We start from the raw sequence: 112711 nt of genomic DNA, 5'->3' as shown, positions 1-112711 counted from the left end.
CGGCCACCAGGTCGATCTCCTCCACCCCGGAGGGCTCGAACTGCGGGCGCGCCTGGCCGGCGCCGACCTGTTCGGCGCTGGCGGCCAGGAACACCAGCGGCGCTGCCAGGCGCCTGGCCTGCCATGAGGCCACCAGTGCGGCGGTACCCACCGCGATGAGCGAGGCCAGCACCACCAGGATCACCACCTGGGCCCCCTGCCAGAACAGCCGGGAGGAGGCGATGTGCAAGGACACGTGCGCCCCGGAGGCGGTGTACTGGTTGCGGTAGGTGGTGCGCCCCTCGATGGGTTCGCCGACCTCGACCACCCTGCCGGTGGGTGAGGTGACCCGCATCCAGACCGGGATGTCGCCGTCGTCGACCCAACGCTCCAGCATCGCCTCGTCGATGTCGGAGCCGGTGGCCAGGCGCGCCTCGACGCTCCTACTCACCGACTGGGTGCGCAACTCCAGGTTGGCCATGCTGGCCTCGTTGACCATCAGGGCACCGAAGACCCCCATCGGCACGCCGAGCAGAAGCACCGCGACGGTCACGGCCGCAATCGTCGCAATCAGGACGCGGCGGCGCAGGGGTCAGTCCTCCCCGGTCTCGAATCTGAATCCCATCCCGCGCACGGTGGAGATGTACCGCGGGGAGTTGGCGTCGTCACCGATCTTGCGCCGCAGCCAGGACACGTGCATGTCCAGGGTCTTGGTGGAACCGTTGGGGTCGGATGCCCAGACCTCGCGCATCAACGCCTCCCGGGAGACCACCGAACCGGCCTCGCGGACCAGCACGCGCAGGAGCTCGAACTCCTTGGCGGTCAGGGACAACTCCCGCTCGCCCAGGAAGGCACGGTGAGCGGCGATGTCCACACGCACGTCCTGGGCGCTGATCTCATCGACGTCAGCGCCCTCGGAACCGGCCCGCCGCAGCAGCGCCCGGACACGGGCGAGCAACTCGGCCAACCGGAACGGCTTGGTGACGTAGTCGTCCGCACCGGCGTCCAGGCCGACCACCAGGTCCACCTCGTCGGCGCGGGCGGTCAGCACCAGGATCGGGGTGCTCAGGCCCTGGCTGCGCACCCAGCGAGCCACATCCAGGCCGTCCATGTCCGGCAGCCCGAGGTCCAGCACGAGCAGGTCGGCGCTGCCGGCTTCATCGATGGCACCCTTCCCGGTGCCGTGCACGGACACGTCGTAGCCTTCACGGGTCAGGGCGCGCGCCAATGGCTCGGCAATGGCAGGGTCATCTTCTGCTAACAGCACTCGGGTCACAATGTCATGCTAGCCGCACTCACAAGCAACGGCTCAGCTATTCGCTGTGGCGTATCCGACTGAATCGGTTTATGGCGACGAGGCCTCGCCACCCGCAGCAACGGGCCCCTGGCCTCAGGCAACCACCCGCCGGGTGGGCTCGGCGGGTGCTGACTGCGCGGCGCTCAGGCCTCCGGGCGGCGCACCAGCCGCGCCGGGGTGACCGAGCCCAGACCGGGCACATCCACCTCGGGTAACTCCGAGATCTCGAACTCAGCCGCGTGCCCGGACTCACGCAGCAACGCCGCGCTGACGGCGTCCATGAGCAGTTCACCCTCGGTGGCCACGTCAGCGAGCCTCGACGCCAGGTTCACGATCGGGCCGAACACATCACCGGAGCGGGACAACACCCTGCCCCACACCAGCGAACCGCGGATGGGCAGGTTCCGCGCGGCCATCGCCTCGAGCAGGCCGGTGCCCACCCACGCGCCGCTGGGCAGGTCATCGGCCACCCACAGCACCGCGTCCCCGACCGTCTTGACCACGCGGCCCCCGTACCGGGCGATCACGTCGCGCGCGGCCGACTCGAACTCCCCCACCAGCGAGGCCAGTTGGGTGGCCGAGAGGGTGGCCGCCCGGGTGGTGTAGGACACGATGTCGATGAACCCGATCGCTCGCTCCAGCGGCAGTTGCTGGGCCGAGGAGGCGGCGTGGTCGGATTGGGACAGGTCGCGGTCGATCCGCGACATCAGCGCGGCCAACTGGCGGCGCCAGACGTACTCGGCCTGTTCGGCCAGCACCGGCGCCAGGCCACCGAGTTTGTCCAGCACCAGCAACCGGGCGGAGGTGTCATCCAACTCGTGACGTTTGGCGGCGTCCTCCACCAGCGCCTCGACCTGCCACAGCACCAGCCGGTCCATGCTGTGCCCCTGGGCGCGCACCAGGTTCTGGGCGGTGGTGAAGGAGATCTCCTGCTCGGCCACCAGGCCGGCCAGTTGCCGCAGCGCCTGCACATCGGTTTCGGTGAAGTGCTTGTCCGCCGGGGCCGGATCGGGAAAGCCCAGGGAGCGCCAGTAGCGCCGCACGATGTTGACGTCCAGTCCGCTGGCTTCGGCGACCTCGGCCAGAGTGTAGCAGGGCACCCCGAGCATCGCCTCGATGCGCCGCCCGGTGGTGGAGCCGGAGACGACGCTCTCGCCCGGCACGGAGCGGCCGGGTCCGGTGGAGCCGTGTGGTGAGTCCTGGGTCACACCTCGAGGTTACCCGGGCCCGGCGCGGCGACGCGCGGCTTGCTTACTGCGCCGGTGCGCGCAGGTGCCGAACGTCCCCGGCACGGATGGTGTGCTCGCCGTGAGCGGTGTGCACGATCAGCGCACCGTCGGAGGCAAGGCGGGCCGCCGTGCCCTCCAGCTGCGAGCCGTCGGGCAGTTCCACCCGGACATCGGCCCCGATGCTCACGCAGACCTGCTCCACCAGTGCCCGCACGTCCTGTCCCTGCTCCAAGGCGGTCAGCAGCGCGGCGAACTCTCCGACGATCGCGTGCACCACATCATCGGCGGTCTCATCGGCGCCGGCGTCGCGTCCGTCGCCGTGCTCACGGGAGGCGCGGCCCGGCCCGCCCGGGCCGTCGCCTGACTCATCCGGGCGCTGCCCCAACTCAGCCGGCATCAGGCCCGCACCGGCCAGCGTGCCCGCCCACGGCACCGGAAGGTGCGTCCCGGCCAGGTTCAGCCCGATCCCCACGACCGCACCGCCGTCGTCGGCCAGGACCTCGGTGAGCACCCCACCGAGTTTGCGCATCCGCCCCCAGCCGGGCTCGGCGTTGCGCCCGCCGAGCACATCGACGACGTCGTTGGGCCATTTCACGGCGACGCGTTCGGTGGCACCGGGCTGCTTCCCGGCGCGGGAGCGGAGCGCGCGAACCGTGGCCAGGCCCGCCAGCAGCGGGATCCAGCCCCACTGGGCGCGGTCGGCGCGCGGGCGCACCAGCACCGAGAAGGTCAGGGCCCGCAGCCCCGAGGAGTCCCAGGTGCGCCCCGCGCGGCCCTTGCCGGCGGTCTGCTCCCGGGCCGTCAGCACCGACAGGTGCGGCCAGGCCGGCGGGTCGGCGATGGCGAGTCGGGCCAGGTCGGTGTTCGTGGACCCGGTGCGCTCCAGCACCCGCAGCCGGGTGATCGGCGCGGGCGGGTCGGGGTCCGGTTCGGCTCGCTCGGGTGCCATGTACCCAGCCTGGCAGCACCGGCCCGCGTCGACCAGGGCATGACCGGCGCCGGCCTACTCCGAGGGAGCGCGGAGGGAGCGGCGGCGGCTTTGTAGAGGTTCTACAACAAGGACGTGGTACCGATCACCATGTCCTTATGGGAGTTGGTGGGTGTTGACAAGTACGCTTGCGATCTGTGACCACCTCCGAGGAGATCGACATCAGCACCACGGCCGGCAAGATCGAGCAGTTGCGCCAGCGCAACGCCGAGGGGCCACAGGCCCTGGCTGCCGCGGCGGTGGAGAAGCAGGGCAAGCGCGGGAAGAAGTCGGCGCGCGAACGCATCGCCGAACTGCTCGATGAGGGCAGTTTCGTGGAGTTGGACGCCTTCGCCACCCACCGCTCCCACAACTTCGGGCTCGACAAACGGCGCATCCCCGGCGACGGTGTGGTGGCCGGCTACGGCACCATCGATGACCGGCAGGTGTGCATCTACGCCCAGGACTTCACCGTGTTCGGCGGGTCCCTGGGCGAGGTGCACGGGGAGAAGATCACCAAGGTGATGGACCTGGCGTTGCGCACCGGGGTGCCGCTGATCGGGATCTCCGACGGTGGTGGCGCTCGCATCCAGGAGGGTGTGGCGGCGCTGACCCAGTTCGCCGAGATCTTCCGCCGCAACGTTGCTGCCTCCGGGGTGATCCCGCAGATCTCGCTGATCCTGGGACCCAGTGCCGGCGGCGCTGTCTACTCCCCGGCCCTGACCGACTTCATCGTGATGGCCGACCAGACCTCGAACATGTTCATCACCGGCCCGGATGTGATCCGCGCGGTGACCGGGGAGGACGTGGGTTTCGAGGAACTCGGCGGCGCCCAGACCCACAACGAGCGCTCCGGGGTGGCTCACTACATGGCCGCCGATGAGGAGGACGCGTTCGACTTCGTCAAGGCGTTGCTGCACTACCTGCCCAGCAACAACCTGAGCGACCCCGAGACCTTCCCGGTCGAGGCCGAACTGGAGGTCACCCAGGCCGATGAGGAACTGAACACCCTGGTCCCGGACTCGGACAACCAGCCCTACGACATGCACGCGGTGATCGAGTCGGTGCTGGATGAGGCCGAGTTCCTGGAGACCCAGCCGCTGTTCGCCCGCAATGTGATCGTGGGGTTCGGGCACGTGGAGGGCCACCCGGTGGGCATCGTGGCCAACCAGCCGCAGTCGATGGCCGGCACCCTGGACATCGACGCCGCGGAGAAGGCCGCCCGGTTCGTGCGCACCTGCGACGCCTTCAACATCCCGGTGCTGACATTCGTGGACGTGCCCGGGTTCCTGCCCGGCACCGACCAGGAGTGGAACGGCATCATCCGCCGCGGGGCCAAACTCATCTACGCCTACGCCGAGGCCACTGTGCCGCTGATCACCGTGATCACCCGCAAGGCCTACGGAGGGGCCTACATCGTGATGGGCTCCAAGCAACTCGGCGCCGACATCAACCTGGCCTGGCCCACCGCGCAGATCGCCGTGATGGGCGCCTCCGGTGCGGTGAACATCCTGCAGCGCGGGGCGCTGAAGAAGGTGGCCGAGGACGGCGGTGACGTCGAGACCGAGCGGGCCCGGCTGGTGGATGAGTACACCGAGGCGATCGTGAACCCATGGGACGCGGCCGAGCGCGGCTACGTCGACGCGGTGATCGAACCGGCACAGACACGCCTGCAGATCGTGCGGGGGCTGCGCGCCCTGCGCACCAAGCGCGCCACCCTGCCCACCAAGAAGCACGGAAACATCCCACTATGAACCAGGCGAAGAACGGCAACGGGGTCGACGGTCAGTACGCCGCGATCGGGGAAGTGCCCGACGACGTGGTGCGGGTGCTGCGGGGCGCTCCCGATGAGGATGAACTCGCCGCGTTGGTGGCCGGCATCGTGGCCACCCGCGCCGGAGGCCACGAGGAGATCGACGACGGCTCCCGCACGTCGCTGTGGACCAACCACGGCCACCGCCTCGGGCTCCCACCGAGTGCTGCGCGGGCCGCGTGGCGCTGGAGCGCCCACGCCCAGCACTGAACCCTCCCGCCCGGAGCGCGGTCCGCGACCACCTGTCGATCGCGCCATCATGCCGGTGCGGGACCGAAAGAAGAGCCGAATCGCCCAGATAGCGTGCGACATCGAGTAACATTTGTGAAACTTGTTTAGTCAGAAACGCACTAGGGGAAGACCAGTGTCCGAAGGCAAGAGCGCGGCGAAGCGCCCCACCGTCCGGGACATCGCTGCCCACGCGGGTGTCTCGGTGGCCACCGTCTCCCGCATCCTCAACGGTGCCTACCAGGCCCCCCAGGCCACCCATGAGAAGGTGATGCGCGCCGTTCAGGACCTGGACTACCGCACCTCCACCACCCGTGCACTGACCACCTTGACCGGCACCATCGCGGTGGGGATCCCGCACATGCGGTCGCAGTACTACATGGCGATCGGCTCCGGCATCGAGGAACAGGCCCGCACGGCCGGCCTCGGGGTCCTGCTGAGCACCACCGCCGGCCACCCCGAGCAGGAGTTGCAGTTGGTGGACATGATGCTCCAGCGCGGGGTGGAGGCAGTCATCCTGATCGGCGGCATCGAGGAGCGGGCCGATCACCAGGCCGCGCTCGCCAACCGGGCCCATGCCCTGGACCGCGGGGGTTCGCGCCTGGTGCTGTGCGGCCGGCCCTGGCAGGGTCCACCGGACGCTCCGGTCTCGGTGGTCAACTACGACGCCGAAGCCGCTGGTTATGCCGCCACCACCTACCTGTTGTCCAACGGGCACCGGCGAATCGCCCACCTGGGTGGACCGAACCGGTACGCCACCGGCATGCTGCGCGCCCGCGGCTACCGGCGCGCCCTGGACGACTTCGGCGTGGAGTTCGATGAGGCGCTGATCGCTACGGCAAGAATGGACCGGGAGGCGGGCATCTACTACGGGCGCAAACTCCTCACCCAGACCGACGCCACCGCGATCTTCGCCGCCAACGATGAACAGGCCGCCGGCATCATCGCCGCCGCACGCGCCGAGGGCCGCTCGATGCCGGAGGAGTTGTCCCTGATGGGTTTCGACGACACCCTCCTGGCCCGGGACCTCTATCCCGCGCTGACCACCCTGCACGTGCCCCAACTGGAGATGGGCCGTGCCGCGGCACGGATGGCGATGTACCGCGACGACCAGGCCGAGCAGCGCCTGGAGATCGGCACCCACGTGGTGGTTCGCGACTCGGTGCGCCGGGTCGCGCTGAACTGACTGCTGCGTCCGTCCGGTGCGCGACCTCACCGGGCACGGCGATTCAGTCCTTCGAAGCGCTTGACGGAATGCGCAGTGCCACCCATACTCGATGGAACATGTTCCATTGCTGATGACGCAGCGTCGCATCCAGTCATGATCCTGTCCAACCTCGACGCCGAGGAGTTCCGTGCTCACCACCACACCAGCGCCCCTGACCCGTGAGGACCTGTCCGACCAGGTGCAGACCTGGTGGGCACCCGTGGCGCAGCGGCTCAGCCCCGGCAGCGCCCGGGCACAGTTGGGCTCCACCGGCGCCCACTTCGACAACGCCGCCGCCCAGCTGGAGGGTTTCACCCGTCCGCTGTGGGGTCTGGCGCCGCTGCTGGCCGGCGGCGGGCAGGTGGACACCGAGCCACTGCTGGCCGGCCTCACCCACGGCACCGACCCGAGCCATCCGGAGTACTGGGGGCCCGCGTCCGGACGGGACCAGCGGCTGGTGGAGATGGCTGCGATCGGCGTCTCCCTGGCGCTCGCACCGGAACAACTCTGGGATCCCCTGACCAGCAAGGCCAAGACCGACCTGGCCACCTGGCTCGGGCGGATCAACGAGGTGGAGTGCAACGACAACAACTGGTTGTTCTTCCGGGTGTTGGTGAACGAAGGTCTGGGCGGGGTCGGGGCCGCCCAGGCCGACCCGGCCGCGAGCGCAGCGGCGCTGGACCGGCTGGAATCCTTCTACCTGGACGGGGGGTGGTACGCCGACGGACCTTCTGGCCGGTGTGACTACTACGTGCCCTTCGCCTTCCACTACTACGGCCTCATCTACGCCCGCTTGGCCGCCGAACGCGACCCTGCCCGCGCCCGTCGTCTCATCGACCGGGCCCAGCAGATCGCCACCGACTTCGCGCACTGGTTCGATGACGACGGCGCGGCCCTGCCCTACGGACGCAGCCTCACCTACCGCTTCGCCCAGGCCGGGTTCTGGGGCGCGCTGGCCTTCGCCGACGTCGAGGCACTGCCCTGGGGTGAGATGAACGGACTGTTCACCTCCAACATGCGCTGGTGGTCCGGTCAGCAGATCACCGACGGGACCGGGGTGATGAGCATCGGATACGGCTACCCGAATCTGAATATGGCCGAGGCCTACAACTCGCCCGGCTCGCCCTACTGGGCGATGAAGGCCTACCTGCCCCTGGCGCTGCCGGCGGAGCATCCGTTCTGGACCCACGCCCCCCAGCAGTACTCACGTGAGCCGGTGCGCCGCCAGGAGCCGGCCCGCCTGGTGCTGTGCGACGACCGGGCCGGCGGACACGTGTTCGCCCTGGCCGCCGGCCAGGACGCCGAGCAGTTCCGACACGGCGGAGCCAAGTACTCCAAGATGGCTTACTCCACGGCCTTCTCGTTCTCCGTGCCCGCTGGTGGCACCGGCCTGCAGGAGTTCGCCGCCGATTCCGCCCTCGCGCTGAGTGAGGACGGGGTGCACTGGCGCACGCGCCGGGTTCCCGAGGAGGTGGAGTTCGTCGGCGACGTGCTCTGGACCCGCTGGCAACCCTGGCCCGATGTCAGCGTGCAGACCTGGCTGTGGGCGCACCTGCCGTGGCAGGTGCGCGTCCACCACATCCGCACTGCTCGCGAATTGATCACCGCCGAGGGGGGCTGGGCCCTGGACCGCACCGGGGACATCCGCTCGGCGCCACAGGGCGAGCACATGCGAACCTCCGGCGCGGCCTATGCCCGTTACCCGGCCGGCTTCAGCGGCGTGCAGGACCTGGACGGGCGCCGGGGCGGAGAGGTGGTCGTTGCCACGCCCAACACGAACCTGCGCTTCCCGCGCACGGTGATCCCCACACTGACCGCCCGCCACGAGGCGGGCAGCGCCACCCTGCGCTCGCTCGTCCTGGGCAGCACGCACCCCGGCGTGCCCGCCGGGTGGTCGCAGGCCCCCACGATCCCCGAACTGGCGGAGCACCTCCCGGCGGCGGTGCGGGAGCGGTTGGCAGATCTGGTGCTCGCCGAGCCCGGGAGTAGCGCCGACCGGACCGCCACCGAATCCACCCGCACCAACGTGCTGCCCGCCCCCGCCCTGACGCCGCCGACTCCGCTAGCCGCCGACCCGACCGGGCAGAAGGACCGATGAGCGCCCTCACACCGGCGCACCCCAGCGGTACCGGGGCAGGTGCGCGCCGACCCAAGGCCGTGCTGGTGATGTTGCCGCGCGCCTTCCGTGAGCAGTTCGGGCCGGCCGAGCACGAGCGCCTGCACACCCTGGCCCAGGTAGACGAACCGGCCCACCTGACCCGGTTGGACACCGTCGAGGCCCGCGCCCGCCTGGCCGAGGTGGAAGTGCTCATCACTTCCTGGGGTTGCCCCCATCTGGACGCCGATATCCTCGACCACGCGCCGAACCTGTCGGTGGTGCTGCACGCCGCCGGAACGGTGCGTGCCCTGGTCTCCTCCGAGGTGTGGCGCCGGGGCATCCAGGTCAGCAACTGTGCCGATGAGAACGCCATTCCCGTGGCCGAATTCACCCTGGCCGCGATCATCATGGCCGGCAAGAAGGCCCCGTTCATCGCCGCCGCTGCCCGCACCGGTCGGGCCACCTGGTCCGATTACCGCAAGGCGTTCGGCCCGATGACGAACCTGGACACCACGGTCGGGATCATCGGGTTCTCCAAGATCGGACGGCGCGTGGTGCAACGGCTGCGCACTCTGGAGGTCTCGACGCTGGTCTATGACCCCCTGGTCGATCCGGAGGAGATCCGGGCCGCCGGTGCCCGTCCGGCCTCCCTGAGCGAGATACTGCGCCGGGCCGGCACCGTCTCGGTGCATGCTCCCGCCCTACCCAGTACCCGGCACATGATCGGGGCGGCCGAACTGGCCCAGATGGCTGACTACGCCACCCTGATCAACACCGCCCGCGGCTCGCTGGTGGACACCGCAGCCCTGGAGGCCGAGTGCGCCTCGGGAAGGCTGAACGCGATCCTGGACGTCACCGACCCCGAACCCCTGCCGCCGGGCTCGGTCTTGTACGACCTGCCGAACGTGATGCTCACCCCGCACATTGCCGGATCCCAAGGGAACGAAACCCTGCGGATGAGCCGGAACGTGCTCGATGAACTCGAGCGCTACGCCACCGGGCAGCCCCTACGTAGCGCGGTCACCGCCACCGAACTGGAGGTGATGGCGTGATCTGGCCGTTCGCCGCCTCCACCCTGGGCGCGATTGACGAAGACCTGCCCGCGTTGGCGCGGATGCTGCCCGCGCACGGCGCAGCCCTGGTGGAACTACGGACCGCCGCCGACGCCCCGGTACACGTGGGCCTGACGGGAACCGAGCGTGCCCGGGTCCGGCGCGTCTTCACCGACGCCGGGGTGCAGATCCTTACCGTGGCCAGCCGGGTGCGGATCGCACAGGCCGGTGATGACGAAACGGTCACCGAATCGCTGGCCGCGCACCTGAACCTGGCGGCGGACCTGGGCGCGGACTTCGTGCGCGTCTTCCCCGGGGCGCCGGCCGCCACGGCCGCCACGGACGAGTTGCCGGTACTGCACGATGGGGCGGAGGCCGCCTCCGCCGTCGTCCGCCGTTTGACGGCCTGCCTGGACGTAGCCGAGGACGCCGGGGTGCGCATCCTGCTGGAGACCCACGACTCCCACCCCCGCGGCCAGGACATCGCTGCGCTGCTGCACCGTCTCTCCGAGACTGTCGGGGAGCACCAGGTCGGGGCGATCTGGGACGTGCTGCACCCGTGGCGGGTCGGGGAGGACCTGACCACCACCGCGAAAGCGCTGTTGCCATACCTGATCGACGGCCGAGGCTACGTTCAGATCAAGGATGTGCCCTCCCGGGCCGACAAGACACCGGTGCTGCAGGGGTCGGGAGCAATCCCGCTGGCGCCGTTCCTCGATCTGCTATCCGACGGTCGCTACACCGGGCCGGTGTCCCTGGAATGGGAACGGCACTGGTACCCCGACGCCCCGCCGCTGGCGCAGGCGCTGGCCGCGGCCTCCGCGGCCCTGGCCCGGTACACACCCACTCCCACCCAAAACGGTCCGAACCCGGTCCGTGAAAACCGCTGACCCCGTCAGCACAACGAAAGGATGGAAGCGATGACGCTTCGACGGCGAGACTTCATCACCGCCTCCGGGCTCGGCCTGACCGGGGCGGTACTTCTGACCGCATGCGGCAACGGCAACGGCGGCAGCGCCGGTGGCGCCAACGGCGGAAACGGGAATGGAGGCGGAGGCGGGGGTAGCGAACAGCTCTCGATCCTCACCCCCGAATTCGCCGGGACCTCCGGAGAAGCGGCCTTCGAAGGCGACATCCTCGCCGCGTTCGGTGACCACACCTTCTCGGTGGACTACACGGACTGGGGGCGCCTGAATGAGAGCCTTTCCGCGGCTGTTGCCGGCGGCGTGGTGGCCGACCTGATCATGGTCGGTGCGGGCTGGGTGGAACCCTTCGCTGAGCGTGGTGTGCTGGGTGAGTTACCCGAGTCACTCCTGGACGGCAAGGGGCTCGACGAGAATCTGGTCGGCATCGGCCGGCACGACGGGACTCTCTTCGGCATTCCATATTTCGTGGATGGGCGGGTCCTGACCTATCACCGCGACATGTTCGATGCTGCTGGCATCGATGAGGACAATCTGCCCTCCTCCCTGGAGGACTTCCGGGAGATGCTCAAGGAAGTCGTCCCCGACGGTGGGGTGGCGATCGACCTGTTCTCCCAGAACCTCCGGCAGGTCTGGGCCCACCTGATCGGCGCCTACGGCGGGGACATGTTCAACGAGGACGGCACCCAGGTGGCGTTCACCGATGGCACCGGCGTCGCAGCCCTGCAGTACATGCTCGACCTGGTCGAGGACGGTACCGCCAGCTTCGATGTTCAGGCCGCCGAGGGACAGCCCCGTCCCTGGCAGCAGGAGCGCGCCGCCATCGACATGATGAACTCCTCCTCCTGGCCCACCTTGGTGCAGGAGACGCCGGGCCTGGTGACCGAGGAGAGCATGGGCATGATGCTGCTCCCCTCGTCCGGGGGCGGTGACCCGGTGATGTTCCAGGGCGGCACGCTCCTGACCATCTCCGCCCGTACCCAGAACGAGGAACTCGTACAGGAACTGGTCAACCACATGATGGAGCCGGAGCACCTGCTCACGGCCGTGGAGGAGGTCGGCAAGGTGCCCTCGCGGGAGGACCTCGACGAGTCGGTCCTGGCGGAGAATCGGCTGCTGACCTACACCACCGACAATTTCCAGTACGCCACCGCGTTCGAGGGTGGTAGCCCGGCGTGGATGGAGGTCCGTGGCGCGGTCGCCGGTGAGATCGAGGCCGCCATCGTGGGACAGAAGACTGCGGCCGAGGCCGTGGACGCCCTGGCCGCGGTCGCCGAGGACGCCATCAGCAGGATCTGAACCCATGACACTACTGACCGCCTCGCGTGCGGAGCGGCAGACCGCCGGCGGCCCCACAGGTGGCCGCCGGCGGCGCACGCTCGCACAACGACAAGCCCGGTGGGCCTGGGTGTTCGCGCTGCCGGCAACGGCGCACATCGCGATCTGGACAGGGTTACCGATCCTCGTCGCGGCCACCTTGAGCCTGACCCACTACGACATCCTCAACCCGCCGACGTGGGCCGGGGTGGCCAACTACGTGACCCTGTGGAACGACGCCATGTTCTGGCGCGCCCTGTGGCACAACCTGGTCATCGCCGTCGTCGGTATACCGATCTCGATGCTGATCGCTTTGGTGCTGGCGGTGATGCTCAACCAAGGCCTGCGCGGCAGCGCGGTCTATCGCACGGCCGTCTTCCTGCCCCACGTGACCGCCACAGTGGCGATCGCCATGATCTGGTTGTGGATCTACTCCCCAGGTGACAACGGGCTGCTGAACCGCGCCGGGGCGCTATTCGGCATCCCCAACCAGCAGTTCCTGATCTCCCCGGACCAAGCGCTGGGATCGATCATCCTGGTCACGATCTGGCAGGGCCTGGGCCTGAAGATGATGATCTACCTGGCCTACCTGCAGGGGATCGATCAGCAACTCTACGAGGCCGCCGAAATCGATGGCGCCACCGCGACCCAGAAGTTCTTCCGGATCACGATGCCGATGGTCAAGCCGGCCACGTTCTTCATCCTGGTCACCTCGATCGTGGGCAACTTCCAGACCTTCGACCTGATCTTCGTGCTCACCCAGGGCGGTCCGGCGAACGCCACCACGGTCATCACCTGGGAGATCTATGAGACCGCGTTCCAGGAGTTCCGGATGGGGCTTGCCTCGGCACAGTCCATGGTGCTGCTGGCGGTCCTGGTGGTCCTGACCGTGATCTCACGCAAACTGACCGGAGGACGCGATGACTGACATCGTCAAAGACCCTGCGGTGCCCGGTATCCCTGAGGTCCGGGAGGTCACCAAGGCGCCCCGATCAGCACGGAAACGCCGACGGAGCAGGCGGTTCCTGCTCGGCATCCTGCTGCTCGGCATCTCGTTCGTGATGGCCGCTCCGTTCCTGTGGATGTTCCTGACCGCGGTGCGCAGCACCGAGGAGTTGTTCTCCACCCCGATGCCCCTGTGGCCGAATGAATGGCAGTGGGAGAACTTCCGGATCGCGCTGGAACGCGCCCCCTTCCTGATCTACGCCAGGAACAGTTTCACGATCGCCCTGGTGCACACCTTCTCCAACCTGCTGCTCGGGTCGATGTGCGGGTACGCGCTGGCGAAGATGCGGTTCCGGGGCTCCACACCGGTGTTCGTGTTCATCCTGGCCTCAATGATGATCCCGTTCTACGCAATCGTGATCCCGGAGTTCCTGATGGTGCGGCACATGCCGCTGGCCGGCGGGAACGACTTGTTCGGGCAGGGCGGGATCGGCTGGATCGACTCCTGGCCGGCGCTGCTGGTACCGGCGCTGGTGTCCCCGTTCAACATCTTCCTGTTCCGGCAGTTCTTCGTCTCCACCCCCACCGAGTTGATGGAGGCGGCCCGCATCGACGGAGCCAATGAGTTCCGCATCTACGCACGCATCATGGCCCCACTGATCAAGCCGGGCATGCTCACCGTGGCTCTGCTGTCCTTCGAGCAGGGCTGGAACAACTTCCTGTGGCCGCTGATCGTGACCACCAGCACCGAGATGCGGGTGATCCAGGTGGGGTTGTCCGTATTCCGCCAGGAGGCCGGCACCGAATTCAACCTGCTGATGGCCGGAACCACCATGGCGGCGGTACCCATGATCATCCTGTTCGCGATCTTCCAGCGCAGTTTCGTCAACGGCATGGTCGCCACCGGGATCAAGTGAGGCACCGATGCGACTGATCGAGTTCCTGCGCAAGCCCTCGGCGTTCATCGCCGCGAACTGGGCCGGCCTGCTGGGCGTGCTGACCGTGGGTGGCGCCGTGCCGGCATTCGCCGGCAACCAGCGAGTCACCTCGTCGCTGGCTACCTATGCCGATGAGGGCGGGGTCACGGTACTGCGGCAACTAAGGCACACCTGGTGGCGCGACCTGCCGGCGACGGCGTGCTTCTGGGTCTACGTGATCTCCGGTAGCGGAACCGTGGCGTTGATGGTCGGGGTGTTCGAGGCGCCCACCCGGGTCTTCTTCGCCGGATTGCTGGTGCCGGTGTACTGGGTGGCGGGGGCGTTGCTGGGTTGCTACATCCGGGCCGCGGCAACGGTGCCCGTGCATGCTCCCCGGGGCCTGGTGGTCGATGAGATGGTCCATCTCGCCCTGGCGCACCCGTTCCGTGCCCTGCTGACGGTGCCGATGGTGATCGCCACCGCACCGGTGTGGGCGCTGGCTCCGCTGACGGTGGCGTGCGGGCTGAGCGTGCCGGCCTGGGCGCTCAGCACCGTCTGGGGCCGGGGCGTTGCAGCCCCGCCGAGACTCGATCGATTCGCGAACACGGTGTCCCTAGACTGACCGCGTGAAGGACGACGGCCCGGCCCCGGACGCGGAGGTGCCGCGGGCGAAGCGCCCGCAACGGGCCGATGGGCACGGCCCGGTCGCCTACGTCCTTGGCGGTGGGGGCGTGCGTGGGGCCGTCGAGGTCGGCATGCTCGAGGCACTGCTGGAGGCCGGCATCACCCCGGACCTGGTGGTCGGGTCCTCCATCGGGGCCATCAACGGGGCGATCGTCGCCGCCGACCCCAGCCTCGCCGTCGTCGACCGCCTGATCAAGGCATGGACCTCCCCCCAGGCCCGCGCCGTGTACGGAGACAGGTGGCGGCGGCAGTTACGGCGTCTGGCCAGTAGTGGCACCCACCTGAACTCCCCCGACCCGCTGCGGGAACTTCTGGAGGAGGCCATCGGCACCGACGTCACCTTCGAGGACCTCGCGGTGCCGTTCCGGGTGGTGGCCGCCAATGTCGAACGCGCCGCCGAGCACTGGTTCACCTCCGGTCCGGTGATCCCCGCGGTCCTGGCCTCGGCCTCGGTTCCGGGCCTGCTCCCCCCGACCAATATCGACGGCGAACACTTCATCGACGGTGGGATCGTCAACTCCATCCCGATCGAGGCGGCCGTGCAGGCCGGTGCGCGCACCATCTACGTATTACAGGTGGGCCGGGTGGAGGAGGAGCTGAGTTCCCCCGAGAACCCTCTGGACACCTTCCGGGTGGCCTTCGAGATCGCCCGGAGGCACCGGTTCTCCAGGGACATGCGCCTGCTCCCGGAACACGTCACCCTGCACATGCTGCCCAGCGGCGGGGCGATCGAGGGCGATGAGAAACTCAGCGCCTACCGCGACACGACCAGGACCCGGCGCCGGATCGAACGCGCCTACGCCGCCACCCGCCAGTACCTACGGGCCTTGTGATGCCCGTGCCACCTCGGTGGGTCCGCCGCCTCGTGATCGCCCCGGCCGTGGTGCTGGTCACCATCCTCGTGCTGGCCACGTTGCCGGTGCTGGTGCTGGTGGCATTGGCGCTGACCTCACTGGTACCCGGGTACTTCCGCCTTCCCCGGGTGCTGTGGCTGACCCTGTTCTATCTGACCTGGAACTCCGCCGCCCTGGTCACGATGCTCGGCCTGTGGCTGGGGTCGGGATTCGGCTGGAAGATCCGTACCCCAGCGTTCCAGCGTGCCCACTACGTGGTCGCCGCACGGTTCCTCCGCGCGCTGTTCCGGCAGGCCCGCTGGGTCCTGCGACTGCGGATCACCCTGCACGGGGATACCCCGGACGCGGACTCCTTCGGCCGGCAGCTGGCCTCGGGCCGGCCGTTGATCGTGGCGTCCCGGCACGCCGGGCCCGGGGACTCCCTGGTGCTCATCCACACCCTGATGAACACGGTGTCCAGGGAACCCCGGATCGTGCTCAAGGAGACGCTCCAATGGGACCCGGCGATCGATGTGATGTTGAACCGGCTGCCGAACCGGTTCATCGCCCCAGCGCCCTTCACCCCCGACGGACGTCCGCGCGAATCGGTGCTGCGCGCCCAGATCGCGGATCTGGCTCGCGGACTGGATCACGACGACGCCTTCGTGATCTTTCCCGAAGGAGGCAACTTCTCCCCCCAGCGCCGCGAACGCCGCATCGCCCGGTTGCGGGCGATGGGTCTGGAGCAGATGGCACGCCGGGCCGACGCGATGCAGCATGTGCTGGCCCCCTACCCGGGCGGGATGCTCGCGGCGATGGAGGCCGCCCCCGACGCCGACGTGGTGTTCATCGCCCACACCGGTCTGGACCGGATGGTCAGCATCGGTGACCTCTACCGGGAGCTGCCGATGGACAAGGAGATCATCAAACGGGGCTGGCACGTCCCGGCCGAGCAGATCCCCGCCGGTGAGGAAGCCAGGCAGGACTGGTTGTACACCTGGTTCGAGACGATCGACGCCTGGGTGCAGGAGCACCAGCCCCGCGATCTGGGCCCGCCGCGGCAGCGGCGCCGATCACGCCCCTCACGGTCGCGGCAGCGGCCCGGGCGGTCACACCGGACGCCGACGCCGGAACGGTCCGAGCAACCACGCGAGCCCTAGGCGGTCCCCGGTCAGTCCGGGACCGTCACGGTGGCGATGCCCAGGACACTGGGGCGCGGCGGCCTGTCCGCACGCGACCCGGCCCCGGCCCTACAGGACCAGGCCGCATCGCACCGCCCCGGCCACCGGGCTCTGGCGATTACGCTCCTGGGGTGACCACATTGCTACTCGCCTCGGCCTCTCCCGCCCGCGCATCCTTGCTCCGGGCCGCCGGCGTCGACCCGCGCATCCACGTCGCCGACCTGGACGAGGACGCCCTGCTGCACCAGGCCCGGAACGAACGCGGCGAGGAACTCACGACCGCCGAGTCCGTGGCTATGCTGGCTCGGGCCAAGGCCGAACAGGTCGCAGGCCTCATCACCGATGCCGACCTGGTGCTCGGGTGTGACTCCCTGCTGGAGATGGACGGTCGTGCGCTCGGAAAGCCCGGCACCGTCGAGACCGCGCGAGAGCGGTGGCGGCAGATGCGCGGTCGCACCGGGGTGCTGCACACCGGGCACTGGCTGATCCGGACCGGCACCGGTTCCGACGAGGAGAGCCGGGCCGCCGGGACCGTGACCGCTACCGCCGTGACCTTCGCCGACATCACCGACGATGAACTGGAGGCCTACCTGCGCAGCGGCGAACCGCTCCGGGTGGCCGGGGCCTTCACCATCGACGGCCTGGGTGGGGCATTCGTGCGCCATATCGACGGCGACCACCAGACCGTGGTCGGCCTGAGCCTGTACGCCCTGCGTGATCTGCTGACGCAGGTGGGGCGGCACTGGATCGACCTCTGGGCCGAGGCACCCGGGGCCTGAGTGCACCGGTGCCGCCCCCGCGGTGCACACGCCGACCAGCCGAGGAGTTGTACATATCGGACTACCCAACATGACGTTGGCTGGGTGGTGAGCACGAGAGTTTGTAGACTTCACACAAGCATCATGGTGCGCCCTTGCCCTCCGCTACGAAGTTGTCAGCCGCGCGGCGGCCAAGGTCTCAACCAGGGGCACGGGAGTACTACCGTGGACCTTCGCCGGCCCGCATGACCTGTGAACACAAGGAGACTGAATGACGACGTCCGTCCCGCCGCAGGTCACTCCCGCACCGCTGCGCAAAGTGTTGATCGCCAACCGCGGGGAGATCGCAGTCCGGGTGGCCCGGGCCTGCCGGGACGCATCACTGACCTCGGTGGGGATCTACGCCGATCCCGACCGGGACGCGCTGCACGTGAAGCTGGTCGATGAGGCCTACGCGCTGGCGGGCTCGCGGGCACAGGAGACCTACCTGGACATGGGCAAGGTGCTGGACGTGGCCCGGCGCAGCGGCGCCGACGCGGTTCACCCCGGGTACGGGTTCCTGTCCGAGAACGCCGAGTTCGCCCGCGCCGTGCGCGAGGCGGGACTGACCTGGATCGGACCGCCCCCGGAGGCGATCGAGGCGCTCGGAGACAAGGTCTCGGCCCGCCAGATCGCGCAGAAGACCGGGGCGCCCCTGGTGGCAGGTACCCCCGATCCGGTCGCCGATGCCGGGCAGGTGCATGCCTTCGCCGCCGAGCACGGGTTACCGGTGGCGATCAAGGCTGCTTTCGGGGGTGGTGGCCGCGGCCTGCGGGTCGCCCGAAGCACCGAGGAGATCGATGAGCAGTTCGACTCCGCCGTGCGCGAGGCAACCGCGGCGTTCGGGCGTGGGGAGTGCTTCGTGGAGCGGTTCCTGGATCGCCCCCGGCACGTGGAGACCCAGTGCCTCGCCGATGCCCACGGCACCGTGGTGGTGCTGTCCACCCGGGATTGCACACTGCAGCGCCGCCACCAGAAACTGGTCGAGGAAGCCCCGGCCCCGTTCCTCACCGCCGAACAGGAGGCTCAGTTGCGCACCGCCTCCGAGGCGATCCTGGCCGAGGCCGGTTATGTCGGCGCGGGCACCTGTGAGTTCCTGATCGGCACCGACGGCACGATCTCCTTCCTGGAGGTCAACACCCGCCTGCAGGTGGAACACTGCGTCACCGAGGAGATCACCGGGGTGGACCTGGTGCGCGAGCAGTTGCGTATCGCCGCCGGTGAGCCTCTGGGCTACACCGAGGTGGCCACCCGCGGGCACTCGATCGAGTTCCGCATGAACGGCGAGGACCCCTACGGCTCCTTCATGCCCGCGCCCGGAACCCTCGCCACCCTGCAGTGGCCGGCTGGTCCCGGGGTCCGGGTGGACTCCGGCGTGGTGGCCGGTGACACCATCTCCGGGGCGTTCGACTCGATGCTGGCCAAGGTCATCATCACCGGAGCGAACCGGACCCAGGCGTTGCAGCGCGCCCGCCGCGCCCTGGCCGAGACCGAGATCACCGGCATCCCCACGGTGCTCCCGTTCTTCACCGCCGTACTGGACGAACCCGACTTCACCGCCACCGAGGCGGACCGTTTCGCGGTCCACACCACCTGGATCGAGACGGACTTCGCCGGTCGCCTGAGCCGGCCCGCTCCCGACTCGGAGCCGGCGCCGGCTCCGGCCGGCTCCCCGTCCGGGGAGGAGGAGACCGAGCGGGTCGTGGTGGAGGTCGGCGGCAAACGCCTGGAGGTGGTCCTCCCGGCCGGGCTGAGCCGCCGCGGCGCCGCGCGGACCAAGGGCCCGCGCCGCCCCTCCCGAAGGGGTGCTGCACGCGCCGGAGGAAATGCCTCCGGCAACGGCCTGGCCTCTCCGATGCAGGGCACGATCGTCAAGATCGCCGTGGAGGAGGGCCAGCAGGTCGCCGAGGGTGACCTGGTCGTGGTGCTGGAGGCGATGAAGATGGAGCAGCCACTCAGCGCCCACCGGTCCGGCACGGTGCAGCACCTCACCGCCAAGGTCGGGCAGACCGTCAGTGCCGGCACCGTGCTGTGCCAGATCGACGTGAGTGACTCCGGCGCCGGGTCCTGACCCCCTGCGGCCACCCGTGCGCGACTCGCAGGACGGCGACGGCTGGGTCTCCTGCGCGTGCGGGCAGCGGCACTGGGGACGCTACGGCGCAGCCGGGCTGCTGTTGGCCGACGGCGGGGGCCAGGTGGTCCTGCAGCACCGTGCCCCGTGGTCCCACCACGGCGGCACCTGGGGCATCCCCGGCGGTGCCCGCAACGCGGGCGAGAGTGCCGTGCAGGCCGCGGTGCGCGAGGCCGGGGAGGAGGCAGGTGTCCAGGACCCGGTGCTTCCCCACGCCAGCCATGAACTGGCTCATCCGGACTGGAGCTACACCACCGTGCTGGCCCACGTCCCGGGCGGGATGCAGGTCCGGGCCACCGACGCCGAGAGTGTGCAGGTGCGGTGGTACCCGCTGGATCGGGTCACCGCGTTGCCTCTGCTGGGTGCCTTCGCCGAGGCCTGGCCGCTGCTACAGAGGATGCTGCGGACCCGGGCGGTGCTCGTGGTCGATGCGGCCAACGTGGTGGGTTCCCGGCCCGACGGTTGGTGGAAGGACCGGGCCGGTGCCACGACCCGCCTGGCGAGCCGGCTCGCGGCCCTGGCCGCTCACGGAGTCGCGGCCGACGCACTCGGTCTGCCCGGGCACACCTGGTGGCCCGCGATGGTGCTGGTCACCGAGGGAGCGGCCCGCGCCGCCGACGACGTGGCTCCGGTGCATACCGTGCGCGCCCCCGGCGAGGGTGATGAGGAGATCGTGCGCACGGTGCGTCGCGCCCTCGGTGGTGAGTTCAGTACCGCTCGCGCCGGCAGCGGTCCGGCCGGCGGGCAGGACGACGCCGGCGACGGCAGTGACAGCGGCCACGCCGCCGGGTTGGATGTGCACGTCAGCGTGGTCACCGCCGATCGTGCGCTGCGTGAGCGAGTGAGCGGTGCCGGCGCAGAGGTGCTCGGACCGGGCCGGTTGTGGCGACTACTGGACGCGTTGGAGACCTGACCGCAGTACCCCGGTGCGAGGGAAGCGTGGCTGCCACTCGGCCCGTTCACACCGCGGCATTCCTCCAGGCATCCGCGCCGCCGGGGTTGCATCCTGGCCAGGAAACCGTAACGGTGGAAGGGCCCGAGGCGCTGACGCGGAGCACGCGTTCCGTGCAGTGTCACTGCCGAAGGAAGGATTCCCCGTGCTTACCCTGACTGAGAACGCCCAGTCCGCGATCAAGGCGATCACTGCCGAGGCCGACCTGCCGGAGACCGGCGGTGTGCGCATCGCGGTGACCGAGGAGGGCAGCCAGCTCCACTTGGAACTGGCCCCCGAGCCGCAGTCCGGTGATGAGGTGGTCGAGGCCGAAGGTGCCCGAGTGTTCACATCCGAGGAGGCCACCCAGATGCTCGACGGGCAGGAACTGGATGCCGGCCAGACCGAGGAGGGCACCGGCTTCACCCTGCGTCAGCAGACCTGACCACACCCGCGCCAACGCCCGCGGCCGTGCCATCCCGGTGCGGACCCGCGGGCGGTGCGCGCGTAGGCTTGGCCCATGAGTACGCGCCGCGCATGGGGAACCGGACTGGCCACCGTCACCGCAGGTGGGAGCACGCTGGACGTGTGGTTCCCCGACCCGGCCCTCGGTGAACCCAGCCCTGGTGATGCCGGCCCCTACGGGGTCCCGGCCGATCTGGCCGCACTGGCCGGCGCCGACCCGGACCGCGCCGCCCACCACCAGGTCCGCACCGTGATGATCGACCTGGACGAGGCACCGCGCAGCACCGAGGACGCCTACCTGCGTCTGCACCTCCTGTCCCACCGGCTCGTCACCCCCAACTCGATCAATCTCGAGGGCATCTTCGGCGCGCTCCCGAACGTGGCCTGGACCTCGGCCGGCCCGTTCGCGGCCCAGGACTTCGAACGGACGCGGCTGTCGCTGCGCGCGGCCCACCCGGGGTTGCAACTGCAGGTGTACGGCGTGGACAAGTTTCCCCGGATGACCGACTACGTCGTCCCCAGCGGGGTGCGCATCGCCAACGCCGACCGGGTCCGGCTCGGTGCCTACCTGGCCGAGGGCACCACCGTGATGCACGAGGGATTCGTGAACTTCAACGCCGGCACCCTGGGCGCCAGCATGGTCGAGGGTCGTATCTCCCAGGGCGTCGTGGTCGGGGACGGTACCGACATCGGCGGAGGCGCCTCGATCATGGGCACCCTCTCCGGTGGTGGTACCGAACGGATCACGGTCGGTGAGCGCTGCCTGCTCGGTGCGAATGCCGGGATCGGGATCTCCCTGGGCGATGACTGTGTGGTGGAGGCAGGCCTGTACGTGACCGCCGGCACCAAGGTCAACGTGCAGGGCAGGGTGGTCAAGGCCGGTGAACTCTCCGGTATGGACTCCCTGCTGTTCCGTCGCGACTCCACCACCGGGCAGGTCCAGGTGCTCCCACGGACCGGTTCCGGAGCCGCCCTGAACGCGGCCCTGCACGTCCCGTAGATCTGCCTGGGGCCCGTTGGCTCAACTCCGACGCGCGTTCAGGACGCCGTCATCCGCCGGGCCGGTACCGTCGTCCGCCGGAGGGCCGTCGTCATCGGTACCGGTGGACCGGTCCTCGGCGCGTTGCGCGCGCACGCTCGCGAACACGGCGGCGGCCAGCACCACCCCGATCACCGCCAGGCTCTGTGCGGTGGAGGCGTGGTAGGTCTCCACGACGTTCTCGATGATGAGCGTGGCGCCGATGTAGACCAGGATGAGCGCCACCGCGATCCTCAGGTAGCGCAACCGCTCGGCGATACCGGACAACAGGAAGAACAGGGCTCGTAGGCCGAGCAGGGCGAACCCGGTGGCGCACATGACCACCACCACGTCGGTACTGATCGCCAGCGTCGCCGGCAGGGCGTCCAGCGCCATCACGATGTCACTGAGTTCGACCAGGATCAGGGCCAGCAGCAACGGGGTGGCACGCAACCGGCCGTCCTCACGGACAACGAAGCGATCACCGCGGAAACCCTCGGTGGTGGGCAGAACCCGTCGGATCAACCGGGTGAGGGCCGAGTCGGTCTGTCCGGCGGCATCGGTACCGCCCGCGGGGTGCCCGCCGACCGGCTCGTCGCGCTCCCGCCACATCTTGTACCCGGCGTAGAGCAGGAACGCCCCGGCGACCCACAGCACCCAGGTGAAACTCTCCATGATCACCACACCGGCGTTGACCACCCCGAAGCGAAGGACCAGAGCCCCCAGCACCCCGAAGAGCAGCACCCGTCGTTGGGCGTTCTTGGGTACCCCGAGGGAAGCAAAGACCACCAGCCACAGGAAGACGTTGTCCACCGACAGCGACTTCTCCACCACGAACACGCCGAAGTAGTCCCCTACCGACCCGCCGTCGCCGTAGAAGGGGAACACCGCGAAGCCGAAGACCACCGCCGCGCCGATCCAGACCACTGACCAGACCGCGGCCGAGCGCACCGTCACGGTGGTGTCGCGGCGATGCACCACGAACAGGTCGATCGCCAGCAGGACGATCACCACCACCCCGAAGATGGCCAGCACCTGTGGACCGCTCATCGGCGCCCCTCCCCTTCCGCGACCGCCGCATCCTCCGCACCAGAGGCTACCCCTGCCGGGACTGTCCCGTACGAGCCCCGGGCGCGGAACTGCCCGGTCTCAGCGCTGGCTGAGGGGCACGTACTGGCGCTCGGTGGCGCCGGTGTAGACCTGCCGGGGCCGGCCGATCTTGGTGGCCGGGTCCGCCATCATCTCCCGCCACTGCGCGATCCAGCCGGGGGCCCGGCCGACCGCGAACAGCGGGGTGAACATGTTCGTGGGGAACCCCATCGCCTTGTAGATCACGCCGGTGTAGAAGTCCACGTTGGGGTAGAGCTTGCGCTCGATGAAGTAATCATCGGACAGCGCGATCTCCTCCAGCCGCTGGGCGATCTCGAGCAGTTCGTCCTGCACACCCAGAGCCTGGAGCACCTCCGCAGCGACGTCCTTGACGATCGCCGCGCGCGGGTCATAGTTCTTGTACACCCGGTGCCCGAAGCCCATCAAGCGCACCCCGGACTCCTTGTTCTTCACCTTCTGCATGAAGGTGTCGGCCCCGTCGGGGCTGTCCCGGATCTCCTCGAGCATCGCCAGCACCGCCTCGTTCGCCCCGCCGTGCAACGGGCCGGACAGCGCCCCGACACCGGCCGAAACCGAGGCGTAGAGGTTCGCGTGCGCCGAACCCACGATGCGCACCGTGGAGGTGGAGCAATTCTGCTCATGGTCGGCGTGCAGGATCAGCAGCAGACGCAGTGCCTTCACCAGCGACTCATTCTGCTCGTAGTCACCGTTGTCATCGGCGAAACTCATCCGCAGGAACCCCTGCAGGTAGTTCAGCGACTTGTCCGCACCGATCATCTCCTTGCCCTGGGAGCGGCGGAAGGCGTAGGCGGCGATGGTGGGCAACTTCGCCAGCAACAGCACCGTGGCCAACTCCACCGCGTGCTCATCGAACGGGTCCACGCTCTCGGGGTAGTAGCCCGGCAGCGCCGAGACCGCCGAGGACAGCACCGCCATCGGGTGGGCATCGGTAGGGAAAGCACCGATGAGGTTCTTGAAGTTGTCGTGCAAATGGGTGTGGCGCTCCACCCGCTCGGTGAACGCGTCCTTCTGCGCGGGGGTGGGCAGCTCGCCCTGGATGAGCAGGTAGGCCACCTCCAGGAAGGTGGCCCCCTTGGCGAGTTGGTCGATCGGGTACCCGCGGTAGCGCAGAATCCCGGCGTCCCCGTCGATGTAGGTGATCTTGGACTCGCAGTTGGCGGTGTTCATGAACCCCGGGTCCAGCGTAGCCAGCCCGGTCTCCTTCAGCAGTGAGGAGATCACCACACCGTCGTTGCCCTCGCTCGCCCTGACCCTGGCGAACTCCAATTCCTGGCCGTCCACCTGGAATGTTGCGGGGGGCGGTGTGGCGTCAGTCATGTCTGTCCCTTCCTGGCGTTATCCCTCGGCCACATCCTTGGCGTGGATCGCACACCACGATGGGCCCTGGCACGCAATCTACCGGCCGGACAAAGGTCGTGCCCAATCGTTGCCATGTTTTCCAAGGGTGGCATTGCGCACCCCCTGATACCCGAGCAGGTACCTGCGGCACCACCACCGGGCAGCCCGGATCCATCGCCGGTAGGCCCCGGCGACGTCGTCCCGGCGCTCAGGAACCGGTGAGACGCCTCGCGGCGGCGGCCACTCGTTCATCGGGTGCGGTCAGGGAGATCCGCACGTGACCGGTACCGGCTGCGCCGTAGAAGGCTCCCGGGCCGGCCAGGACGCCCAGATCGGCCAGGGAGTCCATCAGGGCCCAGCAGTCCTGGCCGGTGAGCACGGAGTCCTCCTGCGGACGCACCCACAGGTACAGTCCGGCCTCGGAGTGGTCGACGGCGAATCCCGCCTGCCGTAGCGCCGGCATCAGGGCCTGGCGCCGGGCGCGGTAGAGCTCACGCTGGCTGTCCACGTGCTCATCGTCACCGAGGGCTGCGACCATCGCCGCCTGCACCGGGGCGGGCACGATCATGCCCATGTGCCGGCGCATCAGCACCAGGCGGGCGATCAGGGCGTCATCGCCGGCCAGGAACGCGGCTCGGTATCCGGCGAGGTTGGACTGTTTGGACAGCGAGTAGGCCGCCAGCAACCCCTCATGGGACCCGCCGCTGACCCGCTCGTCCAGCAGGCTCGGCACCGGCTCGAGATTCCACGGAACGTCCCAGCCCAGCTGGGCGTAACACTCATCGGAGGCCACCACGGCCCCCAGGTGACGGGCGGCGGTGACCACCTCGGCCATCAACTCGGTGCCCAGCACCGCGCCGGTGGGGTTGGACGGGGAGTTCAGCCAGACCAGCCGGACGGCGGGGTTGCCGGTCCACTGGGCCACATCGTCGGCGATGAGCACCTCCGCACCAGCCAGCTGGGCGCCGATCGCGTAGGTGGGATAGGCCATCGAGGGCACCACCACCACATCCCCGGGACCGATCGACAACAGCGAGGGAAGCAGCGCCACCATCTCCTTGGAACCGACCGTGGGCAGTACCGCCCCCGGGTCCAGGCCGGGCACGCCGCGGGCACGGTCGAACCAGGAACTGATCGCCTCCCGAAGCGCCGCCGTCCCGGCCACAGTGGGGTAGCCGGGGGCGTCGGCGGCCTCAGCGAGGGCCCGCTGGATCACCGGTGGCGTGGGGTCCACCGGAGTGCCGATGGACAGGTCCACCAGCCCGCCGGGGTGCGCGCCGGCACGCTCGGCGTAGGACGCCACCGCATCCCAGGGGTAGTCCTGTGTGATCTGCACCAGACCCATCGACGGACGCCGCTCAGTCGTGCTGCTGCGGTGGCAGGGCGGCCACGATCGGGTGATCGAAGTTGATCAGCCCCATCTGCGCGGCCCCACCGGGTGAGCCGATCTCGTCGAAGAAGTTCACGTTCGCCTCGTAGTAGTTCGCCCACTGCTGCGGAACGTCGTCCTCGTAGTAGATCGCCTCCACCGGGCACACCGGCTCACACGCCCCACAGTCCACGCACTCATCGGGCTGGATGTACAGCATCCGTTCACCCTCGTAGATGCAGTCGACCGGACACTCATCGATACAACTCTTGTCCTTGAGGTCCACACACGGTTCGGCGATCACATAGGTCACAGACGAGGTCCTTCCTTGCGGTGGATACAGTGGCCCAACGTGGGCATCACCAAGGTCCGGTCCTAGTATCGCCCATTCGGCCGGTTCGGGCAGGCCCTCCGGCCCCCAGGCGGAGATTGCACCGCACCGGTGGGCCGGCGATCACGAGGAGGAGGCAGTAGGTGGAGCGGAGGCGAGGGTGAGTGAATCCGCGGCGAGACCGTTCTGGCGCGGTTGGCAGGTCGGGGAACGCGTGGTGGTGCGGTACCGGATCGAGGACGGCCGCTACTCCGACGCACTCGGTGAGTTGGCCCGCGTCGATGACGACGGTGTGGACGTGATCACCAAGCGCGGGCTGGTGTCGGTACCCGCCGCCACGATCGCGATCGGTAAGCGGGTCCCTCCCCCGCCCACGCGCCGGCGCCGGCCCCCGCCCGGGCAGTAGCGCGGGCCGCAACCGGGCACGGCCACCGTCGGCCGCCACCGCCTGGGATGCGGCGCCGGGACCCCGCCCTCACCGGTGCTGGTGTGAACCGGCGCCAGGGATCAGCCGTCTCCAGCGGTCAGTCGTCGTCGTCCCCGTTGTCGTCATCGTCATCGTCATCGTCGGAGGCCGACGGCGGTTCACCGCAGACCACCCGGTTCCACGGGCGATAGGTGTGGGTGTAGGTGCGCTGCTCGTGCACCTCACCGCCGGCTGAGACCGTTCGGGTCACCTGCACGGTGAAGCCGGACTGCCCACCGGACTCCGGCTCGCATCGCGGGTCCTGGTTGTACACCGTCTGCGGTGAGGTGATGTTGTAGCGACTGCCGGTGACGATGTCGACGTCCCACACGTCCGTGCCCCACAGCACCACATGGGTCTGGCCGTCCCCGACCCAGGCGTGGATCAGCACCCCGTAGTCGGTGTTATTGCCGAATCTCATGTCCAGGTCCGGGGAGAACAGGGTGGCTTCACGGCCCTCGGGGTAGCGGCTGAACCACCGCGAGTGCGGCTGGTGCGTGATGTCTTCCAGGCCCGCTTCGAACGCGGCGTTGAACACGGTGGTGGAGAGTTGGGACAGCCCGCCCCCGGCGGCTTCGGTGGCAAACCCATCCACCACCACCCCGGAGGAGTTGTAGCCGCCGGCCTCGGTGATCGGACTGAGTGCATCCAGCAGGGAGAACTCCTCACCCGGCATGAGCAGGGTGTCATTGATTCTCGAGGTACCGATCACCAGGTTCTCGGTGCGGGGTGGGTCGTAAGGCATCGGGGTGGAGTAGCGCCCGATCACCTCCACCACACCGAGCGCTTCGGCATCGGCCGTGGTGAACTCCGCCTCGGTCCGGGAGAGTTCGACCGTGGCCACCCGCTGGTCCGCCTCGGTTTGCAGGGAGGCGTCGCGCACTGCCGGGGCCAGTTCCTCCGGGTCCAGCCCAGTGCCGGTCACCGCCGGGATCACGGTGGGTTCACCGCCCTGCAGTTCGATCCTGGCGTCACGGGGGACTTCCCCGATCGAGTCCTCCTTGGCCGTGACGGTCTCGGCCAGTTCCTGGCCGTCCAGGGCCAGGTCGAACCGGGTGCCGTTGACCTCCAGGGTGGCGGCATCGGCCAACTCCTCAGTGGACAACTCCACTTCGGTGTCGTTCACCGCCACCGTCACCGGACCGGACAGGAACGGCTCGACCACCTCATCCATCGCGGCCCGGATCTCCTCGGGTCCGATCTCGGGCCGCACCACCAACTCCGGCAGTTCCAGAGGGCGTGACCCGGTGATCCACTCCGCCGCGAGCAACTCGGTGGCTTCGGGCACGTCGACGGCGGCGCCCTCCTGCGGATCGGTGATCTCCGCCTCGGCATCGACGATGCTGATCGACCCCTCCACGGGGCTGATGTCCAGGTCTTCTGCCAAACCCTCCAGCGCCGCTTCCAAGGCCGCCTCATCCACGTGCGAGATCGGCTCCTGCTCGCCGAGCCCGAACAGGTGGCCGAGCAGTATCCGGGGGTCCAGGGTGAATCCGGTGAACTGATCCACCGTGGCGGCAGCGTCGAAGGACAACCCGGCCGAGGCCGGTTCGAGTTCGGCGCCGCTGTCGGCGAAGGTCAGCGGCAGCGGCTCGGTCTCCAGCCCACCGAGTTCCTCCGCCAGGACCTGCTCGGCCGTCCCGGTGGGCAGTCCCGAGACGTCCACGCCGGCCACCGTGGTGTCCGCCGGGACGCGGTCGCCGAGGAAGTAGGCGCTGCCCACGTACGCCGCGGCGAGCAGCAAGACGATCACGCCGGCCCAGATCCCGACCTTGGTGAGGCCGCGCTTCTTGCGCTTGGTCTTCTTCTTCGGGGTCAAAGGGCTGTCCTGGTCGTCGGTGGCGGCGGCCGGAGGCCCGGCCACCATGGTGGCGTCTGGGTCATCCGTGGCGTCGGAGGCGTCGGTGGTCGGCGGGTCGACGACGACGGTGGCGTCGTCGTCGCGAGGGGGCTCCTCGGCGTCGGCGGGCGGGTCCGGGGTGACGTCGTCCTCGGGGGCATGATCGCCGGTGTCGGCGGGCGCGTCCGGGGTGACGTCGTCCTCGGGGGCATGATCGCCGGTGTCGGCGGGCGCGTCCGGGGTGACGTCGTCGTCGCGGGCATGATTCCCGGTGTCGGGGGCCTCGTCCGGGGTGACGTCGTCCTCGGGGGTGCGACGGTCCTTGATCGGGGTTCGGCGCACGTCGGCTGCCGGTCCTTCATCGGAACCGGGCCGCGGCAGTTCGTGGGTTGAGCCGTCGACGAGCGCGCCTTCGGGTGCGCGCGGATCCGCGTCCCCGTCGGCGTGCTCGTGCGTCGGCCCCTCAGGCCCCTCATTCTGCTTCGCCACGTATTCCCTTTGAAGTCTCCGGGCTCGTGTGCGCCCCCGAATATGGTAACGCCTCGCCGTTCGCGGCACCTCAGCCATTCCCAAGCGTGGCGGGATTCACAACACCGCCCCTCCGGTCTCAGGGGGCCGCGCGCATCCGACCCAGGTGGTGCACGATCCCGCCGCTGCCGGCCGGCGCCAGCGCCGTGCTGAGCACCTGCCCGACCACCACCTCGTGGGAACCGGCCTCCTTGGTCCACTCGGTGCGGCACTGCAACCATGCGGTGGCCTCATCCAGCAGGGCTGTGCCGCTGTGCTCACCGCGATGGTGCCCCACCCGGTCCAACTGGCCCACGGCGGGGCGTCCCGGACTAGCCAGCCAGTCCGCCACCGCACCGGCCGCTGCGCTCAGGATGCTCACCCCCCAGGTGCCACCGGGCTGCACCGCCTCGGCCAGCCGGGCATCGGAGTGCACGCAGAACAGCACCGTGGGTGGTTCCAGCGAGACCGAGACCACCGAGGTGGCCGTCATCGCCAGGTCGAGGCTGCCGGCGCGCGCAGAGATCACGCACACCCCGGAGATCAGCCGCGACATCGCCAGGCGGTAGTCCTCCACCGGATCAGTCACGGAACCACCTCCTCGGTGCCGCCAGGCCCAGCAGTGCCAGGGCGGGGGCCCCGAGCAGCCAGGCCACGCCGATCGCCTCCCCGGTCACGATCACGTCCGCCCTGCCCAGATAGGTCATCGCGAAGATCACCAGGAAGATCACGCCCGCGTAGAGCAGTTGCCCGCGCCGATCGGCAAGGGCGCGTGCCAGGACGGACCCGGTGAGCACCACCAGCAACGAGAGCAGCAGACCGAACGGCATCTCCCAGCGGTAGAACACCGTCCCGATCGAGCCCACCAGGATCGCGAGCAACGCCGTCATCGACAGCATGAACCCCGTGTACCAGCGCGGATCCTGCTCGCCCCCACCCCGCACCTGCCCCGGTGCACCCGCCTCTCCGGCCGCACCTGCGTCGTCGTGCCCTACCTCGTCCTCATCCCGGGCGAGGCCGGCCAGGTCGGCGGCACTACCCCACCCGGGCGCCACCATGGCCGTGGCCCGCGCCGGGACCGGCCGCAGCATGTCGTTGCTCAGCGCGAACCAGCCGGCGGCGTGCCCACCGGACTCAGCCACCAGTGCCTGATCGACGTGCACGGCCTGGACCTGGGTCCGATGGGACCGCATCGCCTGCGCCAGGGCGTCCAGCACGGGGGCCGACAGCCCGATGTCCAGATCCACCTGATCATCGGGGCGAACGATCGTGGGGGTCTGCTCGCCGGTGGGAACCGTGAGCAGCCCCCCGGTGTGCTCGGAGGTGCCGGCCCGCCCGTTGTACCGCCTCAACCAGTCCAACCCGCCGCGGAAGCGGCTCTGCGGGTACACCACCCACGCCACCACGGGCACCCGCCAGGGCTGGGTGCCGGTGGTGGGGTCATCGGGGAAGAGCGGCTCCAGGTCCGTCGCGGCCAGTTCCACCGCACGCATGGTGACCCGGTTGACCTGGACGTGGTCGGGGTGGCCGTAGCCGCCGTCGGGCTCCTCGGTCAGCACCAGGTCCGGGCGGGTGGTGCGGATCAGGGCGGCCAGCACCCGTGCGCTGATGTCGGTGTCGGCACGGGAGAAGGCGTGGTCGTCGACGTCCTCGGCCGGGATCGCCCGCACGCCGGTCTGCCCCTCCGGCCAGCGCATCCCGGAGTCGGTGTACCGGGGCGGGCGGCGTGTGGTGAGCCCGGGCAGCTCGTCCAGGAAGTGGTGCTCGGCCACGCCGAGCGCGGCGGCGGCGGCCCCGACCTCCTGAGTGCGGTGCCGGCCCAGCGCCTGGTGGTCCTGAGCCAGGTGCGCCAGGTCCGCACCGATCACCTCACCGCGCTCACCGCGGTTGGTGGTGATCACGGTGACGTGCCCGCGCCGCGCCATCGTGGCCAGCAGCGGGCCGCCGGAGAGGGTCTCATCGTCGGGGTGGGCGAAGACCCCGAGGGTGCGGGGCGCGTGCTGGCTCACTCCACTCCTTCCGATCCCACGGTGCCTGGCGGCTCTGGGTGCCACCCACTTTTGCTGCGCCGGATCCTACTGCCAGGAACCCTGACGCGGCTGCCGGGGGCGTTGGCGGGTCAGGCCCGCCGGGCCCGAGCGGCGGCCTTGTTCCGGCCGTGTCCGTCCAGGATCACCTTACGGATCCGCACGACTTCCGGGGTGACCTCCACGCACTCGTCCTCCCGGGCGAACTCCAGGGACTCCTCCAGGGTCAGCCGACGCGGCCGGTTCAGGTTCTCGAAGGTGTCCGCGGCGGCCGCGCGCATGTTCGTCTGCTTCTTCTCCTTGGTGATGTTGACGTCCATGTCCTCGTTGCGGACGTTCTCCCCCACGATCATGCCCTCGTAGACCTCCGAGGTCGGTTCGATGAAGAAGCTGCCCCGGTCCTGCAGGTTGAGCATCGCGAACGGTGTGGCAGTCCCGGCCCGGTCGGCCACCAGTGAGCCGGTGGTGCGGAACTCGATCGGCCCGGCCCAGCGCTCGTACCCCTCGGCGATCGAGAAGGCGATCCCGGTGCCGCGGGTCTCGGTGAGGAACTGGGTGCGGAACCCGATCAACCCACGGGCGGGCACCACGAACTCCATCCGGACCCAGCCGGTGCCGTGGTTGGTCATCGTGTCCATCCGGCCACGGCGCGCGGCGAGCAGCTGGGTGACCGAGCCCAGGTACTCCTCGGGGACATCGATGGTCATCCGCTCCATCGGCTCGTGCACCGCGCCGTCGATGACGCGGGTGACCACCTGGGGCTTGCCGACGGTCAACTCGAACCCCTCCCGGCGCATCTGCTCAACCAGGATCGCCAGGGCCAGTTCCCCCCTCCCCTGGACCTCCCAGGCGTCGGGCCGTTCGGTGGGCAGCACCCGCAGCGACACGTTGCCGACCAGTTCGGCGTCCAGGCGGTCCTTGACCTGCCGGGCGGTGACCTTGTGACCCTTGACCCGCCCGGCCAGCGGGGAGGTGTTGATCCCGACCGTCATCGAGATCGCCGGGTCGTCCACGGTGATCAACGGCAGCGGGCGGGGATCGTCCGGATCGGTCAGCGTCTCCCCGATGGTGATCTCCTCGATGCCGGCGACGGCGACGATGTCACCGGGGCCGGCCTCGTCGGTGGGCATCCGTTCCAGCCCGCGGGTGCGCAGGAGTTCGGAGATCCGCACCCCGGAGACCTGCCCGTCCCTGCGCGCCCACGCCACCTGCTGGCCCTTGCGCAGCGTGCCGTTGAAGATCCGCAGCAACGCCAGGCGGCCCAGGAACGGTGAGGCGTCCAGGTTGGTCACGTGCGCCTGCAGCGGCATGTCCGGGTCGTATGTAGGGGCCGGAATGGTTTCCAGAATGGTGGCGAACAGGGGTTCCAAGTCGGCCTCATCGGGCAGTTCCCCGGCGGCCGGCTCGGTCATGGAGGCACGTCCGGCGCGCGCGGAGGCGTAGACCACCGGAACCTCCAGCACCGCGTCCAGGTCCAGGTCCGGCACTTCGTCGGCTAGGTCTGCGGCCAGGGACAGCAGCAGGTCGGTGGACTCGGCGACCACCTCGGCGATGCGCGAGTCGGGGCGGTCCACCTTGTTCACCACGATGATCACCGGCAGCCGGGCGGCCAGGGCCTTGCGGAGCACGAACCGGGTTTGCGGCAGGGGGCCCTCGGAGGCATCCACCAGCAGCACCACGCCGTCGACCATGGACAGCCCGCGCTCAACCTCACCGCCGAAGTCGGCGTGCCCGGGGGTGTCGATCACGTTGATGGTGATGCCGTCCGGGTGACCAGCGGCCGCGGCGGCCGCACCGCGGTAGTCCACCGCGGTGTTCTTGGCCAGGATCGTGATGCCCTTCTCCCGCTCCAGATCCCCGGAGTCCATCACGCGCACCTCATCGGAGCCGCGTGCGCCGAAGGCGCCGGACTGGCGCAGCATGGCATCGACCATGGTCGTCTTGCCGTGGTCGACGTGGGCGACGATGGCGATGTTGCGCAGATCGGTGCGCGAGCGGGTGGGCATCAGGTCAGGCCTCGATCCGGTGGTGGGTTGCTGGTGCACCGGAGGTAGGACGCGGCGCCAACACACGATTCTACCGGGCGATCGGCCTCGTTCCGCGCGCAAGGACGCCCCCGGTGAGACCGAACGCATCACACCGGCGCCCGGGCCGGGCCGACGCCCCTCAGATGCCGCCGCGCCCCATGTCGCGGGCTCCCCCGCGCAGGTCGTCGATCCCTGAACCCTGGCCCCGAGCCTCCTCCGCCGCCAGCTCGGCTGCCAACTCGGCCGCCGCGGCGTCGAGGAGGGCGTCGCGGGTCTCGCGGCGCTTGCGCTGTTCGTCCGGGTCCGGCACCGGTACGGCCGCGATCAGCCGCTGGGTGTAGGGATCCTGGGGGTTGTTCACGATCTGCGGGGCCGGTCCGACCTCCACGAGCTTGCCGTGGTGCATCACCGCGATCCGGCTGGAGAGCATCTCGACCACCGCCAGGTCGTGGCTGATGAACAGGCACGCGAACCCGTGCTCACGCTGCAGGTCCTGGAACAGGCTGAGCACCGTCGCCTGCACGGACACGTCCAGTGCCGAGGTGGGCTCATCGGCGACCAGCAACTTGGGCTCCAGGCTCAGCGCCCGGGCGATACCCACCCGCTGGCGCTGCCCACCGGAGAGTTCGTGCGGGTACCGGTTGCGCATGAACCTGGGCAGTTGCACCTGGTCGAGCAGATCCTCCACGTGCGAAGCCAGTTGCTTGCCCTTGATCCCCCGGTGCAGGTACAGCGGCTCACCGATGGACTCCCCGATGGGAAGGCGCGGGTTGAGGGAGGAGCCCGGGTCCTGGAAGACGATCCCGATCTTGCTGCGCAACGGCTTGAGGTCGCGCGGTTTGGCACCGACCATGTCCGTGCCCACGATCTCCAACCGTCCAGCCGACGCCGGAAGCAGGCCCACCGCAGCACGCCCGATGGTGGTCTTACCGGAGCCGGACTCACCGACCAGGCCCACCACCTCGCCCGCGGCGATGCTCAGGTCCACGCCGTCCACGGCCTTGAACGCCGGGGTGCGACCGCGCTTGGGGTAGGTGATCTCCAGCCCCTCGGCCAGCATCGCCGGGGCGGGGCCCTGCGCGGCCGTTCCGTCAGCGGGCGCCTCGGCGCGTTCGGTGGTGGTGGCCGGAGGACGTACCGCCGTGTGCTCGTGCGCGCTCGACCCCAGGTGAGGCACCGAGCGCAGCAACTGGCGGGTGTAGGGGTGCTTGGGCGCGTCGAAGATCTCCGCGGCGGTGCCGCGTTCGACGATCTCACCGTTGCGCATCACCAGGATCCGGTCGGCCATGTCGGCGACCACGCCCATGTCGTGGGTGATCAGGACGACGCCCGAGTCGATCCGCTCCCGCAGGTCACGCATCAACTTCAGGATCTCGGCCTGCACCGTGACGTCCAGGGCGGTGGTGGGCTCGTCGGCGATCAACAGCCGGGGGTCACACGCCAGCGCCTGGGCGATCATGGCACGCTGACGCTGACCACCGGAGAGTTGGTGCGGGTAGGAGTGGTACCGGGTGGCGGCTGCGGGCATCTCCACGAGTTCCAGCAGTTCGATCGCCCGGGCCTTCGCCGCGGCGGGTCCGATGCCCAGGTGGGTGCGGAGGGTCTCCACAATCTGGAAGCCGACCGTGTAGACGGGGTTCAACGCCGTCATCGGCTCCTGGAAGATCACGGCGGCCTCCATGCCGCGTACCTTCTGCAGTTTGCTGTTGGGCATCCCGACCAACTCCTGGTCGCCCAGCTTCGCCGAGCCCGAGGAGCGGCCGTTGGGAGGCAGCAGCCCCAACAGGGACATCGACGACTGGGTCTTGCCCGAGCCGGACTCACCCACGATGGCGAGCACCTCACCGGGGTAGACCTCGTAGGTCATGTTCTTCGCGGCCGTGTGCCATTCGCCCTCGACGAAGAAGTCCACGCTCAGATCGCGCACGGTCAGGATCGCATCACCCGTCGCGGACAGGGGTGCCTCACTGGTGGTCTGTGTACTCACGCCACTTCCTTCCATCCATCACGGCGCGACGGCGCCGAGTGGGCGATGCTCCGCTCCGGGCGGTTCGGTGCCACGATGGTGCCATGGGTCCCACGCACACGTTCCGCACTCTCTACGCACGCGTCCTGACCGTCCTGGCCGGAGCGTTGATCGTGGTGGTGCTCATCTACAGCCTCATCGATGGGGGTATCGACGCACTGTGGCAGGCGCTGCCGTTCCTCGTGATCGGTGGCGGTCTGGTGTGGGTGCTGTTCGGTAATCCCAAGGTCGAGGTGGCCGACGGCGGCATCACCGTGGTCAACATCGTGCGGCGGGTGCATGTGCCCTGGCCCACGCTTCGCGGCGTGGAGAGCCGGTGGGCCCTGTCGGTGGAGACAACCGAGGGTACGTACTCCTCCTGGGCGATCCCCGCCTCGAGTGGTATGGGAACACGCCTGCGCCGCCCCCGCACGAAGATGGCCGCGAGTGAGACCGAGACCGGCCGGGGCCTGGAGACCGGTCACAATGCGGCCGCCGTGGCCCTGGTGATCGGGCAGCGGCTGGACTCCCTCACCGCGGCCGGCTACCTGGAGGAGCGGCCCACGCACGAGCCGGTCCGGCCGACCCCGGGGTGGAACACCCGCGAGCTGGGGGTGCTCGCGGTGGTCGTGCTGACGGTGGCGATCATGGTGCTGACCGGCTGAGCCGGTCCTGGCCGGGTTACCGCGGGGCACGATCCGCGTCAGTCCCGGGCCGACGACGGCGAGCACGCCATGTTCCACCTGCTCGAGCCCGCTGCGTGGCCGGGCGGGAACCATCATGACGTCGCCGCCACGTTGGTGTCCTTGGTCTCACGGCGCTCCAGCTTCCGCTCGGCGGCAGCAAGCTTGCGGGCCGAGGGGATGCGTCGCTGGCGCGGGTCGAACGCGTCCCGGAGCCCGTCACCGATGAAGTTGACACACAGGGCCAGTGCGACAATGAACAGGCCCGGCCACCAGAACAGCCAGGGCCGGGTGGCGAAGGCCGTCTCGTACTCACTGATGAGCAGCCCGAGGGAGACGTTCGGCAGCGTGATACCGAAGCCCAGATAACTCAGCGAGGTCTCCAGCAGGATCGCCGAGGACATCAGCAGCGTCACGGCCACGATGATCACACCCATGGCGTTGGGCAGCATGTGCTTGAAGATGATCCGCACGTTCGAGGCACCGGCGACGCGGGCCGCGTCGACGAACTCCCGTTCCCGCAGCGAGAGGAACTCGGCACGCACCAGTCGGGACAGGCCCGTCCAGGTCACCGCACCCAGCGCCAGTGCCAGCGGCACCGGGTCGGCCGCGCCGACGATCCGGCCGAGCACGGCACCGAGGGCGATCGTCGGCAGCGTGATCACCAGGTCGGTCATCCGCATCAGGACCTGGTCCGCTGCGCCACGGAAGAAGCCGGCGACGGAACCGATCACCACACCGGCGAAGGTGGCGGCAATGCCGATGATCACCATGACGATCGTGGAGGTCTGGATCCCTCGCATCACCTGGGCGAACATATCGCGGCCGATGTCGTCCTGACCGAACGGGTGCGGGCCGATACCAAAACCCTCCTCGCTCCAGGGCATGGTGATGGTGGGCCGGCCGCCCTCGTGGAAGATGCGGTAGCCGTGCACGTCCGGATCCGGGCGCTGCCCCGGGGCCCACTCCCACCAGCCGGGCACGAACCAGAATCCGACCGAGGAGAATCCGAGGATCACGATCCCGACCAGGATGATCAACGCGGCCATCGCGCCGCGGTGGCGGAAGAAGCGTTCCCGGACGATCTGCCCCTGGGACTTGCCGATGGCCTCGCGCAGCTCGATCGCGCCCTCACCGGCACCGGAGGCGTCCTCCGGTACGTCGGGGTTGTCAACGTCGTTGCGAGTCATCAGGCGTTCACCCGGATTCGTGGGTCAAGGGCTGCGTACATCAGGTCGGCCACCATGTTGGCGAGGATCGCCAGCGCGGCCACGATCACCAGGTAGGCCATCACCGGTTCGATGACGTTGGCCTCAAGGTTCGCCAGGAACATCGTGCCCATCCCGGGTCTGGCGAAAATCCTCTCGGTGATCAGCGCGCCGCCGAGCAGACCGATCACGTCCACCGGGACCAGGGTGGCCAGGGGGATCAGCGTGTTGCGGAAGCCGTGCCGCATGATCACGGTGCGCTCGGCCAGCCCCTTCGCGCGGGCGGTGCGCATGTAGTCCTGGTTCAGCACCTCCAGCATCGACCCCCGCGAGTAACGCGTGTAGGAGGCGAAGGAGATGAGCATCAGGGCCAGAGTCGGCAGGATGAGGTGGCCGTACAGGTTCAGGGTGGACTCCCAGAAGTCCCCCTGGAATCCCGGTGTGCGTTCCTGGAAGGTCCGGATCGGGCGTCCGGAGATCCGGGGGTTGGCGTTGTAGGAGGGCCAGGCCTGCATGATCCGGTCCAGGAAGACCATGGCGCCCATGATGGCGGCGACGATGCCGCCGGTACGTGCCGACTGCTTCCAGTCCGGTCCGCCCCAGAACCGCCCGACCAGCGCACCCACGGCCACACAGACCAACCCGAGACCGGCGATCAGTGGGGCGCCGGTGATCTCGGCGGCATCGGTGACATCGAACAGCCACTGCACCGGGAGGTAAAGCGCGAGCGTCAACGCGACGACGCTCAGCGAGGTGAACAGCGCCCGTCGGTTCTCCAGACCTGTCGATAGCAGGGTGATAGCGAAGGCCACACCCAGCCCGTTCAGGATGAGCAGCGCGGGACCGATGTGTGGGTCGTTCCACCAGCCGCTGCCTTGCAGGTAGAACAGCATCCCCGCAACGGCTGCGGCGCCGCCGACGAAACTGATCAGACGGGTGATCCGCGATCCGGCCATGGCCATCGAGATCAACGCACCCCCGATGACGGCGACGATGCCGATCGTGGTCGGGGACAGGTGCGGGTCGGACAGGAAGTCGTTGAAGCCGATCGCGCCCCATTGCTTGAGCAGTACCGCCACCCAGAACACCGGGAGGGAGTACAGCACGAAGGAGAAGAAGACGACGATGTAGTCGAAGCTGGTGTACTGACGCAGCGCCGAGACGATCCCGACGCTCACGCCCAGGATGATGGACAGGAAGGTCGCGGCGGTCACGAGATGGAGGGTGCCGATCACAGCACCGCGCAACTCGTCGGCGACCGGCTGCCCGGTCTCCCAGGACACACCCGGGTCACCGGTGACGAACGCGCCGAACCACGTCGCGTATCGCTCGAACACCGTGGCATCGAGGTTCAGCATCTCGATGCGCTGTTCTATCTGTGCCGGGGCGTCAGGGTCGGTGCTGGTGTACAGGTCCTCGAGCGGATCGACGGCGAGGTCGATCATGATGTAGCTCAGAAAGGACGACAGGAGCAGGATGAGCAATCCCATCAGCACTCGTCTGACTATGAACTGCAGCAAAACTGGACCTCGCAGTCGGCAGTGGCCGGGGTGAGTTGCGGTGGATTCTAGGCGATGACGGTACCCCAGCCGAACCAGCCATGGGTCGGTTTGGGTACGCACAAGTGTGGGGGCATCGGGGCCGGTAGGGCGCCCGATGCCCCCACGTACTTGCGGTGTCTACCTAGGAGTCAGAGTTCAGAAGGAACCCTCGACTCACTCAGTGAGCTCCCACTCCCAGTAGTTCCAGAAGATGGTCGGTGCCAAGGCGATCGGCTCGATGTTCTGCAGCCGTGCGTCGTAGCCCGCGATGAGCTCGTGCTGGAAGATCACCGTGCCGAACGCTTCCTCCACCAGGATCTGCTCGGCCTCGGCGAGCAGATCCGCCTGTGCCTGAGCATCGGTCTCGGAACTCAGTTCGGCGAAGATCTCGTCCACGCGCTCGTTGGAGAATCCACCGAAGTTGTTCACCCCACCGGTGACGTGGTTCTGACCAGCGGCACCAACCGCGGTGGAGGTGGACTGCCACCCGAAGAGGGAGGCGTCGTAGATGGTGGTGTCAGCCAGGAGCGATCCCCAGTTGACGTCACCGGCGTCGACCAGCTCGAACAGACCCTCACGCTCCACGGACTCGCGGACGAGCTCGTAGATGTTCGCGCGGCGTGAGTTGGACGGGTCGTACATGAACCGGACCGGGATAGGCGTTTCCACACCGGTGCCCTCGATCAGTTCGACCGCGGTGTCCAGGTCGGTCTCCACCGGCCAGGTCTGCTCCATCTGGTTGGTCTCAACCATCTGGTCGTAGTTCGGCGAACCGGGGACCTGGGTGTAGGAGTGACGCACCTCGGCCTCGGGGTTGATCGGCTGGACCTGGGTCTCCACGATCTCCTGGCGCGGAACCAGGTTGAAGAAGGCATTGCGGATGTCGCGTGCAACGTCCTCATCGCCACCGTAGGTCTCGGGGTCGAACGGGCCACCGTTGTCGAAGATGACGTCGATGTGCTCGTACGTGGGACCGTCACCGCTGAAAATCCCGACCTGATCGCCGAGGTTCTCCAGGGCAGCCAGCGTGTCCGGGGTGGCCTGCGGCTGGACCAGGTGCACTTCCTGGTTCTGCAGCGCCTGGATGTGGGTCATCGGGTCACCGGAGATGGTGACGGTGATCTCCTCGATCGCGGCCGGGAACTCCCCGGTGTAGTCCGGGTTGGCCGTCAGGGTCACGTACTGGTTCCGCTGGAAGTCCGTCATCAGGTACGCACCCGAGGACAGGTACAGCAACTCGTCGTCCGGCAGGGTGTCGCCGAACTGGAAGCCGGTGTTGTAGAACGCCGCAATCGGCGCCAGGTCCTCGGTGATCTCATCCTGGATCGCAGCGATCACCCGGTCCTTGGCTTCCTGCGGGTCGTCGATGTCCAGCGCCCGCATCCCGACGACGTGCGCGGGGACGCCCACACCGAAGCTGTACTCCCAGTCCACGTAGGGCTGGTTGTAGTCGAAGGTCACGCCCTTACCGTCGGCGATGATCTCCGGGGTCTCCTCGATCAGCCCGACGGACGTGGTCAGGGGGAAGTTGAAGTAGACCTCGTTGTCGTCAGCCAGTCGCTCGGAGACCTCGGTCTCGACGGCCGCGAGGTACTCCTCCATCGACTCGGCCGGAACCTCGAGCTCGCCGTCGTCGTTCTCCTCGCCGAACTCCTCGAGCAGTTCTCCCTGGACTTCCTCCCGGACCGCGTCGGCGTCGGTCTCGGTGTTCAACTGACCGGAGTGGGCCGCCCAGTACAACATCAGGTCAGCGGCGTCGATCTCCACCGGCTCCTCGCCGCCGTACCAGTACGCCTCATCGGAGAGGGTGAATTCCATGGTCATGGAGTCCTCGGTCTCCTCGACCATGTCAAAGGAGCCGAAAGACTCATTCCGCTGCAACGCCAGGTCGCCGTCGAAGTAGCGGAAACCGTCGTTCATCAGGTACAGGATGTTGTTGTTCGCGGCGGCGTTACCGGTCCGCGAGTTGCTGTTGTACTCGTAGAACGTCTGGTTCCAGCCAATGGTGATCGCGCTAGCAGCCTCGCTCACGCCACCGTTGTCGTCACTGTCATCGGGCTCTGTGTCTGGGTCGTCACCGGTACCGCCGTTGCATGCGGCCAGCACGAGGGCGGCCGCTGCGGTTATCGCAGCTCCCGCCGTAAAGCGCCTGGTCTTCAATGTTCCTCCTATGAATGGCAAGGAGCGACTCGCCCCGGACCGCTTCCGGCTGGACCTCGTGGGTCCGACGAGCACTTTGCATCCGCCATGGACAGGGGAAGCGTACACACGGCAAGGGCTGGGATTGTTCGCGGTCACCTCATTCGTGTCCGCATCGTTACCGAAGTGAGACCTAGCCGTCACTCCCCCGGCTGGGCGTGATGCCACCGTGACTTTGTGCCTGATCTGCGTACTTACGCGTTCCAGGGGCCACCGGACGTTCCGGTCCGGGGCCCGGGGAAATGGACTCGCTCACCGGTGGGGAACGTGCTAGTCACGTACCGCAACCGCGCCAGCCGGCTGCGCTCATGCACTATCGGAGTTGCGTAGGTGGGTACCGGAGGAGTGCCTACCCGCCGGCCGGCTCCCGCCCGGGTGGGAAGCCACCGGTGGCGATCGGACCCCAGCCGGTGATCTCAATGCGGAGCAGGGACTTGCCCTGGCGCACCATGGCCTCGCGGTACTCGGCCCAGTCCGGGTGTTCCCCCGAAATGCTCCGGAAGTACTCCACCAGTGGCTCGACGGCCTCGGGTACGTCGAGCACCTCGGCCGTCCCGTCCACCTGTACGTAGGGCCCGTTCCACTCATCGGAGTGCACCAGCATCGAAACCTGCGGGTTGCGCCGTGCGTTGGTGGTCTTGGCTCGTTCGGGGTAGGTGGCGATCACGACCCTGCCGGCCTCGTCGACGCCCGCGCTCACCGGCGAGACCTGCAGCCCTCCGCTGGCCTTGTGGGTGATCAGCGTGACCCGGTGCCGGGGGCGGATGAAGTCCAACAGTTCGGCCCGCTCCACGCGGGTGGCGGTGGCGATGCTCATGGTCCCCACGCTACCGCCACTCGGCCCGCGCCACCAGGGACGAGGGCACTGCGTCTCCACTGGGCACCAACGTCACGGCTACCGGCCCGCTTCGATCAGGAACCGGGTGCTGTGCGCCACGAACGGGCCCTCGGCCTGGATGCGCTCATGCAGGAGTTCCAACTGCGGACGGTAGGCCTCCACGGTGAACCCCGGCACGATCCAGATCACCTTGCGCAGGAAGTGCACCACGGCGGCAATGTCGTTGAAGGTCATCCGTAGGCGGGCGGTCTGCAGGTCCCGCACCCGGAGCCCGGCCCCTTCGGCGGCGGCCACCGCTCGCTCCGGACTGCGTCCGTCGGAGGGTTCGAAGTCCCCCAGCATCGCCTCCGACAGCTCGTGCACACTGGCCTTCCCCACCTGTTGGGACAGGTAGGTTCCGCCTGGGCGAAGCACCCGGGCGATCTCCTCCCAGAGCACCACGGTGGGGTGGCGGGAGACCACCAGGTCGAAGGTGCCGTCGTCGAACGGCAACGGTTCGGTGTCCTCCACCTGCACCACCTGGCCCCCGAGCGCCGTCAGTCGTGGGCGGGCCAGGTCGAGGTTCGGGGGCCAGGACTCGGTGGCGCGCAGCAGTGGTGGGACGTGCGGTATCTGCGCGAGCACCTCGGCCCCACCCGTCTGGACGTCGAGCATCGCCCGCGCGGAGCCCGATCGCTGCGCGACCAGTCCGGCGTAGCCCCAGGGCGGGCGCTCCTCGCTGGCCCGGCCGGCGAACCAACTGAAGTCCCAGCCCTCGGTGGGTACCGCCGCACCCTCGGCGAGCAGTTCGTCGAATGTCGTCATCACCCCATGGTCGCACCCGTGTCACCCCAATTCGTGAGCACCAGCCGTTAGCACTCTCGGCATGAGAGTGCTAAAATCGGCCGTGACAACGGTCGTCTTCATCGGGCCTGGAAGGTCCGGGCCCGGGTATCCACTCGGAGGTGATGGTGATGGCAACGCGAATCGACCCGTTCCGCGAGATGGACCGTGTATTCAGCAATGCGCTGGGACAAGTGATGTCCTCCGGACGCAGCAATGCGATGCCGATCGACCTGTATCGCGATGGGGACAAGTTCGTTCTGAACATGGACCTTCCCGGGGTCGATCCGTCCTCGATCGATGTCGACGTCGAGGACCAGACGCTGACAATCCGTGCTGAGCGCGGACAGGCGGAGGACCAACAGACCCAGTGGCTCGCGCGGGAGCGGCCCACCGGCACATTCGCGCGCCAACTGATGCTCGGTAGCGGGGTGTCGGTGGACCGGATCGACGCCTCATACGCCGATGGGGTGCTGTCGCTGACGATCCCGGTGGCCGAGGAAGCCAAGCCTCGCAAGATCGAGGTTGCCCACTCGAGTAAGCAGTCCAGGATCGAGCAAGCGGGCTGAACCATGCGGTGGTGGCGGGTGCCCGGCCGGGCTCACCCGCCACCACCGGTCCACCTGCGTACGGAGGCAGGAGCGTGTCTCACCCGAAGCGGTACCGGACCAGGGCCGAAGCGATCGAGCAGTCACTGGTTCCGGCGCTGGCCGAGCACACCGATGACGTCGACGTTGACGCCGTCTTCGAGGCCACCTTCACCTACACGGTCGAGCGCGACGGCGCGGGCAATGAGATCGAGGGCACGGGGGGCTATGAATCGGTAGCCACCGAAGGCGAGATCTTGTCGGTCGCGGCCGAGCATGCCCAGCGCATCATCGCCGCGGACTCAGAGTCGCCTGGGGGTGAGCATCACGAACCCCCCGGCCAGATCTCGGTGACCATCCCCTCCACTCGCGTCGAGGTGGAGGTACTGTCGCTGCCCGGGCGGCTGAGCCCGGCCACCTGGGAGGAGCTCATCGACCAGCGCCTCCGTGAATCGAACTGGAGACGCGTGAGCGAGTGGGAGGACGGCGGTAACCGCGTGCGCGCGATGGTCGTGCGCATCTGACACCCGATGCCCATCGCGGGCGTGCCGCAGCGAGCCTAGTCTGAGCGGTCGAGGAGCAGTGATGACCTGGGATTTCGAGGGCGAGATCTGGTACTGGCGCGGCCCCGCCCCGTTCTACTTCATCACCGTACCCGAGCCGATCAGTGCCGACATCCACGCCGTGGCCGCTGACGTCAGTTACGGCTGGGGGGCGATCCCCGTCCGAGCGCGCATCGGTGCCACCACCTGGCAGACCTCTATGTTCCCCAAGGAAGGCCTGTACGCACTACCGGTGAGGGTGGCGGTACGACGGGCTGAGCAGATCGACGATGGCGACGTGGTCTCGGCCCACCTGGAACTGGAGCCAGGCCGGTCCCAGGTCACCGTGGGATGAGGCGCGTAGCCGCGGCCTGCAGTGTGGGCCAAAGGATGCCGTGAGTGCCAGCCGGCTCAGACCCAGTTCGGTTCCGCCGCGTCCACGGGCTCGGGCAGGGCGTGGCCCGGGGGCGCGATGACGTAGACGAGGCCGCCCGACGTGGTCAGCCAGAGGCTCTCGAACTGGTCGCGGGGGTAGGTGACGCGCACCTTGCCGTCGTCGGCCTCGTCCTGGGAGGCCGGGTCGTTGACCACGACGTCTCCGTCGGCGTCGAACCCTACGATCGTCAGCAGGTGCCCGTTCGTCCCGTATCCGGCGCCGTCGAGGTCGGCTTCGGTGAACGACATCGAGCAGATCAGGGGGATGCCGGCGCTGATGAACTCCTCGGCCTCGCGCAGTGACCGCAGCCGGGTGATGTAGGCCCGGGCGCCCCGCTCTCCGGCGTAGGCCGCGTTGAACGCCCAGTTCCCGGCGCCCCCGTAGGTGTAGTCGAAGACATACCGCGTGACGTGGTCAACCTGGGGGCGCTGTTCCGCCTCGATATCCACCCATCCGGTCTCCTCGGCATCGGGGCCCAGGCCGAAATGGTCCAGCACCATCGCAGTACAGGTCGGTGAGCACCAGGCCTGCCCTCCCCCGTTCCACTCCGGGTAGTGACCCTTGTGCAGGTGCTGTGAGTAGGTGGGCACGTCCAGCACGATGCCGGCGGCCTCCCCCGGCTCACTGACCGGTACCGCCCGCTCATCGGGAATCGCCGAGACCATCGCGGTGAGCAGGGCGACCTCAGGGGTCTGCGTGGCGCCGGCGATCCGGTGCAGCGTGGCCCGCACGCGCAGCCCGGTCAAGGTGTGGTTGTGCCGCATCGCCAGCACGTCCACCTCGACGCCGGCGCGCGTGTCGCGCTGCCCCTCGACGGTACCGCGCTGGATATCGGGGTCGTCATCACCCCGGGACCAGCGGGCCAGCACGTACCAGTCGGTGTGCTCACCGGAGTCGGTGATCCCCTGGACGGCTACCTCCACCCATGTGCCCGACGGCGTTCGCGCGTTCCAAGAGGGGATCACCTCGGTGCCAGCGAACGGCAGTTGGACCTCCGGGGAGGTCCAGGTGGCGGTGTCGTAGGTGCGGGCCACCTCGGTGTGGGGGTCGGTGTACTCCACCGTGCCGGTGGGCGAGGTCAGGACCAGGCGCCCGTCGGGATCGACCGCGGTGCCGTCGTGGCTGCCCTGGTCGAAACCGTCGATGCCTTCCCATGCCTGCATGTACACCCCCCGGGGCGCGGGCTCGGGGGCGGGGTCGTCCAAGCCGGGAGGCTCGGATCGCGAGCGCATCAGTGCCGCTGCTCCGAGCGCGCCCGCGCCGGCCACGCCGACCGCCCCCACGGAGCCCAACCATTTGCGGCGGGAGATCCTGTTTGCGTCATGGTCACTCGACATCGCCACGACTGTACCGATCACCGGTCACGACGCCTGGGCAACGCTAGGTGACGGTCCAGCCGCCGCCGTCCAGCCCGCCGGGGATGAACTCGCTGGGCTCGTAGGGCCGGCGGGTGAAGACAAAGGTGCCGACGTCGAGAGTCTGGGGTTCGCCGTCGGCTGCGCGTCGCACGCGCAGGGCCTCCCCGCGGTGGTAACCGTCCAGGCCCACCCAGGAGTCGGTGCCGGTGGGCCGGAACCTGCTGGTGCTGGTCATCCCCGAGACGCGCTGCAGTTCGATCCAGCCCTCGTCAAGCACCCGCACCGTCCCCTCGGAGGTCCCCCAGAACCAGGACCCGGTCAGCGCCAGCACATCCGCGGGCACATCGGCGCGAGCCACCCACTCCTGGGGCAGGCGGGGCTCACTGTCCTCGACGATGTCGAAGGGGTCGTCCAGCCCTTCCACATCGCCGGGCGTGGTGCAGTTCATCAGCGTCACCACACCGAGCCCGGCCTCCCGGTCCACCTGCACGCCGGCTTGGAAACCGGGCATCGAGCCACCGTGGCCGACCAGGAGCCGCCCCGCTCTACGGGTCACCTGCAACCCAAGCCCGCGGGCGCTGGCCCACTGTGAGCCCGACGCCAGTGCGGTCGGCTCACACATCTCATCGAGGGTGTCGGTGTGGAGCACGTCAGCAGTGTCCCCGGCCAGGAAGGCCGCCCAGCGGCTGAGGTCACCCACGGTGGACCACAACTGCCCCGCGGGGGCCATCGCCCCGGTGTCCTGGATCGTCTCCGGCAGCAGCACGTCGGCATAGGGATGCACCGCGTACCCGGTGGCGAAGGGAGAGCGAGCCGACGTCGTCGTGCTGTCCATCCGCAACGGCCCGAGCACCTGCGCGGTGAGCACCTCATCCCAGGAGCGGCCGGTGACCGCAGCGATCACCTCCCCCAGCACCGCGAAGGCGATGTTGGAGTAGTGCACATGGCGTCCCTGCCGGCCCAGCACGGTGCCCTGCGCCAGCGCCTCGTGCAGGCCCTGCCGGTCCACCCCCGGTGACCGTTCCCACCACGAGCCGGGAAGTTCCGCGGCCAGCCCGCCGGTGTGGGTGAGCAGTTCGGTGAGGGTGCGATCGCCGAACGGGGTGCCGGGCACGTACTGGTCGACGGTGTCGGTCAACCGAAGCGCGCCGGCGTCGCGCAACTGCAGTACGACGACGGCGACGAAAGTCTTGGTGATCGACCCGATCCGGTACTGCAACTCACCTGGGTCGGCGTGCTCGGGAAACGTTCCCCGGGCGGCGGACCAGACCAGGTGGGAGTCTCGCACCAGCCCGGTGACCAAGGACGGAATGCGTCCCTTGGTCTGCAGGGTGGCGGCGCGCAGGTCCAGACGGCGGGCGGTGGTGGGCAGCAGTGTCATCTCAGTCACGGGCGACGACGCTAACAGGCGGGTGCCGCTGAGATCTCGGCGAACTCTACGACCTGCTCACGTCTTGACGGATCATGCGAGTCCGACCAAGCGGATGCTGGGACGGACGCAGGCGGGTATGCCGGTGATCCAGGTGCCACTCGTGCTCCAGTGCCGTTGATGGCGAGCCGTCAGACTTCTACTTCCACCTCGTCGCCCTCATTTGAAGCGGCCCCCGAGATCTCCTCGGAGGAATATGTTTCCTCCTCCTGGCCCGCGTGTGAGATCGGCTTATACCTCGGTGCCGGCCGGGTCCACACCTTCTGAGGCTGTAGGAGATTGATGTAGAAGTCGTCAACTGCAGCGATGACAGAATTGATGAACGACATCTTGGCAGTGGTGCGTCGACTCATGCCCAAGTCGTAGACGCGCGAAACGGTGAAACTCTTGATCTCGGGGAATGCCTCGGGCAGCGTGCCCTTCGGATCTTCTCGGTACTCCTCAATCGTAGCCGCATGCTGCCTACGAGCAGCATGCGCTTCGACTATCACGTCGCCAGATATCTCCGCCAGGGGCCGGAGGAGCCAATTGACGCGAGTCTCATTTCTCGTGTGTCCGGACGCAGGCACCTTGGCGTGAACATGAATCCTCCGTGCCCTCATATCACATCGAAAGGCTAGATCTGCTGCCGTACCCGGTATTCGAATCTTCGCTGACATCGTATGGTCTTCCGCCAGCTCTCGGGCCAGGGACTCAGTCCTCAAGTCAGGATTCGTCCGCTCCCGCTGCGACAGCATCGGCTCGACATCGACGCGCAACTTCTGCCCCAGTTTGAGGGCCATGTACCGGACCAGGCCGTCGAACTTCGCTGCGACGTCAGCGACGTCAGGGTCCCCTCGTCGAACGATGCCGGTGCGCACGGCGTCGGTGACAGCGGTCCAACTGCCTCCCATATCTTCGAACTCTAGGGCGCCGGAGTTCTCATGTTCCAAATACCGGATGAGTTCGCTGAGAATCCAAGCCTGCTCCTCATCCTCAATGCCGTGGACTTCCTTGGACGCCACTGCTAGCGAGATCAAGCGGACCCAGGAGAAGTGATAGACAGGCATCGAACGCAATTTGCGTTTGTCGAGGTCGAGTGGATGCGTTCCAAGGATCGGCGGGATCTCGTTAGAGATCGTGATCACCGCATCGAATTCATTCTCTCGAGCGACGTCCATATAACTCTCGACCTGATCTTTGTCGAGGCCGTTGGTCTGCGTCTTAACCTCCACAAGGGCCGTCCAACTGCTCGAGCCTCGCTCCACACGGATCAACCCATCGGGGCGGGGCGTCCGTTTATTCTTCTTGTCCTCAAAGGCTACTTCTGTGTAAGCCTTGACGTTTGCCCGTTTGGGTCCGAGCGGCGCACCGCACGGCTTCAGCATCGAATGCGCAAACTGCGGCACTACGGTCAAGACCGAGAGTAACGCCGAGGTCGCACGAACTTCTTGATCCACCGCCCCTCGAATACCCGATGTCGGAATCAGTCGCGCTTCGCGCCACTCCGCAGCCATGCCATTCCTCGCACTTCGCCATCGGATGCAATTTCTACCTTCGACGCTACCCGAACTCGTGTAACTCATGGCGCAGTTCAGGTAACCGCTTCGCCTTTCGACCGCGGGTCGAGGGGCACGGGCAGCGGGAAAGGGTTCGGCAAGGTGCTCACGGCGTACGCCGTCAGGTTTGCGTTCCCGCTTCCGGCGACGTAGGACCTTCGCATCCGTAGACCCGGACGGCACTGTCGAATTACCTGGCTCCCACGGTGATGTTCCTCCGCTTCACCTACGGTCCCGTGGAGTGGCTGTGGCGGTGCGTGACCTGGTGGGAACGGGTGCGACTGCGGCGAGTGTGACCACCCGACCCATGCCCTGGGTCAGGCGAGCGCGTCGGCGATCGGGGTGGATCCGTCGTAGAAGTTCAGGGTGCGCCGGATCCCGGTTGCGGACTCCAGGACGTGCACGATCACCTCGGCCACATTCTCCCGCGAGGTGACCCGCTGATCCTCGGCGAGGTCCCCATCGGGAACCTGCCCTTCGTCGTCGGCCAACAGGATCTTGCCTGTTGCCGGCTCGATGGTCAGCCCGGCCGGACCCAGGATCGTGTAGTCCAACTCCGTTGTGCGCAGGTGGGCATCGGCATCGTGCTTGGCCTTGGCGTAGGGGTAGAAGGAACTCTCCGGATCGATCCGGTGGATGTCCACCGCAGCGGTGACGTAGGAGACCATCACGTACCGGCGCACCCCGGCTCGCTCCGCAGCCTGCATCGAGAGCACCGCGGCCTCATAGTCCACCGCGTGGGTACGGGCCGGGTTGCCACCACCGGCACCGGCGGAGAACACCACGGCGTCGGCGCCGTCGAAGACCTGGGCAAGGGCACCGACATCGGCATTCTCGATGTCCAGCAGCACCGGGTGCGCGCCGGTCGCGGCGACCTCGTCGTGGTGGTCGGGGTTACGGATCACGGAGTGCACCTCATACCCCGCGTCGGTCAACTTCGGGGCGGTGAGCAGGGCGATCTTGCCGTGACCGCCAATGATCACCACGCGCTTGCGCTGTGTCATCGAGAACCTTCCGAGTTCGGGTGAGCCGGCCGGTGCCGGACCACTCGATCATCACCGCGACCGGGCTGCGGTGCAACAGCGCACCTCACGAGTCCGCGACCCACAACCGGCGAAGGCCGTCGGAGTGCACCATGAGAGCGAAGAGCACCGACCCAGGAACCAACCACCGCACCGCGGGGCCGGCCTCGGCGTTCTCGGCGGTTTCGGCACCGGCGATCAGTGTCAGGATCAGCACCACGGCGATCGCGGCCGGCAGGAGCCATCCGACCACCCGGACGAAACGCGCCGCCCCGGCGCCGCAATGACGCCGCCAGATGACGCCGCAGGCGCCCAGCGCGACGAGGACCACCAGCAGTAGCGCCACCGCCGCCAGGAGCAGCACGAGCGTGGCCGGCACGTTGTCCGAGTTGGCCAAGGTGTCATAGACCCCGATCGGTGCGGTGAGCACGCTCCACGCCCCGACGTCGGGGCCGGTGGCCGCGGTCAACAGGCTTCCCACCCCGAGCAACACGACCGTGGCCAGCACCAGGCCCCGCAGCAGCAGCGACTCCAGGTCATCGATACGCCGCTCCAGGACCAGTACCCGGCTGCGCACCCTGCCGATCTCAGCCTGTGCTCGATCCTGCGACTGTGTCGATGTCACGCCGGCCCGCCCTTCGTCGTCGTTGCGCCACTCTCACCGTGAAGCGGCCGCAACCTCGCGGGAGCGGGGAAGGGCAGCACGTAGTCACGCACGTTCGCCCCCGCCACTGCCGCCACACCGTAGTCGTCCTGCCGAACCGTGATGCGCTCCGGGTGGACCTCGGTGATCCGCACTCGCTCGGAGGTACCGTCCGGGTGCTCCAGCAGCCACGGTTCGGCAAGGAAGGACAGCCCGCGCTCCTCCAGCGCTTCCTCGGCGTCCAGGTAGTCCAGTGGTTCGGTGATCTCGCGGCCGAGCATGTCGACGGCCACGAAGTGCTCGTCGCGCATGCGCAGCCAGCCGATCAGTTCACCGTCTGTCCGCCGATGCTCAATCCAGGTGTCCATGAGCGGCCATGGTAGGAGGGGGCGACGGTGGAACTCACCCGAATTTCCGACACGCTCGCACGGCCCGCCAGCGAGGTATTCGGGCGAGCCAGTAGACGCTCCCTTCCTGCGCGATACAGTGCGCCGGTGAGTTTCCGACTAGCCGCCTACGCCGTGTGCATCGAAAACGATCACCTTCTCCTCGTCCATCACGTGCCTGCCGATGACGAGCCGGTCTGGACCCTGCCCGGCGGTGGGGTGCAGCACGCCGAGGATCCATTCGATGCGGTGACCAGGGAAGTCTCCGAGGAGACTGGCTGCGACGCAACGGTCGAGAGCCTGCTGGGTGTGGACTCCCGGGTGATACCCGCAGCGGTCGCTCGTGCCGGAACCACTCACCAGAACGTGGGCGTCTTCTACCAGGTCCGTCTCCTCAGTGGCCGGCTGCGCGCTGAGCCGAACGGTGACACCGAGGACCCCTCCTGGGTCCCGGTGCCCAGAGTTGCCCGATTGCGCCGATCCTCGTTGGTCGACGTCGGCCTGACGCTGGCGCAGACCCGCCCGATCACCGGGCACGTCGCCACCGTACCCGTGGGCGGCTTGATCCAGCACTAGGACCCATCCCTGGCGGCGAGGACCGCCTCCACGACGGTCGCAAGCGTCACTCCAGCGGTGTCCACCTCAGAGACCTCGTCCGAGGCCGACCAGGGAACGAAGTCGGCGGCACGAGCGATTACATCCGCCCAGGAAGGCTCACCAATGCGCTGAAACCCCCGGGTACGGCCCTGCAGACGCACGCGGTGCTCGCACACGTCGGAGCAGATCAGGTGCACGAACCGCAGCGGCACCTCACACCGTCCCGCGGCGCGGCGCCAAGTCCGGCGAGCCTCGTCACTATCGTTGACCGCATCGACCACCACGGACGAACCCGCCATCAGGTTGGTCTGCGCCATCGCCCGAGCCGCCTCGTACGCTGCAACGCCCACAGTCCACCCGGGCGGCAGGCCGCTCTCGAGGAGTGCCTCCTCGATGGTGTCGATGGACAGGTGCACACTTGCGGTCCGCTTCGCCACGGCAGCCGCGGCAGCCGTCTTGCCCACACCGGGCAGGCCGGATATCACCAGCAACACGTTCGCTCCATCCACACGGCACCGTAGCGCGGGGGTGTTCGGAGGGATTCGCACGGCGCTGACGCAGCACGATGGCGGGGTCGCGCTACGTGCGCCGCACCAGCCCGATCAGGCCGGGTCCGTCGTCGTCGGCTCTTTTCGCTCGGCAGCCCCGGCCCGGCCGGTGAAGGCATCCATGGACTCGTGCAGGCCGAGGAAGGCGGTGATCCGGTCGAACACCGTCACCGGCAGCAGCCGGGCGAACCGGACAGCCATCACCCTCTGCGGCATGAGCAGTTCGGCACGACCCCGCTCGATCGCTCGCAGGATGCGGTCACTGGCTCGCTGCGGGTCCAGAATCGGCAGGACGCGGGGGAACTTGGTGCGGACCCCGGCGAACATTCCGGTGTCGATGTAGTAGGGACACACCACCAGCGACGTCACCCCGGTCTTGTCCTTGGCCAACTCCACCCGCAGGGACTCGGCGAAGGTGAAGGCCGCAGCCTTGCTGGCCGAGTAGTCGCTCTGGCGGGCCACGCCCAACAGGGCGGCGGCACTGGCGATCGTCACCACGCTGCCCCGGCCGCGCTCGATCATGCCGGGCAGGAAGGCGCGGGTCACCCAGTACAGCGAGAGCGTGTTGACCTCGAAGGTGCGCCGGATCGCCTCCTCCGACGCCGCCAGCAGCGGCTTGCCGGTGACGACGCCGGCATTGTTGATCAGCACATCCACCGGCCCGGTCTCCCGGCCGGCGGTCGCGACCGCGGCGGCATCGGAGACGTCGACGGCGAACGATTCCGCAGGTGCGCCCGCGGCCCGGATCTCATCGCGAACCGCCGCGGCGGAGCTTGTGTCCAGGTCCCAGATCACGACCCGCCCACCGCGCCGCGCCACGCCGAGAGCGAGCAGCCGGCCGATGCCGCTACCGGCCCCGGTGATCAGTACCCTCTGGCCGCGAAGGTTGGTGCGCATGCCACTGATTCTCGCGCACGCAAACTCGATGTGCGGGCGCGCCGTGCGCCGGATGTGTGGGCCCATGCCTGCCGGATCCTGATCGTCCGGACGCCCGAGGCCGGGCGTGCGCTTGACCTCCGCTGTGCTGGTGGTCAGCGGATCAGGCAGAAGGGGTGTCCGGCCGGGTCCAGGTACACCCGGAACCCGCCGTCGGAGGAGGGCTGCTGCTCATGCACCCGCGCGCCCAGGGCCAGCACACCGGGCTCGGCGGCATCGATGTCACCCACGGTGAAGTCCAGATGCATCTGCTGGGGGTGGGCCCCACCGGGCCAGGTGGGCGTGACCCAGTCATCGATCCGCTGGAACGCCAGCGTGGGCCGGCCCTGCGGGTTGTCCGGGGAGACCCCACCACCGGGAGGCTCAAGGTTGACCCAGTCGCGATCGGCGCCCTGCTCCATCGGCCAGCCCAGCAACTCGGAGTAGAACCGGCCCAACACCAGGGCGTCGGGACAGTCCAGGATGATCAGGTCGAGCACGGGGGTGCGAGGCTGGTCGTTGTTCATGGGGCGTTCTCCTTCGCCGAGTCGGGCCAGGTGAATCTGCACGCTAACCCTCATTCCGGACGATCCGCGGCCGCCTTCGGGTCGTGGCCGGAGACACGACCCGCCCGCGGCAACGCCTCAGCGCGGCCGGACCGTGAGCACCTGGGAGTGGGCACCGATCGGACCGGTGCGGTCGTGGATGATCGTGTGCGTCAGCCCGATCCCTGCGGCACCGAAGGACACGGTGGTGTCGTAGCCGACCCACTCCCCTTGCGGTTGGGCGAAGAAGTGGGCGGTCAGGTCCAGGTTGGGGAACAGCACCTCGCGGGGGTCGGCACGGATGGCCATGCCGTTGGAGACGTCGAGCATCCCGGCGAAGGCCGCCGTGCGGCTGGACTCCTCGCCGGCGACCAGTGCGTGCGCGGTGCGTGCCCAGAACGCCCCGTGGCCCGGCTCATGGTGGTCGCGGCGCACCTCGATGGACCTGATGAAGCCCCCGGGCCAGTCGCGGGTGGGATCGACCGGCTCCATCTCCTCCGGGGGCTTGATCCGGGGCAGCGCGGTGCCTGCCAGTGCGGTGGTGTCGCGGGTCTGCATCAGCCACGCACGCAGGCGTACCACCGCCCGGCCCGCGTGGGACAGGACCGCCTCGACCAGTTCGATCGTGCGCCCGGGCCGCAGCACCTCCATGGCGATGTCCACCACGTCCACCGGCACGGTGCCGAGGATGTCGTAGGACATCCGGGCCACCACCAGGTGGTCGTCGCGGCGGGCGTCCCGGTCCTGCTCCACGGCGTGCACCAGCAGCCCCAGTGCCGCCGCGATGTGCTGTTCCTCCTCGACCCATGCCCCACCGACGTGCTCGGTGGCGCGGAAGGTGGAGGTGTCGATGCGTTCGAAGTAGGCCATGGGCGCCATTGTGGGGCAATCGGCGGGGTCGGTACGGCATTCTGGGTGCTCGGCGTGCACGCGCGGGTCGACGGCGCAGGTCACCCGAAGCGGCCGAGCCGGCTCCTGTCCGCCGGTCCCGGCGTAGTGTCGGGAACATGGCACTGCACCCCGCCCTTGCTCCCGTCGCTGATCTGGTCGGCACCTGGCGCGGCCCCGGCCGAGGCGAGTACCCCACCATCACCTCCTTCACCTACACCGAAGAGGTCACCTTCACCGACGTGGGCAAGCCCTTCCTCACCTATCTCCAACGCACGTGGTCACCCGCCGGCGATCCGATGCACACCGAGACCGGGTTCTTCCGCGTCGCCGGCGGCGAGGCCGTGGAGTTCGTCCTGGCCCAGCCCACCGGGCAGACCGAGTTGGCCGAGGGTGCATTGGTCACCGAACCGAGGGGGTTCGCCACCGAACTACACTCCCGGGTCGTCAATGCCGCGAGCGCCAAGATCGTCGATGCGACCATCCGACGGCTGCGCCTGGACGGCGATGAGTTGGCCACGGAGTTCGCGATGGCCGCGGTAGGGGTTCCGATGACCCATCATCTCGGTTCGGTCCTGACCCGGACCGCGTAGGCGGGTATCCGGGGGCGGTGAACTCCATGTGACCGGCCCCGATCAGGTCCCCCGCCGCGCCCGCACGATCGCGGCGACCGCCGCCCGCCCGGCGCGGTTGGCGCCCACGGTGGACTGGGAGGGCCCGAACCCGATCAGGTGCACCCGCGGCTCATCGGCCACCTGGGTTTCGCGCAGCATGATGCCACCCTGCTCATTCCGCAGTTCCAACGGGTCCAGGTGCGCCAGCGCCCCTTTGAACCCGGTGGCCCACAGGATCACATCCAACTGGGTGAGGGACCCGTCGGCCTCTCGCACACCGCCCGGTTCGATCGCGGTGAACATCTCCCGGCGCACCAACGCACCACGCTCCTTCGCGGCCAGGGTGTAGGGGGTCCAGCCAAGACCGGTGTAACTGACCACCGAGCCGGTGGGGCGGCCCTCCTCCACGTCGGCGGTGACGTTGGCGATCACCTCCCGCCCGGTCTCGGAGGTGAACGCCCCCTCGTGGAAGACCGGCTCACGCCGGGTGTACCAGAACGTGGTGGCGTGCCGGGAGATCTCCTCCAGTTGCTGCACCGCGGAGATCCCGCCACCCACGATCGCCACCCGCTGCCCGGCGAACTCCTCCGCCGCCACATAGTCACGGGTATGCAACTGCCGTCCCAGGAAGGTCTCCGCGCCGGGGTAGACCGGCCACACGGGGTTGTCCCACGTGCCGGTCGCGTTGATGACCCACTGGGTAACCCAACTCCCCCGGTCGGACTGCACGATCAGGTCCCCGCTGCCCCCGCCGCCCGTGCCCATGCCGACGGCGTCGGCGTCGGCGTCGGCGTCGGCGTCGGCGTCGGCGTCGGCGTCGGCGGAACCATCCTGAGCGTCCCGAACCGCGGTCACCCGCACCGGTCGCACCAGCGGGAAGTCGTGCTCGAACTCATAGGCGGCGAAGTAGCGCGGAACCGCGTCCCGGCTCGGCTCATCCGGATCCACCGGCGGGACGGGCATGCCCGGAAGGTCGAAGATCGCGTTGATCGTGCTCATCCGCAGTGACTCCCACCGGTGTTGCCACGCCCCGCCCGGGGCGGCCGCGGCGTCCAGGACCACGTAGGTGGCGCCGTCGTTCCCGCGCTGTAGGGCGCTACCGAAGCGCCTGCGCTTCAGGTGGTAGGCGGCGGACAGGCCCGCCTGACCGGCGCCGATGACGACGACGGTCGCGCGAGCAGGCTCTGGGGGCATCGCCTGGGTCAACGCCGCCGCGATCGCGGACCTTCCCGTTGCCTTCTCCTACTCAGCCGGTGGGGTTTCGGGCGCGGTGAAGACCTCCCCGTTGCGGGGCATCTGGGACAGCGCCGCGGACGTGGGCTCTCGTGCGTACTTCTCGAAGGTCGGGTCGAGGTCGCCGGTCCGGGTGATCTGCGGCCACACCATCGTCAGCCCGGCCGCTGCTTCGACGTTCGCCCGGTCCATCAGTTGCACGTGCAGGTGCGGCATCGACGTGTTGCCGGTGTTGCCCACCCGGCCGATCACGTCACCGGCCACCACCGAACTCCCGAGCGCGATCGCGCTGCCCCGGCGCAGGTGGGCGTACGCGGCGAAGGTGCCGTCGTCGTGGGCCACGATGACGTGGTTGCCCAGCACCGCACCGGTGCCGCCGATCTCCCGGGCCATCGCCTCGACCGTGGCCAGGTACACCAGGCCCGGCCAGGTGCTGCGGGCGCGGTGGTCGCGCCTGGAACCCAGTGAGCGCACGACGGCGCCGGGAGCCATCGCGTAGACCGGCTCACCGAAACTGGGATATTCCTCGGGTCTGTCCCCGCGCAAGCCCCAGCGGACCAGTACCGGAGTGGAGTCCCGTGCCGGGCGGCACAGATCAACCGCGCAGTACTGTCCACGGGTGCGCGTGCCATGGCTGGGCAGGTGTTGGCCGGGGCCGTTCATCGCCACCCACTGCCCCCGCACCGGGGCGAGCAGCTCGGCCGGGGCGCCCGGTGACGTGCGCGGGGCGGTGCCGATCAGCACCAGCAGTACGACGATCAACCCGGACACGAACAGGGCATGCCTCGGCCGCAGCGGCAGCGGTTGCTCGGGGATGAAGGAATTCAGCACGATCAGTCCCACCGCGATGAAGGCGGCCAACAGCAGTCCCGCCCACACCGGCCGCAGGGCGCTGATCAGGCGCATCGGACCAGTTCGACCGGCTCAGCGTGCATACCGGGACCGTACCGGTTGGGAGTACCATCAGCCGCTACATGTCCACGATGAGCCAGGGTCCGGATCGACCCGATGAGTTCACCACTGAGGCCACCAGCCCGCCTCCGGCGCAGCAGGACGACGCCCCCGATCCCGCCCGCTGGCGCGTCCTCGCTGTGGCGCTGGGTGCCGTCTTCATGTCTCTGGTGGCGGTCAGCATCATCAACGTGGTGCTGCCCTCGATCCAACAAGGACTGGGCGCCACCGACTCCGACCTGCAGTGGGTCCTGACCGGTTACGCCCTGACGTTCGGGGTGGTGCTGGTGGCGGCCGGGCGAGCCGGTGACATCCTCGGCCGCGGACCTCTGTTCATCATCGGCACCGCGCTGTTCACCCTGTCCTCGGTGGCGGCCGGGCTCGCACCGGACCCGACCACCCTGAACGCGGCCCGGTTCGTGCAGGGACTGGGCTCGGGACTGCTCACCCCGCAGGTCGTGGGCATGATCCAGCAGTACTTCCGCGGGCCCGAGCGTGGGCGTGCCTACGGCGCGCTGGGGGCGGTGGTCGGGATCTCGGTGGCGATCGGGCCGGTGCTGGGCGGGCTCATCGTCGAGGTGGCCGGGTCGGTGAACGGGTGGCGCTGGACCTTCCTGGTGAACGTTCCGGTGGGGTTGGGCGCGATCGCGCTGGCCCTGCGCTGGCTGCCGCGGCCGATGCGACCTCCCCGCACCACCCGCCGCACCACGGTCCGCGACGTGGACCCGGTGGGTGCGGTGCTGCTGGGCCTGGCGGTGCTGGCGCTGCTGCTGCCCTTCGTCGAGCGGAACATGGGCTGGCGCGGCTGGTTGCTGGTGCCCGCAGGGCTGGGGTTACTGGCACTGTGGGCCTGGTGGGAACAACGCCACAAACGTCACGGCCACCCCCCGATGGTGGACCTTGCCCTGTTCGGCATCCGCAGTTTCACGGGCGGCACCCTCATCGCAGGTCTGTACTTCATGGGCGTGACCAGTGTGTGGGTGCTGGTGGCGATGTACGTGCAGGGTGGCCAGGGTGGCAGCGCCCTGGAGGCGGGGCTGATCGGCCTACCCGCGGCGCTGATGTCTGCGGTGAGTTCCTACCTCGCCGGTCGCTGGACCAGTACCCACGGCCGCCCGATCCTGATCGCCGGGATGGGCTGCGCGCTGCTCGGGCTGGTGCTGAGTATCGCGGTGGTGCAACTGGCGGCCACCGGTGCCGCGAGCATGTGGTGGCTGTTGCTGACGTTGGCGTTCATCGGCATCGCGCAGGGCATGGTGATCGCCCCCAACCAGACCCTCACCCTGACTGAGGTACCGCTGGAGTACGCCGGTAGCGCGGGCGGCGTGCTGCAGACCGGGCAACGCCTCGGTGCCGCGATCGGACTGGCCGTGATCACCGGCCTGGCCTTCGCCGTGCTGGCCGAGCGGGACTGGACCGCGGCGATCAGTGCCGGGTTCGCCACCACCACCCTGATCGTGCTGGTCAGCCTAGTGGTTGCGATGTTCGACCTGCGTAACGCCCGGACCAACTCGTCTGTGACCCGCCAGGCGCCCCTGGGCTGACCGGGCGAACCGGCGCCCACGCGAGGGCCGCCGTCAAGCCCCGAGCCCGAGGTGGCGTCGGCAGCGGGCCTGGTAGGTCTCAGTACCGCCGATGGCGGTGACGCTGGGGACCAGGGCGTCCTCGCCGTCGTCCTCCTCCACCCGCTGGTGGAAGGCGGCGTCGCGCCCGCAGACCGAACACACCGCGCTCAGTTTCACCACGTCCTCGGCCAGTGCCATCAGGGCGGGCAGCGGCTCGAACGGCCGGCCGTCGTAGGTCACACACAGACCGGCGACGACGACGGTCATCCCCTCGGCGACCAGGTCACCGACCGTGGGGACCAGGTCTGGACCGAAGAACTGCGCCTCATCGATGGCCAGCAGGTCCAGGTCACGCCCGGTGAGGAGATCGCGCAGCGCAGCGACGTCCGGTACCGCCCGGGAGGGGATGCGCCCGCCGTCGTGCGAGGCGACCTGGCCGGCGCCGTGGCGCTCATCCAGGCTGTGGTTGACCACCTCCACGGCCAGCCCGGCGAGCCGAGCCCGGCGCACCCGGCGCAGCAGTTCCTCGGACTTGCCGGCGAACATCGGCCCGCACACCACCTGGAGCCGGCCACCCGTCTCGTTGCGCATGGCAAGACCCTAGCGAGCGGCCCCCGGCGAACCCCGTGGGTCATACTGACCGGCGTGGATGACCTGCACGTACCCCCAGGGCCGGGCGCACCGGCCGGGATCACGGTGCCGGCGGCAGAGTTGCTCGAGCGGTTCTCCCACGCCTCCGGGCCCGGCGGCCAGGGCGTGAACACCACGGACTCGCGGGTTCAACTCAGCCTCGATATCAGCGCCACGACCGCCCTGAGCGACATTCAGCGCAAGCGAGCCCTGAACCGGCTCGGCACCCGCCTCTCCGGGACGGTGCTGACCGTCGACGCGGCCGAGCATCGCTCCCAGCGACGCAATCGGGTCGCAGCCCGGGAGCGCATGTCCGCCCTGCTGCGGGAGGCGGTGGTGCCTCCGGTCCGGCGGCGCCCGACCAGACCCACCCGCGGCTCCCAGCGCCGGCGACTGGAGGGGAAGCGGTTGCGATCGCAGATCAAGCGTAACCGCATGCGTCCGCGACCGGAGTGAAGTTCGGGCGGGCGGCTAACGTGCCATACCACATTCTTCCGAAGAATGTGGACCTGGGCCCCATCTTCCTGGATGTTCTAGGCCTGCAGGTTGACCTGTCCCCGATCGAACTGGACATCACCGCGGTGCCGGGCGCGGGCAACCTGCTGGGCAACCTCCTGTGCGCGGTCGTCGGGCTCTTCGACAGCCCCGGCAACCCGGTCAACGCCATCACCAACCTACTCAACCGCATACTCGGTGGCCTCGGCCTCGCCGCATGAGGTAACCGGACCAGCGATGCTGGTGGAATGAGGATGCCCCGGGCACGGTGCCCGGGGCATCCTCATGTGCCGAAGAACAGCGCGCGACTGAGGCATGGACTGCGGTCCGCGACACGGCCAGGGTGTGAAGACACGCTCAACCGCATGGTCCGCGACCGGAGCCGGGCTCGGGACGCCACCGGCCGCGAGGACGCCGACGAGCACCAAGGGGGCGACCCGGAGTGGCGATTCGCGATCCTGGTGCTGGGACCTCGCCTCCGCCCTGCAACACTGTGCGCATGGGATTTCCAGACATCGAAGCCATCGTCGTCGACGTCCTTGGCACACTCGTTGACGAACCCTCCGGAATCGGCGCAGGCATTCGTGTTCTCGCCCCATCACACGATGAGGCGGCTGTGTCTGAATTGGTCGCGTTGTGGCAGAGGCATGTCGATCACGAGCAACGACTCATCGTCGCAGGCGAGCGGCCATATGCCGCAAGCCATGAGCTGGACCGCGAAGCCGCTCAACATGTTGCCGACGCGGTCGGAGTCGAAGATGCTGCCGCCCTCGCCCGCCTCGCCCGGTCCGGCCGGTGCCTGTCGCCCTGGCCCGACACCGTGGCCGGCCTTGCCCGGCTGGCGGTGCAACGTCCACTGATCGGGCTTTCCAACGCAAGTCGGTCGGCACTCCTGGGCCTCAACTTCCACGCGGGACTTCGTTGGCATCAGGCGCTCTCAGCCGAGGACGCGCGGACGTACAAACCAGACCCGTCGGTCTACGAACTCGCTGTCGCAGCCGCTGGAGCAGAGCCGCAGCGGTTGCTCATGGTCGCAGCCCATGCCTGGGATCTGCGTGGTGCGCAGAAACTCGGAATGCGAACCGCCTATGTGGCCCGGCCTGTCGGCGACCCGCCCGCATCCACAGATCGGTTCGACTTTCACGCTGAGAACCTCGCCGACCTGGCCGATCAACTCCCGTCTCCTGACGTTGCCTACGGATCCGCCGTCGTCATGGCTTGATCCGCGTCAAGGCTCCTCTCTCGCTCTCCGCATACGTTGAGGACATAGCCGAGACAAGGACGGGAGGCCTCTACCGATGGCCGAGGGACACATGGCGACCGCTGCTCAGTTCGCTCCGCTCATTGAGCGGGTGCACGGGGAGCACCACCCAGAACTGACCCGGGTGCGCGAACTCACCGAGCAGGTCCAGCAAGCAAGTAGCGCCGGCCAGGTCGCTGCACTCTTCGACGAACTGCGCGCGGTGACTGGCAACTATGCGGTGCCCGGCGATGGGTGCGAGGCCTTCGAGGCGACCTACAGAGCGCTGGAACACGCCGATGCAGCGCGGGGTCTGGGTACCACCCCCGGAGGAACAGTATGAGGAGGTTGACTCCACTGGACGAAGGTTCGGTGATGGCCGCCAAGCGGATGGAGGGCACCTCCGGCACCGCATTCCCCGGCCACACCGCCACGGACGAGTCGGTACTCGTGGTCACTGAGGGGCGATGCACCATCGAGTTCGCTGAGACCCGACACGATCTGGCACCCGGCGATGCCTTCGTGGTGCCCTCCGGCGAGTGGCACAAGGTCACCGGAGGTCCGGACTTCAAGGCCGTGCACGTGATGCCCAAGGCCATCCGGTTCGACTTCTTCGAGCGACCTGACCCGGACATCTGAGCCACAACCTCGGCACTTCGTGGCCGCTGGTGGGCTGCATCACGCGCGCGGGCCAACGGGTCAAGGACCATCTAGCGTAGGACCATGCTTCGACGCCTCGTGGCCCGCGCGTTCTGGTCACTCAGCCGGTGGAGACTGTCCACCTCTCCCGCGCCGGACCGTCCCACCATCCTCATCGGCGCCCCGCATACCTCCAACTGGGACTTCGCGTTCATGCTGGGCATCGCCTGGCGGTTGGGCGTCGACGTGCGCTGGTTGGGCAAGAACAGTCTGTTCCGAGGCTGGCGGGGCCCGATCATGCGGGCACTGGGCGGTATTCCCGTGGACCGGTCCGACCCCAGCCGCGTGGTGGGTGAGGTGGTCCAGCGGGTCCGCGCCGGCGAGGTGTTCGGGCTCGTGGTCACCCCCGACGGGACCCGCAGCGGGCACACGCACTGGAAGTCGGGGTTCTACCGCATCGCCCGGGAGACGGGGATGCCGGTGACCCTTGGCTACGTCGATCGCACCACCATGACGACCGGCCTGGGGCCGACCTTCGAGTTGACCGGTGATGTCGCCAAGGACATGGAGCGGATCCGTGGCTTCTACGCCGACAAGTCCGGGGTGCGGCCTGAGCACCGGGTCGAACCGCGGCTGCGGGATGAGACCGGGACCGGCTGAGCCCGGATGGACCGGTGCCACCGTGCTGCGCTGACCGGGCCGGTCGGCTCAGCGCCTCGAGCAGGCCGCCCAATGGCCTGAGCTGCCTCAGGTGAATGCGTTTGAACTCCCGTCAAGTTCCGAGTTCCACCGCCAGCACGGCGTCCCGCAGCCGGCCATCGTCCCGCGACAGGCCGTCGATGACCTCGGCAAGACTCACGTCGGTCTGCACGATCCGCGCAATGCTTTCCCGTTCGGCGTTTTCAATAGTCACGAATATACGGGAGTAGTCGGGTTCACCAATCGGCACCGGCGCGCGCTCATTCTCGACGACCGCAGTGGGTCCGAACTCAAGGAAGATGGCGGGCTGCCCATCGGCGCGTTGTAACTCGATGCACCACTCCCACTGGCCGACGAATCTTGTCACGACCTTCTCGATCCGCCCCCGCTCGACCCTCGCATTCATCTGCTCCATCAGTGTCGACCGAGCGAAACTCCGCAGCCCGGCCTTCACGTTCGCGAGCGCTTTGAGGCTCTCCTCGAACTGCAGCCGTGCATGCTCGGCGACGAGGTCGGCAAACTCCTGCGTCACCCGGCTCCGAGGCCGATGCCCGTACCGCGCCGACTCCCCGGTCTCGCACATGGCCTTGATGAAGGAGATCTGGTCGTCGACATTCACTGCCGCTGGGCCTTCCACGAATTGTTGAACCATCTGTCGAATGAAGAAGAGTTGATCGGGATGCTGCTGGCACCACAACCGATCACGGTCGACGTGAGACTGCAGGTCAGTCAATATCTCGGCATAGGTCACGACAACGGCCTTCTCCCAGCCGTCTCGCTGCAAGTGGGCCTCACGGCGGTGGCAGAGCAGAACAACGGTGGCCGGTCTTCCGCCCGCAGTTCCGTGGGCGAGGTACCGCTGGTAGCTGTGCCCGTGCCCGTCGGAAGTCCCATAGTTCTCGACGACGATGGCAGCATCGGGTCGCGAGAGGACAATGTCGGCGATGTCCTTGTCAGTTTCGCCTGCGACCCCCTCGTCCCCTCTGGTCACGACTTCCTGCACAACGCGGTAGCCGAGAGCGGGCATCTGACCGTCGCTCGGCAACGCGGCATTGACTTTCTCGAGGAAGATCCGTTGAAAAGTGTCCCCGAGCTGATGGGTCGAATCGGGGGTCAATAGCCAGGCGAAAACGTTGGAGAGTTGCTTCTCGTGCGTGCCGTGGTGCATTACCCGAAAGATGTTGAACTGTTCGGCCAGGCTCCGCGAGAGCGCGGGCAGAAGCGACGTGACGAAGTCCTTCATGTCCGTCGGTCCTCGGGTCATAGGCTCAGGCGGCGAGGGTGCCGGCGAAGATCTGCCATGCGAGTGCGGACTTGGCGGTGAGACTGAGCGTGATGTAGAGCCGCTCCCCCAGTAGGTAGTCCCGGAACCGGCCGACCGGGCGGTACTGGAGCCACTGCACCAACGCGAACACGTTGAAGAAGAGGAACAGCGAGACGATGATCCCGTAAACGAAGCCGGGTGGCTCGGCCCCGGTGGTAGAGCCCGGGGCAAGTGTGTAGATGACGATGCCGACCCAGGGCACCACCCCGGCAAAGCAGCCGAAGATGAACGGCAGCCATCCGCCGTCGCCTGGCTCGTGGTAGCGCTCCTGCAGCCAGCCGAACAGGATCATCGAGGCGTTGACGCCGAACAGCGCCACCAGCGCCACCACGTCGGAGATGCCGACCAACTGGGCGATGATCACGATCATCAGCGAACTGGATAGCGCGTACTCCACCCAGCGGAAGTAGTTGTGCCTCTGCGCCAGCCCCGCTCGGTAGCGGCCGAAGAATGGTGGGGAGGCCACGATGACGTGGAACAGCGCAGACAGAACCAGGAACGTCGCGATCGCCAGCGGAATCGGGACGTCCCACAGCGTGACCGCCTCACCCGGGGGGCTGCCGGGCGGACCGGCGAGGTAACTGGCGGTGATCGGCAGGGTGAAGTCGGTCGCGAGCAGCACCACCGCGACCGCCTGGGCCGCGTGCACGACCGCGGCCGTGATGTTGTACCTCCGTAGCCCGGCGTAGCGGCTTGAGTCGATCTCCGTCGTCATCGTTGAGCCGATCATTGGACAGTATTCCCACCACCGTAGTGAGTTCCACGTGGGACTGCAGGGCAGTTGAGACCTCGGCGCCGGTCACGACGACGACCTCCCCGACATCTCGCCACAAGCGGAACCGCGCCCCCAACGTGCACGGTGCTTGCATTTATGGAGTGCACTTCGTAATATGAATCCATGAAGGATTACGGCCAGTTCTGCGGCCTTGCCAAGGCCGGCAGTGTGCTGGGTGAGCGCTGGTCGTTGCTCATCCTGCGCGACCTGAGCATCGGACCTCGCCGGTTCAAGGACCTGCTGGAGGGCTTACCGGGAATTCCGACCAGTGTGCTGACCACGCGGCTGCGTGAGTTGCAGTCGGCGGGCGTCATTCACCGCACGGCGCAGGACCGGCCGGGTGGGGGTGTGCTCTACGGACTCACCCCGCACGGACAGGAACTCCTCCCCATCCTTGATGCGATCGGGAGATGGGGAGCGGCGACGATGGTCTCACCGGCCGACGACGACGTGATTACCGATGCCTCGCTAGCGGCAGCCCTGCGGGCAGCCTTCCGCCCCGGCGCGGTGCGGGTCGTGACGACATACGCGGTCCATGCCGGTCCTGCGAGCGCCTGGGCGATTGTTGAACCCGACCGGGCCATCGTCGGCGAAGGCGAACCCGGTGGCCCGCCGGACCTGACGATCCGCACCGGCCCGCAACTTCGCCTGCTGCTCGCCGGCCGAATGACACCCGCTGATGCGCTGAGTTCCGGGGCCGTCCGCCACACCGGACCTCCTGCCGCCTTCGACGACTTCATCCGCGCCTTCCATGTCCCGCTGGCCGATACCGCCGGCACTCCCTGATCCCCCAACCCAGTCAAGCCACAGAAAGGCATGCACCATGAAATTGAGCGTCAATCTCTTCATGACCCTTGACGGGGTCAGCCAAGGTCCGGGCAGCGCGGAGGAGGACACACGCGGGGAGTTCCACCGCGGAGGCTGGCTCATGCCCGTCTTCGACGATGGATGCGGCGAGGCGGTCAATGGGTGGTACGAGCGCTGCGGTGCCCTGCTGCTGGGACGGCGTACCTTCGACACCTTCGCAACCCACTGGCCCCATGTCACCGACCCCGCGGACGCCGTCGCCGATCGCATCAACCACCGGCACAAGTACGTGGTGACCTCCTCGGCACTGGGTGCCACCTGGGCCGACACCAGCACGCCGCTCGGCTCCGGCTTCCTCGATGACATCGGACGGCTCAAGGAGGCCGACGACGACCGTGAACTGCAGGTTCACGGGAGCATCCGCCTGGCCCGCACTCTGCACGAGGCCGGGTTGATCGACATCTACCGCTTCCTGATCGCCCCCGTCGTCGTGGGCGGCGGTGCTAGCCTGTTCGACGGGGACGGTCCCGCCTACGGCCTTCACCTGCAGCACAGCACGGTGACGAAAAGCGGCGTCCTGTCCGTGGAGATGTCCCCGCTGGAGTTTGACAACTCACTGCGGGCCGCCGTGGTGGCCGGGCGCGACGCCGTCGTTCCTGAACACGCCCAGGTCGGAGCGCAAGCATGACCGTCATCGCCAGCCTGAGCGTCTCCCTCGACGGGTTCTACACCGGCCCGGACCCGGACCCGGAGAGCCCGATGGGCAGCGGCGGGGCGTCGTTACACGGCTGGTTCGCCCACGACGTCGCCGACAGGAACCAACTCACCGCCGACGACGTGCTGGGCCCGGAGTTCGACCGCACCGGCGCCCTGGTGATGGGGCATGACAGTTACCAGCACGCCGAAGCCATCTGGGGGCCCCACCCGCCATTCGAGATGCCCATCTTCGTCCTGACCCATCACGCCCGCCCCGACGACGTGCGCGAAGGCTCCACCTTCCACTTCGTCACCGACGGTTTCGAAGCCGCCGTACAGCGGGCCACCGCTGCCGCCGCGGGCAAAGCCGTAGGACTGCACGGCGGGGGCGCCATTCAGCAGGGCCTGCAAAGCGGCCTGCTGGAGGAACTCCAGATCCACCTGGTCCCCGTCCTGCTCGGCCACGGACGCCGCCTGTTCGACAGCCTCGGGAACGCTGCCGTGGAATTCGACATCGTCCGGGTGGCCGAAGGTCCTGAGGTGACGCACCTGAAGTACCGGCCCCGGCAGCCCTGAAACCGCCGGTCATGCTCAAGGCGGGCGGTCGGATTCCTCAACGCTCGATCGAAGCGATCTGCGCTTCGATATATCGTGCCGCGACGGCACCGCCGTCTTCGTCGCGGAACGCATGCGCGACGCGATCGGCCGATGCACGCACGCCGTCATCGGCAAGGATGCGTTCGACGGCCTCCTTCAGATGCCGGGTGCCGGCTCGTTTCGGCGACAGCGCAATCGCATTGCCCTGTGCGACGCACTGGTCGATATTCCAGACCTGCTCCGGCTGGAGCCCGAGCCCCACGAAGGGGATGCCGGTCGCGCACGCGGTCTGGACGGTTCCCTGCCCGCCGTGCAGCACGGCGGCGTCGACGAGACCGCCGAGGCGGTGTGCGGGAAGGAGATCGGTCACGTGAACGTTCGCGGGCAGGCGGTCATCGGGAGCGAGATAGTGCCGGATCGGCGCAATGACATTCACGGGCAGTTCACCGAGCCTGGCCGCCGCGGCCAGAGCGAGGTCGCGGTGGGCCGACGAGCCGAGCCCCAGATAGACAAGAGGTCTCTCCTCGGCGGCAAGGTCGGCGACGATGGGCGGGAGATCGCCGTCGAGTTGCGCGAAGATCGGGCCGGCGCGCGCATAGCCCGGTGGAAGTGAGAAGCCCTCCAGTTCCCACCCCATGACGGTGAGAAGGTTGTGATCCGCCTCGAGCAGCGACGCTATGGTGCGCAGCGGCGCCAGCCCGTTGGCGACCGCGACTCGTGCGAAGGCCCTCGGCGCAAGTGGCGCGTGGTTGTACGCCCAGCGCAACAGACGGGTCGCGACAGCGTCGGCACTTCCGGCGACCGCACCAGTCCCGCGAACGAGTCCGATCCGATCAACCTGCTCGACCTGCGGGCGGGTCAGGGCGAACGGGACGGGGTAGAACAGGGGCACACCTTCGGCGCGCGCGGAGATCATCGAGGTCGGATTCGTGCCAATGACGACGGCCGCGGCATCCACCTCGCGGATGAACCGCCGCTCGGCATCGACCCGCGCTGCGACCAGGTCATCGGTGAAGGGAGATCTCAGCGTCTTGCCCTGATCGAAACGCAGCGCCTGCCGGCGCTCCACTTCGGTGAACGCGGGTTCGCTCGCGCGATACTCGAAGCCCGCACCGATGATGAGATGAGCGAAGTCCTGCTCATAGCCCTGGAACACGGCACGGTGGCGGGGGTCCAACGCTCGGGCGACCTCGATCATGCGCGTCACCTCGGCGAGATTGAAGGTGATCGGACAGAAGACGATCATGCTCATGGGCTGGCACCCTCCAGCGTCTTTCGGAGCGCTGTCAACGTTACGCGGAGGAATCGTCCTCTCCCGGCCGTGAGAGACAGCACGAACTGGAGCGTCCTCGCCATCACGGCCTGCAACGGGCCAGGACAAGCAGTCCTTGAAGGCAGCTGAAGCGATCTCCACGGGCCCTGGGCGCGATAGGTTCAGCGCGGCAAGGTGCACGACCCTGTGCCCGTGCGACGAGGACTTCCGAGAAGAGTTGGATGGGCGGGGCGGCATGGGTGAGCGGCAAGACTCCCAACTTAAAGATGGTCGCGACGTCGCGGTCCACCACGCGGGCTCCACGGCCCCGGGCGCGCCAGCGCTCGTCATGCACTACGGCACACCACACACCGGGAAGCATCCGGCGGCGATCGCCCGACTAGGGCATGTCTGCTATTTCTTGGCCCGGTAGGTCCCGATGATCATCGCCAGAGTGATGCCGCCAAGGTAGGTGATGGCGTACTTGTCGTATCGAGTGGCAAGGCCCCGCCACTGTTTGAGCCGGTTCATGGCTCGCTCGACGGTATTGCGTAACTTGTAGACCTCGGCGTCGAAGCCCGGTGGACGTCCACCTTTGGAGCCCTTGGCCTTGCGGCGAGCGATCTGGTCGGATCGTTCGGGAATGGTGTGCTTGATGCCCTTGGCGCGCAGATATATCCGGGTACTGGGGTGGGAGTAGGCCTTGTCTGCCAGCAGACGAAAGTCGCCCCTGGCCCCGGTGGTCAGCAGGGCCTGCACCAGCGGGGCGAGCATCGGGTTGTCTCCACCTTGGCCCGCACCGGCCAGGGCCAGCACCGGAGTGCAGGAGGCATCGGCCAATACGTGGACCTTGGTGGTCAGCCCGCCGCGGGAGCGACCCAGGGCATGATCCGGCGGCTCACCGGGCACGAGGCGAGAATTCTTGTCATTCGATTCTGCCCCCTGTGTCCTGCTCTGGGTCCGTGACAACCGAGTCCCGGCGGGCACCGGCCGCGTGCTGATGGGCACGCACACTGGTGGAGTCGATCGACAAAATCGCCTCCGCCTCCTTGGGGTCCAGGCCCACTTCCTGCTGCACAGCGGCCAGCATCTGGGTGTAGGTGCCGTCTTGTGACCACCGCTTGTGCCGTTCCCACACGCTCTGGAACGGCCCGAACTTCACCGGCAGATCCCGCCAGGGCGAACCGGTGCGAAACCGCCAGATGATCCCCTCCAGCATCACCCGGTGGTCGTTCCACGGACGACCACGCCGGCCCGAATCCTGTGGCAACGCCGGCGTCAGGGCCGCCCACAACTCATCACTAATCACTCCATCACGAACCATGAGCTCCACGATCGCTGACCAGCCTCGAAATCTTTAGCAGACACGCCCTAGCCGCTGGTGCGGGGCTACGTCTGGTGTCGGTGACCCGTCCCGGCTTCGCCGGATCGCCTCGACGTCTTGGTCGCACGGTCTCCGACACTGCGGCGGACGTGATCGAGGTGCTGGAGCGGCTTGGTATCGATCGCGTGGTCACGGCCGGATACTCGGGTGGCGGTCCGCACGCGCTCGGCCTGGCAGCGCTTGTTCCCGATCGGGTGAGCCATGTCGCGACCTTCGCCTGCCCCGCACCCTATGACCGGACGCCGGATTGGTTCACAGGTATGGCGAACAACGGGGGCGGCCTGCGCTCTGCCGCCGAAGGACGCAGTGCGAGGGAGCGCTATCAGCGCACGGCCGAGTTCGATCCCGGCAGTTTCACGGAAGCCGATTGGGAGGCACTGTCGGGTTCCTGGGCGGGTATCGGTGAAGACGCCCAAGCAGCGACCGCCGCAGGCAGCGCGTCCGGCGAGATCGACGACGATCTCGCATTCGTCGTGCCATGGGGCGTCGACCTCGATCAGATCACCAGCAGAGTCAGTGTGTTCCATGCAGCGTCCGACTGTCTCATCCCCGCCCATCACGCGGAACGACTCGCCGCTTTGCTGCCGGCGGCCGATGTGCGGAAACTCGAGGCGTCGGGGCACGTCGCTGTTCTTCAGCAGTTGCCCCACTGGATCCATGCTGTCGCTCGTTGGATGCCTACTGTCACTTGAGCGTGAGCGACATCTGCCCACCCCAGTTGCTCGACCGACGTACCCGACGACGTGATCCCGCTCAGCGGTCACGGCGTGGCTGCGTATGCCCGTCGCCGAGGTTACGCCGGGGCGCGATCACGTCGAACCCCGCGGACCGGGCGGCCTCGCCAAGCCTGCGGTCATAGGTGAGGACTGCCGAGGCGTCGAGTCGCATCGCGGCCTCAAGATGCAGCGCGTCCAGAGTGCGCAGGTACGGCATCGGCAGGAACCCGGCGCTACGGTAAACCGCCCGGTCCAGGGCGGCGAGCGCGACGCCGTCGAGGACGCTCGTCACGTCGGACTGGTCGAGACCCTCCCGAACGGCGACGCGGCGCAACTCGGTCTCGAGTAGATCGCTGGAGACCAGCGTGGCCGGGGTGTGGTCGAGCCATTCCAGGAGGGCGGGACTTTCGGGCTGGTCGATCAGCAGCGCGCCGAGAGCAGAAGTATCAACGTAGACGACGAGACGAGTGGTCACAGCCGGTCCCCACGCAGATCGTCGAGGGTTTCGGCGAGACTCCGTTTCGTGGTCTTGCGCTGGATGGCCAGCGCCGACCAACCACCCTCGCGCCGCGCCGGGCGAGCGATCGTCAACGCGGGGGCGTGCGCGTCCAGCGGCACGATCCGGCCCACAGGCACCCCGCTATTGGTCAGGACGAAGGAGTGACCCTCGCTCACCGCGCGCAGCACGCGGCCGGACTCGTTGCGCAACTGACGCTGCGACAGACTCTCGACCTGGGGCTCGACCATGCTCATCCCACCAGCGTAGCACGCGTGCGACGCAGGTGTTGGAACTCTCCTGTCCGCGCGAACGGCTGACAAGGACGGCAGGCGACAGGCACTTGCCACTTCTGCCGGGGAACGCAGTCGCCGGCGAATTTGCGTGCGTGATACCCGGGTCTACAGCCTCACGCCTTGAGCACGTACCGCAGGGTCTCCACCACCTGGTCGGTGTTCGTGCACCACGCCCGCGCCTCGGCGTCGACCTCCTTGAGCGGATGGACGATATCTGCGTCGTGAAGGGTCACGTAGGGCTTGCCCAGGGCGGCGCAGTAGCCGGCGTCGAAAGCGGCGTTCCACTGCTTGTACTTGTCCCCGAAGCGCACCACCACCAGGTCGCTCTGCTCAATCAGGGTGCGCGTGCGAATGGCATTGACCTTGGCGGACTGGTGATCACGCCAGAACTGGCTTTCGGTCTCGCCCAGATGGTCTCCGGCGGCGTCACTCGCAGGGTGGTCGGTCACCGGTGCGGTGAACGTGATGTCCAACCCAGCGGCCTGCGCCCCGCGCTGGATCTCGTCACGCCAATCGGTGTGGATCTCGCCGGAAAGATAAACAGAGAAACTCATGGCTCAAGGCTCCTGTATCGGGAGTGGACGGATCTAGTTCGAACCCTCGTTCACCGCCCTAATAGCCCAGCGAAAGGAACCAGGGTCCGGTACCGGGAGCGCTACAACCGGCGGGCACAGCCATCGATCCGGCGGCGAGGCGTTTTTAGACGCTGAACCGGAACTCCACCACATCGCCGTCGGCCATCACGTAGTCCTTGCCCTCGATGCGTACCTGACCGCGGGCCTTGGCTTCCGCCATCGAGCCCGCCGCGACCAAGTCCTCGAAGGAGACCACCTCGGCTTTGATGAACCCCTTCTGGAAGTCGGTGTGGATCACCCCAGCCGCTTGCGGGGCAGTCCACCCCTTGCCGATGGTCCAGGCCCGGGCCTCCTTCGGCCCGGCGGTCAAGTAGGTCTGCAGACCCAAGGTATCGAAGCCCACTCGGGCCAACTGGTCCAGCCCAGCCTCGTCCTGACCGGACTCCCCCAGCATCTCTGCGGCCTCCTCAGGTTCCAACTCCACCAACTCGGCCTCGAACTTCGCGTCCAGGAAGATCGCCGACGCCGGGGCGACCATCTCGCGCAGCCGCTCCTGCATCTCCGTATCGGCCAGCCCGTCGTCGTCGGTGTTGAACACGTAAATGAACGGCTTGGCGGTCATCAGCCCGAACTGGGCGATCACCTGCGGGTCCAGTCCGGCGGCCGCCCCACCGGCGGAGATGGTCACCCCGGTCTCCAGCAGCGCCAGCGCACCCCGGGCGGCATCCAGCACCTCAGCCTCGATCCGCTTACCGCGCACCTCCTTCTCCAGCCGCGGCATCGCCTTCTCCAGAGTCTGGATGTCGGCGAGGATCAGTTCGGTGTTGATGGTCTCGATGTCATCAGCCGGGGAGACCTTGCCGTCCACGTGCACCACGTCGGGATCGGCAAAGGCGCGGGTGACCTGACAGATCGCCTCGGCTTCACGGATATTGGCCAGGAACTTGTTCCCCAGCCCCTCCCCTTCGCTGGCGCCCTTGACGATGCCGGCGATGTCCACGAAGGAGACCGTGGCAGGCAGGATCCGCTCGGACCCGAAGATCTCTGCCAGGACGCCAAGACGCTCATCCGGCAGCGGCACTACGCCGATGTTCGGCTCGATGGTGGCGAACGGGTAGTTCGCAGCCAGGACGGTCGCGCGGGTCAGCGCGTTGAACAGGGTGGACTTGCCAACGTTGGGCAGGCCGGCGATTCCGATAGTGAGGGCCACGTGGGGTGATTCTACTTGCCGGCACCAGCACCGGCGGACCCGGTGTGATGCAGACGATGAACGACGACGGCGCGTACCTGCCGTAGGAGCGGATCCACGGCGAAGTGAGGGGTCTGCGGCCGGTCGGTGCCCCGATGTCAGTGGCTCGTGGTTGCCTGGGGGCATGGAGTTCACACACGTGCTGTTGATCGTCGGGGCGCTGCTGTTAGGCATTGCCGGCGGGTTCTTGGTGGCGCGTCAGCGAGCCGCCGCCCAGAGCGGGCAACTCAATGCCCGCGCGGTGGCCGCAGAACGTGAGCTGGCCGCGGTGCGGCAGATGCACGATCAGCAGGTCCGGGCTGAGCGCGACAGCGCAGTCGAACGACTGCAGACCGAGCGGTCCGACGCCGCTGCTCGCCTGGAGGAGGAGCGAAACACAGCCGCGCAACGGCTGGTTGCGCGAGAGCAGGAGCTGGCCCAGCGTCTCGCTGACCGGGAGCGGGAACTCGCCGAGCAACTGCGCGCCGAGCGTGAGGCTGCGGCGCAGCGAGTGGAGGAGATGCGCGCGGACACCAAACGTTTGGCCGACGAGTTCGAAGCACTCTCGCGCAAGGCACTGGCGGCGAACTCTGAGTCGTTCCTGCAGCAGGCTGCGGAGCGGCTCAAGCGTGCCGAAGAGTCCAGCGTCTCCGAACTGGCCAAGCGCGAGGAGGCCATCAAGTCGCTGGTGGAGCCGTTGCAGCGGACCCTGGGCGAGGTGAAGGCCGAGATGACGTCCGCGGAGAAGGCCCGGCTCGCCGCCCACACCGCACTTGACCAGCAGGTCCAGGCAATGCGCGAGTCCTCCGACTCCTTGCGCACCGAGACCGGCCAGTTGGTGACCGCCTTGCGTGCTCCGCAGATTCGCGGGCGTTGGGGTGAGCTGCAACTACGGCGCGTGGTCGAGGCTGCCGGAATGGTCGAACATGTCGACTTCACCGAGCAGGACCAACTCGACGGCGGGGCGCTGCGCCCGGACCTGGTGGTGAAACTGCCCGGGGACAAGCAGATCGTGGTGGACTCCAAGGTCTCGTTCAACGGCTACCTCGAAGCGATGGAGGCCCGCGAGGAATCGGTCCGCGCCGAACGGCTCAAGGCCCACGCCCGGCACCTGCGCAAGCACATCGACGATCTGGACTCCAAGGCCTACTGGGAGCACATCAGCGGCAGCCCGGAGTTCACCGTGATGTTCGTTCCGGCCGAGGCCTTCCTGAACGCGGCGCTGGAGCAGGATCCCACCCTGCTGGAACACGCCTTCGGCAAGAACGTGGTCATCGCCACCCCGCCCACGCTGGTCGCACTGCTACGAACCGTGGGTTACACCTGGCGCCAGGAGTTGCTCGCGGCCGAGGCACAGCAGGTCTTCACCGTGGGCCGGGAACTGCACAAGCGGCTGGCCACCTTCGGCGAGCACCTGCAGAAGGTCAGCCGCAGCCTGAACAGCACCGTGGACGCCTTCAACAAGATGAACGCCTCATTGGACTCCCGGCTGGTGCCCCAGGTACGGCGGTTCTCCGGTCTCCAGGGATTGGAGGACTCCTTCGAGGTACCGCCGCCCCTGGAAGTACTCGCCGTAGCGGCGCACAAGGAGGACCTCTATGCCTCCGCCGCTGACGAGGAAGCGCAACAGCGGCATCTGGACGGGGCCGATGAGACAACGAAACTTGTCGAATCCGCTGACGCAGTCGCCAAGAAGGTCGTACACGAGAACCCCCAGGAGCAACACGCCGGCGGCGACACCGAAACCGCGATCGCCTGAGCACGCAACGCCGCGGGTGGCCTCTCAGGAGGCGTTGACCTGCAACTCCGGGCGGTGGCCGCGCTGGAGTTTCCCGGCCTTCTTCAGGTCCGCCCGCAACTCCTTGGGTAGGGAGAACATCAGGTCTTCGGTCGCGGTCCGGACCTCCTCGAGGTCGGAGAAACCGAGCGCATCGAGGCGCTCGATCACCTCGCGCACCAGAATCTCCGGGACCGAGGCACCAGAGGTCACTCCCACCGTGGTGGCGCCCTCGAGCCACTCGTCCTGCAACTCCCGGACCCGGTCCACCCGGTAGGCCGCGCCCGCCCCCGCCTCCAGGGACACCTCGACCAGGCGCACGGAGTTGGAGGAGTTGGCCGAGCCGACCACGATCATGACGTCGACCTGCGGGGCGATCTTCTTCACCGCCACCTGCCGGTTCTGGGTGGCGTAGCAGATGTCATCACTGGGCGGGTCCTGGAGCGCGGGGAACCGCTCACGCAGCCGGCGCACGGTCTCCATCACCTCATCCACCGAGAGCGTGGTCTGGGACAGCCACACGACGTTCTCCGGGTCCCGCACGGTCACCGAGTCCACCGCGTCCGGGCCGTCGACCAACTGGACGTGCTCCGGCGCCTCGCCCGCGGTGCCCTCGACCTCCTCGTGGCCTTCGTGGCCGATGAGCAGGATGTCCATGTCCTTACGGGCGAAGCGCACCGCTTCCTTGTGCACCTTCGTCACCAACGGGCAGGTGGCATCGATGGTGGCCAGATTGCGTGTGGCAGCCTCGGCGTGCACCGCCGGCGAGACCCCGTGGGCGGAGAAGACCACCCGGGCGCCTTCGGGGACCTCATCGGTCTCGTCGACGAAAATCGCGCCGCGTTCGGACAGGGTCTCCACCACGAACTTGTTGTGCACGATCTCTTTGCGCACATAGATCGGTGCGCCGTGGTGCTCCAGTGCCCGCTCGACCGCTTCGACAGCCCGGTCGACGCCCGCACAGTAGCCACGTGGAGCGGCGAGCAGCACACGTTTGGTTACAGACACGCCTCCAGTCTAGGTGGCATCGCAGTGATCGTCCTGTGTCCGCCCCTCAGATGCAGACGGCCGCCGCTGCCATCGGTGGTGCCGTTGCTTCGACTGTCACCGGGATGGGGCAGGCTAGGACCATGAGTACCTCCCCCGACCCCGGCGCCCTGCCCCCCAAGGCACTGGACACCACCGCCGAACACCCCTGGCCGGTGCGGGTGCTGTCGACCAAGATCGCCGAGTACGTCAATCGGATGGCGCCGGTGTGGGTCGAGGGACAGATCGTCCAGCTGAACAAGCACAATTCCTCCGCCACCGCCTACCTGACGTTGCGGGACACCGATGTGGACATGTCCCTGAACGTGACCATGCTCAAGCGCTTGCTCGCCTCCGTCGCCGCCCCGGTGGCCGAAGGTGCGCACGTGGTGGTGCACGCCAAGCCGAACTTCTGGATCAAGAAGGGCACGCTCAGCCTGCGGGCCCAGGACATCCGCGCCATCGGGGTCGGAGAACTGCTCGCCAGGATCGAGCACCTGAAGAAGATTCTGGCCGCTGAGGGGCTCTTCGATGCCGAGCGCAAGCACCCGCTGCCGTTCCTGCCGGCGCGCATCGGACTGATCTGCGGACGCGATGCCAAGGCCAAGCACGACGTGCTCGTCAACGCCCGCGCCCGGTGGGAGCATGTGCGCTTCGAGATCCGCGAGGTCGCGGTGCAGGGCCCCAACTGCGTACCCGAGGTCAGCGCAGCGCTTGCCGAACTCGACGCTCGCGAGGACGTCGACGTGATCATCATCGCCCGCGGTGGCGGGTCCGTGGAGGACCTGCTGCCCTTCTCCAACGAGTCCCTGGTGCGCGCGGTCGGGGCGGCCACCACGCCGGTAGTTTCGGCCATCGGGCACGAGACCGACACCCCGTTGCTGGACCTGATCGCCGACTACCGCGCCTCCACCCCCACTGCGGCGGCCAAGCGCGTGGTGCCGGAGGTGGCTGCCGAACTCTCCCGGATCGACGACGCTCGCGAGCAGATGCGGCGCTGTCTGGCCCAACGCCTGGACAACGAGAGCGCACACCTGACCAATATCCGGGCCCGCCCGGTGCTGGCTGACCCCACCTCGATCATCACCCCCCGCATGGAGGGCCTGCAGCGTGCGCGGCGCGACGCCCGCCAGGCCATCCGGCATGTGCTTGCCCAGGCCCAAGCAGACCTGCACACCGCCCGGGCGAGCCTGCGCGCGCTCTCCCCCCAGTCCACCCTGAATCGCGGATACGCAGTCCTTCGGACCAGCAGCGGCCAGGTTGTCCGCGATGCCGGGGCCGTCGAGGTCGGGCAGGACCTGCACGCCCGGGTGGCCAGCGGGGCACTGCACCTGGACGTGACGGCGATCGAGGAGACGACGAGCGGCCAAGTGGCCGTGACCGCAGAACCCACCGAGAACGCCGGCGCCTCGCTGGCGCCGGCGGACTCACACTGACCCCGCACCGACCTGATTGGATAGTGCCGTGACCGATCCCAGCCAACGTCCCGACGTCAACACCCTGTCCTACGAGCAGGCCCGCGATGAACTCACCCAGGTGGTAGCCAGCCTGGAGAACGGCTCGGCCTCCCTGGAGGACTCCCTGGCGCTGTGGGAGCGGGGCGAGGCGTTGGCCGACCGGTGCCAGGGTTGGCTGGATGCGGCCAAGGAGCGACTGGCTGCCGCCAGCGCGGACCACGCCGCCGAACCCGACGCGAACGGAACCGACGCGGATCAATCGTCCGCCCCAGTGGCTGATGAGGGCGATCAGTGATCGCTGCCCCGGGCGCACTGGTGGTCGGTGAGGCACTGGTCGATGTGGTCCGGGACGCCGGTGGGCACGTGACCGAGCACCCCGGTGGATCACCGGCGAACGTCGCGATCGGCCTCTCCCGGTTGGGACGCCCGGTGAGGTTGTCCACCTGGTTCGGCTCGGACGCACACGGAGATCTGGTGCGCGCCCACCTGACCGGCGCCGGGGTGGACCTGACCTGGGGCTCCGACGGTGCCGAGCGCACCTCCACGGCGCTGGCCCGGTTGGACTCGGACGGGGCGGCACAGTACACCTTCGATCTGGAGTGGCGGGTACCTGCCATCACGGTGGATGAGCACGTGCGGGTGCTGCACGCCGGGTCCATCGCCGCGACGCTGCCCCCTGGGGCGGACGAGGTGGCACGCCTCCTCAACGGCGGGGCCACCCATGCCACGATCAGTTACGACCCCAACGTCCGGCCCACCATCATGGGCGAGGTCGGGCCGGCCCGGGAGCGTATCGAGGCCCTGGTGGCTAGCGCCGATGTGGTCAAGGTCTCCGATGAGGACCTGACCTGGCTCTACCCCGAACAGGATCCGATCGCCTCCGCCCGGAACTGGGCGCACAGGGGACCCGCACTGGTGGTGGTGACCCGTGGGGGTTCGGAGTCGGTGGGCCTGTGCGCCGCCGGGGAGGTAAGGGTTCCCAGCCCCTTGGTGTCCGTGGTGGACACCGTCGGCGCCGGGGACTCCTACATGGCCGCCCTGCTCGATGCCCTCTGGCGGGCGGACCTGCTCGGCGCGTCCCGTCGGCGCGCTCTGCACCGCATCGGTACCACCGGGTTGCGGGCCGCGATGACGCATGCCGCGGCAGCCGCCGCGCTCACCGTCAGCCGTGCCGGAGCCAACCCGCCCAGCCGCGACGAGTTGGAGCAGTCGCTCGCCCGCCACGGCACATCCACACCAGCACCACGAGCGGAGGATGCATGAGTCCCAAGGCACCCGTGAGCCCCGAAGCAGCCTGGCAGGCCCTGCGCGAGGGAAACGATCGATTCGTCGCAGGCACGATGACGCACCCCAGCCAGGGCGTGGACCACCGTCGTGAGGTCTCGGTCCGCCAACACCCGTTCGCGGTGATCTTCGGCTGCTCCGACTCCCGGGTCGGCGCCGAACTGATCTTCGACCGCGGCCTCGGTGACCTGTTCGTGGTGCGCACCGCCGGGCACGTCGTGGACACCACCGTGATCGGGTCCATCGAGTACGGCGTTGACGTCCTGGGAGTGCCGCTGGTGGTGGTCCTGGGTCACGACCACTGCGGAGCCCTGCAGGCAGCGATCGACGCCCTCACCACGGGGAAGATGCCCGGCGGCTTCGTGCGCGCGGTGGTGGACCGGGTGATTCCCAGCCTGGTCATGCCCGGCCAGCAGGATCGGCACTCCCGCCCCGATACGCCACCGTCGGCCGCCGGCGACATGGGGGCTGGGCACGCCGAGACCGAGCCCGGCGCCCCATCCGGGGGGCACGAGGGGGCAGCACCGGTGGATGCCGCCCTGCAGCGCCAGATCCACATCCCCGACGACGACGCCCTGCGCCGCCAGCATGTCCGCGCCACGGTGCAGATGCTGCGCACCTACTCCCTGAGTCTGGAGAACGCCATCGCCGAGGGCCGCTGCGCCGTCATCGGCGTGGAATACGACCTGGCCGATGGCCGGGCCCGCTTGGTCGACTAGGCCCAATCCCGAATATCTCAGCAACTGTCGGGAATGCCCTTTCCATATTTGTTGTCAAACGGTTATGCCCGTTTTACCCCGCCGGTGCCCGGACAGGAGTATGCCTAGGGGTGCGCATGGGGGTGCAATCAGCCAGCATGCGCATCGACACTAGCAAGGGAGCCGGAATGAAACGAAGCGCAGCAGTCCGCCTGGCGGCGGTCGTGGCCGCCACGGGCCTACTCGCAGCCGGGTGCTTGAGCGACGACCCCGATGGGGGCAACGGCGGTAACGGGGGCGGGGGCGCCGGCGACACAGGCAATGGTGATAACGGCAACGGTGCCAGCGGTGGACCGGTAGAGATCGTCGGTGCCTTCTCCGGGGAACAACAACAGGCTTTCGAAGCCGACCTGGAGATGGTGGCCGAGGAGCACGACCTCGACCTGGAGTTCAACTCCCTGGCCGACTTCGACACCATCATCCGCACCCGCGTCGAGGGCGGGAACGTACCCGACATCGCGATCTTCCCCCAGCCCGGTCTGATGATGGACCTGGCCGGCGACGGTCACCTGATCCCACTCTCCGAGGCTCTCGACCTCGACGCAGCGTCCGGGGACATGATCGACGGTCTGGTGGACACCGGCACCGCGGAGGACGGCACCACCTACGGCATCCCCTACTCCATCAATGTCAAGTCACTGGTCTTCTACCCGATCCCCGAGTTCGACGACGCCGGCTACACCATCCCCGAATCGCACCAGGAACTGGTGGAACTGAGCCAGCAGATGGTCGATGACGGTGTGACGCCCTGGTGCATCGGCATCGAGTCCGGACCCGACACCGGTTGGCCGGCAACGGACTGGCTGGAGGAGTACGTGCTCCGGGTGGGTGGACCGGATGTCTACGACCAGTGGGTGAACAATGAGATCCCCTTCGATGACCCCGTCGTCGTGGAAGCCGGTGAGGCATTCGGTGAGATCGCCCTGACCGAGGGCTTCGTGGTCGGTGGCCAGCAGGGCCTGACCGCCACGAACTTCGGTGACGCCGCAAACCCGCTGATCGCCGACGAGCCGGGCTGCATGATGCACCGCCAGGGCAACTTCATCACCAGTTTCTGGCCTCCGGAGATCCTGGAGAACCTCGATGAGGAGGTCGGCGTGTTCCTGCTGCCTCCCTATGAGGGCGGCTTCGATGGACAGCCCGTGCTGGGCGGCGGTGACTACATGGCGCTGCTGAGCGACAACCCCGACGCCGCAGCAGCCCTGGAGGCGATCGCCGCACCGTCATTCGGTGAGAACTCCGCCGCATCCGGTGGGTGGTTGTCCCCGAACGTCTCCTTCGACACCTCCTTCTACCCCAACGACCTGCTCCGCGAGCAGGCCGAACTGGCCGCCGACTCGGATGTGTTCCGCTTCGACGGTTCGGACCTGATGCCCGCCCAGGTGGGCACCGGGACGTTCTGGACCTCGATGGTCGACTGGCTCTCCGGGAGCGTGGAACTGGAGGAGGCTCTCAGCGAGATCGAGAACAGCTGGCCGTGATTCTCCACGGCGGCCGGGCGGGCGGTGAAGCCTCGCCCGGCCGCCGTGCTCGCCTGGGAAAGGGCGCACCATGATCAAAGTCATCAACGCCGTCCTTGCCATCGCCGGTGGCGTCGGAGCGGTGCTCATCCTGTTCTTCGTGTTCAACTGGTTGGTCGAGAGGCTTCCCGAACGCTGGTCCAGCAGGCTCAAGCCGTGGGTGTTCGCCGGCCCGGCGATCGCCTTCATCGGACTATTCCTGCTCTACCCGGGCGTGCGCACGATCATCCTCAGTTTCGCCAACGCCCGCTCCACCGAGTGGGTCGGGGTGCAGAACTACGTGGATCTGCTCACCGAGTCCGCGTTCCAGCAGACCATGATCAACACCCTGCTGTGGATCCTGGTGGTGCCCACCGTGGCGGTGGTGATCGGGTTGCTGGTGGCGGTGCTCACCGACCGGCTCGCCCCGCGCGGGGAGAAGGTCACCAAGTCACTGATCTTCCTACCGATGGCGATCTCCATGGTCGGGGCCAGTACGATCTGGCGGTTCATCTATGAGTTCCGTCCCGGTGGAACCGAACAGATCGGGTTGCTGAACGCCCTGTGGACCGGCATCGGCGGGCAACCACAGGTCTGGCTGCAGATGCGGGACTACCGGCTGAACAGTTTCCTGCTCATGATCATCCTGATCTGGTTGCAGACCGGGTTCGCGATGGTGCTGTTGTCCTCGGCGATCAAAGCGGTTCCGGAGGAAACGATCGAAGCGGCACGCATTGACGGCGCGACGGAAGTACAGGCTTTCTTCCAAGTGGTGATCCCGCAGATCTGGGGCACGGTGATCACCGTATTCGTCACGATTCTGATCGCGGTCATGAAGATCTTCGACATCGTCTACGTGATGACCGGGGGCCAGCACAATACCGACGTCGTGGCACGACGATTCTTCGCCGAACTGTTCAATGTGGGTGATTACGGCAAATCCGCGGCCATCGTGGTGCTGCTGATGATCGCGGTGATCCCGGTGATGATCTACCAGGTCCGGCAGTTCCGGAAGCAGGAGGCCATGGGATGAGTACCTCGACCGTTCCTCCGGTAGCAGAAGCCGCCCCGACGGGCAGGTCCCGCCCCAGGTCGCGTCCCGAGCCGGGTGAGTCCAGAGCCAACTGGCCGGTCCGCATCACCCTGGCGCTCGTCGTCGTCGGCTTCGTCATCCCCACTCTGGGTCTGCTGGTCACCTCCTTCCGCACCCGCGAGGATGCCACCAGCACCTCCTGGTGGGGAGCGATCCTGCGGTTCTGGGACAACGACTGGACGCTGAACTCCTATCGGGAGGTCCTGGATGCGGGCATGGGCAACGCCTTCATCAACTCCCTGGTGGTGACCATCCCGGCCACCATCATCCCCATCCTGATCGCGGCGATGGCGGCCTACGCCTTCACGTTCCTGCAGTTCCGGGGCCGGGATTGGCTGTTCGTCCTCGTGGTGGGCCTGCTCGTGGTGCCCAACCAGGTGGCGCTGATGCCACTGCTGCAGCTGTTCAACCAGTTCGGCCTGGTCGGGGAGTTCATCACGGTGTGGCTGGCCCACACCGGGTTCGGGATGCCGCTGGCGGTGTTCATCCTGCGCAACTACATGTCCACGTTGCCCAAGGCCGTGATCGAGTCGGCCAAGATCGACGGCGCCAGCCACTATCAGACGTTCTGGCGCCTGATCCTGCCGATGAGCGTGCCGGCGCTGGCCGCCTTCGCGATCTTCCAGTTCCTCTGGGTGTGGAACGACCTGCTGATCGCGGTGCTGTTCATCGGTTCGGGACGCAACGAGGTGGTCACCGTGGCGTTGCAGGGCCTCATCGGCCAGTACGGCCAGCGGTGGGACCTGCTCTCCTCCGGGGCGTTCATCTCGATGCTGGTCCCCGTGATCGTCTTCTTCGCCCTGCAGCGCTACTTCGTGCGCGGCATGACCGCGGGGGCGGTCAAGGGCTAGGAGACGGCCCGGCCCGGGCACGGGGACTCTTCCCGGCCCGGGCCCGGGTTGTGCCCGACCGGACGCCCCGCCCCGGTTCCGGGGACGGCGGCGCACCGGCTTCGCAGGACCTGCGCGTCAAACCGCTGGCATCGCCGCTGCGCGGCTGGTACCAAGGACCAATGGGTTCCCTCCGAAACCGCCGCATCGCCGCGGTCCGCCAACGCAGTATCCCCACGCCGAAGTCAGCGATCGTCGTTGGCGCCGGGATGGTCGGACTTGCCACCGCGTGGCACCTGCGCCGCGCCGGCCTGGACGTGACCGTGGTGGAGCAGGATCACGTAGCCGCCGGGGCGTCCTGGGGCAACGCCGGCTGGCTGACTCCTCCGATCACCACCCCGTTACCCGAGCCCGCGATCCTGCGTTCGGGACTCAAGGCGTTCATCTCCCCCAACTCCCCGGTCTACGTCCCGCCCCGGATCGACCCGGTGCTGATCCGGTTCCTGGCCGGCTTCCTACGCCGCTCCACCGCCGGGGCCTGGACCAGGGCGATGGGCCACTACATCCCGCTGAACCGGGAGTCACTGGCGGCGTTCGACGAGTTGACCGAGAACGGGGTGAGTGAACCCACCGTGGAGCCCGAGGCGTTCCTGGCCTGCTTCGCCCGTCCCGGCCAGCACAAACTGCTGATGGAAGAGTTCGACCAGATCCGTGCGGCCGGTCAGGACGTGGGCGCCGACCTGCTCGACGGCGACGCGGCGCGGGAGATCGTGCCGGCACTGTCCGAGCAGGTGGTCGAGGCGATCCGGCTGCACGGGACACGCTTCATGGACCCGCCCGCTTTCCTGACCTCACTGGCGGCGGCGGTGCGCGCTCAGGGCACCACGGTGCACGAAGGACGGCGGGTGATAGCCGCCGACGGCGGTGGGCCGGGTTCACCGGCCTCGGTCACCGTGGCGGACAACGTCCGTAGTGGCCAGACCCGCAGTGAGAGCCCCGCGCGCACCGGGGGCGAGGTCGAACGACTGGACGCCGACGTGGTGGTGCTGGCGACCGGGGCGTGGCTGCCGCAACTGTCCCGTGGCTTCGGGGTCCGCCAGGTGGTCCAAGCCGGACGGGGCTATTCCTTCACCGTGTCGGTTGACCCCGCGCCGACGGTGCCGGTGTACTTCCCGGCCCAGCGCGTGGCCTGCACCCCGCTGGGTGGACGGTTACGGGTGGCCGGAATGATGGAGTTCCAGCGCCCCGACGCCCCGTTGGACCCGCGCCGCATCAAGGCGATCGTCGGCGCCACGCGGCCGCTGTTGACCGGAGCGGACTTCGAGGCGCGCGAGGACGAGTGGGTCGGCTCCCGGCCGGTCACGCCTGATGGTCTGCCGCAGATCGGTCCGACCGCCTCGCCCCGGGTGCACATCGCCGGTGGGCACGGGATGTGGGGTATCACGCTGGGGCCGTTGACCGGGCGGTTGCTCACCGAGGCGATCACCACCGGGCAGGTTCCCGAGCTGCTCGCCCCGTTCGACCCGCTGCGCTGAACACGCCCGCGCCTTCGGCGCAGGTACTCAGTCGCGGAACGTCTCGATCTGGGCGCCGAGTTCAATCAGCCGCTCCTGCAACTGCTCGTAGCCGCGGGCGATGATGTCCACACCGCGCAGCACCGAGGTGCCCTTGGCCGCCAGCATCGCCAGCAGGATCACCACCGCCGGACGCAGGGCCGGCGGACAGGTCACCTCCGCGCCGGAGAACCGGGTAGGACCGGTGATGTCCAACCGGTGCGGGTCCAGCAGCCGCACGTCAGCACCGAGCCTGGTCAGGTCCGTCAAGTGCAGGGCGCGGTTGTCGTAGACCCAGTCGTGGATCATCGTGGTGCCCGAGGCGGTCGCGGCGATCACCGCGAAGAAGGGCAGGTTGTCGATGTTCAGGCCGGGGAAGGGCATCGGGTGGATCTTGTCGATCGGGGCCTTCAACTCGCTCGGCTGCACCGTCACGTCCACCAGCCGGGTGCGCCCGTTCGCGGCCGGGTACTCCTCCGAGAGCGTGTAGCGCAGACCCATCTCCGAGAGTGTGGCCAGTTCGATCTCCATGAACTCGATCGGCACCCGCGCCACGGTGATCTCCGAGTTCGTCACGATGCCTGCGGTGAGCAGGCTCATCGCCTCCACCGGGTCCTCACCCGGGGCGTAGTCGACGTCGGCGTCGATGTCGGCCAGGCCGTGCACCCGTAGGGTGGTGGTACCGATCCCGTCGATCCGCACCCCGAGCAGCTCGAGGTAGAAGCACAGGTCCTGGACCATGTAGTTCGGGCTGGCGTTGCGGATCGTGGTCACTCCCGGGTGCCGGGCGGCAGCCATGATGGCGTTCTCGGTGACCGTGTCACCGCGCTCGGTCAGCACCACCTTGATGTCGGTCGGCCGCTCCGGATTCACCGTGGCCTGGTAGGCGCCGGAGGTGGCCAGCACGTCCAGGCCGAAGGGCCGCAGGGCGATCATGTGTGGCTCCACCGTGCGCGTACCCAGGTTGCAGCCCCCGGCGTAGGGCAACTCGAACGCCGCTTCCCTGTTCAGCAACGGCCCCAGGAACATGATGATGCTGCGGGTTCGACGGGCTGCCTCGGTGTCGATGTTCGCCAGATCCAACTCGGCCGGCGGAACGAGTTCGAGGTCCTTTCCGTCGGCGGACCAGGTGGCCTGCACCCCGATGGAGCGCAGCACCGCCACGATCCGGTCCACCTCCACGATCCGGGCGACTCCGCGCAGGGTGGTCCGGCCACGGTTGAGCAGTGCGGCGCACAGGAGGGCTACTGCGCCGTTCTTGGAGGACTTCACCGTGATGGTCCCGGAGAGCTTCTGCTCTCCCGTCACCCGCAGGTGGGAGGCGCGGGGCCGGCCGAGGTGGAGCAGATCCGCCTCCAGGGCCTGGTTGATCCGGCCCAGCAGCTCCACGGTCAGGTTCTGCCCGCCGTTCTCGATCCGGGCCACCGCGCTCTGGCTGGTACCGAGCAACTCGGCCAACTGGGTCTGGGTGAGGCCCTTGTTCTGCCGGGCCCCGCGGATCAGGGCACCGATCTCGGGCACCGTGGTCTGGGTCTGCTCAATCGTGGTCATTCGGGCACGATATCTCGCATATGAGATACTCGCTCGCGATAGTGGCCAGGATCACGCCCGAAGGGCGGACGCGGAATTCACTTTCCGCATCCGTCAGTTCACATCCCCGGCCCCTCGAGCAACTCGGTGACCAGCGCCGCCACCGCAGAGCGTTCGGAACGGGTCAACGTCACGTGTCCGAACAGCGGGTGGCCCTTGAGTGACTCGATCACCGAGGCGATGCCGTCGTGGCGTCCCACGCGCAGGTTGTCGCGCTGGGCCACATCGTGGGTGAGCACCACCCGAGAGCTCTGCCCGATCCGGGAGAGCACGGTCAGGAGCACGTTGCGCTCCAGTGACTGCGCCTCGTCGACGATCACGAACGCATCGTGCAGGGACCGGCCACGGATGTGGGTCAGGGGCAGTACCTCGAGCATGCCGCGGTCCATCACCTCTTCGACCACCTCGGTCGAGACCACCGCCCCCAGGGTGTCGAACACCGCCTGGGCCCAGGGGTTCATCTTCTCCGCCTCGCTACCGGGCAGGTAGCCCAGCTCCTGGCCGCCGACGGCGTACAACGGCCGGAACACCACCACCTTGCGGTGCTCCTGGCGCTCCAGCACCGCCTCCAGGCCCGCGCACAGTGCCAGGGCGGACTTGCCGGTGCCGGCCCGCCCACCCAGGGAGACGATGCCTACCTCGGAGTCGAGCAGGAGGTCGATGGCGATGCGCTGTTCGGCGCTGCGCCCGTGCATCCCGAAGATATCCCGGTCTCCGCGCACCAGTGTGATCTGTTTGTCCGCCGTGACCCGGCCCAGCGCCGAACCGCGCGGGGAGTGCAGGACCAGCCCGGTGTTGCACGGCAGGTCACGCACGGTCTCCCCGGCCACCAGGTCGGCGATGACCAGGCGCTCACTGGCCCACAACTCCCCCATCTCCTCCTCGCTGAGTCCCGCTTCGGAGATCCCGCGCCACCCCGAGTCCAGGGCGAGCTGGGCCCGGTACTCCTCTGCCCGCAGCCCCACCGATGAGGCCTTGACCCGCATCGGCAGGTCCTTGGAGACGATCGTGACGTGGCGCCCCTCGGCGTCGAGGTTGGCGGCCACGGACAGGATACGAGTGTCGTTGTCACCCAACCGCAGACCCGAGGGCAGCACCGCCGGATCGGAGTGGTTGAGTTCTACCCGTACCGTTCCACCCTGGTCGCCCACCGGAACCGGGGAATCGAGCCGGCCGTGTTCGAGACGCAGATCGTCGAGCATCCGCAGCGCGCTGCGCGCGAAGTAGCCGAGCTCGGGGTGGTGGCGTTTGCCCTCCAACTCGGTGATCACCACTACCGGTAGCACCACCTCGTGCTCGGCGAACCGCAGGATCGCCCACGGATCGGACAGCAGCACCGAGGTGTCCAGCACATAGGTGACGACCTCGCCGTCGGCCAGGTCGGGGGCAGGGTCGGCCACGGGCAGCTCTGCCGCGCCTCCCCCCGCCTCGGACATGGATCCGATCTGGACGTCGAACTCGAGGGATTCACGGCTCACAGGTAGCTCCTCTAGCTGGACCTGCCGCGGCACACCGTCAGGTGTGGCGGTCGCGGGTGGAGGGCGGTCGGCCGATGGGGCCGAAGGCCCCTTCCCCATCCGAGCGTGAACTCCATGGGCTGGCCTTCCGATGGATGGCGAGGTTGCCATCCAGTGCTCCCACGCTACGACTTGGTGGACACCGATCCGCGTTACGGCACGCCGGGGGCCGAAACGTCATCCGGTGTTCACCAGGTCAGCGACCCAGCCGGCGCTCCCGGCGGGAGTAGGCCCGCAGCGCCCGCAGAAAGTCCACCCTGCGGAAGTCCGGCCAGAACGCCTCGCAGAAGTAGAACTCACTGTGCGCGCTCTGCCAGAGCAGGAAGCCGCCCAGGCGCTGTTCCCCCGAGGTACGGATCACCAGATCCGGATCCGGCTGACCCTTGGTGTACAGGTGCTCACCGATGTGGGCCTCGGTCAGTTCCTCGACGATCTCCTCCAGGCTGTGCCCGGCGGCCACGTGTTCCTTGAGCAGGGAGCGCACCGCGTTGGCGATCTCGTGGCGCCCCCCGTACCCGACGGCGATGTTGACCTGCATACCGTCCACGTCGGCCGTGGCGGCCTCGTTCGCGGCCAGCCGGGCCGCGATCTCCTGCGGCAGCAGGGTGAGCTCCCCGACCATGCGCAGCCGCCAGCGCCCGGTGTCGGCCAGCTCCTGCACGGCGGTGGCGATGATCTCCAACAGGTCCGAGACCTCCTGGGCCTCCCGGCGCAGGTTGTCGGTGGACAGCATCCACATGGTGACCACGGACACGCCGGCCTCGGCGCACCAGGTGAGCAGGTCATGGATGCGTTGAGCCCCGGCGCGATGTCCGTGGGCTGCGTCCAGGCCGACCGCCCGCGCCCAACGACGGTTGCCGTCCAGCATCACCCCCACGTGCTTGGGCACCTGGGCCGACTGCAGATCCCGGGAGAGTTTGCGCTCATACAGTCCGTACAGCAGGGCCGGAGGTCGCATGCGGATGCGGTTCTCCTCTCGGTTACCGGTACGGGCGGGACGCGATGCGGGTGCGTGCGGAGGCGGCCACCTGGCACGGGGCGCACCACACGCTGGCTATACGCTACTCGCTCGCATCTCCGTTGAAGGCTACGTTCGCGTAACCTACGATGGCGTAGGTAAGGCGAGTGGGGCTGCGCCCCTCGGCCTGGACCACCGCCCCCAGACTCCCCGGACGTGCCACATGACCGCCCCCTCCACCGGCGACACCGTTGCCCAGGCCCTCGCCAAGCCGCTGCTGCGTGGGTGGATCCATACCGTGATGGCACCGCTGGCTGCGGTGATCGGAATCGTGCTGCTGGTCCTGGCCCCGACGCCGGGTGCGCGCGCGGCGGTGGCAGTGTTCGCGGTGACCACCGTGGTGCTGTTCACCACCAGCGCGATCTACCACCGGGGCACCTGGTCCCCGCGCCGGTTCGCCACCCTCCGCCGGCTGGACCACTCCAACATCTTCCTGGTCATCGCCGGCACCTACACCCCGCTGGCCGTGATGCTGCTCCCGGTCCGCACCGCCACCGTCCTGCTCGCGGTGGTCTGGGGAGGTGCCCTCGCCGGGATCGGTGCCCGGGTGTTCTGGCTGAACGCGCCGCGCTGGTTCTACGTGCCGGTCTACGTGGCGCTGGGCTGGGTGGCGGTGTGGTTCATGCCCGCGTTCTGGTCCGCCTCCAACGCGGCCGTGGTGTGGTTGATCATCGCCGGTGGCCTCGGGTACACCCTGGGCGCACTGGCCTACGGGTTCAAGCGGCCCAATCCCAGCCCGCGCTACTTCGGCTATCACGAGATCTTCCACGTGGGCACCGTGGTCGGCTACACCTGTCACGCCGTGGCCGTCGGGGCGGCGGTGCTGCTGGCCCGCTGACGCCGCAGAAGGCCTGCTGACGGCGCACCGACGGTCCGCTGAGGCGGCTAGCCGACCCGGCCACCGGCGCCGTCGACCGGCACCACGCGGTACCGGCGATGGCCAAGGCTCGGCACCTGAGCCCGGGTGGCGCGCACCACCTCCGGGTCGAGTGCGGCGCGCAGGGTGCGTGCCTCATCGCTCCCTGCCTGGGAGAGCACCACCCCGCGCGGATCGACGATGGCACTGTGCCCGGACCGGCCGGGCCCGGGCTGGGAGGAGATCAGCACGTAACTGCCGTTCTCGATCGCCCGAGCACGCGCCAGGGTCAGGAGTAGTTCGGCCTTGCCCTCCCCGGCCGCCCACGCGGCTCCGATGGCGAACACGTTCGCACCGGCGTCGGCCAACACCCGGAAGGTCTCGGGGAACCGGATGTCATAACAGGTGGCCACACCCACGCGCAGTGCACCGACGTCGAGCACCAGCGCGTGCTCGGCGCCGGCCGGCCCCGGGGTCAAGGTGTCGGACTCCCGGATTCCGTAAGCATCGAACAGGTGCACCTTGCGGTAGCGCCCCAGGTCCTGCCCGTCCGGTCCGATGGCCAGCGCGACGTTTGCGCAGCGGGCCGACTCGCCGTCGTCGGGCTCCATCGTGCCCAGCACCACGGTGCGTCCGGACTCCCTGGCCGCCCGCCGGACGGCCTCGGTGAATGGCCCCCGAGCGGGCTGGGCCAGCTCCGGGCGCAGGTGCTTGGCCCAGCCGCTGGTGTACTCGGGCAGGACCACCAACTGCGCGCGGCCGGCATCCCGGATCGCCTCGGCGGCGGCGCGGGCATTCTCGTGCACATCCTCATCCGCCTGCAGTTGCACCACCGCGACGTCGAGTGGGCTGGTCACGGTCTCGCCTCCGATCCCCCGTCGGCGGGGGTGTCGGCCGGGGGGGACGTCGCCGGCGCCCCTGGTGATGCGTCGTCGTCACCTCCGGGCCGCCGGTCCCCAGGATCAGGGCTGTCGGCGCCGACGTCACCGACGCTCGCTGCACCGGCTCCGGCGGGCCCGGGGCGCTGTTGCGCGGCCGCGGCGCGGCGTTGTGCGTTGCGGTACTCCGAGCGGCGCACCTGACGCGTCAGGGACCATCCCAGCGCGATCACCGCGAGCGCCAGCGCGAGGAAGGCCAGGAACGCCGCCATCCCCGGGGCCACCAGATTCGGATCGGATCCCCGGGCCAGCTGATCGGCCACCGGGTGCACGCCGCCGGTATCGTCGTGGATCAGCACGGCGGCCCTCGAGCGCACGTTCACGCCCGCACCCCGGCGAACAGGTCGTCCTCGGGAATGTCTGTGGGCACCCGGGAGTGGGCGAGTTCGAACTCCTCGGTCGGCCACGCCTCTCGCTCCACGTCGCGGGGGACGGCGAAGAAGAACCCGTCGGGGTCGATCTGGGTGGCGTGGGCCAACAGCGCCCGGTCTCGGTGGCCGAAGAAGTCCGCGCAGGGCACCTGCGTGGTGACCTCCCGGCTCGGCCGGTCCTCCCAGCGCTTCAGCCAGTCCCCGAACGGCGATTCCATCCCCCGCTCGATCAGTTCCTCGTGCACGGTGAGGATCCGCTCCTTGTGGAAGCCCACGTCGTAGTAGATCTTCGAGACCTCCCACGGCTCCCCGGCGTCGGGGAACTGCTCGCCATCGCCGGCCGCCTCATAAGCCGCCATCGAGATCTTGTGGGTCATCACATGGTCGGGATGGGGGTAGCCACCATTCTCGTTGTAGGTGGTCATCACGTGCGGGCGGAACCGGCGCACCACCTCGACCAGCGCCTCGGTCGCCACCTCCACCGGGGTGAGCGCGAAGGAGCCCTCCGGCAGGTCCGGCAGCGGATCACCCTCGGGCAGGCCCGAGTCGACGAAACCGAGCCAGTGCTGATCCACGCCGAGGACCTGCGCTGCGGCGGCCATCTCCCGGCGGCGCGTGCCCGGGAGGTCGGCGAGCACGGTCTCATCGTTCTCCAGGCGGGGGTTGAGGATGGAACCACGCTCCCCGCCGGTGCAGGTCACCACGAGCACCTGCACCCCTTCGGATGCGTAGCGGGCCATGGTGGCAGCCCCCTTACTCGACTCATCGTCGGGATGAGCATGTACGGCCATCAGCCGCAGGTCCTGGCTGACCACGGACCAACCTCCTGGCTAGGTGTGGGGTGAGAGAAGTGCGAGACTGTCGCGCACAGGCATACCGGTCTGTGCTACCGACCAGTGTAAGGATGACAGCAGTGCAGGGTGCATCGGCGCCGCAGGCCCCGGCCGACCGCAGGCTGGCCGAACGGTACGGCCCGGTGCGCGATGCTCGGCGCGGCCGGCGGACCATGTGGATCCTAGCCGTGACCGTCGCGGTGCTGGCGGGCGCTTTCGGCCTGTGGGTGGCCACCGACCGACTGGCCCCGTCGGTGAGCACCCAGGAGATCTCCTTCTTCGTGGCCCCCGACCAGGCCTCGGTAGAGGTGCTGTTCGAGATCACCATGCCCCCGGGTGAGCAGGCCGACTGCACGATCGAGGCCCTCGACGCCAACTTCGGCCAGGTCGGCCTGCTCGATACTCGCCTGGGCCCGTTCCAGGACCGGGTGAACCAGGTCAGGGTACCCGTGGCCACCAGCGCGGCCCCGGTAACCGGCATCGTGCGCTCATGTGAATTGGTGAATTGACCCCTCCGGCACCGTTGCTTCGCGAGAATTCGCGCAGATCTTGCTAGAATGGGGCACTTGCACCGCCCGGAGCGGACCGCATCGAGCCTCCGGGTGAGTCAGAACCTCATGGACGACCAGAGGTTCCCTGCGTTCAGCACCGGGCCCTATTCATTCATGCTCCATTTCATGCCGAGGAGGGAACGTGTCCGAAACCACGTGGCTCACACGGGACAGTTATGACCGGCTCAAGGCCGAGTACGACCACCTGGTGAGTAAGGGACGCGCCGAAATCGCCGACCGGATCGACGCCGCCCGCGATGAGGGTGACCTCAAGGAGAACGGCGGTTACCACGCTGCTCGGGAGGAGCAGGCCAAGCAGGAGGCGCGGATCCGCCAGTTGGAGGAGTTGCTGCGCAACGCCCACGTCGGGGAGACACCAGCTGACGACGGCGTGGTGGAACCGGGCATGGTGGTCACCGCCGACGTGGGTGGGGACGAGATGACGTTCCTGCTCGGTTCGCGCGAAGGTGCCGTCGACACCGACCTGGATGTCTACTCGGCGGGCTCACCGCTGGGCTCGGCGATCTCGGGCAAGCAGGTCGGTGACTCGGTGGAGTACCAGGCACCCAACGGAGCGACCATCGAGGTCAAGATCTCCGCCGCCAAGCCCTACAAGGGCTGACGACGACGCCGTGCCCGCCGGCAGGTCACCGCACCTGCTCGGCGGGCACCCCAGTTCTCCGGGTGGTCACCGCTGACCCATCCGCTCACGCGGTGGGAGCCTCCATCGAACCCCACAGCACCCGGTAGTGGTCCTCTCCGGCCAGTGCCCGCAGGACTGAGTCGCAGTGCTCGGCACCGTTGGTCTCGCACTCGACCGCGATGTCCACCTCGTCGACGGCCAGGTCGGCCGCGGTGCGCACGTGCCCGACGTTAAGGACGTTGGCGTCCAGGTCGGCCAGGTGGGCCAGCAACCGGGCGAGGTTGCCGGGGGTGTCCTTCACCCGGACCTGTACCTGCAGGTACCGGCCGGCCGCCACCATGCCGTGTCGCAGCACCCGCATCAGCACCAGCGGGTCGATGTTGCCCCCGGACAGGATCGCCACCACCGGTCCGGCATAAGCCCCGGGACGGTGCATCAACGCGGCGATACCGGCGGCCCCGGAGGGCTCCACCACCAACTTGGCCCGTTCGGTCAGCATCAGCAGGGCCCGGGAGATCTCCTCCTCGGTCACGGTCTCCACCCGGGCCACCGATTCCTGCACGATCTCCAGGGGCACCTGCCCGGGAGTGGCCACCGCGATCCCATCGGCCATCGTGTGCATCGCCTCCAGCGGTATCGGGCTCCCGGCGCTCAACGACGCCGGGTAGGCAGCCGCGCCCTCCGCCTGCACACCGACCACCTCCACCGGCCGCCCCAGGACCGTGCGCAGTCCGGCGCCGACCCCGGCCAGCAGCCCCCCGCCCCCGGTGGGCACGAGCACGGTGGCCACCTCCGGCGTCTGCTCGGCGATTTCCAGGGCGATCGAGGCCTGTCCCGTGACGATGTCGGGATGGTCGAAGGGATGGACCACCACCTTCCCGGTGCGCTCGGCCTCCGCTCGTGCCTCGACGAGAGCCTCATCGACGCTGGAGCCGGCCCGGCGGATCTCGGCCCCGTACCCGGCGGTGGCCGCCACCTTGGGAAGTGCGGCGTCGACCGGCATGTACACGGTGGCCGAGATCCCCAGCATCCTCGCCGCCAGCGCCACGCCCTGGGCGTGGTTGCCGGCGGATGCGGCGATCACGCCGGCGGCCTTCTCCGCCGGGCTGAGCCGGGACATCCGCGTGTACGCACCACGGATCTTGAACGAACCACCGCGCTGCAGATTCTCGCACTTCAGGTGCACCGGGACACCCGCCACCTGGCTCAACGCCCGCGAGTACTCCATCGGGGTGCGCTGGGCCACCCCCTCCAATTCCCGGGCGGCGGCCCGGATCGTCTCGAGCGTGATCAAGAAGTGCGGACCTTTCCTCGCTGTCGGAAATCACGCTGCATCTGCAGCGTGGCCCGCTCCAGGTCACGTTGGTCCTCCGCGGGCGCGTTGTCATGTCCGTGCAGGTACAGCATCACCGAATTGGTGGCCGCGATGATCGGCACGGCGAGCAGTGCTCCGATGATCCCGCCCAGGACGGTACCTGCGGTCACCGCGAGCAGCACCGCCACCGGGTGCAACTTCAAAGCGCGTCCCATCAGGAACGGCTGCAGCACGTTCCCTTCGACCTGTTGCACACCCAGCACGATCGCCAGCATGATCACCGAGGTCCAGAATCCGCCATCCACAAGCGCCACCAACACCGCGATCGCACCGGTCAACACGGCACCAACGATCGGGATGAACGAACCCAGGAACACCAGGACTCCGAGCGGCAGGGCCAGCGGCACCCCGAGAATCCAGGCCCCCACACCGATGCCGACACCGTCGATGAAGGCCACCAGGATCTGCATCCGGGAGTACTGTCCCAGGCTCAGCCAGCCCCGCAACGCCGCACCGTCGATCTGAGCGCGCCCCGCCTGCGGCAGGAGTCCCACCACCCAGGTCCAGATGGTGCGCCCATCCCGCAGGAAGAAGAACAGGCAGAACAGGGCGATCAGCATCCCAGCGAATATCTGGCCCACCGTGGTGGTCACGCTGATCGCTCCGGTCACGATCTCCTGGACATTATCCTGAACCTGCTCCAGCGCCTCATCGAGGTACTCCTCGAGTTGGTCCGGGCTGATGTTCAGTGGCCCCTCGCTGAGCCAGTCGACGAAGGCGTACAGCCCCTGGACCGCCTGGTCGGCCAGATCGGCGATACCGGAGCTGACCGCGCGCCCGGCAAGGGTGAGCAACGTGCCGACCGCACCGAAACTGACGAGCATGGTCAGCGCCACGGCCAGCGTCCGGGGCACCCCGTGCCCGCTCAGCCAGCGCACCACCGGCATCATCAACGCGGCCAGCAGCACCGCCACCAGCACCGGGATGACCACCAGGCTCAACTGCATCAGGGCCCACACCAGGGCCCCACCGACGATCGCGATGATGGCGAGGCGCCACGCCCAGGCCGCCGCACCGCGCACCGCGGGCGTCACATAAGCCGAAGCCGAGACCACCCGCGAGGATGCCTGCGCAGTCGCGGCATCCCCCAACCTCTGGGGCGTCCCCTCCGGCGCTGTGAGGTCCTCATCGGCCTCGGCCCGGGCCCTGGCTGAGATCTGCTCCGGCTCCGCTTCGGGATCCGACGCCGGATCGGCGGAGGCCGGGGATGCCGCTGACCGATCGTCATCGTCGCGACCCCCATCGGACGTGAAGCGGTCGATGAACCGCTGCCCAGCTCCTCGCGCCATCGCCTCTCCAGCCTCTCGTCTGTGGCTCAGCGTACGGCCCGCACACACTGAGCGCATGGCCCCGCATCGGGAACACTACGACCAATCCTGGTGTTGCGCAGATATACCCGCCGTGTTTCGGTGGTTCCGTCAGCGTGAGGAGTCGTACGTGATCTTTGGTAGCCGCCGGCCAACCCAGATGGTGATGCCCGAGCAGGCCCTGCCCGGGCGGACGGCGCCGGCCTACCCGGTCCCCACCAACCACGACGTGCTCGGCTCCCCGCTGATCGGACCCTGGCCGGAGGGTGCGCGCTCGGTGTACCTGGCGATGGGGTGCTTCTGGGGCGCCGAACGCATCTTCTGGCGCCTGCCCGGGGTGATCAGCACCGCAGCCGGTTACCAGGGCGGTTACACCCCCTACCCGACCTACGAGGAGGTGTGCACCGGCCTGACCGGCCACACCGAGGCCGTCCAGGTGGTCTACGACCCCGAACGGATCGGCCTGGAGGAGATCCTCAAAGCCTTCTGGGAGAACCACGACCCCACTCAGGGGCACCGTCAGGGCAATGACGTGGGCACCCAGTACCGCTCGGCGATCTACTGGACCGACGAGGCCGACGAGGCGCTGGTCCGCGCCTCCCGGGAGGCCTTCAACACCGTGGTGAGCGAGCACGGGCTCGGCGACATCACCACCGAGTTGCGTCCGGCCTCGCAGGCTGGGATGTTCTACTACGCCGAGGCCTTCCACCAGCAGTACCTGGAGAAGAACCCGGGCGGGTACTGCAACCACGGGCCCAACGGCATGAGTTGCCCGGTCGGTGTGCTGCGCCAGGACGAGGTGCCGGCCCAGCAACACGTGGCACCGCCCTCGGCCTGACCCTGCCCCCGCGACCAACAGGAGGATCACATGTCGAAGTCACGAGCGCTGACCACCTGGCCGCTACGGATCGCCACCGGTGCGTTCATCATCAACTCCGGTATGGAGAAGTTGGGCGCCGACGCCGAGACCGCGGCGCAGACCCACGGCTTCGCGAGCGCCGCCTACCCGTTCCTGGCCGATGTGCCGGCGGAGGAGTTCAACAAGGCCCTGGCCATCGCCGAGACCGTGATCGGCGCCGCGCTGCTCATCCCGGGCGTACCGGCGCGCGTGGCCGGCACCGGGTTGACCGCGTTCGCGGCCGGCCTGGTGGGCCTGTACCTGCGCGCACCCGGTCTGCGCCAGGAGGGCAGCCTGCGCCCGACTCCGGACGGGATCGCCATCGCCAAGGACGCTTGGCTCCTGGGTGCCGGTCTGAGCCTCATCGCTTTCGACCGGTACCGGCGCAAGCACCGCTGACACTCCGCAGCGTGCTCCCAGCGTGGGCCACGCGGGCTCCCCGGGTGGGCTGAGCCCGAGCGCCGCGGTGCCCGCCGGCGGCGCCCCCCCTCTGCCCTCCCTCTGGCACCCCGATCGGGACGGGTATCGCCTCACGCGCCACTGCTCAGATGAGAGCCCTCTCATCGGCTGCTCATCTGGTTCTCCGAATCGCTGGCGAAGGTAGTGCCCATTCGCACTGACCGACCCACGATCGAAGGATCCGATGAACCTGTATCGCCGCCGGGGTGCGCGCGCCCTGCACTCACCCGCGACCGCCGGATCCGAGCGTCCCCGGATCGCCCTGTACTCACACGACGCACAGGGGTTGGGACACGTCCGGCGCAATCTGGCGATCGCCAGGGCCATGCACAGCCTGGATGCCGAGGTGCTGCTGCTCACCGGGGCACCTGAAGCCACCGGAAACCGGCACATCCCGGGAATCGACATCGTCTCGATGCCGGCGCTGGCCAAGTGCGAGGAGGGCCACTACCGGGCCCGCACCCTGGGCCTGGGTGTGGAGGACATGGTCCGGATCCGCTCCGAGGTGCTCCGCGCCGCCGTCTCCTCCTTCGCGCCCGACCTGCTGATCGTGGACAAGCACCCTCGCGGGTTCCACGGGGAGATGGAACGCGCCCTGACCGCCGCCCGGCGAGCCGGCACCAAGGTGGTGCTCGGCCTGCGCGACGTGCTGGATGAGCCGCGGGTGGTGCGCGACGAATGGCGCCGGGACCGTGCCAACACAGCCCTGCGCGCCTTCTACGACGAAGTGTGGCTGTACGGCGACCCACAGGTGTACGACGCCTCGGCCGACCTCGACCTGCCCATCCCGGTGCGGGCCACCGGCTACCTGGCTACCGGCCGGGTACCGAGCCCGGAGCGGGTACGCCGGCCCCGCTCGCTGGATCCGCGACCCTTCGTGCTCGGCGTCCTCGGAGGTGGCAGCGATGGTGGCCACCTGGCCCGCACCTTCGCCGAGGCCACCTACCCGCACGGGCACCAGGGTGTTCTCATCACCGGGCCGAACCTGCCCGACGCCGACCGTCGCGCCGTCCGCAAACTCGCTGCCGAACGCGATGACCTGGTGGTGCACACCTTCCGGGACGACCTGGAGCACTGGTACGGATCCGCGCGCGCGGTGGTGGCGATGGGCGGCTACAACACCGTGTGCGAGGTGCTCGCCGCCGGCAGGTCGATGCTGGTGGTGCCCCGGGTACGCCCCCGGAAGGAGCAACTGGTGCGAGCCGAAGCGCTCTCCCAGCGCGGAGCCCTGGAGACGTGCCACCCCGACCGCTTGGACCCGGCCGCACTGAACACCTGGTTCGACACCCTGAACGGTCCACCTGTCCCCGCCAACCCGATCGACCTGGGCGGTCTGGGCCGGATCCCCGGACTGGCTGCCCGGCTCCTCGACCGCACGGAGGTCGCCCACAGTGCGTGACTCGATGACCCGACCCAGCCCGCCGGCCTTGACCGGAACCGACCCCGACGCCACGTCGTCCACCCCCGGGCCACGTGTGGGATACGTGCTGAAGATGTACCCCCGGTTCTCCGAGACGTTCATCGTCACCGAGATCCTGGCCCGGGAGGCCGCGGGGGCGGATCTGGAGATCTTCTCCCTGCGTGCCCCGACGGACCCCCACTTCCACGGCGCGCTATCCCTCGTCCAGGCACCGGTGCGCTACATCCCGCGGGTCCGCCGCGCCGAGGAACTGTGGCAGCGGCTGCGCCGGGCCGAGGAGATGCTGGGCGGGCTGCCCCCCGAGACCACCGAACTCCTGCTGAGCGCCGACGCCGAGGACGCGGCGCAGGCCCTGGACGTGGCCGTGCAGGCCCACCAGCGTGGCATCACCCACCTGCACGCCCACTTCGCCTCCGTGGCCACGACCGTGGCTCGCTTGGCCGCGCGGCTGGCCGGGATCACCTACTCCTTCACCACCCATGCCAAGGACCTGTTCCACTCTGCGGTGGACAACGACGACGTGCGCGCGAAGGCCGCCGACGCCCACCACGTGGTGACGATCTCGAGGTACAACGTGGGCCACCTGCTCGGGCTCGGTGTCCCCGATGACCAGGTGCACCTGGTGTACAACGGCCTGGACCTGCAGACCTTCCGGGCCCTACCCCGCCAGAACAACGGCACCGGGACCATCCGGATCGTCGCCGTCGGACGTCTGATCGAGAAAAAGGGGTTCGAGGACCTCATCGACGCCTGCCACCTGCTGCACGCAGCCGGACGGTCGGTGCGATGCGACATCGTCGGCAGCGGTGAACGCGCCGATGCCCTGGCCGGGCGGATTTCCGCACTGGGCCTGGAGGGTGTGGTGAACCTGCGTGGCCCACTCCCCCAGGAACAGGTCCGCCAGGTGGTCGCCGGTGGGGACGTACTGGCCGCACCGTGCGTGGTGGGCTCGGACGGCAACACCGACGGGCTGCCCACCGTGGTCCTGGAAGCGATGGCGCTGGGCACCCCGTGCGTGACCACCGACGTCACCGGCCTGGTCGAGGTGATCGACCACGAACGCACCGGGCTGCTGGTGCCCCAGCACGACCCGGCCTCCCTCGCCTGGGCGCTGGAGCGCCTGAGCACCGACACCGATCTTGCCGACCGGGTGCGTGCGCAGGCCCGGGCCTTGATCGAGAGCACGTTCGACTCACGCCGCCAGGCCCGGGCGCTGGCCGCCCTGGACCCCCAGCCGGCTCGTGCGGGGGTGGGAGCATGAGCGCCCAGTCAGCATTGGTCGCCGAGTTGACCGGGCGGTGCGAGGGCCGGCGGATCGCCTACGTGTGCGCCGACCCCGGGATCGGGGTGTTCGGCACCAAGGGTGCCTCGGTGCACGTCCAGGCCGTGGTGCGCACGCTGCGCCGCGCCGGTGCCCACGTGGAGGTCTTCGCCGTCAAGACCGGTGGCCCGGCACCGGCGGACCTGGCCGACCTGCCCGTGCACCTGCTGCCCATCGGCTCGGGTGGACGCGCCGGCACCGACCGCGAGCGCCGGCTGATCGGCGCCGATTCCGCCACCGCCGCCGTCCTCGAGAACGCCGGTAGGTTCGACGCCTACTACGAGCGGTACTCCCTGTTCTCCGCCGGGGGCGCCCGGTGGGCCAAGGCCCGCGGTATCCCGGTGATCGTGGAGGTCAACGCCCCGTTGATCGATGAGCACCACCAGCAGCGCGGCCTGGTCCACCGGGAGGCCGCCGAGCAGACCTTCACCGACCTGATGGGTGCCGCCGACCTGGCGGTGTGCGTCTCCGACCCGGTGCGCGCCTGGGTGCAGGACCGTGCCCCGCACACCCACGCCGTCGTGGTGCCCAACGGTGCCGACATCCACCGGGTACGCCCCCGCCATACCGAGGACCGGACGGTGCCCTCGGTGCCCACCGTGGGATTCGTCGGCACCCTCAAACCCTGGCACGGAGTGGAGGTGCTCGTGGACGCAGTCGCACCGTTGCTGCGCCCCGGCCATCTACCCGGGCTGCCCCACGGCGCCCGGTTGCTGATCGTGGGGGATGGTCCCCTGGCCGAGCGGATCGACACGCGCGTGGCCCGACTGGGCATCGCCGACCGGGTCGAGCGCACCGGCTCGGTCGATCCGGCCCGGGTTCCCGCCCTTCTGGCTCGGATGGACATCGGCACCGCGCCCTACCCCGCTGACGCCGGTGACTACTTCTCCCCGCTGAAGGTACTGGAATACCTCGCCGCCGGCCTGCCGGTGGTCGCCAGTCATGTCGGACAACTACCCACCATGGTCGACCATGCCCGCACCGGGCTCCTGGTCCCACCCTCGGACGTGCCGGCCCTTCGCGCCGCCCTGGCCGCCTTGTTGGTGGACCCGGACGAGCGCCGCCGGATCGGTCTGGCCGCACGTGCCGACGCCGAGAGCAGGCACAGTTGGGAGCACACCATGGCGCACACCCTGCGGGCCCTCCCGACAGTGTTGGAGAACAGGAGTGTGCCGGCCGCATGAGTAACCCCGACCCCCGCAAGGCCAAGACCCCCACCGCTCAGATGGGCGCGGCGATGCCGGGTCTGCGCCGCACCCTGACCCACGTGGCCCCGCACGTGCGCCCACATCGGCGCCTGGTGATCATCGGCATGATCGCACTGTTCGCCGAGGTGGCCTTCCGGCTCGCGGAACCATGGCCGCTGAAGTTCGTGCTGGACGCCATCATCGCGACCGCCTCACCGGACCTGGTCGCCGACGCTGCCGGCGAGGACAACCTGATGGCCGTGGTGATCGTGGCCGGGCTTGCGGTGGTGGCGGTAGCGGCCCTGCGAGCCGGCGCGGCGTACCTGCGCACGGTGTGCTTCGCCCTGGCTGGGAACCGGGCGATGACCGGTGTGCGCGGGCACCTGTACGAGCACCTGCAACGACTGTCACTGACCTACCACCGCTCGAACCGGTCCGGTGACATGCTGAACCGGCTGATCGCCGACGTCGGTCGCGTCCGGGACGTGGCCGTCACCGCGGCTCTTCCCCTCCTGGGCAACATCGTGACCCTGTTCGCGATGCTCGGGGTGATGCTGTGGATGGACTGGCAGTTGGCGCTGGTCTCCATCGGCGCGCTGATCGCGTTCTCGCTCGGCTCCTCCCGCCAGGGACCCCGGATCACCGGCGCAGCCCGCAAGCAGCGCAGCCGCGAGGGGGACCTGGCCGGATCCGCCAATGAGACCCTCGGGGCGATGCAGGTGGTGCAGGCCTACGGCCTGGAGGACCTGCTGTCCAAACAGTTCGCCGCCTCGAACTCCCGCGCCATGAAGGACGGGGTGAAGGCCACCCGGATGTCGGCAGCGCTGGAACGCGGCACCGACGTGCTGGTGGGGATCGCTTCGGGCCTGGTGTTGTTCCTCGGCGCCCGCCAAGTGCTTGCCGGAACGTTGACCCCGGGTGAACTGACCGTGTTCATCTCCTACCTCAAGGCCTCCTTCAAGCCGATGCGCGACCTGGCCAAGTACACCGGCCGGATCGCCAAGGCCGCCGCCTCTGGCGAGCGGATCTCCGACCTGCTCGATGAGGCCCCGGACATCACCGACTCCTCCTGGGCCCGGCCGCTGCACCGGCTGCACGGCTACGTCAGTCTGCAGGGCGTGTCAACCAGTTACGGTGACGGCCGGCTGGCCCTGCGTGACGTGGATCTGACCGTCCAGGCCGGCCAACGCATCGGGGTGCTGGGCCCTTCCGGAGGCGGGAAGTCGACCCTGGTCTCACTGCTGCCCCGGTTGCAGGACCCGGTGGCCGGCGAGGTACGCCTGGACGGACACGACATGCGTGATCTGACCCTGGAATCGGTTCGGGAAAACGTGGCGATCGTGCTGCAGGACAGCGTCCTGTTCGCCACCAGTGTCGCCGAGAACATCGGGTACGGGCGACCGGACGCCGACCGTGAGGAGATCATCGCCGCCGCCACCGCGGCCGGGGCACACGATTTCATCACCGCCCTGCCACAGGGATACGACACCGTGGTGGGCGAGCGCGGCGGCACCCTCTCCGGCGGGCAGCGGCAGCGGATCGCGGTGGCCCGGGCGATGCTGCGCGACGCCCCGATCGTGGTGCTGGACGAGGCCACCACCGGTCTTGACCCCAGGACTGCTGCCGGGGTGCGCGAAGCGTTGCGCCGGCTCAGCCGCGGTCGCACCACCTTCATCATCACCCACGACCCGCAGGACGTGTCCGACTGCGACCTGGTGCTGTGGGTCAGCAACGGACGCATCACCGACCGGGGCAGCCCGGAGGAGATCCGGGCCCGCCACGGACACCAGGTCCCGGACCGGCGCCCCGGAACCGGCTCGTCCGCTCCGGCCCACGCGCTGGCCGGAGCAGGAAGGCAGGGCCCCGATGCCCACTGAGATCCTCAGCACCGACGACGCCCACCTGCTGGACGCCGACCCGGACCTGCCGGGGCTGGCGGTCCTGCTGGACGATGCCGTGCTGGCCGAGTTCCTGCGCCGGCGCAATCCGGCGGTGCACAGTGCCCACGCCCAGTACCTGCGGTACAAGCCCGGCACGGCGCTGGTGGCTGCGGTGCACCTGCGCACCGCAGACGGCGACCGCCTCGCCCTGGCGCAAGCGGTCACCCGTGCCGGGCGTCCGAAACTGGACAAACTCGCCCGCAGCGCGAAAGACCGGCGCACGTGGTGCCATCTGGACGACAGCCTCTTCCTGGCTGTCGCCGACGCCGGTGCCGACCGGCACCTGCCCGGACTGCACCGGGAACTGTCCCGCGCCGGCACCCGCACCGTGCGGTACAAGCCGGCGCGGCGCTGGGTGGGCCGGCGCACCTGCCGGTCCGGGCCGGAACTGATCAAGGTGTTCGACGCCGACCAGGGCGTCCACGGAGCGGTCGTAGCGCGCACGTTGGCCACCCTGGGGATTCCCGGTCCGATCCTGCTCACCGAGCGATCACACCGGCGCACCTTGACCTTCGCCTGGACCGAGGGCACCACCCTTGAGCGCCAGCAGGAACCCGACCTGACCACTGCCGGTGCGCTCCTGGCACGGCTGCACCAGGTGGACTGGCCCCATCCGGACCGCCCGGGCCGGCCCTGGCACAGTGATCTGGGGATGGACAGCACCGGTTTGGCCGACCTGGCCCGCGTCGTACCCGGATTGCGCGAACCGGCGCGCCACGCTGCCCGGACCATCGCCCGGGCGGGTGAACTCATCCATACCGGGTTCCCTGCTGCGGACACCTTGGTGACCAGCCACGGCGACTTCTCCGCCGACCAGATGTTGGCCGAACCGGACGGCACAATACGGCTCCTGGACCTGGACTCGGTGGTGCGCGCCCCGCGCGAGTACGACCTGGGTGAGTTCCTTGGCGAGCACCTGGCCCGCACCTGCAGCACCGATCCGAGCCCAGCCGCTACCGAAGAGACGATCCGGGCCGGGCTCACCCAGCACGCGGCGCTGGTGAGCGGCTACGAGCACTACAGCGGCACCAGCCCCGATCCAGCCAGGGTGCTGGCGCTGGCGTCGTGCGCGGTGCTGAAGCGAGCCGCTGAGCCCTTCCGGTGGCGCCAGCCGCACTGGCTCCACGCGACCCGGGCGCGGGTGGAGTTGGCAGCGGTCCTGGCCGAACGAGCCAGGAGTCTGGGGTGAGCGCGCGGCCACCGGCCTTGGTCGGGGACTGGCCCGTCGTGCGTGGCTGGCCACGCTCCCTCGGCCACGCCCTGCTGGAACTGGACACCCCCGCCGGGCGGCGCGGCGCGGAGTGGTGGTCCGACGTCCGTCACGCACATGAGGCGGCCGAGAAGGTTCCCTCGGCCCAGGTGGTCGGCGGCGTGCTTGTGCACCCGCGCCACCGCGACGCAAGACTTCCCCGTTTCGCCGAGCGGCTGGCCGCCGGTGAGCAAGTCGTGGTGCACCGACCCGGCCGCCGGGCGGTGCTACGCGGAACGGGACCGCACGCCCCTTTCACCAAGGTGACCCGTCGCCGTCGGGCCCTGGACGCCATCCAGCGGCACAGATCCGTGGCCTCGGCGGTTGGCTCCCACGTGCGCACCGCTCCGGTGCTGGACCACGGTGAGGACTGGATGAGTCTGGGTCCGCTCGCGGGCCGGAGCCTGCTGGAAATGGGGCAGGACGGTCAGGTCAGCGAGCCCGAACTGGCCGGGGCCTGGCACATGCTCGGGCGCGCGCTGCAACACCTGCACAGCGTGACCCCCGATCAGGCCCCGGAGTTGCGTGCCCGGCACGACGCCGCCGATGAGGTGGCCACCACCCACAAGTGGCTGGACCCGGTCCTGGCCTGGGGCCTGCTGCCGACCACCGAGGAAGCGCGGATCGAGGAGTTGCTCCACCCACTGGTTCATCAGGGCGGGAGCAGCGGGGACTCCTCGAGGCGTGCCGCGCTGCTGCACCGTGACCTGCACGACCAGCAGGTGCTGATCGCGGACGGCCAGGACCATCCCGCTTTGTTAGACCTGGACACCGCCGCCTGGGGTGAACCGGCACTGGATGTGGCCAACGTCCTGGCCCACCTGGACCTGCGGGTCCGACAGGACCTGCTCACCGAGTGGCGCGCGGGCGCGGCCCGGGAGGCGTTCCTGGGCGCCCTGGCACCCGATGCCGCCACCCGCTCCCGGGTGGAGGCCTACCGCACCGCCGCCAGACTGCGGCTCAGTGCCGTCTACGCGCTGCGGCCCCGGTGGCGTCCGTTGGCCCTGGCGCTGTTCGAGGAAGTGCTCACCGAGAACCGCTGACCTCGCACGGAACCACGGTGCGTCGTATCGTCGGGATATGACTACCCACGAGGACAACCCGATCACCGCACGCCCCGGCACCGGCTCCTACACGGTGCCCGGACTGACCCTGGAGGACGGCACCAAGGTAGCCGAGTTGCTCCAGGACCGGCTGAACGCGCTGAACGACCTGGCCCTGACCCTCAAGCACGTGCACTGGAACGTGGTGGGCCCGCATTTCATCGCCGTGCACGAGATGCTCGACCCCCAGGTGGAGGAGGTGCGCGCCTGGGTCGACGAGACCGCCGAGCGGATCGCCACCCTGGGCACATCCCCGTTGGGAACGCCCGGAGAGATCGTGAAGAACCGCTCCTGGAGCGACTACAGCCTGGAACGTGCCACCACGAACGAGCACCTCGGTGCGCTGAACGTCGTCTATGACGGGCTGATCGCCGAGCACCGCAACGCCCAGCGCGCGGTCGCCGACGTCGACCCGGTCACCGAGGACATGTTGATCGGCCAGATCAAGGGACTGGAACTGTTCCAGTGGTTCATCCGGGCGCACCTACAGAACACCCAGGGCGAACTGGCCACCGCGGGCACCCGCTCGGAGGACACCGCCGCCCAGCGCGCAGCGGACGCTGCCGGGGAGTAGCACCAGGACGCACGAGGGCCCCGCCGTTCCCAGCGGGGCCCTCCTCGTGTGCTGTGGTTTCTCAGCCGGCGTTCTTGATGTCCACCACGAACACGAGAGTGTCATCGCCACCGATGCCGGCGCGCGGGTTGCCGCCGGGCCCGTAACCCTCATGCGGGGGGATGGAGATCAGCACACGGGACCCGATCTGCTGGCCCACCAATCCGTTGTCCCAACCGGCGATGACCTGGCCGATGCCGATACCGAACTGGATCGAGGAGCCCCGGTCGTAGGAGTTGTCGAAGATCCGTCCACCCCAGACCTGGCCGAGGTAGTCCACGTCGATGGTCTGGCCGGCATCGACCACCCCGCCGTCACCGCGGCTGAGCACCGCGACGGTCAGATCTGCCGGTGGGGCGGCGTCGGGGAAGGTGATCTCCGGCTTGTCGCCGAAGGATCCGGAGGCTGTGGGCAGTGCGTTGGTCATCGCTCCTCATTTCGCTGCGATCAGCATTGGGGTCAACCGTCCCGGCCACGATAGACACATCGGCGCCGGAGTGCCGTCGGTGCTCATCGACCGAACAACTCGGCCAGCCAGGCCAGGTCCCTGGCCTCCTGGTGCCCGCCACCGCCCTCGTGGTTGTTGTACTCCCACACCTCGATCTGCTTGCGCACCGGTTCGGATCCACCCTCATCCGCTGCGGTGCCGTAGGCGTTGTAGGAGGCGAAGACCGTGGAGGGCGGGCAGATCGTGTCCATCATCGCCACCGAGTACATCACCGGAGCGTGGGCGCGCTTGGCCAGGTTCACTCCGTCGATGTAGGAGATGGTCCGCCACAACTGCTCGACCCGGTCGCGGTGCACGGCGAGGTAGTCGGCGATCTCCACGAACGGGGCGGCACCGGTGATCTCCACCGCCCGGCGGATGTGCTGCAGGAACGGCACGTGGACCAGCGCCCCGGCCAGTCCAGGCGTGAGGGCGGCAGCCGCCAGCGCGATCGCCCCGCCCTGGCTGATCCCGGCCACCACCACGCGGTCCGGATCGACCCCGGGAAGGGTCCTGCCGGCCTCGACCGCGCGGACGGCGTCGGTGAACAGACGCCGGTAGTAGTACTCGGCCGGGTCGTGCACACCCCGGGTGAGGAAGCCCGGCTTCGAGGGTGTGGTCCCCACCGGGTCCGGGGTGTGCCCGCCCGAATTGCGGTGGCCCTGCCCGCGGCTGTCCATCACCAGGTGGGCGTACCCCGCACTGGGGTAGAGGGTGTGCTCGTGCGGTAGCCCCCGGCCACCGCTATAGCCGAGGAAGCTGACCACCAGCGGCAGGTCCGCCGCTACCCCGGCCGGGCGGGAGTACCACGCCCTGATCGGGTGCCCGCCGAAACCCGCGAATGTCACGTCGCTTACCTGAACGTGGCGCAGGCCGGCCTCGACGTCCTGATGGCGAACCTCCAACGCGTGGCCGCGGGCCTGGGCGAGGGTCTGGGCCCAGAAGTCGTCGAAGTCATCCGGCTCGGCCACCGCGGGGCGGTACTGGCGAAGTTCGGTCAGTGGGAGATCGAAGAGTGGCATGAGCAGCGATCGTAGCGGGCCACGGGGCGAACGACGACGGCGCGCCCACCCGGTGGGTGGACGCGCCGTCGTGGGGGTTCGCGCCGGGCGGGCGTGCGCGCTCAGGGGTGCGCGGCGGGCCCGGCCGGGCCGCTCAGTTGTTCCGCAGGATCGCCAGGATCCGGAGGAACTCGATGTACAGCCAGATCAGGGTCACGGTGAGACCGAACGCCGCACTCCAGGCGTAGCGCCGGGCCACCCCGTTCTTGACGCCGCGGGCGATCATGTCGAAGTCCAGCACCAGATTCAGGGCCGCGAGGATGACCGCGAAGGCACCGATCGCCAGACCGATCCATCCCGAGCGCAGGCCGAACTGGCCGCCGATGTCGGTGAACCACATGATGCCGAGGTTGACCAGAACGAACACCGCGTAACTGATGGTCGCGATGACCACGATCTTGGTGAACTTGGGAGTCACCCGGATCTTGCCGCTGCGGAACAGGGCCAGGGTCACGCCGAAGGTGATGAACGTGGCCAGCACCGCCTGCACCACGATGCCGGGATACATGGTCTCGAAGACCCCCGAGATCACACCGAGGAACACACCCTGAGCGACCCCGTAGGCGAGGATCAGACCGGGGCTGGGCTCACGCTTGAAGGCGTTGACCAGACCGAGGATCAGTCCTACCACCAGCCCGCCTACCAGGGCGGCCATCTTCAGTCCGTCCGGGATGAGGAACCATCCCGCGGCAGCCGCGCCGACCACCAGCGCGAGCATCCCGGCGGTGCGGACTATCACGTCCTCATAGGTCATCCGACCCGTGTGCTCCGGGCCGGCATCGGGGCCGTAGTAGGACTGTTCGACCGCTTGGAACTGAGGCTCGTATCCCTGCGGCACCGTTGCGGTGCCGCCCTTGGGTTGGAAGTGCGCCCCGTGCTGGGGTTGCGCCTTGCCGAATTGCGGACTGTTGGACAGATAAGGGTTTGCCATGGACTCTCCTGGTCGCGTCATGGACGTCGGCCGATGTGCCGCACCCATCCTACTGGGCCAGGCGACGGGCAGACGCACCGTAATCGGCCTCTCACCTCATGTAACGCCGGCGCGGGTTTCGGTGTTCCCGTGCCCTACCTCGCTCCACTGCCCGTGGTCCCGCGCAGGTACCGGGCGACCCACGTGCGGTTCCGGGGGTGCCAGATGTCATCCCTGGGACCGGTGCGATCTCATCCTCAAGGGGGACGCCGGAACAAAGTGCTGGCCCCTAATGTGAAGGCGCTGGCATCATTCACCTCGCCCGCCGCATCAACCTACGGGGGAACGCACCATGATCGAGGCACGCGGCCTCACCAAGAGATACGGCAGGAAAGTCGCCGTCGACGACATCTCGTTCACCGTCCATCCGGGGCGGGTCACCGGGTTCCTGGGTCCCAACGGTGCGGGCAAGTCCACCACGATGCGGATGATCGTGGGGCTGGACCATCCGACCAGCGGCCAGGTGACCGTTGACGGCAAGCGCTACGCCAAGCACACCGCCCCACTTGGCCAGGTCGGGGCGCTCCTGGAGGCCCGCGCGGTGCACACCTCCCGCACCGGCTACCACCACCTGCGCACCATTGCGGCCACCCACGGCATCCCGCACTCCCGGGTGACCGACGTGATCGAACTGACCGGGCTGGGCTCGGTGGCGCACAAGCGGGTGGGGGGTTCTCCCTGGGGATGGGTCAGCGGCTGGGGATCGCCGCAGCGTTGCTCGGTGACCCGCGCACGCTGATCCTGGACGAACCGGTCAACGGCCTGGACCCCGAGGGCGTGCGTTGGGTCCGGACGATGATGCGCACCCTCGCCGATCAGGGCCGCACCGTCTTCCTGTCCTCGCACCTGATGAGCGAGATGGCGATCACCGCCGATGACCTGATCATCATCGGCCGCGGCCGGATCGTCGCCTCCGGTCCCCTGCAGGAGGTGATCGACTCGGTCACCGGCACCTCGGTGCGGGTGCGTGCTCCCCGGTCCGGTGACCTTGCTGAGCGGCTCAACCGCGCCGGCGCCTCGGTCGCGCAGGAAGGGCCCGGCGTGCTGGAGGTCGACGGGCTCAGTGCCGAGGAGATCGGTGAGATCGCGGCCGGAGCCGGGTTGGTGCTGCACGAACTCTCCCCCCGCAACGCCAGCCTGGAGGACGCCTACCTCAAACTCACCGCCGACGAGGTGGAGTATCACTCCGGTGGGCAGCCGATCGACGCACAGGCAGGGGCGGCATGAGCCCTGACATCAAAGGAACCGACCGGCCCGGAGCAGCCGATCAACGGGGTGCGGGGCTCAACCCCGGCCGCCAGCATCTGGCGGTGCGTCCGACCAGCATGTGGCGCACGATCCGGTCGGAGTGGCTGAAGTTCTGGACGTTGCCGTCCTCGATCTGGACCATCGCTGTCACGATCGTGGTGATGCTGGGCCTGTCCGCCCTGATGGCTTGGGGCTTCACGTTCGATCCGACCAGCCCGGGCGGACCGGCGGACGGCGGCGGGGCCGACGTGACCATGGAGGGCGGGGAGGACTTCTCGCTGACTTCGCTCGGCCTGGTGGCGATCAGTTTCAGTTACAGCGTGGGGCAGATCGTGCTGGCGGTGCTCGGGGTGATGGTGGCCACGAGTGAGTACGCCACCGGGCAGATCCGATCGACCCTGACCGCTGTGCCCACCCGCCTGCCGGTGCTGGTGGCCAAGGTGGTGATCGTGATCCTGGTGGGCCTGACCCTGGGAGCCCTGGCCGTGGCGCTGTCCTGGTTGGCCACCACCCCGATCCTGGAGCCGCACGGAATGCAACTGGACGTCTCCGAGGAGGGTGCCTGGCGCACCCTGTTCGGGGTGCCGCTGTACCTGAGCGCCATCGCGTTGTTCAGCCTGGGGATCGGGTTCCTGCTGCGGCACACCGCCGGCGCCATCGCAGCCGTGCTGGGCATCCTGCTGGTGCTGCCGATCGTGGGCATGATCCAGATCGACTGGCTCCAGGACCTGGCGCTCTACCTGCCGGCCAGTGCCGGTGAACGCCTGGTGATGGGTGCACCCGATGACGTGCTGACCGAGTGGCAGGGCTTCGCCGTCCTGTGCGGCTACGTAGTCGTCGCCCTGGTGCTCGCCGGGGTGCTGCTGCGCCGCCGGGACGCCTGACCGCCCTACCGGTGTTCAGTTCAGGCGTCGGCTGAAGTGGTGGCCGACGATGTCCATCCCGGCACGCAGGTAGAATCGGTGCGCCCGGTGGCGTTGGACACCGGAATCCAACTCGATCCGGGTACAGCCCGCGTCCCTGGCCCGCTCGGTCAGCGCGTTCAGCAGGATCGCGCCGTACCCGCGGGACCGCTTCCCGGTGGCGGTGGCTAGATCGTCCACATAGAACTTCCGGATCGCGCTGGTGTTGGCGATGATCCGCCAACCCGCTACCGCCACACAGCGGTCCTGGTGGAACAACGCGGTGAACCGGAGACCTTGCCCCTCTCCCTCGGCCAGCACCTGATCGAGGAGCTCGGCGGTCAGGTGCGGGCGCAATTCCTGCAGGACGGCGAGAATGTCCGGCCAGGTGGCGTCGCCCGGCTCGAGGTCCACCAGGTGCGGGCTCTCGTTCGGGTCGGGAGTGGTCACGTCGCGTTGAGACACCCGGCCGATTCTACCGTTGCCACGCCGGCAGAATCATGCCGTAGCAACTGGGCGGGTCAGCCACGGGCCGTCCGCAGGGTGGCACAGAATAGCCCCTGTGGCATGACGATGTGACATATCGGCACCATCTCGGGGACACTGGTCTCCGAAACGGTCCGAGCCCGCCCGGGACGGCTATGCCCAACGCCTCACCGGCAGCACCGCGAGGCGGCGTACCAGGAGCGGCGACCGGTCACGATCTGCACGAGATAGGGACAACGAGACGATGACGGAACAGCAGCGGCAAGGGACGATCGGCGTGCGGGACGCCGGACCCGAGGACGCCGAGTTCCTGATCGATATGTTGCTCGAAGCGGTGAACTGGACCGGCGAGGAACGGATGAAGCGGCGCCAGTTGCTGCGCGACAAGACCCTGTCCCACTACGTGGCCGGCTGGCAGCGCGCCGGGGACCTCGGCGTGATCGCGGTGGACACCGGCGGACCCGCCGGGCTGCAGATTCCCATCGGTGCGGCCTGGCTGCGCCGGTTCGACTCCCACCACCCCGGTTACGGCTACGTCGCCGACGACGTGCCCGAACTGAGCATCGGGGTAGCGCAGCAGCACCGGCGCCGGGGCATCGGCTCAGGCCTGCTGCGCACGCTGTTCGCCCGCGCCGAGGCCGCCGGGATCCGGCGAGTCAGTGTCAGCGTGGAGGACGGGAACCCCTCGGAATCGCTGTTCGCCGCGGCCGGGTTCACCGTCGTGGGCCGCAACGGGAACGCTGACACCATGGTGCTGGACCTCTCGGCGGCCGACGCCTGAACCCAGTCGCCACGCCCACCGGCAGGTCTACACCGTCGCGAAGTAGACGACCTCGGTGGACCCGGCTCGGGCGAGTTTCACCTCGAAGCGGCCGATCACCATGCCCGAGGCGTTGATCAGGTAGACCACGTGCGCCGATCCCTCGGTCGCTTGCGGCAGGGCGACGACGAAGGTGGAGTCGGAGGATCCGACCACCGAGGCGAGCACATCCAGGGCGACCTCGTCGGTGTTCGCCCCGCCACTGAGTTGCGCCACGGCCTCGAACGCACGCGCCTCGACCAACTCCACATATCGGCGCACCGCCCCCAACGGCGAGCGCAGCCCGGAGCCGGAGTCCAGTCCGCGCACCGACCCGCTGCTGAGCACCTCGCCGACACTGTCCAACTCCTCTCCCCGCCAGCCGACCGCGAAGGTGACGGTCTGCTCGTGGGTCGGGCCCTGCCGGACCGCACGCTGGTGCCAGACGGTGGTGGCCACGATCAGCCGCCCGTCGACGTCCCCGAGGATCTCGACGTCGCGGACATCGAACTCCACCTCCGTGACGCGCCCCGGGGTGGTGGCCGCCGCTGCGGTGCGGGCCAGTTCGGTCCCGGTGGCCAGGGCGAACCTGGTGGCCTGATCCCCCAGCCCGACCGCATCCCTGAGTTCGGCTGCGGCCTGCGCCGGGGTGGCGTCGCTGGAGATGTACTGCGCTGCCCCGGGGCCGCTGACGAGGAAGTGTTCGTACAACTCATTCAGGAGCACCTCGAAGGTGCGCGCCTGGGACTGCACCTGCGCGTCGGGCGCTTGAGTGGGCTCGGGCACCGTGACCGGCGCGGGCGGTGTGCATGCCGCGAGTACTACCGCCAGCACCACAGCAACACTCCACCGCACGTGCCGCACCAGCCACCCCCTAGGATCAGATCGTCAGTTCGTCTCTTGACGGCACAAGACTAGGCCTCAGCGGCCGATGATGGGAGTTCGGGGGTCACCGCGTGGCGAAGTCGAAGCAGCCCGCGCCTGAAATCGAGGGCTACACCTACGTGCGCACCATCGGCCGTGGCGGCTTCTCCGACGTGTTCCTGTACACCCAGCACATGCCCCACCGTGAGGTGGCGATCAAGGTCTTGCGCACCGACGCGTTGACCGACTCACTGCGCCGCCAGTTCGCCGCTGAGGCCAACCTGATGGCGCGGCTGTCCAACCACATCAACATCGCCTCCATCTACGACGCCGATATCGATGACGAAGGTGAACCGTACCTGGTGATGGAGTACTGCTCCGGGGGCTCGCTGGGTGACACCTACCGGCACTACCCGATGTCGGTGCAGGACGTGCTGAGGATCGGGGTGCGGCTCAGCGGTGCGCTCGAGGCGGCGCACCGGGCCGGGATCGTGCACCGCGACATCAAACCGGGCAACATCCTGCTCACTGAGTACGGGGTTCCGGTGCTGTCGGACTTCGGGATCTCCACCATCGACGAGGAGTTCCCCGAGGCCACCATGGCCCGCGCCCGGGTGTACTCCTACGAGTCCTCCGGCACCGACGCCGATTCCGACGCCGCGATCGGTCTCAGCCTGCCCTGGGCGGCACCGGAGACCCTGGGAGACCCGCCGGTCTCCGACACCCGCTCGGACCGGTACTCCCTGGCCGCCACCTTGTACTCGCTGCTGGAGGGACGTTCCCCCCACGAGATTCCTGGCGGCCCGAACAGTGCCTCGCACCTGACCGGTCGCATCCAGTCCGGCTTCGTGGCAGGGATGCAGCGACCCGACCTGCCGGACTCGCTGGTGGCCGTGCTGCGAAGAGCGATGTCCTTCGATCGTGCCGCACGCTATCCGGACTCCTATGCGTTCGGCCAAGCGCTGCGGGAGATCCAGCGCGAACTGGGCCACGACCTCACCCCCCTGGACCTACCCCGTGGCCACGAACCGGCGGCCACGCCGCCGGACCCCGCCCACAAGGTCGCGCCGCCGAACCCGGCCGATGTGGTGAGCCTGCCCGCTGGGCATCCCACGCTGGTGCCGCCGGAGCAGGCACCACCCCCACCCCGCGCCGGCGCGCACACACCAGCACCGGCACCGGTCCCCTCGCCTCCACCGGCCCGTACCTCCGCGCCGGCGACGGCCTCGACGGCACTACCCGCGAATGCTGCGCCCGGCGGACGCCACCGTCGTCGCCGCCTCCCGGCCGTGCTGGCCGGTGCCGCCGTGATCCTGGCGCTGGTGATCACCGGCGGGATCTGGCTGCTGAACCGGCCCGCAACCTATGAGGGGCCCGCGGTGGAGCACCTGACGGTGACCGAGGACGGCGGCCGGATCCAGGTGGCCATCCCGCAGGA

Annotated in this window: 112 protein-coding genes and 2 pseudogenes (2 of these 114 running past the window's edge); 61 read left to right on the top strand and 53 right to left on the bottom strand. The window is 68.6% G+C overall.

All coding sequences use genetic code 11. The features are described from left to right. The 4 genes from ACO0LV_RS12225 to ACO0LV_RS12210 all read right to left on the bottom strand — a co-directional run. A protein-coding gene (locus ACO0LV_RS12225; protein WP_424788176.1) for an ATP-binding protein crosses the window boundary here: on the bottom strand, positions 1-532 show its 5' portion. The gene continues 758 nt to the left of window position 1, outside the view; 532 of the gene's 1290 nt are visible here — the first part of the coding sequence; its start codon is at positions 530-532; the stop codon falls past the left edge of the window. Between the two features lie 39 nt (positions 533-571). Then, the gene (locus ACO0LV_RS12220; RefSeq protein WP_424788175.1) at positions 572-1255 is read right to left on the bottom strand and encodes a response regulator transcription factor; all 684 of its coding nucleotides are present in this window, start codon (positions 1253-1255) and stop codon (positions 572-574) included. 164 nt (positions 1256-1419) lie between these two features. After that, positions 1420-2484, bottom strand: coding sequence for an adenylate/guanylate cyclase domain-containing protein (locus ACO0LV_RS12215; protein ID WP_424788174.1), 1065 nt, complete (start codon positions 2482-2484; stop codon positions 1420-1422). Between the two features lie 43 nt (positions 2485-2527). Then, positions 2528-3454 (bottom strand): biotin--[acetyl-CoA-carboxylase] ligase, encoded by a 927-nt coding sequence (locus ACO0LV_RS12210; RefSeq protein ID WP_424788173.1) that lies wholly within the window; start codon positions 3452-3454, stop codon positions 2528-2530. Between the two features lie 221 nt (positions 3455-3675). Between ACO0LV_RS12210 and ACO0LV_RS12205 the strand changes: the two genes are divergently transcribed. From ACO0LV_RS12205 to dapD, 17 genes are all read left to right on the top strand, one after another. Then, on the top strand, positions 3676-5226 hold the full coding sequence (locus ACO0LV_RS12205) for an acyl-CoA carboxylase subunit beta (RefSeq protein ID WP_424788219.1): 1551 nt from the start codon (positions 3676-3678) through the stop codon (positions 5224-5226). Then, positions 5223-5495, top strand: a complete 273-nt coding sequence (locus ACO0LV_RS12200) for an acyl-CoA carboxylase subunit epsilon (protein ID WP_424788172.1) — start codon at positions 5223-5225, stop codon at positions 5493-5495. The genes ACO0LV_RS12205 and ACO0LV_RS12200 overlap by 4 nt, the downstream gene beginning before the upstream one ends. A 154-nt stretch (positions 5496-5649) precedes the next feature. Further along, positions 5650-6699, top strand: a complete 1050-nt coding sequence (locus tag ACO0LV_RS12195; RefSeq protein ID WP_424788171.1) for a LacI family DNA-binding transcriptional regulator — start codon at positions 5650-5652, stop codon at positions 6697-6699. Positions 6700-6868: 169 nt separating this feature from the next. After that, positions 6869-8818 carry a DUF2264 domain-containing protein gene (locus ACO0LV_RS12190; protein ID WP_424788170.1) on the top strand — a complete coding sequence of 650 codons (1950 nt, stop codon included), beginning with the start codon at positions 6869-6871 and terminating at the stop codon, positions 8816-8818. Then, entirely contained in the window at positions 8815-9870 is a 1056-nt protein-coding gene (locus ACO0LV_RS12185; protein ID WP_424788169.1) for a hydroxyacid dehydrogenase, read from the top strand. The genes ACO0LV_RS12190 and ACO0LV_RS12185 overlap by 4 nt, the downstream gene beginning before the upstream one ends. Beyond that, positions 9867-10760, top strand: a complete 894-nt coding sequence (locus ACO0LV_RS12180) for a sugar phosphate isomerase/epimerase family protein (RefSeq protein ID WP_424788168.1) — start codon at positions 9867-9869, stop codon at positions 10758-10760. Before ACO0LV_RS12185 ends, ACO0LV_RS12180 begins: the two co-directional genes overlap by 4 nt. A 30-nt stretch (positions 10761-10790) precedes the next feature. Further along, positions 10791-12092 carry an extracellular solute-binding protein gene (locus tag ACO0LV_RS12175; RefSeq protein WP_424788167.1) on the top strand — a complete coding sequence of 434 codons (1302 nt, stop codon included), beginning with the start codon at positions 10791-10793 and terminating at the stop codon, positions 12090-12092. Between the two features lie 4 nt (positions 12093-12096). Continuing rightward, positions 12097-13038, top strand: coding sequence for a carbohydrate ABC transporter permease (locus ACO0LV_RS12170; protein WP_424788166.1), 942 nt, complete (start codon positions 12097-12099; stop codon positions 13036-13038). After that, on the top strand, positions 13031-13972 hold the full coding sequence (locus ACO0LV_RS12165; RefSeq protein WP_424788165.1) for a carbohydrate ABC transporter permease: 942 nt from the start codon (positions 13031-13033) through the stop codon (positions 13970-13972). The genes ACO0LV_RS12170 and ACO0LV_RS12165 overlap by 8 nt, the downstream gene beginning before the upstream one ends. A 7-nt stretch (positions 13973-13979) precedes the next feature. Continuing rightward, positions 13980-14594: a hypothetical protein gene (locus tag ACO0LV_RS12160; protein ID WP_424788164.1), complete on the top strand. Its 615-nt coding sequence runs from the start codon at positions 13980-13982 to the stop codon at positions 14592-14594. 4 nt (positions 14595-14598) lie between these two features. Next, complete coding sequence (locus ACO0LV_RS12155) at positions 14599-15489, top strand: patatin-like phospholipase family protein (protein ID WP_424788163.1); 891 nt, start codon at positions 14599-14601, stop codon at positions 15487-15489. Continuing rightward, a complete protein-coding gene (locus ACO0LV_RS12150; RefSeq protein ID WP_424788162.1) occupies positions 15489-16649 on the top strand; it encodes a 1-acyl-sn-glycerol-3-phosphate acyltransferase in 1161 nt (386 codons plus the stop codon). The genes ACO0LV_RS12155 and ACO0LV_RS12150 overlap by 1 nt, the downstream gene beginning before the upstream one ends. Before the next feature lie 152 nt (positions 16650-16801). After that, positions 16802-17449: a Maf family protein gene (locus ACO0LV_RS12145; protein ID WP_424788161.1), complete on the top strand. Its 648-nt coding sequence runs from the start codon at positions 16802-16804 to the stop codon at positions 17447-17449. A gap of 289 nt (positions 17450-17738) precedes the next feature. Next, positions 17739-19538, top strand: a complete 1800-nt coding sequence (locus ACO0LV_RS12140; protein ID WP_424788218.1) for an acetyl/propionyl/methylcrotonyl-CoA carboxylase subunit alpha — start codon at positions 17739-17741, stop codon at positions 19536-19538. A 16-nt stretch (positions 19539-19554) separates the two neighbouring features. Then, complete coding sequence (locus tag ACO0LV_RS12135) at positions 19555-20511, top strand: NUDIX domain-containing protein (protein WP_424788160.1); 957 nt, start codon at positions 19555-19557, stop codon at positions 20509-20511. A 184-nt stretch (positions 20512-20695) separates the two neighbouring features. Next, a complete protein-coding gene (locus ACO0LV_RS12130; RefSeq protein ID WP_424788159.1) occupies positions 20696-20974 on the top strand; it encodes a HesB/IscA family protein in 279 nt (92 codons plus the stop codon). Positions 20975-21049: 75 nt separating this feature from the next. Beyond that, positions 21050-21994, top strand: coding sequence for a 2,3,4,5-tetrahydropyridine-2,6-dicarboxylate N-succinyltransferase (gene dapD, locus ACO0LV_RS12125; protein WP_424788158.1), 945 nt, complete (start codon positions 21050-21052; stop codon positions 21992-21994). 21 nt (positions 21995-22015) lie between these two features. Here the strand turns inward: dapD and ACO0LV_RS12120 are convergent, their stop codons facing one another. The 4 genes from ACO0LV_RS12120 to fdxA form a co-directional block, all read right to left on the bottom strand. Then, complete coding sequence (locus ACO0LV_RS12120) at positions 22016-23062, bottom strand: TerC family protein (protein ID WP_424788157.1); 1047 nt, start codon at positions 23060-23062, stop codon at positions 22016-22018. A 99-nt stretch (positions 23063-23161) separates the two neighbouring features. After that, entirely contained in the window at positions 23162-24460 is a 1299-nt protein-coding gene (locus tag ACO0LV_RS12115) for a citrate synthase (protein ID WP_424788156.1), read from the bottom strand. 229 nt (positions 24461-24689) lie between these two features. Then, positions 24690-25826 (bottom strand): succinyldiaminopimelate transaminase, encoded by a 1137-nt coding sequence (gene dapC / locus ACO0LV_RS12110; protein WP_424788155.1) that lies wholly within the window; start codon positions 25824-25826, stop codon positions 24690-24692. 13 nt (positions 25827-25839) lie between these two features. Next, complete coding sequence (gene fdxA, locus ACO0LV_RS12105; protein ID WP_424788154.1) at positions 25840-26163, bottom strand: ferredoxin; 324 nt, start codon at positions 26161-26163, stop codon at positions 25840-25842. A 178-nt stretch (positions 26164-26341) separates the two neighbouring features. On the opposite strand from fdxA, the gene ACO0LV_RS12100 reads away from it, so the two are divergent. Beyond that, positions 26342-26587, top strand: coding sequence for a hypothetical protein (locus tag ACO0LV_RS12100; RefSeq protein WP_424788153.1), 246 nt, complete (start codon positions 26342-26344; stop codon positions 26585-26587). Positions 26588-26705: 118 nt separating this feature from the next. On the opposite strand, the gene ACO0LV_RS12095 is transcribed toward ACO0LV_RS12100, so the two are convergent. From ACO0LV_RS12095 to ACO0LV_RS12075, 5 genes are all read right to left on the bottom strand, one after another. Continuing rightward, complete coding sequence (locus ACO0LV_RS12095) at positions 26706-28976, bottom strand: VanW family protein (RefSeq protein WP_424788152.1); 2271 nt, start codon at positions 28974-28976, stop codon at positions 26706-26708. 118 nt (positions 28977-29094) lie between these two features. After that, positions 29095-29583 carry a flavin reductase family protein gene (locus ACO0LV_RS12090; protein ID WP_424788151.1) on the bottom strand — a complete coding sequence of 163 codons (489 nt, stop codon included), beginning with the start codon at positions 29581-29583 and terminating at the stop codon, positions 29095-29097. Further along, positions 29576-31003, bottom strand: coding sequence for a PIG-L family deacetylase (locus tag ACO0LV_RS12085; RefSeq protein WP_424788150.1), 1428 nt, complete (start codon positions 31001-31003; stop codon positions 29576-29578). The genes ACO0LV_RS12090 and ACO0LV_RS12085 overlap by 8 nt, the downstream gene beginning before the upstream one ends. A 110-nt stretch (positions 31004-31113) precedes the next feature. Then, a complete protein-coding gene (gene typA, locus ACO0LV_RS12080) occupies positions 31114-33027 on the bottom strand; it encodes a translational GTPase TypA (protein WP_424788149.1) in 1914 nt (637 codons plus the stop codon). A 160-nt stretch (positions 33028-33187) separates the two neighbouring features. After that, a complete protein-coding gene (locus tag ACO0LV_RS12075; RefSeq protein ID WP_424788148.1) occupies positions 33188-35035 on the bottom strand; it encodes an ABC transporter ATP-binding protein in 1848 nt (615 codons plus the stop codon). Between the two features lie 83 nt (positions 35036-35118). On the opposite strand from ACO0LV_RS12075, the gene ACO0LV_RS12070 reads away from it, so the two are divergent. Further along, positions 35119-35718 (top strand): PH domain-containing protein, encoded by a 600-nt coding sequence (locus tag ACO0LV_RS12070; protein ID WP_424788147.1) that lies wholly within the window; start codon positions 35119-35121, stop codon positions 35716-35718. A 113-nt stretch (positions 35719-35831) separates the two neighbouring features. Here ACO0LV_RS12070 and ACO0LV_RS12065 read toward each other — a convergent pair whose 3' ends face one another. From ACO0LV_RS12065 to ACO0LV_RS12045, 5 genes are all read right to left on the bottom strand, one after another. Further along, complete coding sequence (locus tag ACO0LV_RS12065) at positions 35832-36926, bottom strand: ABC transporter permease (protein WP_424788146.1); 1095 nt, start codon at positions 36924-36926, stop codon at positions 35832-35834. Further along, the gene (locus ACO0LV_RS12060; RefSeq protein ID WP_424788145.1) at positions 36926-38434 is read right to left on the bottom strand and encodes an ABC transporter permease; all 1509 of its coding nucleotides are present in this window, start codon (positions 38432-38434) and stop codon (positions 36926-36928) included. The genes ACO0LV_RS12065 and ACO0LV_RS12060 overlap by 1 nt, the downstream gene beginning before the upstream one ends. Positions 38435-38659: 225 nt before the next feature. Then, positions 38660-40516 carry an ABC transporter substrate-binding protein gene (locus ACO0LV_RS12055; RefSeq protein WP_424788144.1) on the bottom strand — a complete coding sequence of 619 codons (1857 nt, stop codon included), beginning with the start codon at positions 40514-40516 and terminating at the stop codon, positions 38660-38662. Positions 40517-41033: 517 nt separating this feature from the next. Further along, complete coding sequence (locus ACO0LV_RS12050; RefSeq protein WP_424788143.1) at positions 41034-41501, bottom strand: PPOX class F420-dependent oxidoreductase; 468 nt, start codon at positions 41499-41501, stop codon at positions 41034-41036. A 78-nt stretch (positions 41502-41579) separates the two neighbouring features. Next, positions 41580-42326, bottom strand: a complete 747-nt coding sequence (locus ACO0LV_RS12045; RefSeq protein WP_424788142.1) for a class I SAM-dependent methyltransferase — start codon at positions 42324-42326, stop codon at positions 41580-41582. A gap of 149 nt (positions 42327-42475) precedes the next feature. On the opposite strand from ACO0LV_RS12045, the gene ACO0LV_RS12040 reads away from it, so the two are divergent. The 3 genes from ACO0LV_RS12040 to ACO0LV_RS12030 all read left to right on the top strand — a co-directional run bounded on the left by ACO0LV_RS12040 (position 42476) and on the right by ACO0LV_RS12030 (position 43828). After that, complete coding sequence (locus ACO0LV_RS12040; RefSeq protein WP_424788141.1) at positions 42476-42913, top strand: Hsp20/alpha crystallin family protein; 438 nt, start codon at positions 42476-42478, stop codon at positions 42911-42913. A 74-nt stretch (positions 42914-42987) separates the two neighbouring features. Continuing rightward, positions 42988-43455 (top strand): hypothetical protein, encoded by a 468-nt coding sequence (locus ACO0LV_RS12035; RefSeq protein WP_424788140.1) that lies wholly within the window; start codon positions 42988-42990, stop codon positions 43453-43455. Between the two features lie 61 nt (positions 43456-43516). Further along, complete coding sequence (locus ACO0LV_RS12030) at positions 43517-43828, top strand: DUF1905 domain-containing protein (protein ID WP_424788139.1); 312 nt, start codon at positions 43517-43519, stop codon at positions 43826-43828. Positions 43829-43884: 56 nt separating this feature from the next. Here the strand turns inward: ACO0LV_RS12030 and ACO0LV_RS12025 are convergent, their stop codons facing one another. The 3 genes from ACO0LV_RS12025 to ACO0LV_RS12015 form a co-directional block, all read right to left on the bottom strand. Then, entirely contained in the window at positions 43885-45246 is a 1362-nt protein-coding gene (locus ACO0LV_RS12025; protein WP_424788138.1) for a C39 family peptidase, read from the bottom strand. Between the two features lie 43 nt (positions 45247-45289). Next, positions 45290-46648: a serine hydrolase domain-containing protein gene (locus ACO0LV_RS12020; protein ID WP_424788217.1), complete on the bottom strand. Its 1359-nt coding sequence runs from the start codon at positions 46646-46648 to the stop codon at positions 45290-45292. Positions 46649-46827: 179 nt separating this feature from the next. Continuing rightward, positions 46828-48192: a hypothetical protein gene (locus ACO0LV_RS12015; RefSeq protein WP_424788137.1), complete on the bottom strand. Its 1365-nt coding sequence runs from the start codon at positions 48190-48192 to the stop codon at positions 46828-46830. A gap of 251 nt (positions 48193-48443) precedes the next feature. On the opposite strand from ACO0LV_RS12015, the gene ACO0LV_RS12010 reads away from it, so the two are divergent. Further along, on the top strand, positions 48444-48530 hold the full coding sequence (locus ACO0LV_RS12010) for a DUF418 domain-containing protein (RefSeq protein WP_424788216.1): 87 nt from the start codon (positions 48444-48446) through the stop codon (positions 48528-48530). Positions 48531-48551: 21 nt separating this feature from the next. On the opposite strand, the gene ACO0LV_RS12005 is transcribed toward ACO0LV_RS12010, so the two are convergent. The 3 genes from ACO0LV_RS12005 to ACO0LV_RS11995 all read right to left on the bottom strand — a co-directional run bounded on the left by ACO0LV_RS12005 (position 48552) and on the right by ACO0LV_RS11995 (position 50267). Continuing rightward, positions 48552-49238: an SDR family oxidoreductase gene (locus ACO0LV_RS12005; protein ID WP_424788136.1), complete on the bottom strand. Its 687-nt coding sequence runs from the start codon at positions 49236-49238 to the stop codon at positions 48552-48554. Positions 49239-49323: 85 nt separating this feature from the next. After that, positions 49324-49881 (bottom strand): hypothetical protein, encoded by a 558-nt coding sequence (locus ACO0LV_RS12000; RefSeq protein WP_424788135.1) that lies wholly within the window; start codon positions 49879-49881, stop codon positions 49324-49326. Next, positions 49878-50267 (bottom strand): hypothetical protein, encoded by a 390-nt coding sequence (locus ACO0LV_RS11995; protein WP_424788134.1) that lies wholly within the window; start codon positions 50265-50267, stop codon positions 49878-49880. The genes ACO0LV_RS12000 and ACO0LV_RS11995 overlap by 4 nt, the downstream gene beginning before the upstream one ends. 126 nt (positions 50268-50393) lie before the next feature. Between ACO0LV_RS11995 and ACO0LV_RS11990 the strand changes: the two genes are divergently transcribed. Then, positions 50394-50861, top strand: coding sequence for an NUDIX hydrolase (locus tag ACO0LV_RS11990; protein ID WP_424788133.1), 468 nt, complete (start codon positions 50394-50396; stop codon positions 50859-50861). Here the strand turns inward: ACO0LV_RS11990 and ACO0LV_RS11985 are convergent. The 4 genes from ACO0LV_RS11985 to ACO0LV_RS11970 all read right to left on the bottom strand — a co-directional run bounded on the left by ACO0LV_RS11985 (position 50858) and on the right by ACO0LV_RS11970 (position 53760). Then, positions 50858-51376, bottom strand: coding sequence for an AAA family ATPase (locus ACO0LV_RS11985; RefSeq protein ID WP_424788132.1), 519 nt, complete (start codon positions 51374-51376; stop codon positions 50858-50860). The two genes, ACO0LV_RS11990 and ACO0LV_RS11985, sit on opposite strands and share 4 nt — an antisense overlap. 108 nt (positions 51377-51484) lie before the next feature. Further along, a complete protein-coding gene (locus ACO0LV_RS11980) occupies positions 51485-52327 on the bottom strand; it encodes an SDR family oxidoreductase (protein ID WP_424788131.1) in 843 nt (280 codons plus the stop codon). A gap of 134 nt (positions 52328-52461) precedes the next feature. Then, complete coding sequence (locus tag ACO0LV_RS11975; protein WP_424788130.1) at positions 52462-52872, bottom strand: VOC family protein; 411 nt, start codon at positions 52870-52872, stop codon at positions 52462-52464. Between the two features lie 117 nt (positions 52873-52989). Further along, complete coding sequence (locus ACO0LV_RS11970) at positions 52990-53760, bottom strand: thioesterase family protein (protein WP_424788129.1); 771 nt, start codon at positions 53758-53760, stop codon at positions 52990-52992. Between the two features lie 137 nt (positions 53761-53897). Between ACO0LV_RS11970 and ACO0LV_RS11965 the strand changes: the two genes are divergently transcribed. Then, positions 53898-54371 carry an FABP family protein gene (locus ACO0LV_RS11965; RefSeq protein WP_424788128.1) on the top strand — a complete coding sequence of 158 codons (474 nt, stop codon included), beginning with the start codon at positions 53898-53900 and terminating at the stop codon, positions 54369-54371. A gap of 42 nt (positions 54372-54413) precedes the next feature. Here ACO0LV_RS11965 and ACO0LV_RS11960 read toward each other — a convergent pair whose 3' ends face one another. Further along, entirely contained in the window at positions 54414-55586 is a 1173-nt protein-coding gene (locus ACO0LV_RS11960) for an NAD(P)-binding domain-containing protein (protein ID WP_424788127.1), read from the bottom strand. Between the two features lie 48 nt (positions 55587-55634). After that, complete coding sequence (locus tag ACO0LV_RS11955; RefSeq protein ID WP_424788126.1) at positions 55635-56531, bottom strand: M23 family metallopeptidase; 897 nt, start codon at positions 56529-56531, stop codon at positions 55635-55637. A gap of 68 nt (positions 56532-56599) precedes the next feature. On the opposite strand from ACO0LV_RS11955, the gene ACO0LV_RS11950 reads away from it, so the two are divergent. Beyond that, the gene (locus ACO0LV_RS11950) at positions 56600-58120 is read left to right on the top strand and encodes an MFS transporter (protein WP_424788125.1); all 1521 of its coding nucleotides are present in this window, start codon (positions 56600-56602) and stop codon (positions 58118-58120) included. 33 nt (positions 58121-58153) lie between these two features. Here ACO0LV_RS11950 and ACO0LV_RS11945 read toward each other — a convergent pair whose 3' ends face one another. Further along, positions 58154-58732 (bottom strand): thymidine kinase, encoded by a 579-nt coding sequence (locus ACO0LV_RS11945; protein WP_424788124.1) that lies wholly within the window; start codon positions 58730-58732, stop codon positions 58154-58156. 54 nt (positions 58733-58786) lie between these two features. Here ACO0LV_RS11945 and arfB point away from each other — a divergent pair, with 54 nt between their 5' ends. The 6 genes from arfB (at position 58787) to ACO0LV_RS11915 (ending at position 61805) form a co-directional block, all read left to right on the top strand. Next, entirely contained in the window at positions 58787-59227 is a 441-nt protein-coding gene (gene arfB / locus ACO0LV_RS11940) for an alternative ribosome rescue aminoacyl-tRNA hydrolase ArfB (RefSeq protein WP_424788123.1), read from the top strand. A 47-nt stretch (positions 59228-59274) separates the two neighbouring features. Then, positions 59275-59487 carry a hypothetical protein gene (locus ACO0LV_RS11935; RefSeq protein ID WP_424788122.1) on the top strand — a complete coding sequence of 71 codons (213 nt, stop codon included), beginning with the start codon at positions 59275-59277 and terminating at the stop codon, positions 59485-59487. Between the two features lie 278 nt (positions 59488-59765). Then, the gene (locus ACO0LV_RS11930) at positions 59766-60488 is read left to right on the top strand and encodes a haloacid dehalogenase type II (RefSeq protein WP_424788121.1); all 723 of its coding nucleotides are present in this window, start codon (positions 59766-59768) and stop codon (positions 60486-60488) included. Between the two features lie 91 nt (positions 60489-60579). Beyond that, positions 60580-60849: a hypothetical protein gene (locus tag ACO0LV_RS11925; protein WP_424788120.1), complete on the top strand. Its 270-nt coding sequence runs from the start codon at positions 60580-60582 to the stop codon at positions 60847-60849. After that, a complete protein-coding gene (locus ACO0LV_RS11920; protein ID WP_424788119.1) occupies positions 60846-61145 on the top strand; it encodes a cupin domain-containing protein in 300 nt (99 codons plus the stop codon). The genes ACO0LV_RS11925 and ACO0LV_RS11920 overlap by 4 nt, the downstream gene beginning before the upstream one ends. Before the next feature lie 84 nt (positions 61146-61229). Further along, positions 61230-61805, top strand: coding sequence for a 1-acyl-sn-glycerol-3-phosphate acyltransferase (locus tag ACO0LV_RS11915; RefSeq protein ID WP_424788118.1), 576 nt, complete (start codon positions 61230-61232; stop codon positions 61803-61805). A 112-nt stretch (positions 61806-61917) separates the two neighbouring features. On the opposite strand, the gene ACO0LV_RS11910 is transcribed toward ACO0LV_RS11915, so the two are convergent. After that, on the bottom strand, positions 61918-63087 hold the full coding sequence (locus ACO0LV_RS11910) for a PD-(D/E)XK nuclease family protein (RefSeq protein ID WP_424788117.1): 1170 nt from the start codon (positions 63085-63087) through the stop codon (positions 61918-61920). A 25-nt stretch (positions 63088-63112) separates the two neighbouring features. Beyond that, on the bottom strand, positions 63113-63883 hold the full coding sequence (gene heR / locus ACO0LV_RS11905) for a heliorhodopsin HeR (protein WP_424788116.1): 771 nt from the start codon (positions 63881-63883) through the stop codon (positions 63113-63115). Positions 63884-64066: 183 nt separating this feature from the next. Between heR and ACO0LV_RS11900 the strand changes: the two genes are divergently transcribed. The 3 genes from ACO0LV_RS11900 to ACO0LV_RS11890 all read left to right on the top strand — a co-directional run bounded on the left by ACO0LV_RS11900 (position 64067) and on the right by ACO0LV_RS11890 (position 66022). Next, complete coding sequence (locus tag ACO0LV_RS11900; RefSeq protein WP_424788115.1) at positions 64067-64729, top strand: winged helix-turn-helix transcriptional regulator; 663 nt, start codon at positions 64067-64069, stop codon at positions 64727-64729. Between the two features lie 61 nt (positions 64730-64790). Then, a complete protein-coding gene (locus ACO0LV_RS11895) occupies positions 64791-65438 on the top strand; it encodes a dihydrofolate reductase family protein (protein ID WP_424788114.1) in 648 nt (215 codons plus the stop codon). Then, entirely contained in the window at positions 65435-66022 is a 588-nt protein-coding gene (locus ACO0LV_RS11890) for a dihydrofolate reductase family protein (RefSeq protein ID WP_424788113.1), read from the top strand. Before ACO0LV_RS11895 ends, ACO0LV_RS11890 begins: the two co-directional genes overlap by 4 nt. Before the next feature lie 37 nt (positions 66023-66059). On the opposite strand, the gene ACO0LV_RS11885 is transcribed toward ACO0LV_RS11890, so the two are convergent. Together ACO0LV_RS11885 and ACO0LV_RS11880 are read right to left on the bottom strand one after the other, a co-directional pair. Continuing rightward, on the bottom strand, positions 66060-67295 hold the full coding sequence (locus tag ACO0LV_RS11885) for a glycosyltransferase (RefSeq protein WP_424788112.1): 1236 nt from the start codon (positions 67293-67295) through the stop codon (positions 66060-66062). Positions 67296-67709: 414 nt separating this feature from the next. After that, a pseudogene (locus ACO0LV_RS11880) lies at positions 67710-68619 on the bottom strand (IS5 family transposase). 14 nt (positions 68620-68633) lie between these two features. Between ACO0LV_RS11880 and ACO0LV_RS11875 the strand changes: the two are divergent. Then, on the top strand, positions 68634-69371 hold the full coding sequence (locus ACO0LV_RS11875) for an alpha/beta fold hydrolase (protein ID WP_424788215.1): 738 nt from the start codon (positions 68634-68636) through the stop codon (positions 69369-69371). A gap of 61 nt (positions 69372-69432) precedes the next feature. Here the strand turns inward: ACO0LV_RS11875 and ACO0LV_RS11870 are convergent, their stop codons facing one another. The 4 genes from ACO0LV_RS11870 to ychF form a co-directional block, all read right to left on the bottom strand. Next, entirely contained in the window at positions 69433-69870 is a 438-nt protein-coding gene (locus tag ACO0LV_RS11870) for a type II toxin-antitoxin system VapC family toxin (protein WP_424788111.1), read from the bottom strand. Then, positions 69867-70148 (bottom strand): type II toxin-antitoxin system Phd/YefM family antitoxin, encoded by a 282-nt coding sequence (locus ACO0LV_RS11865; RefSeq protein ID WP_424788110.1) that lies wholly within the window; start codon positions 70146-70148, stop codon positions 69867-69869. The genes ACO0LV_RS11870 and ACO0LV_RS11865 overlap by 4 nt, the downstream gene beginning before the upstream one ends. A 152-nt stretch (positions 70149-70300) precedes the next feature. Then, a complete protein-coding gene (locus tag ACO0LV_RS11860) occupies positions 70301-70741 on the bottom strand; it encodes a YtoQ family protein (protein WP_424788109.1) in 441 nt (146 codons plus the stop codon). Between the two features lie 145 nt (positions 70742-70886). Then, positions 70887-71972, bottom strand: a complete 1086-nt coding sequence (ychF, locus tag ACO0LV_RS11855; protein WP_424788108.1) for a redox-regulated ATPase YchF — start codon at positions 71970-71972, stop codon at positions 70887-70889. Positions 71973-72135: 163 nt separating this feature from the next. Here ychF and rmuC point away from each other — a divergent pair, with 163 nt between their 5' ends. Further along, a complete protein-coding gene (gene rmuC / locus ACO0LV_RS11850; protein WP_424788107.1) occupies positions 72136-73749 on the top strand; it encodes a DNA recombination protein RmuC in 1614 nt (537 codons plus the stop codon). A gap of 24 nt (positions 73750-73773) precedes the next feature. Here rmuC and ACO0LV_RS11845 read toward each other — a convergent pair whose 3' ends face one another. Continuing rightward, entirely contained in the window at positions 73774-74775 is a 1002-nt protein-coding gene (locus ACO0LV_RS11845; RefSeq protein ID WP_424788106.1) for a 4-hydroxy-3-methylbut-2-enyl diphosphate reductase, read from the bottom strand. A gap of 122 nt (positions 74776-74897) precedes the next feature. On the opposite strand from ACO0LV_RS11845, the gene xseA reads away from it, so the two are divergent. From xseA to ACO0LV_RS11805, 8 genes are all read left to right on the top strand, one after another. After that, entirely contained in the window at positions 74898-76229 is a 1332-nt protein-coding gene (gene xseA / locus ACO0LV_RS11840; RefSeq protein WP_424788105.1) for an exodeoxyribonuclease VII large subunit, read from the top strand. Between the two features lie 28 nt (positions 76230-76257). Continuing rightward, the gene (locus tag ACO0LV_RS11835; RefSeq protein ID WP_424788104.1) at positions 76258-76545 is read left to right on the top strand and encodes an exodeoxyribonuclease VII small subunit; all 288 of its coding nucleotides are present in this window, start codon (positions 76258-76260) and stop codon (positions 76543-76545) included. Then, positions 76542-77513, top strand: coding sequence for a carbohydrate kinase family protein (locus ACO0LV_RS11830; RefSeq protein WP_424788103.1), 972 nt, complete (start codon positions 76542-76544; stop codon positions 77511-77513). Before ACO0LV_RS11835 ends, ACO0LV_RS11830 begins: the two co-directional genes overlap by 4 nt. Continuing rightward, positions 77510-78253 carry a carbonic anhydrase gene (locus ACO0LV_RS11825; protein WP_424788102.1) on the top strand — a complete coding sequence of 248 codons (744 nt, stop codon included), beginning with the start codon at positions 77510-77512 and terminating at the stop codon, positions 78251-78253. The genes ACO0LV_RS11830 and ACO0LV_RS11825 overlap by 4 nt, the downstream gene beginning before the upstream one ends. Positions 78254-78420: 167 nt before the next feature. Next, a complete protein-coding gene (locus ACO0LV_RS11820) occupies positions 78421-79773 on the top strand; it encodes an ABC transporter substrate-binding protein (protein WP_424788101.1) in 1353 nt (450 codons plus the stop codon). A gap of 70 nt (positions 79774-79843) precedes the next feature. Then, positions 79844-80824 (top strand): carbohydrate ABC transporter permease, encoded by a 981-nt coding sequence (locus ACO0LV_RS11815; RefSeq protein ID WP_424788100.1) that lies wholly within the window; start codon positions 79844-79846, stop codon positions 80822-80824. Further along, complete coding sequence (locus tag ACO0LV_RS11810; protein ID WP_424788099.1) at positions 80821-81735, top strand: carbohydrate ABC transporter permease; 915 nt, start codon at positions 80821-80823, stop codon at positions 81733-81735. The genes ACO0LV_RS11815 and ACO0LV_RS11810 overlap by 4 nt, the downstream gene beginning before the upstream one ends. A 161-nt stretch (positions 81736-81896) precedes the next feature. Then, positions 81897-83249 (top strand): NAD(P)/FAD-dependent oxidoreductase, encoded by a 1353-nt coding sequence (locus tag ACO0LV_RS11805; RefSeq protein ID WP_424788098.1) that lies wholly within the window; start codon positions 81897-81899, stop codon positions 83247-83249. A 27-nt stretch (positions 83250-83276) separates the two neighbouring features. Here the strand turns inward: ACO0LV_RS11805 and ACO0LV_RS11800 are convergent, their stop codons facing one another. The 3 genes from ACO0LV_RS11800 to ACO0LV_RS11790 all read right to left on the bottom strand — a co-directional run bounded on the left by ACO0LV_RS11800 (position 83277) and on the right by ACO0LV_RS11790 (position 87332). Then, positions 83277-84818 (bottom strand): UDP-N-acetylglucosamine 1-carboxyvinyltransferase, encoded by a 1542-nt coding sequence (locus ACO0LV_RS11800; RefSeq protein ID WP_424788097.1) that lies wholly within the window; start codon positions 84816-84818, stop codon positions 83277-83279. Positions 84819-84916: 98 nt separating this feature from the next. Then, positions 84917-86293 carry a PhoH family protein gene (locus tag ACO0LV_RS11795; RefSeq protein ID WP_424788214.1) on the bottom strand — a complete coding sequence of 459 codons (1377 nt, stop codon included), beginning with the start codon at positions 86291-86293 and terminating at the stop codon, positions 84917-84919. 277 nt (positions 86294-86570) lie between these two features. Continuing rightward, the gene (locus ACO0LV_RS11790) at positions 86571-87332 is read right to left on the bottom strand and encodes an isoprenyl transferase (RefSeq protein ID WP_424788096.1); all 762 of its coding nucleotides are present in this window, start codon (positions 87330-87332) and stop codon (positions 86571-86573) included. 223 nt (positions 87333-87555) lie between these two features. Here ACO0LV_RS11790 and trhA point away from each other — a divergent pair, with 223 nt between their 5' ends. Beyond that, positions 87556-88230: a PAQR family membrane homeostasis protein TrhA gene (gene trhA, locus ACO0LV_RS11785; RefSeq protein ID WP_424788095.1), complete on the top strand. Its 675-nt coding sequence runs from the start codon at positions 87556-87558 to the stop codon at positions 88228-88230. Positions 88231-88277: 47 nt separating this feature from the next. Here trhA and ACO0LV_RS11780 read toward each other — a convergent pair whose 3' ends face one another. Genes ACO0LV_RS11780 through mca form a run of 3 tightly spaced genes read right to left on the bottom strand, consistent with a single transcriptional unit; the run spans position 88278 to position 90348 of the window. Further along, positions 88278-89105, bottom strand: coding sequence for a nitrilase-related carbon-nitrogen hydrolase (locus ACO0LV_RS11780; RefSeq protein WP_424788094.1), 828 nt, complete (start codon positions 89103-89105; stop codon positions 88278-88280). Beyond that, positions 89102-89509: a hypothetical protein gene (locus ACO0LV_RS11775; protein ID WP_424788093.1), complete on the bottom strand. Its 408-nt coding sequence runs from the start codon at positions 89507-89509 to the stop codon at positions 89102-89104. The genes ACO0LV_RS11780 and ACO0LV_RS11775 overlap by 4 nt, the downstream gene beginning before the upstream one ends. Further along, positions 89506-90348: a mycothiol conjugate amidase Mca gene (mca, locus tag ACO0LV_RS11770; RefSeq protein WP_424788213.1), complete on the bottom strand. Its 843-nt coding sequence runs from the start codon at positions 90346-90348 to the stop codon at positions 89506-89508. The genes ACO0LV_RS11775 and mca overlap by 4 nt, the downstream gene beginning before the upstream one ends. A gap of 122 nt (positions 90349-90470) precedes the next feature. On the opposite strand from mca, the gene ACO0LV_RS11765 reads away from it, so the two are divergent. Together ACO0LV_RS11765 and greA are read left to right on the top strand one after the other, a co-directional pair. After that, positions 90471-90899 (top strand): DUF4307 domain-containing protein, encoded by a 429-nt coding sequence (locus tag ACO0LV_RS11765; protein ID WP_424788092.1) that lies wholly within the window; start codon positions 90471-90473, stop codon positions 90897-90899. Between the two features lie 184 nt (positions 90900-91083). Then, positions 91084-91563 (top strand): transcription elongation factor GreA, encoded by a 480-nt coding sequence (greA, locus tag ACO0LV_RS11760; protein ID WP_424788091.1) that lies wholly within the window; start codon positions 91084-91086, stop codon positions 91561-91563. Positions 91564-91648: 85 nt separating this feature from the next. Here greA and ilvA read toward each other — a convergent pair whose 3' ends face one another. After that, a complete protein-coding gene (gene ilvA, locus ACO0LV_RS11755; RefSeq protein ID WP_424788090.1) occupies positions 91649-92878 on the bottom strand; it encodes a threonine ammonia-lyase in 1230 nt (409 codons plus the stop codon). Beyond that, the gene (locus tag ACO0LV_RS11750) at positions 92875-94248 is read right to left on the bottom strand and encodes an AI-2E family transporter (protein WP_424788089.1); all 1374 of its coding nucleotides are present in this window, start codon (positions 94246-94248) and stop codon (positions 92875-92877) included. The genes ilvA and ACO0LV_RS11750 overlap by 4 nt, the downstream gene beginning before the upstream one ends. A gap of 178 nt (positions 94249-94426) precedes the next feature. Between ACO0LV_RS11750 and msrA the strand changes: the two genes are divergently transcribed. The 9 genes from msrA to ACO0LV_RS11705 all read left to right on the top strand — a co-directional run bounded on the left by msrA (position 94427) and on the right by ACO0LV_RS11705 (position 104417). Then, complete coding sequence (msrA, locus tag ACO0LV_RS11745) at positions 94427-95104, top strand: peptide-methionine (S)-S-oxide reductase MsrA (protein WP_424788212.1); 678 nt, start codon at positions 94427-94429, stop codon at positions 95102-95104. A 30-nt stretch (positions 95105-95134) separates the two neighbouring features. Continuing rightward, entirely contained in the window at positions 95135-95563 is a 429-nt protein-coding gene (locus ACO0LV_RS11740; RefSeq protein WP_424788088.1) for a DoxX family membrane protein, read from the top strand. A 244-nt stretch (positions 95564-95807) separates the two neighbouring features. Then, positions 95808-97022, top strand: coding sequence for a glycosyltransferase family protein (locus tag ACO0LV_RS11735; RefSeq protein ID WP_424788087.1), 1215 nt, complete (start codon positions 95808-95810; stop codon positions 97020-97022). A gap of 4 nt (positions 97023-97026) precedes the next feature. Continuing rightward, a complete protein-coding gene (locus ACO0LV_RS11730) occupies positions 97027-98304 on the top strand; it encodes a glycosyltransferase family 4 protein (protein ID WP_424788086.1) in 1278 nt (425 codons plus the stop codon). Beyond that, the gene (locus ACO0LV_RS11725) at positions 98301-99548 is read left to right on the top strand and encodes a glycosyltransferase family 4 protein (RefSeq protein WP_424788085.1); all 1248 of its coding nucleotides are present in this window, start codon (positions 98301-98303) and stop codon (positions 99546-99548) included. Before ACO0LV_RS11730 ends, ACO0LV_RS11725 begins: the two co-directional genes overlap by 4 nt. Then, complete coding sequence (locus ACO0LV_RS11720; RefSeq protein WP_424788084.1) at positions 99545-101428, top strand: ABC transporter ATP-binding protein; 1884 nt, start codon at positions 99545-99547, stop codon at positions 101426-101428. The genes ACO0LV_RS11725 and ACO0LV_RS11720 overlap by 4 nt, the downstream gene beginning before the upstream one ends. Then, the gene (locus ACO0LV_RS11715) at positions 101418-102680 is read left to right on the top strand and encodes a hypothetical protein (RefSeq protein WP_424788083.1); all 1263 of its coding nucleotides are present in this window, start codon (positions 101418-101420) and stop codon (positions 102678-102680) included. The genes ACO0LV_RS11720 and ACO0LV_RS11715 overlap by 11 nt, the downstream gene beginning before the upstream one ends. Beyond that, positions 102677-103783: an aminoglycoside phosphotransferase family protein gene (locus ACO0LV_RS11710; RefSeq protein ID WP_424788082.1), complete on the top strand. Its 1107-nt coding sequence runs from the start codon at positions 102677-102679 to the stop codon at positions 103781-103783. The genes ACO0LV_RS11715 and ACO0LV_RS11710 overlap by 4 nt, the downstream gene beginning before the upstream one ends. 37 nt (positions 103784-103820) lie before the next feature. Continuing rightward, positions 103821-104417: a Dps family protein gene (locus ACO0LV_RS11705; protein ID WP_424788081.1), complete on the top strand. Its 597-nt coding sequence runs from the start codon at positions 103821-103823 to the stop codon at positions 104415-104417. 61 nt (positions 104418-104478) lie between these two features. On the opposite strand, the gene ACO0LV_RS11700 is transcribed toward ACO0LV_RS11705, so the two are convergent. The 3 genes from ACO0LV_RS11700 to ACO0LV_RS11690 all read right to left on the bottom strand — a co-directional run bounded on the left by ACO0LV_RS11700 (position 104479) and on the right by ACO0LV_RS11690 (position 106935). Further along, a complete protein-coding gene (locus ACO0LV_RS11700) occupies positions 104479-104883 on the bottom strand; it encodes an FKBP-type peptidyl-prolyl cis-trans isomerase (protein ID WP_424788080.1) in 405 nt (134 codons plus the stop codon). An 83-nt stretch (positions 104884-104966) separates the two neighbouring features. After that, positions 104967-105965 carry an acetylxylan esterase gene (locus ACO0LV_RS11695; protein ID WP_424788079.1) on the bottom strand — a complete coding sequence of 333 codons (999 nt, stop codon included), beginning with the start codon at positions 105963-105965 and terminating at the stop codon, positions 104967-104969. Positions 105966-106098: 133 nt separating this feature from the next. Next, positions 106099-106935 (bottom strand): Bax inhibitor-1/YccA family protein, encoded by an 837-nt coding sequence (locus tag ACO0LV_RS11690; RefSeq protein ID WP_424788078.1) that lies wholly within the window; start codon positions 106933-106935, stop codon positions 106099-106101. 331 nt (positions 106936-107266) lie between these two features. Here ACO0LV_RS11690 and ACO0LV_RS11685 point away from each other — a divergent pair. Both ACO0LV_RS11685 and ACO0LV_RS11680 read left to right on the top strand, forming a co-directional pair. Beyond that, positions 107267-108201 (top strand): annotated as a pseudogene (locus ACO0LV_RS11685) (ABC transporter ATP-binding protein). Continuing rightward, positions 108198-109106, top strand: coding sequence for an ABC transporter permease (locus tag ACO0LV_RS11680; RefSeq protein WP_424788077.1), 909 nt, complete (start codon positions 108198-108200; stop codon positions 109104-109106). Before ACO0LV_RS11685 ends, ACO0LV_RS11680 begins: the two are co-directional and overlap by 4 nt. Positions 109107-109121: 15 nt before the next feature. Here the strand turns inward: ACO0LV_RS11680 and ACO0LV_RS11675 are convergent, their stop codons facing one another. Next, on the bottom strand, positions 109122-109589 hold the full coding sequence (locus ACO0LV_RS11675; RefSeq protein ID WP_424788076.1) for a GNAT family N-acetyltransferase: 468 nt from the start codon (positions 109587-109589) through the stop codon (positions 109122-109124). 265 nt (positions 109590-109854) lie between these two features. Here ACO0LV_RS11675 and ACO0LV_RS11670 point away from each other — a divergent pair, with 265 nt between their 5' ends. Further along, entirely contained in the window at positions 109855-110391 is a 537-nt protein-coding gene (locus tag ACO0LV_RS11670; RefSeq protein WP_424788075.1) for an N-acetyltransferase family protein, read from the top strand. A 27-nt stretch (positions 110392-110418) separates the two neighbouring features. Here the strand turns inward: ACO0LV_RS11670 and ACO0LV_RS11665 are convergent, their stop codons facing one another. Next, positions 110419-111246, bottom strand: a complete 828-nt coding sequence (locus tag ACO0LV_RS11665; RefSeq protein WP_424788074.1) for a hypothetical protein — start codon at positions 111244-111246, stop codon at positions 110419-110421. 119 nt (positions 111247-111365) lie between these two features. Here ACO0LV_RS11665 and ACO0LV_RS11660 point away from each other — a divergent pair, with 119 nt between their 5' ends. Next, positions 111366-112711, top strand: the 5' portion of a protein-coding gene (locus ACO0LV_RS11660; RefSeq protein WP_424788073.1) for a serine/threonine-protein kinase. The gene runs 343 nt beyond the window's last position; the window shows 1346 of its 1689 coding nt (coding positions 1-1346); its start codon is at positions 111366-111368; its stop codon lies beyond the right edge, outside the window.

The organism is Pseudactinotalea sp. Z1739, assembly GCF_049725055.1.
GTDB lineage: Bacteria > Actinomycetota > Actinomycetes > Actinomycetales > Beutenbergiaceae > CALKWS01.
This window is presented reverse-complemented; position numbering and strand designations above follow the sequence as displayed.

Excerpts from the sequence above, each read along its gene's own strand:
- ACO0LV_RS12210 (WP_424788173.1), bottom strand. The coding sequence starts at position 3,454 with ATGGCACCCGAGCGAGCCGAACCGGACCCCGACCCGCCCGCGCCGATC.
- ACO0LV_RS12200 (WP_424788172.1), top strand. The coding sequence starts at position 5,223 with ATGAACCAGGCGAAGAACGGCAACGGGGTCGACGGTCAGTACGCCGCG.
- ACO0LV_RS12185 (WP_424788169.1), top strand. The coding sequence starts at position 8,815 with ATGAGCGCCCTCACACCGGCGCACCCCAGCGGTACCGGGGCAGGTGCG.
- ACO0LV_RS12175 (WP_424788167.1), top strand. The coding sequence starts at position 10,791 with ATGACGCTTCGACGGCGAGACTTCATCACCGCCTCCGGGCTCGGCCTG.
- ACO0LV_RS12170 (WP_424788166.1), top strand. The coding sequence starts at position 12,097 with ATGACACTACTGACCGCCTCGCGTGCGGAGCGGCAGACCGCCGGCGGC.
- ACO0LV_RS12165 (WP_424788165.1), top strand. The coding sequence starts at position 13,031 with ATGACTGACATCGTCAAAGACCCTGCGGTGCCCGGTATCCCTGAGGTC.
- ACO0LV_RS12160 (WP_424788164.1), top strand. The coding sequence starts at position 13,980 with ATGCGACTGATCGAGTTCCTGCGCAAGCCCTCGGCGTTCATCGCCGCG.
- ACO0LV_RS12150 (WP_424788162.1), top strand. The coding sequence starts at position 15,489 with ATGCCCGTGCCACCTCGGTGGGTCCGCCGCCTCGTGATCGCCCCGGCC.
- dapD (WP_424788158.1), top strand. The coding sequence starts at position 21,050 with ATGAGTACGCGCCGCGCATGGGGAACCGGACTGGCCACCGTCACCGCA.
- ACO0LV_RS12120 (WP_424788157.1), bottom strand. The coding sequence starts at position 23,062 with ATGAGCGGTCCACAGGTGCTGGCCATCTTCGGGGTGGTGGTGATCGTC.
- ACO0LV_RS12115 (WP_424788156.1), bottom strand. The coding sequence starts at position 24,460 with ATGACTGACGCCACACCGCCCCCCGCAACATTCCAGGTGGACGGCCAG.
- dapC (WP_424788155.1), bottom strand. The coding sequence starts at position 25,826 with ATGGGTCTGGTGCAGATCACACAGGACTACCCCTGGGATGCGGTGGCG.
- typA (WP_424788149.1), bottom strand. The coding sequence starts at position 33,027 with ATGCCCACCCGCTCGCGCACCGATCTGCGCAACATCGCCATCGTCGCC.
- ACO0LV_RS12070 (WP_424788147.1), top strand. The coding sequence starts at position 35,119 with ATGGGTCCCACGCACACGTTCCGCACTCTCTACGCACGCGTCCTGACC.
- ACO0LV_RS12065 (WP_424788146.1), bottom strand. The coding sequence starts at position 36,926 with ATGACTCGCAACGACGTTGACAACCCCGACGTACCGGAGGACGCCTCC.
- ACO0LV_RS12060 (WP_424788145.1), bottom strand. The coding sequence starts at position 38,434 with ATGGGATTGCTCATCCTGCTCCTGTCGTCCTTTCTGAGCTACATCATG.
- ACO0LV_RS12050 (WP_424788143.1), bottom strand. The coding sequence starts at position 41,501 with ATGAGCATCGCCACCGCCACCCGCGTGGAGCGGGCCGAACTGTTGGAC.
- ACO0LV_RS12045 (WP_424788142.1), bottom strand. The coding sequence starts at position 42,326 with ATGACGACATTCGACGAACTGCTCGCCGAGGGTGCGGCGGTACCCACC.
- ACO0LV_RS12040 (WP_424788141.1), top strand. The coding sequence starts at position 42,476 with ATGGCAACGCGAATCGACCCGTTCCGCGAGATGGACCGTGTATTCAGC.
- ACO0LV_RS12030 (WP_424788139.1), top strand. The coding sequence starts at position 43,517 with ATGACCTGGGATTTCGAGGGCGAGATCTGGTACTGGCGCGGCCCCGCC.
- ACO0LV_RS12025 (WP_424788138.1), bottom strand. The coding sequence starts at position 45,246 with ATGTCGAGTGACCATGACGCAAACAGGATCTCCCGCCGCAAATGGTTG.
- ACO0LV_RS12020 (WP_424788217.1), bottom strand. The coding sequence starts at position 46,648 with ATGACACTGCTGCCCACCACCGCCCGCCGTCTGGACCTGCGCGCCGCC.
- ACO0LV_RS12015 (WP_424788137.1), bottom strand. The coding sequence starts at position 48,192 with ATGGCTGCGGAGTGGCGCGAAGCGCGACTGATTCCGACATCGGGTATT.
- ACO0LV_RS12010 (WP_424788216.1), top strand. The coding sequence starts at position 48,444 with ATGTTCCTCCGCTTCACCTACGGTCCCGTGGAGTGGCTGTGGCGGTGC.
- ACO0LV_RS12005 (WP_424788136.1), bottom strand. The coding sequence starts at position 49,238 with ATGACACAGCGCAAGCGCGTGGTGATCATTGGCGGTCACGGCAAGATC.
- ACO0LV_RS11995 (WP_424788134.1), bottom strand. The coding sequence starts at position 50,267 with ATGGACACCTGGATTGAGCATCGGCGGACAGACGGTGAACTGATCGGC.
- ACO0LV_RS11980 (WP_424788131.1), bottom strand. The coding sequence starts at position 52,327 with ATGCGCACCAACCTTCGCGGCCAGAGGGTACTGATCACCGGGGCCGGT.
- ACO0LV_RS11975 (WP_424788130.1), bottom strand. The coding sequence starts at position 52,872 with ATGAACAACGACCAGCCTCGCACCCCCGTGCTCGACCTGATCATCCTG.
- ACO0LV_RS11970 (WP_424788129.1), bottom strand. The coding sequence starts at position 53,760 with ATGGCCTACTTCGAACGCATCGACACCTCCACCTTCCGCGCCACCGAG.
- ACO0LV_RS11965 (WP_424788128.1), top strand. The coding sequence starts at position 53,898 with ATGGCACTGCACCCCGCCCTTGCTCCCGTCGCTGATCTGGTCGGCACC.
- ACO0LV_RS11960 (WP_424788127.1), bottom strand. The coding sequence starts at position 55,586 with ATGCCCCCAGAGCCTGCTCGCGCGACCGTCGTCGTCATCGGCGCCGGT.
- ACO0LV_RS11955 (WP_424788126.1), bottom strand. The coding sequence starts at position 56,531 with ATGCGCCTGATCAGCGCCCTGCGGCCGGTGTGGGCGGGACTGCTGTTG.
- ACO0LV_RS11950 (WP_424788125.1), top strand. The coding sequence starts at position 56,600 with ATGTCCACGATGAGCCAGGGTCCGGATCGACCCGATGAGTTCACCACT.
- ACO0LV_RS11945 (WP_424788124.1), bottom strand. The coding sequence starts at position 58,732 with ATGCGCAACGAGACGGGTGGCCGGCTCCAGGTGGTGTGCGGGCCGATG.
- ACO0LV_RS11930 (WP_424788121.1), top strand. The coding sequence starts at position 59,766 with ATGGGATTTCCAGACATCGAAGCCATCGTCGTCGACGTCCTTGGCACA.
- ACO0LV_RS11925 (WP_424788120.1), top strand. The coding sequence starts at position 60,580 with ATGGCGACCGCTGCTCAGTTCGCTCCGCTCATTGAGCGGGTGCACGGG.
- ACO0LV_RS11920 (WP_424788119.1), top strand. The coding sequence starts at position 60,846 with ATGAGGAGGTTGACTCCACTGGACGAAGGTTCGGTGATGGCCGCCAAG.
- ACO0LV_RS11915 (WP_424788118.1), top strand. The coding sequence starts at position 61,230 with ATGCTTCGACGCCTCGTGGCCCGCGCGTTCTGGTCACTCAGCCGGTGG.
- ACO0LV_RS11910 (WP_424788117.1), bottom strand. The coding sequence starts at position 63,087 with ATGAAGGACTTCGTCACGTCGCTTCTGCCCGCGCTCTCGCGGAGCCTG.
- heR (WP_424788116.1), bottom strand. The coding sequence starts at position 63,883 with ATGACGACGGAGATCGACTCAAGCCGCTACGCCGGGCTACGGAGGTAC.
- ACO0LV_RS11900 (WP_424788115.1), top strand. The coding sequence starts at position 64,067 with ATGAAGGATTACGGCCAGTTCTGCGGCCTTGCCAAGGCCGGCAGTGTG.
- ACO0LV_RS11895 (WP_424788114.1), top strand. The coding sequence starts at position 64,791 with ATGACCCTTGACGGGGTCAGCCAAGGTCCGGGCAGCGCGGAGGAGGAC.
- ACO0LV_RS11890 (WP_424788113.1), top strand. The coding sequence starts at position 65,435 with ATGACCGTCATCGCCAGCCTGAGCGTCTCCCTCGACGGGTTCTACACC.
- ACO0LV_RS11885 (WP_424788112.1), bottom strand. The coding sequence starts at position 67,295 with ATGAGCATGATCGTCTTCTGTCCGATCACCTTCAATCTCGCCGAGGTG.
- ACO0LV_RS11865 (WP_424788110.1), bottom strand. The coding sequence starts at position 70,148 with ATGAGCATGGTCGAGCCCCAGGTCGAGAGTCTGTCGCAGCGTCAGTTG.
- ACO0LV_RS11860 (WP_424788109.1), bottom strand. The coding sequence starts at position 70,741 with ATGAGTTTCTCTGTTTATCTTTCCGGCGAGATCCACACCGATTGGCGT.
- rmuC (WP_424788107.1), top strand. The coding sequence starts at position 72,136 with ATGGAGTTCACACACGTGCTGTTGATCGTCGGGGCGCTGCTGTTAGGC.
- xseA (WP_424788105.1), top strand. The coding sequence starts at position 74,898 with ATGAGTACCTCCCCCGACCCCGGCGCCCTGCCCCCCAAGGCACTGGAC.
- ACO0LV_RS11825 (WP_424788102.1), top strand. The coding sequence starts at position 77,510 with ATGAGTCCCAAGGCACCCGTGAGCCCCGAAGCAGCCTGGCAGGCCCTG.
- ACO0LV_RS11820 (WP_424788101.1), top strand. The coding sequence starts at position 78,421 with ATGAAACGAAGCGCAGCAGTCCGCCTGGCGGCGGTCGTGGCCGCCACG.
- ACO0LV_RS11815 (WP_424788100.1), top strand. The coding sequence starts at position 79,844 with ATGATCAAAGTCATCAACGCCGTCCTTGCCATCGCCGGTGGCGTCGGA.
- ACO0LV_RS11810 (WP_424788099.1), top strand. The coding sequence starts at position 80,821 with ATGAGTACCTCGACCGTTCCTCCGGTAGCAGAAGCCGCCCCGACGGGC.
- ACO0LV_RS11805 (WP_424788098.1), top strand. The coding sequence starts at position 81,897 with ATGGGTTCCCTCCGAAACCGCCGCATCGCCGCGGTCCGCCAACGCAGT.
- ACO0LV_RS11800 (WP_424788097.1), bottom strand. The coding sequence starts at position 84,818 with ATGACCACGATTGAGCAGACCCAGACCACGGTGCCCGAGATCGGTGCC.
- ACO0LV_RS11795 (WP_424788214.1), bottom strand. The coding sequence starts at position 86,293 with ATGTCCGAGGCGGGGGGAGGCGCGGCAGAGCTGCCCGTGGCCGACCCT.
- ACO0LV_RS11790 (WP_424788096.1), bottom strand. The coding sequence starts at position 87,332 with ATGCGACCTCCGGCCCTGCTGTACGGACTGTATGAGCGCAAACTCTCC.
- trhA (WP_424788095.1), top strand. The coding sequence starts at position 87,556 with ATGACCGCCCCCTCCACCGGCGACACCGTTGCCCAGGCCCTCGCCAAG.
- mca (WP_424788213.1), bottom strand. The coding sequence starts at position 90,348 with ATGGCCGTACATGCTCATCCCGACGATGAGTCGAGTAAGGGGGCTGCC.
- ACO0LV_RS11750 (WP_424788089.1), bottom strand. The coding sequence starts at position 94,248 with ATGGCGCGAGGAGCTGGGCAGCGGTTCATCGACCGCTTCACGTCCGAT.
- msrA (WP_424788212.1), top strand. The coding sequence starts at position 94,427 with ATGGTGATGCCCGAGCAGGCCCTGCCCGGGCGGACGGCGCCGGCCTAC.
- ACO0LV_RS11740 (WP_424788088.1), top strand. The coding sequence starts at position 95,135 with ATGTCGAAGTCACGAGCGCTGACCACCTGGCCGCTACGGATCGCCACC.
- ACO0LV_RS11735 (WP_424788087.1), top strand. The coding sequence starts at position 95,808 with ATGAACCTGTATCGCCGCCGGGGTGCGCGCGCCCTGCACTCACCCGCG.
- ACO0LV_RS11730 (WP_424788086.1), top strand. The coding sequence starts at position 97,027 with ATGACCCGACCCAGCCCGCCGGCCTTGACCGGAACCGACCCCGACGCC.
- ACO0LV_RS11725 (WP_424788085.1), top strand. The coding sequence starts at position 98,301 with ATGAGCGCCCAGTCAGCATTGGTCGCCGAGTTGACCGGGCGGTGCGAG.
- ACO0LV_RS11720 (WP_424788084.1), top strand. The coding sequence starts at position 99,545 with ATGAGTAACCCCGACCCCCGCAAGGCCAAGACCCCCACCGCTCAGATG.
- ACO0LV_RS11715 (WP_424788083.1), top strand. The coding sequence starts at position 101,418 with ATGCCCACTGAGATCCTCAGCACCGACGACGCCCACCTGCTGGACGCC.
- ACO0LV_RS11705 (WP_424788081.1), top strand. The coding sequence starts at position 103,821 with ATGACTACCCACGAGGACAACCCGATCACCGCACGCCCCGGCACCGGC.
- ACO0LV_RS11700 (WP_424788080.1), bottom strand. The coding sequence starts at position 104,883 with ATGACCAACGCACTGCCCACAGCCTCCGGATCCTTCGGCGACAAGCCG.
- ACO0LV_RS11695 (WP_424788079.1), bottom strand. The coding sequence starts at position 105,965 with ATGCCACTCTTCGATCTCCCACTGACCGAACTTCGCCAGTACCGCCCC.
- ACO0LV_RS11690 (WP_424788078.1), bottom strand. The coding sequence starts at position 106,935 with ATGGCAAACCCTTATCTGTCCAACAGTCCGCAATTCGGCAAGGCGCAA.
- ACO0LV_RS11680 (WP_424788077.1), top strand. The coding sequence starts at position 108,198 with ATGAGCCCTGACATCAAAGGAACCGACCGGCCCGGAGCAGCCGATCAA.
- ACO0LV_RS11670 (WP_424788075.1), top strand. The coding sequence starts at position 109,855 with ATGACGGAACAGCAGCGGCAAGGGACGATCGGCGTGCGGGACGCCGGA.